General features: G+C 60.0%; 91 protein-coding genes, 1 tRNA gene, 1 rRNA gene and 1 riboswitch (1 of these 94 cut by a window edge). Of the genes, 37 read left to right on the top strand and 56 right to left on the bottom strand.

Annotation, left to right across the window (positions count from 1 at the left end):
• The 11 genes from NBH09_RS02825 to recJ all read right to left on the bottom strand — a co-directional run.
• Positions 1–320, bottom strand: a 16S ribosomal RNA gene (locus NBH09_RS02825); the annotation flags it as partial.
• 449 nt (positions 321–769) lie between these two features.
• On the bottom strand, positions 770–1,378 hold the full coding sequence (locus tag NBH09_RS02820) for a helix-turn-helix transcriptional regulator (RefSeq protein ID WP_118081240.1): 609 nt from the start codon (positions 1,376–1,378) through the stop codon (positions 770–772).
• Between the two features lie 272 nt (positions 1,379–1,650).
• Entirely contained in the window at positions 1,651–2,010 is a 360-nt protein-coding gene (gene rplT / locus NBH09_RS02815) for a 50S ribosomal protein L20 (RefSeq protein WP_022094123.1), read from the bottom strand.
• 46 nt (positions 2,011–2,056) lie between these two features.
• On the bottom strand, positions 2,057–2,248 hold the full coding sequence (rpmI, locus tag NBH09_RS02810) for a 50S ribosomal protein L35 (RefSeq protein WP_006234422.1): 192 nt from the start codon (positions 2,246–2,248) through the stop codon (positions 2,057–2,059).
• Between the two features lie 32 nt (positions 2,249–2,280).
• Positions 2,281–2,850 (bottom strand): translation initiation factor IF-3, encoded by a 570-nt coding sequence (gene infC / locus NBH09_RS02805; protein WP_006234423.1) that lies wholly within the window; start codon positions 2,848–2,850, stop codon positions 2,281–2,283.
• A 432-nt stretch (positions 2,851–3,282) separates the two neighbouring features.
• A tRNA-Leu gene (locus NBH09_RS02800) sits at positions 3,283–3,369 on the bottom strand.
• A gap of 39 nt (positions 3,370–3,408) precedes the next feature.
• Entirely contained in the window at positions 3,409–4,842 is a 1,434-nt protein-coding gene (locus tag NBH09_RS02795; RefSeq protein ID WP_250787005.1) for a transglutaminase-like domain-containing protein, read from the bottom strand.
• A 251-nt stretch (positions 4,843–5,093) separates the two neighbouring features.
• The gene (gene fba / locus NBH09_RS02790) at positions 5,094–5,960 is read right to left on the bottom strand and encodes a class II fructose-1,6-bisphosphate aldolase (protein WP_006234429.1); all 867 of its coding nucleotides are present in this window, start codon (positions 5,958–5,960) and stop codon (positions 5,094–5,096) included.
• A 195-nt stretch (positions 5,961–6,155) separates the two neighbouring features.
• Positions 6,156–6,839: an MBL fold metallo-hydrolase gene (locus NBH09_RS02785; RefSeq protein ID WP_195246505.1), complete on the bottom strand. Its 684-nt coding sequence runs from the start codon at positions 6,837–6,839 to the stop codon at positions 6,156–6,158.
• Positions 6,840–6,923: 84 nt separating this feature from the next.
• Complete coding sequence (locus NBH09_RS02780; RefSeq protein WP_238022544.1) at positions 6,924–9,284, bottom strand: RelA/SpoT family protein; 2,361 nt, start codon at positions 9,282–9,284, stop codon at positions 6,924–6,926.
• Between the two features lie 15 nt (positions 9,285–9,299).
• Positions 9,300–12,587: a single-stranded-DNA-specific exonuclease RecJ gene (recJ, locus tag NBH09_RS02775; protein ID WP_195246501.1), complete on the bottom strand. Its 3,288-nt coding sequence runs from the start codon at positions 12,585–12,587 to the stop codon at positions 9,300–9,302.
• A gap of 274 nt (positions 12,588–12,861) precedes the next feature.
• On the opposite strand from recJ, the gene NBH09_RS02770 reads away from it, so the two are divergent.
• Complete coding sequence (locus NBH09_RS02770; RefSeq protein WP_195234625.1) at positions 12,862–13,860, top strand: bile acid:sodium symporter family protein; 999 nt, start codon at positions 12,862–12,864, stop codon at positions 13,858–13,860.
• Between the two features lie 27 nt (positions 13,861–13,887).
• Here NBH09_RS02770 and NBH09_RS02765 read toward each other — a convergent pair whose 3' ends face one another.
• The 8 genes from NBH09_RS02765 to NBH09_RS02730 all read right to left on the bottom strand — a co-directional run bounded on the left by NBH09_RS02765 (position 13,888) and on the right by NBH09_RS02730 (position 20,871).
• The gene (locus tag NBH09_RS02765) at positions 13,888–14,688 is read right to left on the bottom strand and encodes a DUF4931 domain-containing protein (RefSeq protein ID WP_161145022.1); all 801 of its coding nucleotides are present in this window, start codon (positions 14,686–14,688) and stop codon (positions 13,888–13,890) included.
• A 3-nt stretch (positions 14,689–14,691) separates the two neighbouring features.
• On the bottom strand, positions 14,692–15,369 hold the full coding sequence (locus NBH09_RS02760; protein ID WP_161145021.1) for a copper homeostasis protein CutC: 678 nt from the start codon (positions 15,367–15,369) through the stop codon (positions 14,692–14,694).
• A gap of 175 nt (positions 15,370–15,544) precedes the next feature.
• On the bottom strand, positions 15,545–16,258 hold the full coding sequence (locus NBH09_RS02755) for an ABC transporter ATP-binding protein (protein WP_250787004.1): 714 nt from the start codon (positions 16,256–16,258) through the stop codon (positions 15,545–15,547).
• Positions 16,259–17,119, bottom strand: coding sequence for an ABC transporter ATP-binding protein (locus NBH09_RS02750; protein WP_055310550.1), 861 nt, complete (start codon positions 17,117–17,119; stop codon positions 16,259–16,261).
• The gene (locus NBH09_RS02745; protein ID WP_138375196.1) at positions 17,109–18,188 is read right to left on the bottom strand and encodes a branched-chain amino acid ABC transporter permease; all 1,080 of its coding nucleotides are present in this window, start codon (positions 18,186–18,188) and stop codon (positions 17,109–17,111) included. The genes NBH09_RS02750 and NBH09_RS02745 overlap by 11 nt, the downstream gene beginning before the upstream one ends.
• A 9-nt stretch (positions 18,189–18,197) precedes the next feature.
• Positions 18,198–19,079, bottom strand: coding sequence for a branched-chain amino acid ABC transporter permease (locus tag NBH09_RS02740; protein WP_099432746.1), 882 nt, complete (start codon positions 19,077–19,079; stop codon positions 18,198–18,200).
• A gap of 139 nt (positions 19,080–19,218) precedes the next feature.
• Positions 19,219–20,406: an ABC transporter substrate-binding protein gene (locus NBH09_RS02735; protein ID WP_006234442.1), complete on the bottom strand. Its 1,188-nt coding sequence runs from the start codon at positions 20,404–20,406 to the stop codon at positions 19,219–19,221.
• Positions 20,407–20,568: 162 nt separating this feature from the next.
• Positions 20,569–20,871, bottom strand: coding sequence for a hypothetical protein (locus tag NBH09_RS02730; RefSeq protein ID WP_229025963.1), 303 nt, complete (start codon positions 20,869–20,871; stop codon positions 20,569–20,571).
• Between the two features lie 250 nt (positions 20,872–21,121).
• Between NBH09_RS02730 and NBH09_RS02725 the strand changes: the two genes are divergently transcribed.
• On the top strand, positions 21,122–22,465 hold the full coding sequence (locus NBH09_RS02725) for a homoserine dehydrogenase (protein WP_138375194.1): 1,344 nt from the start codon (positions 21,122–21,124) through the stop codon (positions 22,463–22,465).
• 208 nt (positions 22,466–22,673) lie between these two features.
• Positions 22,674–23,423, top strand: a complete 750-nt coding sequence (locus NBH09_RS02720; protein WP_250787003.1) for an SDR family NAD(P)-dependent oxidoreductase — start codon at positions 22,674–22,676, stop codon at positions 23,421–23,423.
• Between the two features lie 346 nt (positions 23,424–23,769).
• Here the strand turns inward: NBH09_RS02720 and NBH09_RS02715 are convergent, their stop codons facing one another.
• On the bottom strand, positions 23,770–25,332 hold the full coding sequence (locus NBH09_RS02715; RefSeq protein ID WP_250787002.1) for a cation:proton antiporter domain-containing protein: 1,563 nt from the start codon (positions 25,330–25,332) through the stop codon (positions 23,770–23,772).
• A 184-nt stretch (positions 25,333–25,516) separates the two neighbouring features.
• Here NBH09_RS02715 and NBH09_RS02710 point away from each other — a divergent pair, with 184 nt between their 5' ends.
• Both NBH09_RS02710 and NBH09_RS02705 read left to right on the top strand, forming a co-directional pair.
• On the top strand, positions 25,517–29,263 hold the full coding sequence (locus NBH09_RS02710; RefSeq protein WP_250787001.1) for a phosphoribosylformylglycinamidine synthase: 3,747 nt from the start codon (positions 25,517–25,519) through the stop codon (positions 29,261–29,263).
• A gap of 101 nt (positions 29,264–29,364) precedes the next feature.
• Positions 29,365–30,300: a DMT family transporter gene (locus NBH09_RS02705; RefSeq protein WP_196032224.1), complete on the top strand. Its 936-nt coding sequence runs from the start codon at positions 29,365–29,367 to the stop codon at positions 30,298–30,300.
• A gap of 99 nt (positions 30,301–30,399) precedes the next feature.
• On the opposite strand, the gene NBH09_RS10085 is transcribed toward NBH09_RS02705, so the two are convergent.
• From NBH09_RS10085 to NBH09_RS02685, 4 genes are all read right to left on the bottom strand, one after another.
• Positions 30,400–31,542 carry a GGDEF domain-containing protein gene (locus NBH09_RS10085; RefSeq protein ID WP_250787000.1) on the bottom strand — a complete coding sequence of 381 codons (1,143 nt, stop codon included), beginning with the start codon at positions 31,540–31,542 and terminating at the stop codon, positions 30,400–30,402.
• Between the two features lie 188 nt (positions 31,543–31,730).
• The gene (locus tag NBH09_RS02695; RefSeq protein ID WP_250786999.1) at positions 31,731–32,753 is read right to left on the bottom strand and encodes a 2-keto-3-deoxygluconate permease; all 1,023 of its coding nucleotides are present in this window, start codon (positions 32,751–32,753) and stop codon (positions 31,731–31,733) included.
• Positions 32,754–32,894: 141 nt separating this feature from the next.
• Positions 32,895–33,218 carry an AzlD domain-containing protein gene (locus tag NBH09_RS02690; RefSeq protein ID WP_055310541.1) on the bottom strand — a complete coding sequence of 108 codons (324 nt, stop codon included), beginning with the start codon at positions 33,216–33,218 and terminating at the stop codon, positions 32,895–32,897.
• Entirely contained in the window at positions 33,208–33,864 is a 657-nt protein-coding gene (locus NBH09_RS02685; protein ID WP_161145017.1) for an AzlC family ABC transporter permease, read from the bottom strand. Before NBH09_RS02685 ends, NBH09_RS02690 begins: the two co-directional genes overlap by 11 nt.
• Before the next feature lie 162 nt (positions 33,865–34,026).
• Between NBH09_RS02685 and NBH09_RS02680 the strand changes: the two genes are divergently transcribed.
• Complete coding sequence (locus tag NBH09_RS02680; RefSeq protein WP_250786998.1) at positions 34,027–34,170, top strand: hypothetical protein; 144 nt, start codon at positions 34,027–34,029, stop codon at positions 34,168–34,170.
• 54 nt (positions 34,171–34,224) lie between these two features.
• Positions 34,225–34,839, top strand: coding sequence for a hypothetical protein (locus NBH09_RS02675; RefSeq protein WP_250786997.1), 615 nt, complete (start codon positions 34,225–34,227; stop codon positions 34,837–34,839).
• Here NBH09_RS02675 and NBH09_RS02670 read toward each other — a convergent pair.
• From NBH09_RS02670 to NBH09_RS10080, 3 genes are read right to left on the bottom strand one after another with little or no spacing between them, the layout of a single operon-like run.
• A complete protein-coding gene (locus NBH09_RS02670; RefSeq protein ID WP_250786996.1) occupies positions 34,836–36,041 on the bottom strand; it encodes an electron transfer flavoprotein subunit alpha in 1,206 nt (401 codons plus the stop codon). The genes NBH09_RS02675 and NBH09_RS02670 overlap by 4 nt on opposite strands.
• Positions 36,042–36,857 (bottom strand): electron transfer flavoprotein subunit beta/FixA family protein, encoded by an 816-nt coding sequence (locus tag NBH09_RS02665; protein ID WP_250787007.1) that lies wholly within the window; start codon positions 36,855–36,857, stop codon positions 36,042–36,044. It lies immediately after the preceding gene.
• Positions 36,858–36,859: 2 nt separating this feature from the next.
• On the bottom strand, positions 36,860–38,461 hold the full coding sequence (locus NBH09_RS10080; protein WP_250786995.1) for an FAD-binding oxidoreductase: 1,602 nt from the start codon (positions 38,459–38,461) through the stop codon (positions 36,860–36,862).
• Positions 38,462–38,807: 346 nt separating this feature from the next.
• Between NBH09_RS10080 and NBH09_RS02655 the strand changes: the two genes are divergently transcribed.
• The 9 genes from NBH09_RS02655 (at position 38,808) to NBH09_RS02615 (ending at position 48,555) form a co-directional block, all read left to right on the top strand.
• Positions 38,808–39,104 (top strand): hypothetical protein, encoded by a 297-nt coding sequence (locus NBH09_RS02655; protein ID WP_161115342.1) that lies wholly within the window; start codon positions 38,808–38,810, stop codon positions 39,102–39,104.
• Positions 39,101–39,610 carry a hypothetical protein gene (locus tag NBH09_RS02650; RefSeq protein ID WP_161115341.1) on the top strand — a complete coding sequence of 170 codons (510 nt, stop codon included), beginning with the start codon at positions 39,101–39,103 and terminating at the stop codon, positions 39,608–39,610. The genes NBH09_RS02655 and NBH09_RS02650 overlap by 4 nt, the downstream gene beginning before the upstream one ends.
• A 90-nt stretch (positions 39,611–39,700) precedes the next feature.
• Positions 39,701–40,300, top strand: a complete 600-nt coding sequence (locus NBH09_RS02645) for a hypothetical protein (protein WP_006234462.1) — start codon at positions 39,701–39,703, stop codon at positions 40,298–40,300.
• Entirely contained in the window at positions 40,284–40,565 is a 282-nt protein-coding gene (locus NBH09_RS02640; RefSeq protein ID WP_161194871.1) for a hypothetical protein, read from the top strand. The genes NBH09_RS02645 and NBH09_RS02640 overlap by 17 nt, the downstream gene beginning before the upstream one ends.
• An 18-nt stretch (positions 40,566–40,583) precedes the next feature.
• Positions 40,584–42,014 (top strand): hypothetical protein, encoded by a 1,431-nt coding sequence (locus tag NBH09_RS02635; protein WP_161115339.1) that lies wholly within the window; start codon positions 40,584–40,586, stop codon positions 42,012–42,014.
• A gap of 118 nt (positions 42,015–42,132) precedes the next feature.
• A complete protein-coding gene (locus NBH09_RS02630) occupies positions 42,133–42,849 on the top strand; it encodes a DUF554 domain-containing protein (protein WP_006234467.1) in 717 nt (238 codons plus the stop codon).
• 87 nt (positions 42,850–42,936) lie between these two features.
• Positions 42,937–44,697, top strand: coding sequence for a TerB N-terminal domain-containing protein (locus tag NBH09_RS02625; RefSeq protein WP_250786994.1), 1,761 nt, complete (start codon positions 42,937–42,939; stop codon positions 44,695–44,697).
• Positions 44,690–45,994 (top strand): ATP-binding protein, encoded by a 1,305-nt coding sequence (locus NBH09_RS02620; protein ID WP_161115338.1) that lies wholly within the window; start codon positions 44,690–44,692, stop codon positions 45,992–45,994. Before NBH09_RS02625 ends, NBH09_RS02620 begins: the two co-directional genes overlap by 8 nt.
• Before the next feature lie 116 nt (positions 45,995–46,110).
• Entirely contained in the window at positions 46,111–48,555 is a 2,445-nt protein-coding gene (locus NBH09_RS02615) for a DEAD/DEAH box helicase (protein WP_250786993.1), read from the top strand.
• Between the two features lie 26 nt (positions 48,556–48,581).
• Here NBH09_RS02615 and NBH09_RS02610 read toward each other — a convergent pair whose 3' ends face one another.
• The 4 genes from NBH09_RS02610 to NBH09_RS02595 form a co-directional block, all read right to left on the bottom strand.
• Positions 48,582–49,460, bottom strand: coding sequence for a spermidine synthase (locus tag NBH09_RS02610; protein WP_161115336.1), 879 nt, complete (start codon positions 49,458–49,460; stop codon positions 48,582–48,584).
• Positions 49,461–51,368: an elongator complex protein 3 gene (locus NBH09_RS02605; RefSeq protein WP_250786992.1), complete on the bottom strand. Its 1,908-nt coding sequence runs from the start codon at positions 51,366–51,368 to the stop codon at positions 49,461–49,463.
• A 95-nt stretch (positions 51,369–51,463) separates the two neighbouring features.
• Positions 51,464–52,360, bottom strand: a complete 897-nt coding sequence (locus NBH09_RS02600; RefSeq protein ID WP_250786991.1) for a DUF4097 family beta strand repeat-containing protein — start codon at positions 52,358–52,360, stop codon at positions 51,464–51,466.
• The gene (locus tag NBH09_RS02595) at positions 52,360–53,082 is read right to left on the bottom strand and encodes a helix-turn-helix domain-containing protein (protein ID WP_250786990.1); all 723 of its coding nucleotides are present in this window, start codon (positions 53,080–53,082) and stop codon (positions 52,360–52,362) included. The genes NBH09_RS02600 and NBH09_RS02595 overlap by 1 nt, the downstream gene beginning before the upstream one ends.
• 267 nt (positions 53,083–53,349) lie before the next feature.
• Between NBH09_RS02595 and NBH09_RS02590 the strand changes: the two genes are divergently transcribed.
• The 3 genes from NBH09_RS02590 to NBH09_RS02580 all read left to right on the top strand — a co-directional run bounded on the left by NBH09_RS02590 (position 53,350) and on the right by NBH09_RS02580 (position 58,171).
• Positions 53,350–54,222, top strand: a complete 873-nt coding sequence (locus NBH09_RS02590; RefSeq protein WP_250786989.1) for a class I SAM-dependent methyltransferase — start codon at positions 53,350–53,352, stop codon at positions 54,220–54,222.
• Positions 54,223–54,340: 118 nt separating this feature from the next.
• Complete coding sequence (trmB, locus tag NBH09_RS02585) at positions 54,341–55,180, top strand: tRNA (guanine(46)-N(7))-methyltransferase TrmB (RefSeq protein ID WP_250786988.1); 840 nt, start codon at positions 54,341–54,343, stop codon at positions 55,178–55,180.
• 309 nt (positions 55,181–55,489) lie between these two features.
• Positions 55,490–58,171, top strand: a complete 2,682-nt coding sequence (locus NBH09_RS02580) for a DEAD/DEAH box helicase (protein ID WP_250786987.1) — start codon at positions 55,490–55,492, stop codon at positions 58,169–58,171.
• Positions 58,172–58,245: 74 nt separating this feature from the next.
• Here the strand turns inward: NBH09_RS02580 and NBH09_RS02575 are convergent, their stop codons facing one another.
• From NBH09_RS02575 to NBH09_RS02550, 6 genes are all read right to left on the bottom strand, one after another.
• Positions 58,246–60,003, bottom strand: coding sequence for a DUF2130 domain-containing protein (locus tag NBH09_RS02575; protein WP_250786986.1), 1,758 nt, complete (start codon positions 60,001–60,003; stop codon positions 58,246–58,248).
• Positions 60,004–60,143: 140 nt separating this feature from the next.
• Positions 60,144–60,689, bottom strand: a complete 546-nt coding sequence (locus NBH09_RS02570) for a metallophosphoesterase (RefSeq protein WP_250786985.1) — start codon at positions 60,687–60,689, stop codon at positions 60,144–60,146.
• Between the two features lie 108 nt (positions 60,690–60,797).
• Positions 60,798–60,935 carry a hypothetical protein gene (locus NBH09_RS02565; protein ID WP_250786984.1) on the bottom strand — a complete coding sequence of 46 codons (138 nt, stop codon included), beginning with the start codon at positions 60,933–60,935 and terminating at the stop codon, positions 60,798–60,800.
• A gap of 18 nt (positions 60,936–60,953) precedes the next feature.
• Positions 60,954–61,280 (bottom strand): HIRAN domain-containing protein, encoded by a 327-nt coding sequence (locus tag NBH09_RS02560; protein ID WP_250786983.1) that lies wholly within the window; start codon positions 61,278–61,280, stop codon positions 60,954–60,956.
• A gap of 425 nt (positions 61,281–61,705) precedes the next feature.
• Positions 61,706–63,085: an aldehyde dehydrogenase gene (locus tag NBH09_RS02555; RefSeq protein WP_250786982.1), complete on the bottom strand. Its 1,380-nt coding sequence runs from the start codon at positions 63,083–63,085 to the stop codon at positions 61,706–61,708.
• A 9-nt stretch (positions 63,086–63,094) separates the two neighbouring features.
• Positions 63,095–64,315: an iron-containing alcohol dehydrogenase gene (locus NBH09_RS02550; protein ID WP_250786981.1), complete on the bottom strand. Its 1,221-nt coding sequence runs from the start codon at positions 64,313–64,315 to the stop codon at positions 63,095–63,097.
• A gap of 256 nt (positions 64,316–64,571) precedes the next feature.
• Here NBH09_RS02550 and NBH09_RS02545 point away from each other — a divergent pair, with 256 nt between their 5' ends.
• Complete coding sequence (locus NBH09_RS02545; protein ID WP_022094328.1) at positions 64,572–65,132, top strand: ferritin family protein; 561 nt, start codon at positions 64,572–64,574, stop codon at positions 65,130–65,132.
• A gap of 242 nt (positions 65,133–65,374) precedes the next feature.
• On the opposite strand, the gene NBH09_RS02540 is transcribed toward NBH09_RS02545, so the two are convergent.
• Entirely contained in the window at positions 65,375–66,256 is an 882-nt protein-coding gene (locus NBH09_RS02540) for a putative endonuclease domain-containing protein (protein WP_250786980.1), read from the bottom strand.
• 538 nt (positions 66,257–66,794) lie between these two features.
• The gene (pdxR, locus tag NBH09_RS02535) at positions 66,795–68,234 is read right to left on the bottom strand and encodes a MocR-like pyridoxine biosynthesis transcription factor PdxR (RefSeq protein ID WP_250786979.1); all 1,440 of its coding nucleotides are present in this window, start codon (positions 68,232–68,234) and stop codon (positions 66,795–66,797) included.
• 145 nt (positions 68,235–68,379) lie between these two features.
• Between pdxR and pdxS the strand changes: the two genes are divergently transcribed.
• Both pdxS and pdxT read left to right on the top strand, forming a co-directional pair.
• A complete protein-coding gene (pdxS, locus tag NBH09_RS02530; protein WP_250786978.1) occupies positions 68,380–69,270 on the top strand; it encodes a pyridoxal 5'-phosphate synthase lyase subunit PdxS in 891 nt (296 codons plus the stop codon).
• Positions 69,271–69,290: 20 nt separating this feature from the next.
• Positions 69,291–69,878 carry a pyridoxal 5'-phosphate synthase glutaminase subunit PdxT gene (pdxT, locus tag NBH09_RS02525; protein ID WP_195445975.1) on the top strand — a complete coding sequence of 196 codons (588 nt, stop codon included), beginning with the start codon at positions 69,291–69,293 and terminating at the stop codon, positions 69,876–69,878.
• A 358-nt stretch (positions 69,879–70,236) separates the two neighbouring features.
• On the opposite strand, the gene NBH09_RS02520 is transcribed toward pdxT, so the two are convergent.
• Positions 70,237–71,148: a hypothetical protein gene (locus NBH09_RS02520; protein ID WP_117734540.1), complete on the bottom strand. Its 912-nt coding sequence runs from the start codon at positions 71,146–71,148 to the stop codon at positions 70,237–70,239.
• 152 nt (positions 71,149–71,300) lie between these two features.
• Positions 71,301–72,713, bottom strand: coding sequence for an MFS transporter (locus tag NBH09_RS02515; protein WP_250786977.1), 1,413 nt, complete (start codon positions 72,711–72,713; stop codon positions 71,301–71,303).
• Positions 72,714–72,917: 204 nt separating this feature from the next.
• Here NBH09_RS02515 and NBH09_RS02510 point away from each other — a divergent pair, with 204 nt between their 5' ends.
• Positions 72,918–73,328: a peptide deformylase gene (locus NBH09_RS02510; protein ID WP_250786976.1), complete on the top strand. Its 411-nt coding sequence runs from the start codon at positions 72,918–72,920 to the stop codon at positions 73,326–73,328.
• Between the two features lie 199 nt (positions 73,329–73,527).
• On the opposite strand, the gene NBH09_RS02505 is transcribed toward NBH09_RS02510, so the two are convergent.
• A complete protein-coding gene (locus NBH09_RS02505; RefSeq protein WP_117716532.1) occupies positions 73,528–75,009 on the bottom strand; it encodes an aminotransferase class I/II-fold pyridoxal phosphate-dependent enzyme in 1,482 nt (493 codons plus the stop codon).
• A gap of 201 nt (positions 75,010–75,210) precedes the next feature.
• On the bottom strand, positions 75,211–76,068 hold the full coding sequence (locus NBH09_RS02500; RefSeq protein ID WP_233509009.1) for a LysR family transcriptional regulator: 858 nt from the start codon (positions 76,066–76,068) through the stop codon (positions 75,211–75,213).
• Positions 76,069–76,186: 118 nt separating this feature from the next.
• Here NBH09_RS02500 and NBH09_RS02495 point away from each other — a divergent pair, with 118 nt between their 5' ends.
• A complete protein-coding gene (locus NBH09_RS02495; protein WP_250786975.1) occupies positions 76,187–77,098 on the top strand; it encodes a DMT family transporter in 912 nt (303 codons plus the stop codon).
• A gap of 140 nt (positions 77,099–77,238) precedes the next feature.
• Positions 77,239–79,488, top strand: coding sequence for a KUP/HAK/KT family potassium transporter (locus tag NBH09_RS02490; protein ID WP_284703079.1), 2,250 nt, complete (start codon positions 77,239–77,241; stop codon positions 79,486–79,488).
• A 211-nt stretch (positions 79,489–79,699) separates the two neighbouring features.
• Here the strand turns inward: NBH09_RS02490 and NBH09_RS02485 are convergent, their stop codons facing one another.
• The 3 genes from NBH09_RS02485 to NBH09_RS02475 form a co-directional block, all read right to left on the bottom strand.
• A complete protein-coding gene (locus NBH09_RS02485) occupies positions 79,700–81,250 on the bottom strand; it encodes a hypothetical protein (protein WP_250786974.1) in 1,551 nt (516 codons plus the stop codon).
• Between the two features lie 351 nt (positions 81,251–81,601).
• Positions 81,602–82,567: a choloylglycine hydrolase gene (gene bsh, locus NBH09_RS02480; RefSeq protein WP_250786973.1), complete on the bottom strand. Its 966-nt coding sequence runs from the start codon at positions 82,565–82,567 to the stop codon at positions 81,602–81,604.
• 131 nt (positions 82,568–82,698) lie between these two features.
• Complete coding sequence (locus NBH09_RS02475) at positions 82,699–83,118, bottom strand: peptide deformylase (protein ID WP_117746174.1); 420 nt, start codon at positions 83,116–83,118, stop codon at positions 82,699–82,701.
• Between the two features lie 193 nt (positions 83,119–83,311).
• Here NBH09_RS02475 and NBH09_RS02470 point away from each other — a divergent pair, with 193 nt between their 5' ends.
• From NBH09_RS02470 to NBH09_RS02460, 3 genes are all read left to right on the top strand, one after another.
• A complete protein-coding gene (locus tag NBH09_RS02470; RefSeq protein ID WP_195246880.1) occupies positions 83,312–84,622 on the top strand; it encodes an NCS2 family permease in 1,311 nt (436 codons plus the stop codon).
• A 204-nt stretch (positions 84,623–84,826) separates the two neighbouring features.
• Positions 84,827–86,611 (top strand): carbohydrate-binding domain-containing protein, encoded by a 1,785-nt coding sequence (locus tag NBH09_RS02465; protein ID WP_250786972.1) that lies wholly within the window; start codon positions 84,827–84,829, stop codon positions 86,609–86,611.
• A 207-nt stretch (positions 86,612–86,818) separates the two neighbouring features.
• Positions 86,819–87,484 carry an alpha/beta hydrolase gene (locus NBH09_RS02460; protein ID WP_250786971.1) on the top strand — a complete coding sequence of 222 codons (666 nt, stop codon included), beginning with the start codon at positions 86,819–86,821 and terminating at the stop codon, positions 87,482–87,484.
• Between the two features lie 61 nt (positions 87,485–87,545).
• Here NBH09_RS02460 and NBH09_RS02455 read toward each other — a convergent pair whose 3' ends face one another.
• From NBH09_RS02455 to NBH09_RS02440, 4 genes are all read right to left on the bottom strand, one after another.
• Positions 87,546–88,880, bottom strand: coding sequence for a uracil-xanthine permease family protein (locus tag NBH09_RS02455; protein ID WP_250786970.1), 1,335 nt, complete (start codon positions 88,878–88,880; stop codon positions 87,546–87,548).
• A gap of 122 nt (positions 88,881–89,002) precedes the next feature.
• Positions 89,003–90,136 (bottom strand): 5-methyltetrahydropteroyltriglutamate--homocysteine S-methyltransferase, encoded by a 1,134-nt coding sequence (locus NBH09_RS02450; RefSeq protein ID WP_250786969.1) that lies wholly within the window; start codon positions 90,134–90,136, stop codon positions 89,003–89,005.
• A gap of 155 nt (positions 90,137–90,291) precedes the next feature.
• Positions 90,292–91,188: a LysR family transcriptional regulator gene (locus NBH09_RS02445; protein ID WP_055286633.1), complete on the bottom strand. Its 897-nt coding sequence runs from the start codon at positions 91,186–91,188 to the stop codon at positions 90,292–90,294.
• A gap of 10 nt (positions 91,189–91,198) precedes the next feature.
• The gene (locus NBH09_RS02440; RefSeq protein ID WP_250786968.1) at positions 91,199–92,107 is read right to left on the bottom strand and encodes an HAD-IIB family hydrolase; all 909 of its coding nucleotides are present in this window, start codon (positions 92,105–92,107) and stop codon (positions 91,199–91,201) included.
• A 163-nt stretch (positions 92,108–92,270) separates the two neighbouring features.
• Positions 92,271–92,381, top strand: a riboswitch (TPP riboswitch).
• Positions 92,382–92,432: 51 nt separating this feature from the next.
• On the opposite strand from NBH09_RS02440, the gene thiM reads away from it, so the two are divergent.
• Genes thiM through NBH09_RS02425 form a run of 3 tightly spaced genes read left to right on the top strand, consistent with a single transcriptional unit; the run spans position 92,433 to position 94,309 of the window.
• Complete coding sequence (gene thiM, locus NBH09_RS02435; protein ID WP_250786967.1) at positions 92,433–93,272, top strand: hydroxyethylthiazole kinase; 840 nt, start codon at positions 92,433–92,435, stop codon at positions 93,270–93,272.
• Between the two features lie 3 nt (positions 93,273–93,275).
• Positions 93,276–93,617 carry a thiamine-binding protein gene (locus NBH09_RS02430; RefSeq protein ID WP_022093950.1) on the top strand — a complete coding sequence of 114 codons (342 nt, stop codon included), beginning with the start codon at positions 93,276–93,278 and terminating at the stop codon, positions 93,615–93,617.
• Complete coding sequence (locus NBH09_RS02425) at positions 93,614–94,309, top strand: thiamine phosphate synthase (RefSeq protein ID WP_250786966.1); 696 nt, start codon at positions 93,614–93,616, stop codon at positions 94,307–94,309. The genes NBH09_RS02430 and NBH09_RS02425 overlap by 4 nt, the downstream gene beginning before the upstream one ends.
• Before the next feature lie 101 nt (positions 94,310–94,410).
• Here NBH09_RS02425 and NBH09_RS02420 read toward each other — a convergent pair whose 3' ends face one another.
• Entirely contained in the window at positions 94,411–95,280 is an 870-nt protein-coding gene (locus tag NBH09_RS02420) for a patatin-like phospholipase family protein (RefSeq protein WP_250786965.1), read from the bottom strand.
• 258 nt (positions 95,281–95,538) lie between these two features.
• On the opposite strand from NBH09_RS02420, the gene NBH09_RS02415 reads away from it, so the two are divergent.
• The 5 genes from NBH09_RS02415 (at position 95,539) to NBH09_RS02395 (ending at position 99,681) form a co-directional block, all read left to right on the top strand.
• The gene (locus NBH09_RS02415) at positions 95,539–96,162 is read left to right on the top strand and encodes a flavodoxin family protein (protein ID WP_138111835.1); all 624 of its coding nucleotides are present in this window, start codon (positions 95,539–95,541) and stop codon (positions 96,160–96,162) included.
• Positions 96,163–96,178: 16 nt separating this feature from the next.
• A complete protein-coding gene (locus NBH09_RS02410) occupies positions 96,179–96,520 on the top strand; it encodes an arsenate reductase family protein (RefSeq protein WP_055252194.1) in 342 nt (113 codons plus the stop codon).
• An 86-nt stretch (positions 96,521–96,606) separates the two neighbouring features.
• The gene (locus NBH09_RS02405) at positions 96,607–97,737 is read left to right on the top strand and encodes a GTP-binding protein (protein WP_035137003.1); all 1,131 of its coding nucleotides are present in this window, start codon (positions 96,607–96,609) and stop codon (positions 97,735–97,737) included.
• Between the two features lie 100 nt (positions 97,738–97,837).
• Positions 97,838–98,437, top strand: a complete 600-nt coding sequence (locus NBH09_RS02400; protein ID WP_138111829.1) for a tRNA (cytidine(34)-2'-O)-methyltransferase — start codon at positions 97,838–97,840, stop codon at positions 98,435–98,437.
• Positions 98,438–98,580: 143 nt separating this feature from the next.
• On the top strand, positions 98,581–99,681 hold the full coding sequence (locus NBH09_RS02395; RefSeq protein WP_250786964.1) for a DUF8462 domain-containing protein: 1,101 nt from the start codon (positions 98,581–98,583) through the stop codon (positions 99,679–99,681).
• 40 nt (positions 99,682–99,721) lie between these two features.
• Here NBH09_RS02395 and NBH09_RS02390 read toward each other — a convergent pair whose 3' ends face one another.
• The 4 genes from NBH09_RS02390 to NBH09_RS02375 all read right to left on the bottom strand — a co-directional run bounded on the left by NBH09_RS02390 (position 99,722) and on the right by NBH09_RS02375 (position 106,186).
• Positions 99,722–102,235 (bottom strand): excinuclease ABC subunit UvrA, encoded by a 2,514-nt coding sequence (locus tag NBH09_RS02390; RefSeq protein ID WP_502799834.1) that lies wholly within the window; start codon positions 102,233–102,235, stop codon positions 99,722–99,724.
• Positions 102,228–103,346, bottom strand: coding sequence for a DUF8462 domain-containing protein (locus NBH09_RS02385; protein ID WP_250786962.1), 1,119 nt, complete (start codon positions 103,344–103,346; stop codon positions 102,228–102,230). The genes NBH09_RS02390 and NBH09_RS02385 overlap by 8 nt, the downstream gene beginning before the upstream one ends.
• Positions 103,347–103,439: 93 nt before the next feature.
• Positions 103,440–105,443, bottom strand: a complete 2,004-nt coding sequence (locus tag NBH09_RS02380; RefSeq protein ID WP_250786961.1) for a GTP-binding protein — start codon at positions 105,441–105,443, stop codon at positions 103,440–103,442.
• 254 nt (positions 105,444–105,697) lie between these two features.
• Positions 105,698–106,186, bottom strand: coding sequence for a GNAT family N-acetyltransferase (locus tag NBH09_RS02375; protein ID WP_161115298.1), 489 nt, complete (start codon positions 106,184–106,186; stop codon positions 105,698–105,700).
• Between the two features lie 77 nt (positions 106,187–106,263).
• Between NBH09_RS02375 and NBH09_RS02370 the strand changes: the two genes are divergently transcribed.
• A complete protein-coding gene (locus tag NBH09_RS02370; protein ID WP_117746156.1) occupies positions 106,264–106,560 on the top strand; it encodes a hypothetical protein in 297 nt (98 codons plus the stop codon).
• Positions 106,561–106,608: 48 nt separating this feature from the next.
• Here NBH09_RS02370 and NBH09_RS02365 read toward each other — a convergent pair whose 3' ends face one another.
• Positions 106,609–106,785: the 3' end of a class I SAM-dependent methyltransferase gene (locus NBH09_RS02365; protein WP_161115297.1), read on the bottom strand. It continues 528 nt past the right edge of the window; only the last 177 of its 705 coding nucleotides appear in the window; its start codon lies off the right edge, out of view — the gene reads right to left on this strand; its stop codon occupies positions 106,609–106,611.

Here is a 106,785-nt window from a genome sequence, read left to right as displayed (position 1 = left end):
TCTCAGTCCCAATCTGGCCGGTCGGTCTCTCAACCCGGCTACCCGTTGTCGGCACGGTGGGCCGTCACCCCGCCGTCTACCTGATGGGCCGCGGAGCCATCCCCTCCCGTCGGGGCTTTAGCCCGGGCGCCATGCGGCGCCCGGGGGTATCCGGTATTACCCGTCCTTTCGGGCGGCTATCCCGGGGGAGGGGGCAGGTTCTCCACGTGTTACTCAGCCGTTCGCCACTCGCTTCCCTCCGGAGAGGGGTGCCGTTCGACTTGCATGTGTTAGGCGCGCCGCCAGCGTTCATCCTGAGCCAGGATCGAACTCTCCGTCCAAAATAAATGGGCTTCGAGCCCGTCCGGTCCTCACAACTATTAGCTGATCGGTTCCGTTCGATTCATATGGTTTTAGTATAGGAAAAGGAATTTCTCGGGGCCGCCTCTCGGCGGCCTTGCGAAAAACAAATCCAAGTTAGACCATTTCAAATGGTTCGATGTCTGCCCGGATGCGACACTGAAGTTAGTGTCCATCCTCGCAGTATCCGGTTCTCAAGGTGCACGCTTTGCGGTCCATCCGGTTCGACCGGGCCGCGCGGCAAGGAGATATATTGCCAGACCGGAGGGGCCCCGGTGGCGGGAATCTGGGCCTCCACGGTTCCTACACAAATGAGGATGGGACCTTCTCTGTGAGAGACTAGAAAGAACAGGGCCGCGGCCCCCCTATTAGAGCGGCCCTTCGGTTTTCCAACGGTTAAGCTTCGGCCGCATTAATGGCTGTATACCCATTAGAAATGGGACATAGCAGCGTTAACGAGTTCAAAAACGATTAGTCCAATAAGAGCCGCTGCGGCAAACTTGATGGCATTCGCAAGCTGTGGATGCTCGTAAGCCCAGCCCGTCCTCGTCTCTTCGCTGTCCGCCTTCTTTCCGTCCAAGAAGTCGGATATCTCTTGATACGTCACCAAATCATTCTTCTTCTTGATATGTTCCGCTGCAAGCGCGCAGCACATTGCGCCAGCACCAAAGACGCCTGCCAACACCATCGTCGGAACGCACTGGACCATCCCCCACCCGTGGTTTTGTTGCCACATGAGCCAGGCCATAGAGACGGTAAACGCAAGAAGCCCAGCCAACATCCCCGCACCCAAGCGATAGAGCGTGCCCCTATCGCGTTCAACCCTTTCTCTAATTATTGAAATGTCGCCTTTAACAAGCTCGTCAATCGTTACATCCAGTTGTTCAGACAGCAGTAGGAGACTCTGGATGTCGGGGTACGTTTTACCGCGCTCCCAATTACTGATGGTCTGACGTGTTACAAAAATGCGCCTTGCAAGATCCTCCTGGGACAAACCAGCATCGAGTCGATACTGTTTAAGGTGTTTTGGCAGCTGCATGGCGTTCCCTTCGAATGCATCTCAACTCTTATTGGGCGGCTACACAACAGAAGCCGGCAAGCAAAGCGTAATCCCAAAATCAAACCCATACGGATGGCTGCGCGCAGATTAGAGTGTCAAAAATCTTTGACACATACGCTACCTGCTCTTTCTTGCAACTCGGACGCTATCGAATTGATCGGTTTGGCTACGTCCCAAATCGATCACATCCCTAATCAATCAAAAAGGGGCGCTTCCGGATTGGAAGCGCCCCTTTAAGATGCAAGAAGCAATTAAGCCTCGAGAGCCTTCTTGGCAATGGCAGCCAGCTCGTTGAAGGACTCGATGTCCTCGTAAGCCATCTGAGCCAGAACCTTGCGGTCGAGCTCGATGCCGGCAACCTTCAGGCCGTGCATGAACTGAGAGTAAGAGATGTCGTTCAGGCGAGCGGCAGCGTTGATGCGGGTGATCCAGAGAGAGCGGATCTCGCGCTTCTTGTTGCGGCGATCACGATACTGATACTGCAGGGAGTGCTGGACCTGCTCTTTAGCATGCTTGTAAGTACGCGAAGCGGCACCGTAGTAACCCTTCGCACGGTGCATAACGGTACGGCGCTTCTTCTTGGCGGCAACAGCGCGCTTAATACGTGCCATGTTCTATCAACTCCTAGACGGTAAAACGAAAAACGGGAACGCGAACTTAGGCGAGACGCGACTTGATGACCTTGCGGTCGGCAGCGGCGATCTCGGTCTCCTGACGGAAGCCACGCTTACGCTTGGTGGACTTCTTGCTCAGGATGTGGCTCTTGAAAGCCTTGGCGCGCATAAGCTTGCCGGTGCCAGTCTTGCGGAAACGCTTCTTGGTGCCGCTGTGGGACTTCATCTTAGGCATGAAATACTCCTTAATCGGTTACAGAACACTAGTTACTTGGTATCGCTTGCCGCTTTATCCTCATCGAAGGCGCCCTTAATCGGGGCGAGCAGCATAAGCATGTTACGGCCTTCCATCTTAGGCTTGGACTCGACCGTAGCGTAAGGCTTGAGATCCTCGGCGAGACGCTCGAGAACGTTAAGACCCTGCTCCGGGTGAGCCATCTCACGGCCGCGGAACATGATGGTGATCTTAACGCGTGCGCCCTTCTTGAGGAAACGCAGAACGTGGCCCTTCTTGGTCTCGTAATCGCCAACGTCGATCTTGGGTCGGAACTTCATTTCCTTGACCTCGACCTTAGACTGGTTCTTACGAGCGGCCTTGGCCTTCATGGCCTGCTGGTACTTGAACTTACCGTAGTCCATGACCTTGCAGACCGGCGGCTCCGCGTTGGGAGCGATCTCGACCAGGTCGAGACCCTGATCGTCAGCGACGCGCTGGGCATCGCGGATGGCGAACAGGCCGAGCTGAGAGCCATCGACGCCAATCAAACGGCACGAAGATGCAGTGATCTCGTCGTTGATGCGGGTGTCATCAGACTTAGCTATTTTCCCTACCTCCATTCATAAAAAAATAACCCGGCGCTTCTTTGCAACCAGGTCGTACACATAGACATCCTCGATACGAGGAAGGGAATCTAAGTTGTATGACCAGTCAGCTGCTCATTGGCGCCAAAAGGTGGGAACCCTCGGGTTCCTCTTTAGGGCATTGCGGGAACAACGCCTTGCGAATAATAACACGTATAGTGCGCTATCACATTACGTACACGAAAAAGGGGGTCTTGACCCCCTTGAACGCTCAGTTGCATGTATGGTGCCCGAGGCGAGACTCGAAGGGCCTTCGCTTCGCGAAGCCCCGGGCTTCGGGCGCATGGCGCCCTCGCCACGCTCCGCTACAAACAGGCCACGGGCCTGTTTGCTTAACGCTCCGCGCGCTCACGCGAGTTCGGCACGAAAAAGGGGGTCTTGACCCCCTTGAACGCTCACTTGCATGTATGGTGCCCGAGGCGAGACTCGAACTCGCACGTTGTTGCCAACGGTGGATTTTGAGTCCACTGCGTCTGCCAATTCCGCCACTCGGGCACGTAATGCGTGAGTTAGTTTATCACAGCTTTCTGTTGATTAGTCCGAAAATGGAACTTCGAGCATTTCGATGAGTTCGACCGTGCGGAGCATCTCACGCTGACGGCACCCGCGACCGTCGACCGAAGCCTCACCCATCTGGTTATCGTAAGGGTCCTCGCGCATGCCGTCGAAAGAGGGCTCAAACTCTGCCTGGAATCGATTGTTGGCCACCATACGCCACGGGTCGAGATTGCCAAAGTAGTGATGGCGGCGCCACTCCTCCCCCATCCTGCGAGCAGAAGATCCAAATGACACGTCGGCGTTGAGCCACCCGGTTTGCGGCGTATAGAACTCTGCCCAGTCGTGCGGCCCCACCGAATCAGGCGCAACATACAGGCCACTCTGCCAGCGGGCGGGCACGCCCGCGATGCGGCACATGGTGATAAACGTGAGCGCCATAACGCCGCAATCGCCGCGGAGCGAGTGTGCACAGTCATCGGCGATGGAGCCCAAAAGCAGGTACGGTGGCTGATAGCGATAGTCAATATGCTGTGTCAGGTAATCATAGATAGCACGAGCGCGATCGAGCGGATTCTCGAGACCGTCAATAACACGCTCCGTCAACTGTCGCATGTACGGCGTGAACGCAATGTGCGGACGGTCCTCGGAGGTGTCCTCGGGCAGTGGCGCGTCCATACAGGGATGCGATGGGAGCGCGCCACCATAGATATCGCAATAGGCGGCATCGACGTGATAGCGATAGGTCACCGAGAATGAATGTTCAGTCGAAGATGTCCAAGAGGCAGCGCGAGCCGAAACGTTTTCAGGGGCAACGGTACCCCCCGACGTCATATCGAGAACCTCGATTTGAGACTGTTGACGACAGGCGGCAGCAACGGGTAGCCACGCGCGAACAGCCTCTCCCTCCAGAGCTCCAGGGACAGACACGGATGCCTTAAGCGTGATGACGCGAGCCAACCCGTTTTGCGACTCCATCTCCCTGAGCATCTGGTTACGCAGCGCGATGCCGTCCGCAGAATCGGGACGCAGGCCCGGAACCTCCTTGGGGTACACGCGAAGCGAATCGAGGAAATTGTCGAGAACGAACAGCTCGCCATCGATAAAGCGCCAGTCAATACGCTTACGATTGATCAGGTCGTCAAGCTGCTCTTCGGTAAACTCTGGCCACTCCTCGCGAATCATCGCAATAGCCTGATCGCGCGACACCGAAAAATGAAGCGGCGTCTCGAGCATGCGATACCGTTCGGCACGAACACAAGCAGCCAGCGAAGGCTCAGGGTTCTGCTCCAGAAGGCGATCGCAAGCAGCAACAGCCTGCGTCAAATACCCGGCATCCTTGAGACGAAGAATCTCAGGCGGCAGTCCAATATCGAGATGACGAAAGTCATCACAGCAAACATCAACAGAGCAACCAACAGGACCCTCGCCAATAACCTTCCCATCCGAAGGCAGCACATCAATAACAGCCATACCAAAACTCCAAGTCACTAGAACGCTTGAAGCCCATTGTAGCGAGATAAAAAGAAAGCCCCAACAAGGGAGCCATCAACGCCGCCGAACGGTAGTCAATAAATAAATTCAGCCCAGTAACCCTGCGGCGTTAAACAAAGGAAGCCCCATCCCCCGGAACTGTTTCCTTGGCGCGACTTCTGGCGAAGCCAGGTGAGCGCAAAGGAAACAGTGTAGGGGGACGGGGCTTCCGGCGGGAAGTTTAGCGACGCTTACGCCTTGTTGACGGAGCCAAACTCCTCCATGAGCTCCTTGGTGCGAGCAACGATGTTGTCGCGACCAGGCTTGAGGAGCTTGCGGGGGTCAAAGCCCTTGCCCTGCTGATCCTTGCCAGCCTCGATGTACTCGCGGACGCCCTTGGCGAAGACGAGCTGCAGGTCGGTGTTGACGTTGATCTTGGAGATGCCCAGGGAGATGGCCTTCTTGATCTGATCCTCGGGGATGCCGGTACCACCGTGCAGAACGAGGGGCAGGTCGCCGGTCTGAGCCTTGATCTCGCCCAGACGCTCGAAGGAAAGGCCAGCCCAGTCGGCGGGATACACGCCGTGGATGTTGCCGATGCCGCAGGCGAGGAAGTCGACGCCCAGGTCAGCAATCTGCTTGCACTCAGCGGGGTCAGCGAGCTCGCCGTTGGAGGTCACGCCGTCCTCGGTGCCGCCGATGCCGCCGACCTCGGCCTCGATGGACATGCCCTTGGAGTGGGCAAGCTCAACGAGCTCCTTGGTGCGGTCGAGGTTAAGCTGGAAGGTCTCCTCGTGAGAGCCGTCATACATGATGGACGTGAAGCCGGCCTCGATGCACTTGAAGCAGTCCTCGTAAGAACCGTGATCGAGGTGAAGGGCGACGGGAACGGTAACGCCCGTGGCCTCGACGGCAGCCTTGACCATGTCGGCGCAGACCTTGAAACCGCCCATCCACTTAGCGGCACCAGCGGTGCACTGAAGGATCAGCGGAGACTTGGCCTCCTCGGCGGCCTGGAGAATAGCCAGGGTCCACTCGAGGTTGTTGGTGTTGAAGGCACCGAGAGCGTACTTGCCGGCCTCGGCCTTCTTGAGCATGTCTGCTGCGTTGACGAGCATAAAAGAAACCTCCTGTAAGGTTGCTCCGATAACGCCTGAGATTTTACCACGGCGTACCCGAGCATAAACGTTCGTTTGTTCACGAATATCGTCCAAACAGACTTTTTTTGACCGTTTGCCCTACGGAATCGACCCGTTGGGGAAAAATAGCTTGACGTTTAGACGCTTCTCGTGCTTTAGAAGCTGACTATAAAGCTACACCTGCATGAAAGTGTTCTGCATGAGCTCGCGTGCCATGGTGGTCGAATCGCCATGGCCGGTTAAGCAAACGGTGTCGGGCGGAAGAAGCCGGGCGAGCTTGGAGAGCGAGCGCAGAATCGCCGCCTCGTCTCCGCCGGAAAGATCGGTGCGGCCGTGCCCACCCGGAAACAGGGTGTCGCCCACAAAGGCGATGTTCCCCTGCTCGGTGGCAGCAAACAAGACGATCCCGCCCGGCGTATGCCCTGGTGTCTCGATCACCTGCAGGCAGATATCGCCCACCTCGAGAGCATCGCCCTGGGCGAGCAGGCGCGTCGGCTCCCCAGGGTCGGGCGTCTCAATGCCCCACATAGCTCGCTGTTCCTCGATGTTCGCATGCGGCACCGCCACATCCTTAGCACACAGCTCATACTGACAGCCCTCGCCAACGGTGGTTCGCACGCCGGCAACACCACCAACATGATCGGCATGGCCATGAGTGCATACGGCGCCAAGCATGCGTACGCCGGGATGCTTGGCTCGAATATGCTCTACCAAGCGCTCGCCTTCCCATGCGGGGTCGATAATCACACACTCATTGTCCGAAATAACAGCATAGCTATTGGTCTGAATGGGACCGTTTACGAGCGTCTCGATCTCGACCGATCCCTTGGGAGTTACATCCAAGGACACACCACTCATGTCCCTCTCCTCTCTATAGAACTCGAGGCATCAAACGATGCCTCGAGTGTAGCGAATATCGATAATGTGGCACGTTCGTCGCGACTAAACGCGGCGCTTAAGCTGGGCTCCACCCTCGCCGGGCATCAGGCGGCGCGCGTCGTAGACCGAGTCAACGCTGCTGATGGAGGCTAGCAGCGGATCCAGCCCACTCGCGTCCGAGATCTCGACCATAAAGCGTAGGGTTGCAATACCCTCGCGGTTGGTCGACGTGGCGGCAGAAAGGATATTGCCGCCCGCATCGCCAATGGCAATGGTGACATCCTTGAGCAGGCCCATGCGGTCCAGGCACTCGACCACGATCTCGACCTGGAAGAGGGTGTCGGCAGCGCCGTCCCACTCCACTTCGATCATGCGCTCGGGATGCTCCATAAGACCCTTGACGTTGGGGCAGTTGGCGCGATGCACCGAAACGCCACGACCGCGCGTGATGAAGCCGACGATATCGTCGCCCGTCACCGGATTACAGCAATGCGCCAGACGGACCAGCAGTCCGCTGTTGCTCTCGCCCTTGACGATAATGCCGTTGCTGGCGCTCTTGCCACGCTTTTGCGGCTTGCGGTTGGAGCCGCGGGCCGGCTGTTTCACGACCTCGGCGATAGCCTCGGCCTTGGTGACCTGTTCCTCGGGCTTGGGGTCCAAGATTTGCTCGACCTTGTTACCCACAGCGCGCGGGGCAACCTTGCCGGCGCCGACGGCGGCAAACAGGTCCTCAAGCTGCTTGTAGTTAAACTGCTCCGCCACGGCGTTGAGCGCACGCGTGGATCGCGGCGTAGAGATGCCATACCCGCGCTTGCGCAGGTCCTTGGCCAGTATATCGCGGCCGGCAGCAGCGTCATCGTCTTTGGTCGCGGCGGCGAAATAACGGCGAATCTTTGACTTGGCCGAAGGAGTCTTAACGATCTTGAGCCAATCACGCGACGGCTTGGAACTCTTGTTGGTCAGGATTTCAACGCGGTCGCCCGTCTTGATTTCGTGCGTGAGCGGGGCCACCGCACCGTTGATCTTAGCGCCGACGCAGTGGTTGCCCACCTCGGTGTGAACGGCGTAGGCAAAGTCGAGCGGCGTGGAGCCGGCACGAAGCGCCATGACCTCGCCCTTGGGTGTAAAGACAAAGATCTCCTGATCGAACAGATCAACCTTCAGCGAGTGCAGGTATTCCTTGGCGTCCGTAATCTCATCAGACGCTGCCCAATCGAGCGAATGTTTGAGCCAGTTAATCTGGTCGTCCAGACGCTGGGCATCATTGGTCTTAGACGCAGACGATCCGCCCGACTTCTTATAGAGCCAGTGGGCGGCAATGCCGTACTCGGCCTGCTCATGCATCTCATAGGTTCGAATCTGAATCTCGAGCGGGCGGGCCGTGGGGCCGATAACCGTCGTGTGGAGCGACTGGTAGTTATTAACCTTGGGCATGGCGATATAGTCTTTAAAGCGACCGGGCATGGGGTGCCACAGTGTATGCACCGCGCCGAGCGTGGAGTAGCAATCGCGCACCGAATGCGTGATGACGCGCAGTGCCACCAGGTCGTAGATCTCGGAGAACTCCTTGCCCTTGCGCTTCATCTTTTGGTAGATGGACCAATAGTGCTTGGAGCGGCCATTGATCTGGAAGCCCTCCAGGCCGATGCGGTTGAGCTCGTCGGTGAGCGTCTTGATGGTCTCGGCCAGATAGCGCTCACGGACCTCACGAGACTCCGCCACCATGCGCGCGATGCGCTGGTAGGCGTCGGGCTCAAGGTAGAAGAAGGACAGGTCCTCGAGCTCCCACTTAATAGAGCTCATGCCCAGACGGTCGGCCAGGGGCGCATACACGTCCATGGTCTCGCGAGCCTTAAACAGGCGACGGTCCTCACGCAGGGCTGCAAGGGTGCGCATGTTGTGCAGACGGTCGGCAAGTTTGACGATAATGACGCGGATGTCCTTGGACATGGCGAGGAACATCTTGCGCAGCGTAAGCGCCTGCTTCTCGTCCATGCTATCGACTTCGATGTTGGTGAGCTTGGTCACGCCATCGACGAGCTCGGCAACCGTATCGCCAAACAGGCCGGACACATCGGCGAGCGAGGTCTCGGTATCCTCGACGGTATCGTGCAGCAGCGCGGCGCACACCACATCGCAGTCCATCTTGAGATCGGCCAAAATGATGGCCACCTCGACGGGATGGTTGATGTACATCTCACCCGAACGGCGCTTTTGGTTGCAGTGCTTCTCGGCAGCAAAGCAATAGGCCTGCTCCACCTTGGAGAAGTCGTCCTCATTCATATATTTGAGGCACAGGCGCTCCAGCTTGTCGTAGCTGTCCGCCATAATCTCGGGCGGCAGCTCATCGGCATGCTTATAGTGCTCCATCTCCGAGAACGGTTGGAGGGTGGAATCATGGGCGGTACGGGCTGCGGCATCCATCGAGGTCCCCTTCCCCTAGGCCCGCGGTACGATCGGGCGGTTAACTTTGGCTAGCATATCAGAAGCGCACGAATCAAGCGCCCAACTCCGGAAAGCCGAGAACTCCATGCGCGAGCGCAAGCCCTCCAAATAGCGGATTGACCTGCTCAATTGCACACGGCCGGGGTTTTCGGCCATCGCAATGCGACGGGTGTCATCAAACCCCGAAACGCGACAGAAGCCAAGCTCTTCGAAGATTCCCAGACCGCTTGCCACCGAGCGCTCGTCAACCGGCGTGCGGGCATCGATGGCAAGGCACATCTGCGCGATGTCGATATCGCTCGCACTAAATGAGTCGGCTCCGGTCTTGCCGCGGTTGGAGCGCCACATAGTCTGCAGCGCGCGATAGAGCGTGACGAGCTCGTCGCGCTCGGGCGCGTAGCAGTCGAGCAGGCGCTCGTTAATGCGAGCGTCACGCGACGAATAGAGCAGGTGAATCACGGCAGGTTGCCCGTCGCGACCGGCGCGTCCGCTCATCTGGTTGAACTCAATGCTGCCAAACGGCATGTGATAGAGCACGACATGGCGGATATCGGGCAGGTTCACGCCCTCACCAAAGGCAGAGGTCGAAACGATGCAACTGAGGCTTCCGTCACGAAACGCTTCCTCCACGCGGCGACGATCGGAGCGCGCAAGCCCCGCGTTATAGAATGCGATGCGGGTCGCGCAATCGGGTACCCGCTTGCGCAGCGTCTTAGCAAGCGCCACGGACTGGTCGCGCGAGTTGACGTAGATGACGGTCTTCTCCCCCGTAGCCACGATTGACACCAGGCGGTTCTCGCGGCTCGCAAGGTCCCGGTCATCCTCGAGCCGCAAGTTCTCGCGCACCGTCTCGTCGACCACTGTACGGGTAATCGGTAGCACGCGGGCGAGCTCGGCCACAACCGGAGCCGTTGCGGTGGCAGTCGCGGCCAGAACGACCGGGTCACCCAGGGCCTTGAGGATATCGGGCATGTCGAGATAGGCACTGCGGTCGCCGCCCTTGGCAAGACCGGCATGATGCGCCTCATCGATAACGACAAACCCGATACGCCCCGAGCGCGCAAAGCGATCACGGTGAATAGACAGGAACTCAGGCGTCGTGAGCACGATGCCGGTGCGGCCCGAAGCCAAGCCGGCAAACACGTCATCGCGCGCCGCCTCCACGGTCTCGCCGGTCAACACGCCCACGCCAATGCCGAGCGCAGCCATCGTCGACGAGAGGTGATAGGCCTGGTCAGCAACGAGCGCACGCAGCGGATAGACAAAGATGCTCGCACGCCCACGAAGGACCGCCTCGCGCGCGGCGTGCACATGGAAGATGAGCGACTTGCCACGCCCCGTCCCCATAACAGCCAAAACGCTCTGGTGGTCGGCGAGGGCGTCGAGTGCCTCGACCTGCGCGCGATGTGGCTGGTTCGAGCCGATAAAGCTATGGATAAGCGAGCGCGTGAGCTCGGTATAAGAAAGCTGGGCGAGCGTCTCGCGTTTACGCGACTCCAGACGCAGGCCAGAATCCGCCGGCTGCACGCCGCGGCGAAGCTCACATGCCGGATCGTCGATATTGGGCGCCGCGGTATCGCGCACCAAGACATCTTTGATCATGAGCTTGGGCTTCACACGTCCCTGCCAATGCTCGGCCACTGCCTCGAACACCAGGTCGACGGCGCTATCGCAATTGATGAGCTTATCGATCTGCGGCACGCGGAACATAATGGCCGGCACACTCGCAGCGCCATCGGTCGCCACGAAGCGCATGTGCTCGCCGGTTTTGCCCACCACGGCGCGATCGCACATTGTCACGCCCTCGGCCGCCAACAGCGGCACCTTGTTGCCCTGGCCAAACGGCTCAAGACGGGAGATTTGCTCGATGGTCTCGATATTTAGCTCGGAGAGGTCAACGGTGGCGGCAACCTCGTCGGTGTCCTCAAAGTCCTCGGCGGGAAGCTCGGACAGCACGGCGGAAAGGCGACGGCGGAACTCGTCGAGCTTGGACGCCTCGATGGTCACGCCCACCGCACCCGCATGCCCGCCGCGACGAATCAGCAGATCCGAGCAGCGCTCGACAGCGTCGAACAGGTTGACCTTGCCCACCGAGCGACCCGAACCGCGAGCGATACCGTCTTCGATCGAGAACAGCAGCGCCGGCACGTGATAACGGTTGGTCAGGCGGCTCGCTACGATACCCTTGACGCCCTCGTGCCAGCCCTCGCCACCCACGACGATTGCGCGACCGCCATCATAGGTCTCCTCGACCTTTGCCATGGCATCGCGCGTGAGCTCCGCCTCGATCTCGCGACGCTGACGGTTAATCTCCTCGAGCTCGGCCGCCAGCGCGCTTGCCTCGATGGGATCGCGGGCAAGCAGCAGGTCGAGCGCCAGCTTGGGATCGGCCATGCGGCCGGCGGCGTTCAAGCGGGGAATGAGCGAAAACGACAGGCCATCGGCCGTAATACTAGAGAGGTCGGCCTTGGCGAGCGCGGCCAGCGCGATATAGCCGGGGCGGGCGGTCACGCGCATCTGCTGGATGCCCTCGGCGACCAGCGCGCGGTTCTCGGGCGTCAGCGGCATCATGTCGGACACGGTACCCAGCGCCGCGACCTCGATCAGCGAACGCCAATACGACGGCTTGCCCAGACGCTCGCCCAGGACCTGCACCAGCTTGAGCGCCACACCGGCACCGGCAAGCTCGCGCGAGGGACCCTCGTCCTCGAGCTTTGGGTCGGTCAGGGGCACGCCCTGCGGCACCTGGTCGGACGGCTCGTGATGGTCCGTGACCACCAATTCGATCCCCAGGCTCTCCAGATAGGAAACCTCTTCCTTGGCGGCAATGCCGTTATCGACGGTCACGATCAGCTGGGGGCGAGCGAGCTCGTTAACGCGGTCGAGTGCCGCGCGCGAAAGACCGTAGCCCTCATCAAAGCGATGCGGAATAAACGGCGTGACATCGGCGCCAAACGTGCGCAGCGCCTCGGTCAACAGGCAGGTCGACGTAATGCCGTCAACGTCAAAATCGCCAAAGACTGCAATGTGCTCGTGGTTGCGAATAGCGCGCTCAACGCGGTCGGCAACGACCGACATGCCCGGGATAATGAGTGGGTCGGCCCAGTCGCGATCGAGCGAAGGCGTCAAAAACAATTGGCCCTCTTTGATGGAGCCAATGCCGTGCGCGACCATAATGCGCGCCACCAGCCCAGGAATGCCCAGACCAGCCGAAAGTTCCTTTTCGAGCTCGGGATTTTGCTGAGCGACCGCCCAGCGATGCGTCGTCTTAAGCGATGACATAGGCACCCACCCCCGATAGGGGCAGGTCGCCGCGATACCTCTCACGGTTCATAGCGATGAGTCCTCTGTGTATGCCCGCTTCGGCAGGCAGATCTGTTGAACGGATTTATTATACCGTGCAGCGCGGACGCAAAACGCCGCGGTGCGCCGCGGTTTCGGCAAACGATGGCGGTAATGCCCTCGAAACAATCGAGCGTTTCAGCCGCACGGACACATACGAGCGTCTAGCATATCCATACAAACAAGTTCGCGGATAAAGGGAGTCGCGGGGCATATGAAGCAATGGGCTGGACTGGGGAAGTTCCTCGCGGGGCACATGCAGATCATCGTTCCGATTTGTGTGGCGCTCGGCGTGCTCTTTCCTCAACAGATCGGCGTTCTCAAGCCCATTGTTCCCGCCCTCTTCGCCTTTATGACGTTTCAGGGTGCGCTCAGCAACACCTTTCACCAGGTAGCCGAGGTGTTCCACCGTCCGCTGCACCTGATTCTGGCGTTGTTGGTCTCGGCGGCGCTTATTCCCATCGCGGCCTATGCCATGGGATCGTTGTTCTTTGGTTCCAACCCCAACCTTGTCTGCGGCATCGTGCTCGAATACAGTGTGCCCGTGGCAGTCACCGCTTTTATGTGGATCAGCATGTTCGGCGGCAACGGCCCGCTCGCGCTCACCATCATCCTGACGTCCTCGGTCATCTCCCCTGTGACGATTCCGCTTACGCTCAAGCTCCTGCTGGGCGCCACCGTCTCGATCGACGTGCCGAGCATGATGCAGAACATGGCCTTTATGATCGCCATCCCCGCTGTGCTCGGCATCGTGATCAACGAGCTCACGCGCGGCTGGGGGCACGAGAAACTCTCCCCCGCGCTCTCGCCCGCCTGCAAGTTCATGATGATGGGCGTTATCGCCTCCAACTCCACCGCCATGAGCGAGTACGTGCTGCACATGAACGCGGTGCGCTTGGAAGTCGCCCTCTTTATTTTGGTCTTCGCCATCAGCGGCTTTGTCGTCGGCATTCTGGTCGCCCGCGCGCTGCATCTGCCATATAGCGAAACGACCACCATGTGCTTTACCTGCGGCATGCGCAATATCTCTTCGGGCGCCGTCATCGCCACGCAATACTTTCCGGGCGAAGTTGTGTTTCCCGTCATGTGTGGAACGTTGTTTCAGCAGGTGCTCGCCTCGCTTATCGGACACTTCTTTGAGCGTCTGACCGGCGAGGAGCGCGCCGCCCAGCGCAAGCGGGTCGAGGCCGGCCGCGATGCAATGGCGCGCTAAACCGTCCGCAGTGTGCGGGCGCTCACTTTACGATGTGAGCGCCTCCAGATGTGCGCGGAATCGCTCCGCATCGACATCGAGCGTGGTCTCAGCATTGACCTGAGCCAGCCGATACCCGACAAAGTAGGGTGAAACCACCCAGCGCGGAAGCGCCTTGGCAATGGTCCGGCCGTCCATGTGGTAGAAGAACAAGTTGTACGACTCTGCGCGACCACCATGGTGCTCGTTCAGGATATAGCGCAGAGCTACCTGAATCGCATCGGCGAAGAGGTCCGTCTCGGCTTGGTCTCGCGCGCCATCGCTGGCGGCGATTCCCTGCGGGGCTGAAACATTGACCTCAAAGAACCCCATAATCGGTTCGGTTGAGATGTTGACCGCAACCCTTCCCCTCTGCCAAACATCGATGCCTTCAAAGTTGGCTGAGGTCAGCGCCGCATAGCCGTCCTCCTGTTCCAAGCCCACAATCTGCATGTGTGGATGGACGAGGCTGCCGCCCGAAAGCGGACCCTTGTTCTTGTACATGAGCACGCTTCGATACTGCTGCGAATCGATCATCTGCTGCCAGCAATCCAGAGCAAACCTCATCACATGGTGGAGTTCATCCGGCTTATAGGTCACCAGGTCGGCATCGTGATCGGCCGACTCGATCAGCACGGTTTGACGGGTGGCGCGCAGGGTCTTGAACTTATTCTCGAGCCAGATGCAGTCACCGTCGCGCTGGATGATGTTGGTGAGCCCCTCCGTGTTGCAAAAGGGACACGCGGTACCGGGGCGACGGTTGTCGTCGGGCTTGCCGCTCGCCTGCTGAACATCGAATACCAGCGCCACGGGTTATACCTCCAGCGGCACGATCTTGGTGCCATGGAGCTCGGAGACGTCTAGCGCCGCCGCGACCGCGTCGCGATTTGCCGTAGTGATGCCGCCGCCGGGAAGGATGGTCAAACGATCACCCGCATACTCGATTAAACGAGCCAGGTGATCGAAATTATCCTCGATCGACGTACCGGCAGCGCCGCCATGCGTGAGGATGCGCGTAACGCCGCAGTCGGCAAGTGTATCAATCGCATCGAGCTGAGCCTCGGGCGAGAGCTGGTCAAATGCCATGTGGAAGGTGATGTCGATGGGCTCACGCTTACATTCCTCGGTCGCGCAGCCCGCAGCCATCACGAGGGCGCCAAGCGTAAGTTCGTCGAGCGCCCATCCGCCAGCGCAGGGCTTGCAGCAGCCAAAGACCAAGCCGTCAACGCCGGCGCTTACGGCAAGGCCCAGGTCCATCTCCATCATACGCAGCTCGTCCTGGTCGTAGTGAAAGTCGCCGCCACGCGGGCGAATCATGCACATCACCCGTGCATCGTGCTCGTGGACATAGTTGGTCGTAGCGCTGATAACGCCGGCCGAAGGCGTGGTGCCACCAACGGCAAGGTTGTCGCACAGCTCGATACGCCTTGCACCGGCATCGATAGCCGCCGGCACCCGCTCAAAGTTCTCGGCACAAAACTCGTACAGCATAGATAGACCCCCAAAGACAGCAGATGTTTTCCGACGGGCATTGTCACACATCCCCATGAAGTTGCGGTGGAATAGGGACTCTTTTGGCCTCTGGAGCCCGTATTCAGTCCCTATTTCACCGCAACTTAAAAAGGGGCGCTGACTGAGATAGTCAGCGCCCCTTTTGTTAGGTGGGTTAGCCTCCGAGGTAGGCTTTGCGGACGTTGTCGTCATGCAGGAGCTCTTGGCCGGTGCCGGTCATGGTGATCTTGCCGGTCTCGAGCACGTAACCGCGTGTGGCGATGGAAAGCGCCATCTGCGCGTTTTGCTCGACCAGAAGCACCGTGGTGCCGGCCTTGTGCAGGTCCTCGACAATCTGGAAGATCTGTTCGATCAGAATCGGTGCCAGACCCATGGAAGGTTCGTCGAGCATGAGCAGCTTGGGATTACTCATAAGGGCGCGGCCCATAACGAGCATCTGCTGCTCGCCGCCCGAAAGGGTGCCGGCGACCTGGCGACGGCGCTCCTTCAGGCGCGGGAACTGCTCGTAGACGCGCTCAAGGCCCGGAGCAACCGTGGACTTGGGCTGCGTGTAGGCGCCCATCTCCAGGTTCTCCTCGACCGTCATCTGCAAAAAGGCGCGACGGCCCTCGGGCACCTGGGCCAGGCCCTTACCAACCAGCTTATCGGCGGGCGTATGAGTAATGCCCTCGCCCATAAACTTGATGGAGCCGGTCTTGGAGCGCAGCAGGCCCGAGACGGTCTTGAGCGTTGTGGACTTGCCGGCACCGTTCGCACCGATCAGAGCCACGATCTCGCCCTCGTTGACGTTAAAGGAGATGTCCTTGATGGCGTGGATGGCGCCGTACCAGACGTTGATGTTGTAGACGGAAAGCATCGGCTCTGCCATTTAGTTCTCCCCCTTATCCTGCTTGCCCAGATATGCCTCGATAACGGCGTCGTTGTTCTGGATTTCCTCTGCCGTGCCCTTGGCGATGACCTTACCAAAGTTGAGCACGCAGATACCCTCGCAAATATTCATGACGAGCGACATGTCGTGCTCGATAAGCATGATGGCGATACCAAAGGTGTCGCGAATCTTAACGATGTTCTCCATGAGTTCCGCGGTCTCGGACGGGTTCATGCCGGCGGCAGGCTCGTCGAGCAGCAGCAGTTTGGGGTTGGTGGCAAGCGCGCGGACGATCTCCAGACGACGCTGAGCGCCGTAAGGCAGCGATCCGGCCTGCTCGTTTGCCAGATGCTCCATATCAAAGATGGACAGCAGCTCCATGGCGCGCTCGTGGGCGGCCTTCTCGTGCTTCCAATACGTCGGCAGGCGCAGCACGCCCTCAAAGCCGGAGTAACGCTCCTGGTTATGCAGACCGACCTTAACGTTATCCTCCACCGTCATGGTGTTGAACAGGCGAATGTTCTGGAAGGTACGGGCAATACCCATGCGGTTGACCTGATAGACCGACTTGCCCGAGGTATCCTCTCCGTCGAGCAGGATGGTGCCGTGCGTGGGCTGATACACCTTGGTGAGCAGGTTGAAGACCGTGGTCTTACCGGCACCGTTGGGGCCGATCAGACCGGCGATCTCGGTCTTGCCGATAGTCAGGCTAAAGTCGTCGACTGCCTTAAGGCCACCGAACTCAATGCCCAGGTGGATGCACTCGAGTGCAGGGCGCTCGCCCAGGTCACGATCGGGAACGATGGCGCCAGAAGGATACGGGACCATCTTGCCCTTCTTGAACTCAAATTTACTGGGCATCGGCTGCCACCTCCTTCTTGGAAGCAAAGCGATCCTTAATGCGTGCGAAGAACGCCTTGAGCTGCGGGTTGTTGGTAAAGATCATGACCAGGATCAGCACGATAGCGTAAATGAGCATACGGTAGTCCGAGAACTGACGGAGCAGCTCGGGAAGCACCGTGAGCAGCGCCGCCGCGATGACGGAGCCGCGCATATTGCCCAGACCGCCCAGGACCACGAACACCAGAATGAGGATGGACGTGTTGAAGTCGAACTTGGTGGCGGAGAGCTGCGAGAAGTTACCGCCGAAGAGGGCTCCGGCAGCACCGGCGAGGGCAGCGGAAACCACGAAGGCGATCATGCGGTACTCGGTGACGGAGATGCCTACGGACTCGGCTGCAATCTTGTTATCGCGCACGGCCATAATGGCACGGCCGGTACGGCTGCGAACCAGGTTGAGCACGATCACGAGTGCGACCATGACCAGGATGGCACCGGCGAGGAAGGTCGAGTACGTCGACACGCCCGAGGCGCCCTGGGCGCCCTTGATGATGGCGGTGCCGTCCTCGAGCAGGTGCAGGTCGTCGATCGTAGAGTTGCCCGTGATGTTAAAGATCACGTGCAGGCCGCGCGAGTCGACACCCACGATAAGGCAAGTGACGATCTCTTTGATGATCTCGCCAAAAGCCAGGGTCACGATGGCCAGATAGTCGCCGCTCAGGCGCAGGACCGGGATACCGATCAAGAAGCCCAAGACGGCAGCGGCGATAGCGCCGACCACGATGCTGATGACAAGGCGCACCGGATCGGAGGGAACGGCGCTCTCGAGGGCGACCGCGGTGACGATTCCCGTATAGGCGCCGACGCTCATAAAGCCCGCATGGCCCAGCGACAGGTCGCCCGCGATGCCGACGACAAGGTTGAGGGAAATGGCCATGACGATGTAGGCCGTAATGGGAACCAACTGACCGGCGATCATGCGCGGAATCATGTGGTTCGACTGCATAAAGAACACGATGGCGAAGGCCACGATGCACATGGCATACGTAACAAAGTCGTGACGCGTCTGCTTATCTTTAAGAAACTTCATAACGCTCACCTACACCTTCTCGGGGACGTACTTGCCCAAGAGGCCGGCAGGCTTGACGAGCAGGACGATGATCAAAACACCAAAGACGATGGAGTTGGCAAGGCTCGTGGAAATGTAGGCCTGCGCCATCGCCTCGATGATGCCGATGAGAATGCCACCGACAAAGGCGCCGGGGATGGAACCGATGCCACCGAAGACGGCGGCGTCGAAGGCCTTGATGCCAGGCATGGCGCCCGTCGTAGGCTGCAGCACCGGCGAGTAGGAGCACAGCAGCACGCCGGCGATGGCGGCAAGGGCAGAGCCGATGGCAAACGTCATCGAGATGGTGCGGTTGACGTTGATGCCCATGAGCTGAGCGGCGGCCTTGTCCTCGGACACGGCACGCATGGCCTTACCCATCTTGGTCTTACCTGTAAAGAACATCAGGCCGGCCATGATAACCAGGCAGGCGACGATGGTGACGAGCGAGACGGCGCTTACGTTGAACTTGGCCAAGAACTCCGGCACCTGGAAGGTGACGAGCGAAGTGAAGTTCTTGGGCGTGGCGCCCCACAGAAGCTGCGCGGCGTTCTGCAGGAAGTAAGACACGCCGATAGCCGTGATCAGAACGGCCAGCGGGCCCGCCTGACGCAGCGGCTTGTATGCCAGACCCTCGATGAGAACACCGAGAACGGTACAGACCACACAAGAGAGAACTACAGATGCCCAGCCCGGGAGGCCGAGATACGACGTGGCGCAGAACGAGACATAGGCACCGACCATGATAACGTCGCCGTGAGCGAAGTTCAGCATCTTGGCGATACCGTAGACCATGGTGTAGCCCAACGCGATGATGGCGTAGACGCTGCCCATGGACAGGCCGTTGACCAGGTATTGGATAAAGACCGTCATGTTCCACATCCCCCTTTCGAATAGGTTTCCAGTTGATGTATGAAACAGGGACGTTACATCGTCCCTAGATACCAAGCAAGCAGGGAAGGCCAAAACCTCCCCTGCTTGGGATCAAAACCGCTCTATGTAAGGCGGCCAATTAGGCCTGTACGTACTTGCCGTCGGTGATGACGTACGCCGTGGGCTCCTTCTGGACCTGGCCCTTATCGTTCCAGGTGAGCTTGCCGGTCAGACCGTCAACGGTAATCTTGAGCATAGCCTTGGACAGCTTCTCGGCGACCTCGGTCGGGTCGGCGTCGACACCAAGACCGGCCTCCTTGACGGCCTCGGCCACCGCGTGCACGCCGTCGTAGGCGTCGGCGGCAAACTGGTCGGGGGTATCGCCGTACTTATCCTTGTAAGCGTTAACGAAGTCGGCGTTCTTCTCGTCGTCGGCGGAGAACGGGGTCATGAGCAGCAGACCCTCGGCAAGAGAGGTATCGAAGCCCTCAACGCCCAGGATGCCGTCCATGCCGTCGCAGCCCATCATCTTGACGTCGTAGCCCATGTCCTTGGCGTTCTTGAGCAGGACGGACGCCGGCGTGTAGTAGATCGGCGCAAAGATCATGGTGGCGCCGGCCTGCTTGGCCTTGGTCAGCTGGTTCGTAAAGCTCGTGGCGGAGTCGTCCTTAAAGGTCTCCTCGTCAACAATCTCGAGCTTGGACTCAGCGGCCTGGGCCTTAAAGGAATCTGCGATGCCCGAAGAATAGGCGTCGCCGGAGTTATAGAACAGCACGAACTTCTCGTCCGCATACTTCTGCGCCAGGAACTTGGCAGCGTTGACACCCTGGTTGGGGTCGGTGAAGCAAACCTGGAAGACGCAATCCTTGCCGTCGGTGACGTCCTCGGAGGACGCGGACGGGGTGATCATGAACGTCTTGGGGTCGTTACCACACTCTGCGGCAACGGCAACCGACGCACCCGTGGTAGTCGGGCCGACGAGGGCCTGCATGCCCCAGTCGAGCAGGGTGTTGAAGGCGTTGACGGCCTTCTCGCCATCGGCCTGGTCATCCTCGGCCTTGCTGGCAAGCGGCAGCTCCTTGGTCGAAAAATCCTTGCAGCCAAGCTCGACACCCTGGGTAACGGACTTGCCGTAGGACGCGTTGGCGCCGGTCAGCGGACCGATGGTGCCGATCTTAAACGAAGCGTCGCTCGAAGCGGAACCGCTGTCGCCGCCGTTGGAGGAGCAGCCAGCTAGAATGGACATCGCCCCCAGACCTGCTGCGCTCGCGATAACGCTCCTGCGATTCATAACAGGGTTCAATGACTTACCGGTGAGGCTCGACATGCGGCTCTCCTCTCAAATCTCGTCGGGTTTCGGTTACCCGACAGGCCATCCTTCGCCGTGTTCGGCGTTCGCAAAATAGTAGACGCTTTAGTTGAGAAAAGTGGCGATTATTTCAACTTTTCTTTTGCTTTGTCCATTTATCCATTTTTATGCGTATTTCTATCAGTTTATGCAGTTTAGCCACTTTATTATGTGAAAGTAATGTTTCTGTTCTGTTACAAGCGCCCTTGCCCTGAATAAAACGGCCTCACCGGTCTCGTTATATGCACTTAGGCGGAGATGTACTTGCCGTCCTGGATTACATAGGCTGTCCATGCCGTCGGCACCCATTAGTGTCATGTCGTAGCTCATGTCCTTGGCGTTCTTGAGCAAAACGGACGCTGGGGTGAAATAGATCGGGGCAAAAATAAGCGTGGCTCCGACAAGGAAACTCCTGCGGTTAAGTACGTTGTTGATGCTAAGCATGGTGCCCCCCTCTTCGCTGGCCGCAGTGCGGCCGTCTTGCGGTACGGGGCAAACCTCATGGTGCAAACGTTGACAGTTTGTTACGGAGTTCCGTTTGTAGCGAGCATGTTTCCAATGTTTCCGCAGCGTTTCGGGGGTGCCGTTTTGTGCGACTCCTGTTGCCTGGCGAGCACGCGCCCTCGGTTCACGCTAGAATGCACTCAACCTTTAAGCGGTTAATCCATCCATAAGATGCACGAAGGAGCTATCTATGAGCGAACCCCTGCGCACCGTGAACGTCGGTCTGATCGGTCTGGGAACCGTCGGCGGCGGCGTGGCCCGTCTGATCAAGAGCCACCACGATGAGTACCTGGCAGCCTACGGCATCGACCTTAAGCTGACCCGCGCCTGCGCGCTTGCTTGGGAGCAGGCCGAGGCGGCAGGCATTGAGCGCGAGGCCTTTACGAGTGACTGGCACGACGTCGTCAGCGACCCCGCCGTCGACATCGTCGTCGAGCTGATCGGCGGTGAGCATCCCGCAACCGAGATCTTCACCACTGCCTTTGAGCACGGCAAGCACGTCGTCTCTGCCAACAAAGCCCTACTGGGCCGTCACGTCGAGACGCTTGCCGAGAAGGCACGCGCGTGCGGCGTGCAGATTAAGTGCGAGGCCAGCTGCGGCGGCGGCATCCCCATCGTGAGCACGCTTGAGCACGACCTGGTGGGCAACAAGATCCTGACCATCGCCGGTATTCTCAACGGTACCACCAACTACATCCTGTCGCGCATGGACGCCGAGGGTGCCGATTACGCCGACGTGCTCGCCGACGCGCAGGCCAAGGGCTATGCCGAGGCCGACCCGTCCGCCGACGTCGACGGCTTCGACGCCGCCAGCAAAACGGCGATCCTCGCCTCCATCGGCTTTGGCACCCGTGTGACCACCGACGACGTATACCAGCAGGGCATCCGTACCATCGGCGCCGAGGACATCGCCCAGGCACGCGAACTCGGCTACACCATTAAGCTGCTCGGCATCGCCCGCAACACCGACGCCGGCGTCGACGTCCGCGTGCATCCCACGCTGATCCCCGCCGACCACATGCTCGCCAAGGTCAACGGCGCCATGAACGCCGTCTACGTGGTGGGTGACGCCGTGGGCGAAACCATGTTCTACGGTGCCGGCGCAGGCTCCTTCCCCACCGCAAGCGCCGTCGTGGGCGATATCCTGTCGCTCTCCGAGCAGATCAGCCGCGGCGTGGCTCCGCTTCCCGAGATTGAGCCCTATGGTCACAACCTCGCCTTTAAGCCCATGGACGAACTCCAGACCAAGTACTATGTGCGTCTGAAGGTCGCCGACCGCGTGGGCGCCCTGTCCGAGACGGTCGACATCTTTGCCAAGCACAACATCTCGATCTCGCTCATCAACCAGGTCGAGGACGGCAAGTCGGGCGTCAGCGATGCCTGCTCGGTCATCTTCCTGACGCACCGCGCACTCGAGAAGGACGTCCAGGCTGCCGCCGCCGAGCTTGCCAGTGTCGACTGCGTGGCCGAGGTCGCCAACGTCCTGCGTATCGAGGACGTCGAGGCCTGGACCGAAGGCGTTATGGCGAACTAGTCCAGTCCTTGGCACACAACATAGCACCTGAGGGGCTCCCGTCCGTTTGGATGGGAGCCCCTTTGTTTGACGTTCATCAAGCAAAAGTTTGAACAACTTGGCCATTCGCTGACAACCGAGGGTGCCGTTTACCGATATGCGAACGAAGTTGATTTTGCGCGCCGTTATGCTGTGCTGCGTATGTCCACCCCCGAAGAATGGAGGCACCATGTTGCTCGAGGGTAAGAAAGCAATCATCACCGGAGGCACGCGCGGCATCGGCTATGCCATCGCCTGCCGTTTTATCGAGGAGGGCGCCGCCGTCACCGTCTTTGGCTCGCGTCAAGAGACCGCCGATGCGGCCGTTGAGAAGCTGACAGCCGCCTATCCCGACGCCAAGGTCTGGGGCCGCTCCTGCGACCTCACCTCACTCGAAGCCGTGACTGAGGCCTTTACCCAGGCTGCAGCCGACATGGGCGGCTTGGACACGGTCGTCAACAATGCCGGTATTTCCCAGCGTTCACCCCTCTTGGACTACACGGCCGAGGAGTTCGCCAAAGTTATGGACCTCAACGTCGTCGCCGTCTTTAACGGCCACCGGGCAGCCGCTAAGATTATGACCGAGGCTGGCCACGGCGGCACCATCACCACCACGAGCTCAATGGTCGCCAAGTACGGTCAGCCCTCTGGCGTCGGTTACCCCACGTCCAAGTTTGCCGTCAACGGCATGGTCCAGTCGCTCTCGCGCGAGCTCGCCCCCATGGGTATTCGCGTCAATGCTGTCGCACCTGGCGTAACCAAAACCGATATGGTCGCCAACCTGCCCGAAGAGGTTATTAAGCCCATCGTCGCCACCATTCCGCTGGGTCGCATGGGCGAGCCCGAGGATGTCGCCAACGCCTTTGTTTTCCTGGCGAGCGACATGTCCTCCTACGTCACGGGCGCCGTGCTCCCCGTCGACGGAGCCGCCCGCTCCTAGGGAGCCACAAGCTTTGGCTTCAAGCCTCAACATAGCTCAACCAAAAAGGCGCGCCGTCTGCATCAACCGCAGGCAGCGCGCTTTCTCTTGTTATGAAAGGGAAACTATGTCCCAGTATTTCGGATCAGAACGGGGCACGGTTTTCCCCAGGACCTCCTTGCGGAAACTGCGTCCCGTTTTGAACGCCGATTCTGGGATACCGTTTCCGCAACGGGTCTCTCGCGGAAACTGCATCCCACTCTGAGCGCCCATTCCGGGACACAGTTTCCCAACGGCCCCCGTTTCGGAAACCACATCCCGTTCCGAGCCTTCAAAGCGGGACGCGGCTTCCCCGAGAGAGTATCGACTACTTGCCGTCGTCGTCCTCGGCTTCTTCTCTTGCATAGAGCTCCAGCATGCGGCGGCGGTATTCGCGCACGGCGAGCTTGGCGCGCTCCAGACGGCGGCGCTCGCGCGGGGTCAGCTCGGACGGGTCGACCTCGTCTCCATAGGTCTTATCGGCAAGTAGGTGCGCCGCGTCCACGATGCGGGCATCGACGTGGCCGCTCGCCGCCTCGGCGGAAAGACGCTCGGCAATCGCATCGAGCGTAGGCAGGCCCTCGAATACGCGACCATGGCCATGCGAAGTCAGCAGCTCGTGCTCTCGTGCGAGCAGACTCGCCAAATCGTGGTGGGCGCGCAGGATGTCGAGCGCATCGGATGGATGCTCGGCAACTTCTGCCACGGCGGCGACCGGCGCGGCATCCACCACGCGGTAGAAGAGCTGCGCGAGCAATGGCATCAAGAACACCGTGATGGCGCCGGCGGCAACCATAACCGACGCGATGTCTTGCGACAGCGCGCCCGCGTTGACGGCAACGCTCGTCACGGCAACGATGATCGGCAGCGCCGTGGTGCAGTACAGGGCCACGGTAATGCGACCATACGCCGACACATCGCGCGTCGCAGGGCAAATGCTCATAGAAATAAGAATGGGCACGGCACGAATAATCAGCAACGCCACGATAAAGCCCACGAGCAGACCCGGGCGCGACGCCACGGCCGTCAGGTCGATCTTTGCGCCCGATACGGTAAAGAACACCGGAATCAAAAAGCCGTAGGCCAGGCCGTCGAGCTTGGTCTCGAGCGTATGGTTGCCCTCGGGGATGATGTAGCGCAAGACAAAGCCGGCGGCAAAAGAACCCAACACAATGTCGAGATCAAAGACGGCCGAGAAAGCCACGAGTGTGACCAGGATGAGCACCGTCAGGCGCACGAAGGTCTGCGACGTGGTATCGGCGCGTTCCTCGACAAACGCAAAGAAGCGGCTGCCGACGCGCTTGGAGCGGCTTGGGACCACGGCAAGCAACACGCAGACCACCGCAAACAGGCCAAGAATCACGAGCGTTTGGATGCCGGTACGGGCAGACAGCAGCACCGACATGGCAAGCACGGGGCCGAGCTCGCCCCAGGTGCCATACGCGAGAATCGAGTCGCCCACGCGCGTTCCGGCAAGTGAACGCTCGCGCATGATGGGCACGAGCGTTCCGAGCGCCGTAGAAGTGAGGGCAAGCGTCACGGCGATACCGTCGAAATGGCTGACCGAGAACCACGGGGTAAAGCGCACGGCAAGCCAGGCGATACCAAACGTGACGACCCACGTCGCCAAGCCGTAGCGCCCCTCGACGCCCGTGATGCTCTTGGGGTCGATCTCAAAGCCGGCAAGCAGGAACAAAAAGGCCAGACCGAGCTCGGACACAAGCGAAACCTCGGCATCTACATGGATGACGCCGAGCATATGGGGTCCCAGCACCGCGCCGAGCACGAGCAAAAAGACCGTCTCGGGAACGGGTTTTCCAGGAATCGCCGAGGCGATAAAAGGACTCGCAAAGGCCACGAGTGCGATGATGGCGAGCGAAACGAATGCCATGTGATGCCTTTCTCTTGTTTGAGCCCCACTGTAGCACCCTCGCCGTCCTCAACGCGCCGCGAGCTGTCGTATCATAGTGAGGTTTACAAACATGTGGCTCAAGGCGACCGCAGGGCAGGCCCCGCAAACCGACCGCTGCCGCATACCGTACCGTACGCCCAACCGATCAGGAAGGCAGGAACCAATGGTCTCTCGTATCTACGTGGAGAAGAAACCCGGGTTCGACGTCGAGGCTCAGCAGCTCAAGGGCGAGCTGACCGAGATTCTCGGCATCAAGGGCATCGAGGCCCTGAGGATCATCAACCGCTACGACGTCGAGGGCATCGACGAGGAGCTTTTCCGCTCCTGCGTGCCGACCGTCTTTAGCGAGCCCCAGGTCGATGTGACCTACGACGAGCTCCCCGCAAGCGATGGCGCCGTCTTTGCCGTCGAATTCCTGCCTGGCCAGTTTGACCAGCGCGCCGACTCCGCCAGCGAGTGCGTGCAGCTCATCAGCCAGGGCGAGCGCCCCGCCGTGCGCTCCGCCAAGGTCTATATGATCTCGGGCGCTCTGGACGAGGCCGCCATCGATGCCATCAAGCACTACGTGGTGAACCCCGTCGAGGCGCGCATCGCCTCGCTCGACCTGCCCGAGACGCTGTACATGGAGACCCCCGAGCCCCAGCCCGTCGAGGTACTCGACGGTTTCCGCGAGCTCGACGAAGCCGGCCTTGCCGCCTTTATTTCCGAGCGCGGCCTTGCCATGGACGAGGCGGACATCGCCTTCTGCCAGCAGTACTTCCGCGATGAGGACCGCGACCCCACCATCACCGAGATCCGTGTGATCGACACCTACTGGTCCGACCACTGCCGCCACACCACCTTCGGCACCGTCCTGGACGACGTGACGATCGACGACGCCGTGGTGCAGCAGGCCTTCGACCGCTACATGGAGATGCGCCACGAACTCGGTCGCGACGCCAAGCCCGTCTGCCTCATGGACATGGGCACCATCGGCGCCAAGTACCTCAAGAAGACCGGCGTCATGACCGATGTCGACGAGTCCGAGGAGATCAACGCCTGCACCGTCAAGGTGAAGGTCGATGTCGATGGCGAAGACCAGGACTGGCTATTCCTCTTTAAGAACGAGACCCATAACCACCCGACCGAGATCGAACCCTTCGGCGGTGCCGCCACCTGCGTGGGCGGCGCCATCCGCGACCCGCTCTCGGGCCGCAGCTACGTGTATCAGGCCATGCGCGTCACCGGCGCCGGCGACCCCACCGTCCCCGTGTCCGAGACGCTCGAGGGCAAGCTGCCGCAGCGCAAGCTCGTGACCACTGCCGCCGCCGGCTACTCCAGCTACGGCAACCAGATCGGCCTTGCCACCGGTCAGGTCAACGAACTCTATCACCCCGGTTACGTGGCCAAGCGCATGGAGGTTGGCGCCGTCGTGGGCGCTACCCCGGCAAACCACGTTCGTCGCGAGTGCCCCGCCCCCACCGACAAGATCATCCTGCTGGGCGGCCGCACCGGCCGCGATGGCATCGGTGGCGCCACCGGCTCCTCCAAGACCCAGAACACCGAGTCCATCGAGACCTCGGGTGCCGAGGTCCAGAAGGGCAACGCCCCTGTCGAGCGCAAGCTGCAGCGTCTGTTCCGCCGCGGCGACGCCTGCCGTCTGATCAAGCGCTGCAACGACTTTGGCGCCGGCGGCGTCTCGGTCGCCGTGGGCGAGCTTGCCGACGGCCTGTATGTCGACCTGGACACCGTGACCAAGAAGTACGACGGCCTGGACGGCACCGAGCTCGCTATCTCTGAGTCCCAGGAGCGCATGGCCTGCGCCGTCGCCGACGGTGACGTCGAGGAGTTCATGGGCTACGCCGCCGAGGAGAACCTGGAGGCGACCGTTATCGCCGAGGTTACCGCTGAGCCGCGCATGCGCATGGCCTGGAACGGCGTCGCTATCGTCGACCTGTCCCGCGAGTTCCTCAACTCCAACGGCGCACCCAAGCACCAGGTCGCCCACGTGTGCGCCCGTAGCGTGTGGCAGCCCAGCTGGGCCGGCACCACGCTCGCCGAGCGCATGACCTCGCTCGTCACCGACCTCAACGTCGCTTCCAACAAGGGCCTTTCCGAGCGCTTCGACTCCACCATCGGCGCCGCGACCGTGCTCATGCCCTTTGGCGGCAAGACGCAGCTCACCCCCAGCTCGGCCATGGTCGCCAAGTTCCCCGTGGGCGGCGAGACCACCACGGCGAGTGCCATGGCATGGGGCTTCAACCCCTATCTGATGGAGGCCGACCAGTTTGCGGGCGCCTACCTGTCCGTGGTCGAGTCCATCGCCAAGCTCGTGGCTGCCGGCTTTGAGCACAAGCGCGCCTATCTCTCCTTCCAGGAGTACTTCGAGCGTCTGCGCACCGAGGCCGAGCGCTGGGGCAAGCCCACGGCAGCCGTCCTGGGCGCCCTCATGGCCCAAGTCGACCTGGGTGCCGGCGCCATCGGCGGCAAGGACTCCATGAGCGGTTCGTTTGAGGACGAGACCGGCGAGCTCAACGTTCCGCCGACCCTGATCAGCTTCGCCGTCGCCGTGGGCAAGGCCGCCCGCGCCGTCTCGCCCGAGTTCAAGGGCCTCACGCACCGCGTCGTCCGCATCGCCCCCGCCACCTATGGCGAGGACTACCGTCCCGACGCCCAGCAGTTGCTCGCCGCGTTTGACGCCGTCGAGGCGCTCACTGCTACCGGCAACGCCCTGGCCATATCCACGCCCGGCTACGGCTGCGGCGCCGAGAGCCTCTTTAAGATGTGCGTCGGTAACCAGATCGGTATCGAGCTTGCCGAGGATGTAGACGTGGAGAGCCTCTTCACCCCGCTCTACGGCAGTTTTATCGTCGAGCTCGCCGAGGACGCCGAGCTGCCCGAGGTCGCCGACGGCGTTGTCGTCGAGCCCCTGGGCACCACCGTCGAGGGCTATGTCATCGACACCGGCTCCGAGGTCATCGAGCTCGCCGAGCTCCAGGAGGCCTGGGAGAGCGGCATCGAGGGCGTCTTCGCCTACCGCAGCGCCGGCGAGACCCCCGAGGTCGAGACCATCGACTTCCGCGCCAAGGATATCCACGTGTACGGCGGCGCCAAGATCGCCCGCCCGCGCGTGATCATCCCCGTGTTCCCCGGCAACAACTGCGAGTACGACAGCGCCCGCGCCTTCCGTGCCGCCGGTGCCGAGGCCGACACCTTCGTGATCAACAACCTCACGCCCGAGGCCGTCGCCGAGAGCACCCACGAGCTTGCCCGCCGCATCCGTGCAAGCCAGATCGTTATGATCCCCGGCGGCTTCTCGGGCGGCGACGAGCCCGACGGCTCTGCCAAGTTCATCACGGCGTTCTTCCGCGCTCCCGAGGTCACCGAGGCAGTCCGCGACCTGCTCAAGGCCCGCGATGGCCTGATGCTGGGCATCTGCAACGGCTTCCAGGCCCTGATCAAGCTCGGCCTGGTGCCCTACGGCGACATCGTCGACGCCACGCCCGATGCGCCCACGTTGACGTTCAACACCATCGGTCGCCACCAGAGCCGTCTGGTGCGCACCCGCATCTCGTCCAACTTGTCCCCGTGGCTGTCGCAGTGCAGCCTGGACGACCCCTATACCGTCGCCATCAGCCACGGCGAGGGCCGCTTTGTCGCCAATGACGAAGTGCTCGCCCAGCTGATCGCCAACGGCCAGGTCGCCACGCAGTACGTGGGCGAGAACGGCAAACCCAGCATGGACCTTTCCGTCAACCCCAACGGCTCCGCACTCGCCATCGAGGGCATCACGAGCCCCGACGGCCGTGTCCTGGGCAAGATGGGCCATGCCGAGCGTCGCGGCGACAACCTGTACTGCAACGTGCCCGAGCATGTCCCCGGCGACAAATTCATGCCGATCTTTGAGAGCGGCGTAGCCTACTTCGCTTAATACGTTTCCATCGGGTACAATCCCCTCGGGTAACAACACCCGCCACCGGCACCCCCGGTGGCGGGTTCTTTTTTGCTTTGCGCGTATAGGAGAAGGACATCATGGAAAGCCGCAAGCCGTATCTCGCCACCCTGCCCGGACTCATCCTGGGCTGTCTCGTTTGCTGCGCGCTCTGGGGCTCCGCCTTCCCCTGCATCAAGATCGGCTACGGCCTCTTTGGTATTCCCGCGCACGACAGCGCCTCGCAGCTGCTCTTCGCGGGCCTGCGCTTCACCCTTGCCGGCATGCTGGTCATTGTTGGCATGAGCGTGGCCCAGCGCCGACCGCTCGTTCCGCAAGCGCGCGATATCAAGCCCATCTGCATCTTGTCGCTCTTCCAGACTATCGGGCAGTACTTCTTTTTCTACCTGGGCCTCTCGCGCGCCAGCGCCATGTCGAGCTCCATCATCGAGGCCAGCGCCAACTTCCTCGCAATCCTCTTTGCCGCCCTGGCATTTCACACCGAGAAGCTCAATGCGGCCAAAGTGCTCGGCTGCGTACTGGGCTTTGCCGGCGTCGCGCTCGTCAACCTTTCGGGCGCGGACGGCACCTTTGGCTTTACGCTCGACGGCGAGGGTTTTATCCTAGCCTCCACCGTCGCGGGTGCCCTTTCGACCTGCCTGATCGGTATCTTCTCGCGTGAGCACGACGGCGTCTTGCTTGCCGGGTGGCAGTTCTTGGTCGGCGGCCTGGTCCTCACCGCCATCGGCTTTTTGATGGGTGGCGCGCTCTCCCCCACGGCGATTGCCCCCGCCATCGCGCTCATCATCTACATGGCGCTTATCTCCGCGGTCGCCTACTCGCTGTGGTCGCGCCTGCTTGCCGTCAACCCCGTCAGCCGCGTCTCGGTCTTTGGGTTTATGAACCCCGTCTTTGGTGTGCTGCTGAGCGCGCTGCTGCTCGGCGAGGGCGCTGGCACGAGCCCCATTACCGTCATCGTTGCCCTGCTGTTGGTCTGCGGCGGCATCATCATCGTCAACAAACCCAAAAAAGCCTAGCGAGCTCACCTTTTTAAAGAGGGCGTTCGCACACTTTAGCTTAATGGAATACATCGATGAGCTGAGGGCCGCCACGCACGCAAGCGTGCGACCCTTTTCCTAGCGTATCTGGATGCCGGCTTTCTTTTTCTCGGCCTTGACGCGGTAGAGCTCCGCATCGGCAGCGCGAAGTAAGTCTTGCCAGGTATCAACACTATCGCCGACCCGCGCGCAACCGATGGACATCCGCAATGCATACGGCACCTCGGCATGCGCGAGCTCGTCGTTGATTGTCGCGCACAGATGCATGATATCCTGTTCCGCCGCTGCCTTTTGGAGCACCACGAACTCATCGCCACCATAACGCGCGATAAAGCCACCAGACGCCGAGCAGACCTCTTTGAGCGCAGCGGATATTACCTGAAGAGCATGGTCGCCCTCCACATGTCCATAGCGATTGTTAATCTGCTTAAAGCCGTCGGCGTCCATCATAAGCAGATATACATCTTCGGCCTGATCCACATTTGAAAAGAGCGACAGCATATAGGTTTCAAAACGGTTGCGGTTGTTGAGTCCAGTCAACGGGTCAGTCGAGATCAGTTGCTCCTGGCAGATGATATAGAGCAGCAACATGCTAATCATTATGCCGACACAAAGGCCAGGCACCGAGTATACGATCTGAAAGGTACCGCCCACCAGAGCGGGAACCGCAAAAAAGGCGAGGGTGCGATAAATGGCCTTCTTTTGCAGGCTTTCGACTTTTCGAGCCTGAATAAAGGCATGTAAGGACGTATATATGACGTAGCAGTAGCTAACGATAGGCTGAATCATATAAAGCGCTCCGCGACGATATACGCCCCGCGCATCGATATAGAACATAGCGTGCGTCCAGTAGCTGGTAAATGCCAGAACGACCACCAATGCGGTTGGCAACGTTAAAAGTACCACCCTATAGGGCGTGGTCAGGAGCCGTGAGCCCTGCATCGTCTCGGAATAGAAAAACCAAATGAGGCACGCGATGGCGAACAGCGAAAACGAAACCGCGTTGGAAATCCAGTTGGCCGTGATGCCTACAGGAGTGCTCACGCCGTCCGAGAGCGTCCAGATCATATCGAAGAAAATGTAGGCAGCAGACGTGTAGCCCAGCATGCTAAACAAAAGCTGCTGGGTGCTCGAGAACAGGGAGCGACGGCTTCGTACGGCAAGTCCGATAAGAATAATCATGCACAGCAGGAATATCTCGATCTTGAGTGCCTTTACCACTAGACGCCCTCCCTTCAATATCCAAGTGGCCAGAATCGCCCAATTCGAATCTGGGCAACAAACACCCCCTACTCCGCAGGGGTAAGGGGAATAATAGCAGAGCGACCGAACGTCACTGCAAGACAGCTCTCGTTCGGGCGCTCAAACGGCGCGAGTTGCACGCCGGAATCATTGATGGGTATCGATTGCTACTCGCCATCGATGTCGGTCGCGACAGCCTCTTCGATGGCCTCGACACCGGCAGGCGGCAGGTCTTCCTTGCTCTGGCAGAACTTCTTATCGACCCAGCCGGTCAGAATCGGGGCCATGATTGCCGTGATGATGACGGCAGTGGCGATCTGCGCATACGCGGTGGGCGCAAGCTCGGCATAGCGCGGAGCGACCTCGGCGAGGGCGACCGGCGTGGTCATGGCCGTGCCGGCAATGGTGGAACATGCCACAGCCGCCTTACCATTGCCGCCACACAGGCGCTCGAAGGCAAAGGTAATGGGACCGACGATAAAGAGCGTGATGAGGCCCAGCAGGATGCCCGAAATGCCACCGGCGATGAAGCTCGAAAGGCTCATGGACGCACCGAGCTGAAAACCAATTACAGCGATCGCGGGATTGGCGCCGGGAACCAGCAGGTTCTTGATAAACGGGAACAAGTTGCCCAGGACCATGCCGATAACAAGCGGCAGGATGGATCCGATGATGGTGCCGACGGGGATGTTGGCGAGACCCGAAACACCAAGGATGATCATCGTGACGGCGGGGCCGGCCGTAAAGAACAGGATACCGACAGCGCCCTGCTCGGACTCATCGCCGAACTCGCCCATGATGCCCGTATAGAGCGCCATGTTGCAAAACGTAATGCCGCCGATGATGGAAACCGAGCTCAGGCCTAAAAAGTTATCGTTAAAGAAGTACGCGACGTCCAGACCCAGCGCGGCTGCCACTACAAGCTTAGGAATCAGCACGACGATGCCGGTCTTGATGGCGCCCGGCGTGGACTTAAAGCTGATGCCGGCGCCCACGAACAGCAAGATCGCGGCAACGATGGTGTTGGAGCCGCCGCGGCAGGCAGCCGTAAAGAAGCCGCCGACCTCAAAGACCTGCGGGCAGAAGGTATTGAGCAAAAGGCCGACGATCATCGGATAGATCATGATGTCGCCCGGGATGCGCGGGACCTTGAATTTCTTTTGCTCGCTGGCGGTCGCTTCCTGTGCCATGAAACCCCCATTTCCGCTGACGCAGAACAAAAGCCCACGTCACGCTTTGCTACAGTAAAGTTTGACCATGGTACCAGAAGAAGCAGACCGCCTCGGTGAGAAATTCGATTCGTTAGGCCGGGACGATAACGCGTCCTGCTCCTATACGAGGCTCAAAACGATATAGAACACGATGCCCGAAACGCAGCACCACAACATCGACTTTGTCTTGATTGCCACCGCCACGACGCCGGTGGCCGCAATCCAGGGAACCAAGGCAGGCCAGAGTCCCGCGTCGAACGCGCCGGGGTTCACCAAGTCGTTGGCGACCAGCGCGGCAAAGGCAGCGGGCGGGATATAGCCCAGGGCCTCGGTAATGCGGGGCGACAGGGTCCGCCCGCGCAAGGCGAACGCCGGCGCGATGCGAAAGAACGCGATAGCAGCCCACGACGACAGCCACAGAACCAAGAACTCGTTAGCGGGCATCGCGGGCACCTCTTCCGTCAAATACAGCATCGCACGCCAGCGCAATGGCAATGCCGACCACGACGCTTGCCGGCACGGCAATATTCGCGAGGCCCAAGAACTTGCATACGGCGACGGACACCGCGCCCGAAACCGCCGCGACAACGTTACCGCGCGACAGCCGCTGCGAAAAGAGCAGGCAGATAAAGAGCGAGGTGCAGACAAAGGCTGCAATGGCGGTGGGAACATCGACAACGGCGCCGACGATGGCGCCCATCGTACACGAAACGCCCCATGTTGCGATGAGGATTACGTTGAGCACAAAGGACTCGCGCGGGCCCCAATCCTCCCCTTCAACCAACTTGGCAAGCGAGATGCCATATGCCTCCTCGGTAAGTGTCGCGGCAACAGCCAGCGTCTGACGCTTCGAGGCACCCCTCAGATGCGGTGCGATCGATGCCGAGTAAAGCGCAAAGCGCGAGGAGATTGCGGCGACGCTCGCGACGATCGATGCTGCAGGCACACCCGCCAGCCACAGGTTGCAGATCATAAACTGGCCGCTGCCCGTCACAAACGTACTGCTTAGAGCAAAGACCATCCAGGGCTCCATTCCCGTCTGCCCCATGATCATTCCGCACGGCGCGCCTATTGCAACATAGGTAAGCATCACTGGCCAGACGGTTCTAACGATTTTGAGCACCATACGCTTCTCATCCTGACAAGGTCTCCGAGCCGCATGTAGCGACACGGCAGAATCATCATCCGGCAGCAACCGAGTTCACCTACAATTGCCACCGGATCGAAAGACACAACTTTTTAGGAAGTCATTATGACAGCTATCGATCGAGACCGGGCGCGCGCGGCCTTCAAAAGCTACACCGATGCCTACGACGCCACCAACCCACGCATCGCGCTCAAAATCGAGCATACGTACCACGTGGCCGAGGCATGCGATGCCGTAGCGCGCGAGTAGGGCTGGTCGTCAGAAGATATTGACCTGGCATGGCTTTGCGGCCTGCTACACGATATGGGCCGCTTTGAGCAGCTGCGACGCTGGGACACCTTTAAGGACGCCGAGAGCATGAGCCATGCGGCGCTGGGCATCGAGGTCCTCTTTGGCGAGAATCCCGCCGATGCACCCGCCGTAACGAGCATCCGCGACTTTATCGATGACCCGGCAGAAGATGAGCTCATCCGAGCGAGCATTGCCTATCACAGCGATTTCCGTCTACCCGCGCAGCTCGACGAGCGCACGCGGAGCTTCTGCGATATCGTGCGCGATGGCGACAAGATCGACATTATGCGCACCATCGCCGACAGCACTGTCGACACTATCCTCAAGGTGGACGAGAAGACGTTTCTCGGCAGCCGTTTCTCGTCGCCGACACTTGCCGCCTTTGACGAGCACCGCTGCGTCGCACGCGATGAGCGCGATGAGCCCGCCGACTTCTTGGTGGGGCTTATCTGCTTTATGTTTGAGCTCGTCTATCCAGCAAGCCGCGCGCTGGCGCGCGAACAGGGCGATATCCACCGCCTGCTCGACGCGCCCTTTGGCATTACGCGGCCCTTTACCGACCCCGCCACGCAGGCGACTTGGAGCCGCCTAAAGGACGAGATGCGCGACTGGCTGGCGCGCGCCTAGCGCTCAAGCTGGGCCAGCAGCTCCTCGACGACCTCGACGGCGTCCCCAACAACCTTGTACTGGGCAGCACCAAAGATGGGGGCATCCGGGTCCTCGTTGATGGCGATGATGCACTCCGCCCCACCGATGCCGGCAAGATGTTGGATGGCGCCCGAAACACCGATACTCACGAGAAGCCTGGGCGAAACCGATACGCCCGTCTGGCCAATCTGGTGGCGATACTCCAGCCAACCCGCCTCCACGACGGGACGCGTGCAACCAAGCTCGGCACCCAGAGCCTCGGCGAGCCTTCGCATCAACGGCAGGTTTTTCTTGGAACCAATGCCGCGACCCACCACGACCAGGCGCTCGGCATTGGCGATCGAGGGCTGCTGTCCCCACTCCTCGGCGGGAATCGAGATCTCGACACGAGCCTTAGCATCATCCGCAAGCGATATCTGGGTGATCGTGCCAGAGCGGCCGTAGTCGAAGTCGGGAGCCTTAAAGATACCGGGGCGCACCGTTGCCATCTGCGGACGGTGGTTGGGGCAAATGATGGTGGCCATCAGGTTGCCGCCAAACGCCGGACGCGTCTGTTGCAGCAGTCCCGTCTCTGTATCCATCGAAAGTACGGTGCAGTCAGCCGTAAGGCCCGTCTGCAAACGCACGGCAACGCCGGGTGCCAGTTCGCGACCAAAAGCGGTCGCACCGTATAGGATGGCCTCGGGTTTGCGTTCGGCTACCAAATCGCAGATCAAGCGGGCGTAGACCTCCGCATCGTTTTGGCGCAGGCGCTCGTCGCGACAGGCCAGGACTTCGTCGGCGCCCGCGCAAACCAGATGCTCCAGGTCCCCGAGCGAGCCCTCGGGGCTCATGCCGACCAGTGCCACCAGACGGCAGCCGCGAGCATCGGCAAGCTCGCGCCCCTTGCCCATAAGCTCATAGGCAACGGGAGTCACCGTATCGTGCTCGTCGGTCTGCACGAAGACCCAAATGTCTCGATATGCATCAAGGTCCACCGCACCAGCGGCCTCGTCACACTCGATCGAGATAGCGTTGACAGGGCAGGCGTCGACGCACCCACCGCATAGGATACAGCCGTCGGTTACGCGGGCGCATCGGTTGGGACGCTCGCCCTCCACCACAATGCCGCCCGAGGCGCAGGCGCGAACGCAGCGACCGCAGCCGATACAGGCTTCGCTATCGATAATCAGTCCGCTCATCTATGCCATCCCCTCGATGATCTTGGCAAGTTTTGCCGCCTGCTCGGACGCCGTTCCGTCAACGGCCTCGCACGTTTGGTCACGGTCGGGCACAAACGAGCGCACGACCTGTGTCGGCGACCCGGCAAGACCGCAACGCGCGGGGTCGGCGTTCACGTCGGCGGCACTGACCACGCGCACGTCCGCCTCCTCCGCCGCGCGGATACCGGCAATACTCGGCATACGCAACTGGCCAATCTCCTTGGCAGTCGTCATCGCGCACGGCATCTCAAGGTACACCGTCTCCTCGCCGGCATCGCATCCGTGAACGAGCGCCAGCGAGCCACAGGTCGTAAAGCCCGCGCTCTGCACGCAGCTCACATCGGTCACGCAGGGAATATCAAAGGCACCGGCAAGCTCGGGACCAATCTGGGCCGTATCGCCATCCACCGCCATCTTGCCGCAGATGAGCAGGTCGAAGTCCTCGTCGAGCGCCTCGATGCCGCACTTGAGGGCATAGGTGGTTGCCAGGGTATCGGCACCTGCAAAGGCGCGATCGGTCAGCAGCAGCGCGTCGTCGGCGCCTCGAGCGATGCAGTCGCGCAGCAGCGACTCGGTCGCGGGGATGCCCATCGACACCACCGTCACGCGCACATCCATGCCAAAGCCGATAAAGTCGTCCTTCAGCGCCAGCGCGCATTCCAAAGCGCTCGCGTCAAAGGGATTAATGACCGCCTGTTTGCCATCGCGCACGATGGTATTGGTCTTGGGGTCCATCTTGACCTCGGTGCTTCCCGGCACGGCCTTGACGCACACCACCATATGGAAATCGCTCATCTTCACGCGCCCCCTTTCTGGACGAGCTCATCCAAGAGCTTCTCCGAAAACAGGTTACCGCGGCCCAGCTGCCCGGCAGGATCGAGCTGGAGCTTAAGCCGTGCCGACTCGACCATGGCCTCGTGACCGTACATCGTCTCCAAGAAGCCCGCCTTGATCTTGCCGACACCGTGTTCGGCGGAGACGGCGCCGCCCATGACCGTGACCTCGGAAGCCCACCGGGCAAAGAGTTCTCCGCCGCGGCGGTATTCCTGCGCATCGCGCGGCAGAATGTTCACATGCAGATGGTTGTTACCGATGTGCCCCCAGGCGGCAGATTCAAGCCCACTTTCGGCCAACGTGCGGCGATAAAGGGCGATGACATCGGCCAAGCGTGCATTGGGCACCGACATGTCCGAGCCCAGTTTGGTGATGGCGGGATCCGTGCGGCGGCGCTCGTCGATGAGCATGTTGACGCTCTCGGGCACCGCATGGCGGAAGAACCGCTGGCATTCGCGATCGACCTCGGTGCGCGCAACCCAGGTCGCGTCGTCGCGGCCACCCGCAAGCTCCAGTACCCACCCCAAGTGATACAGCTCCTCAGTCGCCTGAACTTCGTCGTCGCAGTCGAGCTCCACGTAGACACAGACCTTGGCCTCTTTGTCGAGCGCCGGCAGCGAGGCAAACGCCGTCGACTGCTCGCGCTGGCGACGTAGAATATCCAGGGCGCCAGCGTCGAAGTACTCGATGGCAGCCGCATGGGACAGGACGGGACGCACGGAATCGGTGAAGGACACGGCCTTGTCTTCGCTGTCAAAGAAACAGCTCACGCCCCAAACGACCGCAGGCGCCGCCTGCAGGGCAATCTCGAGCTCGGTGATGACGCCGATTGTGCCACACGCACCGATAAACAATTCGATGGCATCCATATCGTCAGCAACGAAATAGCCCGAAGCATTTTTGGTCTTGGGCATGGTGTAGTCGGGAAGGTCAAGCTCGAGTGCACGGCCCACTGCCGTCACGAGCGACAGGTGGCGGCCCTGGGCAAAAGCCTCGCCGCGCTGAAGCTCAAGCAAATCACCATCAGCCAGCGCGACGTGGAGTCCCGTGATATGCGGGCGCATGGGGCCGTAGGCGTAGCTGCGGGCACCGGAGGCGTTACATGCCGCCATGCCGCCCAGACAGGCAGACGCCTCGGTGGGATCGGTGGGAAAGAACTGCTCGGGGGCCTCTTGAAACTCATCGTAGGCCTTAAGCGATGCCTGGTCCCAACCAGCGGTCGGCAGCACCTTCTTGCTCAGCTGCTTGCGCAGCTCCGAGAGCACAACGCCCGGTTCCACGCGCAGCAAAAATTGGCCTTGTTCATCGCGGCGAAGGCCCAAGTAGCGATTCATACGGGAAGTATTGAGGATATGCCCGCCGTGGGGCACGGCACCGGCGGCAAGGCCGGTTCGGGCGCCCTGAACCGTTACCGGGACACGCTCGGCATGGAGCTTTTCCAAAATGGCACGGACCTCGTCTTCCGTTGTCGGAAACGAGATGCTCGATGCTTCGCCCGATGCGCGAGATTCATCGCGGCCATACTCTTCGAACTCGTCGGTGAAGGGTTTGATGGTTGCAGACACGCGAACTCCCCCTTTAGCTAACTACAGTGTTTGCAGGGAGATGTTACCGCATCGTTTCGTCGACGTGTTCGAGACCGTCTCCATAATTGGCGATTTTTACGTTCGTGCAATTCGGCGAGCGGCTTGATTTCCTCGGTAGACGATGCTTTTGACACATATGGCCCCGCCGTCGCCGACCGCGCGATTGTCGCTTGAAAAAAGTTGGAGTATTTTTTGCCGCCTTTTACCTGCGGAGACACCAATCCGTCAAGCATTTGGTCAGCAATTGGTCAAGTAGTGGCTGATACCGTCGGCATCGACAGCCAAAACCGACAGAAGTTTTGGCCCCAGAAGCAGGGAGGTTCCCATGGCATATTACTGGCCCCAGTACGGCATCGCCATCGAAGTCGACGACGATCCCCATCTCCTGCCTTTCGACGAAGAGGCATTCCCCGATACGACGGTCTACCACGTTACCACCGATGTGATCTGCGACCCCGAGTCGTTCTCGGCGCTCGCCCACCGCATCGCGCATACCCACGACATCGAGCTCCCTCCCGACTTCGACGAGCTTGTCTACTCACGCCGCCTGATGCTTCACATGCTCTTTGGAGCGAACCCGTCCACCTTTGCGCGCATCTATACCGCCAAGGATGCCGCATGAGCGCGAAGAAGCCACCCCACTTTGCAGGCCTGGGTCGTCGCAAGAAGCTCATCCTTGCCTGTTTGGCCATCGTCTGTGCCCTTGTCGCCGTAGGACTATACGCTTGGCAGTCGCAGCCCGTACCCGAGGCGGGCGCTTCGGTTACGACGGCCGAGGGCAAAACGCGTCAGGAAATCCAAGATGAGCTCGACGCCATCGTCCGCGACAACATGATGACGATTTCGGTCGCACCGGTCGCTCAGCTGCAGGAGGACGGCAAGCTGCGCGTCAACGTGCAAAACGTCCAAGACAATAAATTTCCCCAGCGATTCCGCGTCATCCAAAACGACGAGACCATGTACGAATCCGGTGTGGTCGAGACCGGCAAGACAATCGAAACGTGCCCCGCCGGCGACATCAAAGAAGGCGAGGCGTACATCGAGATCCAGGCACTCGATGCCAAGACCCTCGACAGCCACGGCAATCCGACACGTGTCAAGGTGCGGGTTGAGCAAGCCGAGAACTAGCTTTTCCGGCCGACGCGGCACCGCACGCAATTCACCAGCATTCGTCCAATCATCGCGGGGACGGCCCGCGGCGAATAGAAAGGAACGACCATGGACATCACCAGGAACATGAACGGAGCCAGAGCGCTCGTCGTGGGCGCAGGGCTCGCGCTCGCGCTCGCAATGGGCGCCGCCCCGACGCCAGCTATGGCAGCCGGGCGCGTTGGAACCACGAAAGTAATGGTCAGGACCGAGATCGACAACGTTGAGTTCAAAGTTCCGACGGTTATTCCCTTCGTCGCCAAGGCCGACGGCACGCTTCAGGGCCCCTCAGAAGACGCGACCACCATCGACAATCATTCGGCCTACGGCATCCATGTCACCAACATGAAGATCGACGCCATGAACACCTGGACCATTGCTGCCGACGCCAAAGCCGGAACCGCACAGAACTCCATCGACTTTAAGGTCGGCCCCGACGGCGCACTCCAGAACGCCAGCGCCGCAACGCAGGGGACGGGCCTCGATCTTTCCAAGAATGCAGCCTTCGACATGGGCTACCAGGGCATTGCCGGCGGCAAGGACAAAATTAAGCTCAAGACAAGCGGAAACGTCGCCCGCGTCACGCGCGACATCTTCCGCGTAACCGGCGAAGGCGATCAGGTTGCAACGATCACCTGGACGGTCGAGCCCGGTGCGCACACGGCATAAGGCTGTCGCCCTGGCCGTCGCCGTCAGCATCCTAGCGTTTGGGCCAGCCATGGCCTTTGCCCAGCAAGAACAGGCGCAGGCCGCCACGCAAGTGACGGTCGACCTCTCGGAGCTCGACCGCGGCGACCGCGAGGAACCGTTGGCGCAGACAGGCGACAGACGATGGCTCTTGGCAGCAGGCGCCGCAGCAGCAGGCGCGGGGACCGCCGGCCTCGGTCTGCACATCAAACGCAGCCAGAAACAAAACACGGACAGGCCGCACTAAATTAGCTAAGGAGACCCCATGGCATCAAAGAACCTTTTGCCCGTCGTCGCACTCTGCGGCGCGCTCGCAACCGGAACGCCCGTCGCCGCTTGGGCGACTCCCGTCATGGCAGACTCCTTACCAGCAGCCCTAAGCTCCGCACCAAATCCGTCGAGTGCCATTGCGTGTAAGCGTTTTTCGATCGCACAAGCCGCAATCTCAACCTCGGGATGCCTTCGTCGTAATACGGACGGCTCGATAGTCGTGGATATCAATCGTTCGAACAAGGCAAACGGCTCCCAGGCGGGGTGCGCCGTCTGCATGTGGCGCTCGGTTGTGCTCGATGCGGATGGCGATCCATGCAATTTAGAGCTGCGCATCGACATCGCTTCGGTCGATGACTCGGCGAACGGAGCGAAGGTCGCCTTCGACGGTACGTTTTTCGAGAAAGGAGGCGGTATATGTCTGGGCTGCGCCGCCGCGAATGCAGACGATGCGCAGCCCACCCTCTCATTCACGGCATCGTTGCGACTGACCAAAGCCGGCACCGATGCCATCGCGGCGGGAGAAGCGTCCCTGCTGTTCTACGCCGTCAGCGCCAAAGACACAAACGCTCATTTCGAGAAGCCAGCCGGATCACTCAGTCTTACACGAGGGATAGAGGCAGGCCCTATTGAAATCGATGCCCACGCGCAAAGCAGGCAACGCATTCTTGCCGACCCGGCGCTTCTCGAAATGGAGTGGAACGGATCCGGAGCCATCGGAATTCTCCCCTCCGCGCTTGACGCCAAGACGCTCCCCTCAAACGACGAACCCATCAACGCAACCATACAAGAAGAGAGCGCGGATAAAGAAGCAGGTGCGGGCGACACGCCGTCGCCGACAAACAGCGCCCCAGCTTCTTTCGAAGCACCGAATGAGCCCGCTGCCGATCCAAACGATCCCGAGCTCGCGGACAGTCTGGGGCTTGCTGATCCTCAAGAGATCGATGAAGGTAACTGTTGCGTGCTTGCCGCACTCGACCACACAGAGGTCATCGACGCTGCGAACATCGAAGTTGCCGCCGCCAATCAGCCCGTCCGCAAGTCGGCTATCATCGCATTTCCCGAATCCATCGAAGTCGTCTTTTTGCCATCGGGCGAGGTCGTGGCCCCAACACTGCTCACCTTGTTGGGCGCCAAGAATACTCGAAACGAAATTAAAAAGGTCACGGTTGTCGACCCTGCAACCACCGCCAAGCTGCGTCTATACGCCGTTGCTCCAGACGGAGGCAAGACCTTGGAATTCGATGGTGACACACTCCTAGCCTGGCGACGTCTGGACATTATGCAAGACGTCTCGTATCAGATCGAACTCGAAGGGTTTGATCGTGCCCGCGATGCCAATATCATCGCCGCGGCTATTGAATCCCCGCAGCGGCTTATGACACTGCGCTTTGAATACTATCCCTATGTCCCGACAACCACCTGAGGCTTAAATGCTGCACATCATTCCTAACACCACTTATATAACGTATTAGATGAGTCGCGATGTGCCTCGCATTTCGTTCTGCTACGATTGCCACGTTGGCATCAATACAGGAGGGCTCATGCCGGGCTTGGGAACAATCATCAACGTTGTGCTTTTAGTTGCGGGCGGTCTTTTGGGATTAGCGGGCGGCCGCTTCATCACACCGCGCATCCAAGACACACTCATGAAAGCATCGGGGCTGTGCGTCCTGTTTATCGGCCTTGGCGGCACCATGCAAAAGATGCTCCTTATCGATGGGAAGGCGCTAGCGACCACCGGCACCACCATGCTCATCGTCTCATTTGCGCTCGGTTCGCTCATCGGCGAGGCCGTCAACTTGGAAGCCGCCATCGAGAACCTTGGCGAATGGCTCAAGCGCAAGACCGGCAGTGAGGGCGATAACGAGTTCACCAACGCTTTTGTCTCGACTTCACTCACCGTGTGTATCGGCGCCATGGCAATTGTGGGATCGATCCAGGACGGCCTGCTCGGCGACTGGTCAACGCTTGCCCTGAAAGGCGCACTGGACTGCATCATCGTCTGCACCATGACGGCGTCGCTCGGACGCGGCTGCATCTTCTCGGCCCTGCCCGTAGCCGTGTTCCAGGGGACGATCACGTTGTTTGCCGGCGCGCTCTCCCCCATCATGACCACAGCAGCCCTCAACAGCCTTTCGCTCGTAGGCTCCATGCTCATCTTCTGCGTCGGCGTCAACCTCATCCGTCCTCAGACCTTCCGCACGGCCAATATGCTCCCCTCCGTCGTCATCGCCGTCATCTACGCCCTCCTGTTCTAAATCTATCAACGCAGCGGTATCTCGAACACCTGTTTGATGCTGTGCTATGATATGAGGTCACCGTAGCTGCGTTCGAGAGGAGGAGCGGTGGCCGACCAGGACATCAAGATGCTCATCGAGCGCATTATGGCCGAGGCCCGGACCCATCAGTCTGCCCGCTTCTCACATGAAGTCTACGCAGACGAGCCGATTCTCAAAACCGGCCGACAGATGCAGAATTTCCTCCCCGACCAGTACCGTAAAATGCGCGAGATATCGCGCTGGCAGGATGACCCCAAGGGCGGTGCGGGCCGCTGGCTTTCGGAAGCCGAGCTTTTTTACCGCCAGGGCCTGCTGATGGCCGACTTTGAGGACGACTGTCCCTACAACGGCACCTTTAAGTCGTACTTTCCCACCTACAACGCCATGAGCGACCGGCAGCTGCGCGGCTACTTTACCTGGCGTGCCCAAGTGCGCCGCGGAACCGTCGAGGAAACGTCTACGTCCTTTGCCTTTCTGTATCTCTATGAGCTGATTTGCGGCATTGGCGTAGATGACCCGCTCGACGGTTTTAACAAGATCAAGGCCTTTTGGGATGTCTATCGCGCCTTCGAGCCCGGCATTGATCGGTTTGCACGCGTGTGGTTGCAGGATTACGCCGTATTCCATGGGCTCGACCCCAAGCTGCTCCGCGACTCTAAAACCGTCATGTTCGATAACGCCCTTATCGAGCTGCGGCGCGCGGCACGAGACCTTGTACCGGCACCGGCACCGTCCGACCAGACCCCCAAACGTCGCAAAACCTCCGAGCCCACGCTCCCCCTTCCGCCCGATGAGGTGCGCGAGGAGCGACTCATGGCCGCCATCAACGCCCTCTCCACGTACAACCTAAGTAACTCGCGGCTCGACCGCAGCCACCACCGCGATCTGCGCCACGTGGCATGCGCCGTGTATGTCCGCATGGCGCGCTACTATGACACGCACCGAAAGACCGGCATCGTAGCGAGCTTGTTTGGGGAGGAGACGGCCATGCCCTACACCATGTTTGCCTCGGCCGTATTCTTTGCGCCCGAGCGCCACGAGGACTGCGAATACCGCCTGGATCCCATCCACATCTACCGTTGCCAAAACGGCTTTTGGGAATGTATGCGTATCCATGGTAGTAGGCAAAAGAGCAGCAAGCTCGGTGAAATGATGCGCGCCTGCGACCAACGCCTGCGCCTGGCGCTGGACCCCGCCCATCCCCTTAAGGAAGAAAAGGTCCCCAAATATCTGGCCAAGATTATCGATGACGAGATCATGGCATGGCTTTCGTGGGACGCCGCACACCAGCCCGTCAAGATCGATATCGATCTGAGTCAGCTGGGGCACATTCGGAGCGCCGCTGCGCAAACGCGCGAAGCACTTTTAATCGACGAAGAGCGCGAGGACGGCGCACCTGTGGAAGCCGAGGCAGCGGACTCAGGGCAACCGGAAGCCGAGCCCGTAGCCGACGCGATTGTCGAGGCGGTCGCGGCACCCATTCGGCAGGACGAGACCGACGAGCCAACCATATCCACCGAACAGTTTGGTGTCGTGGCACCGCTTCTCGCGCCGACGCCCGCGTTCGCAGCTGTTGCGCCCGCTGACGCCACGAACGAACTCACGCCTGCCGCAGACGCCTATCTCCGCGCGCTGCTCGAGCACAACGCAGTACAGGCGGAATCGGCGGTAGTGCAATCGGGACAGAGCGAGGACATGCTCGTCGATACCATCAACGAGGCGCTCTTTGACCTGGTGGGCGACACCGTAATTGAATTTAGCGCGGCAGGGCCGCAGATTATTGAGGACTACGAAGCAGACGTGAGAGGATACCTAGACCATGAGTGATACCGCATCCGCAGCACCCCGCGTGCCCAAGCGCGTCGCTGCCGTCATTCTCAACTCGCTCAAGGGCGGCGTGGTCCCGCGCATCGGCCTTCCCTACATTACCGTAGGGCGCGAGGTCGAGATCCGCGCCCTGCTCACCGATCTGAGTCTCATCGCCGACGGTGGTGCGAGCTTCCGCTTTCTGGTCGGTCGTTACGGCGCCGGCAAGAGCTTTTTGCTCCAGACCATCCGCACGCACGCCATGGGTGAGGGATTCGTCGTCGCCGATGCAGACTTATCCCCCGAGCGCCGTCTGCAGGGCGGGCAGGGGCAGGGCCTTGCCACCTACCGCGAGCTCATACGCAATATATCGACCAAGACGCGCCCCGAGGGCGGTGCGCTCAACCTTATTCTTGATCGCTGGGTCGCCTCGTACGCCGACGTCGACGAGTCGGTCGTCAATGCCCAACTGGCCCCGCTCGAGGAAATGGTCCACGGCTTCGACTTCACCCGCATGCTCCGCCGCTATCGCACGGCCGTATCCGAGGGCGACGAAGAAGCCATGAGCCGCGTGACCAAATGGATTCGCGGCGAGTACCGCACCAAGAGCGAGGCACGCGCTGAGCTGGGCTCCTCGACCATCATCAGCGATGACGACTGGTACGACTACGTTAAGCTCATTGCACGCTTTTTGGTCTGCAGCGGATACAAGGGCATGCTGGTGCTCATCGACGAGCTCGTGAATCTGTATAAGATTCCCAACGCGATCACGCGCCAGTACAACTACGAGAAGATCCTGACCATGTACAACGACACACTCCAGGGCAAGGCGCAGTACCTGGGCATGATCATGGGCGGCACGCCAACCTCCATCGAAGACCGCCGCCGCGGCGTGTTCTCCTACGAGGCCCTGCGCAGCCGACTCGCTCAAGGCCGCTTTGCACGCGAGGACCTTAAGGACATGCTCGCGCCCATCATCCGTCTGCAGCCACTCACCTACGAGGAGCTGCTGGTGCTGATCGAAAAACTCATGCAAATTCACGCCGGCTACTTTGGCTGGACGCCCACGCTTACCGAGAACGACTTGGTGGACTTCCTCAAGATCGAGTTCGGTCGTGTGGGAGCCGACACACATCTGACGCCGCGTGAAGTCATTCGCGACTTTATCGAGCTGCTCGACATCCTATGCCAGAACCCCGACGCCAACGTAGCCGAGCTGCTGCAAAGCGTCGGCGGCGACGCGCTGGTGCCGGCAGCAGCAACAGGCGACACCGGCACCGCAGGCGGCGACCGTAACTTCGCCGAATTCACCATCTAACCTGCCAAAAAGGGACAGGTTTATTTTGGCAGGTTTTATCTGGGCGAACGTTGAGACTGTAATGCAGCAAGCCGTTGCCAGCCGCGTTGAGAGATTCGTTTTTGAGAGGAGGCCCCGTGAACGCCTTTGACCGCTACGCCCCGTTTATCCAAGACTTCATCTACTCCCACGATTGGGAGAGCTTGCGCTCTATCCAGGTTGCGGCGGCAGATGCCATCTTTAACACGCAAGACAATGTGCTCCTGACGGCATCCACGGCTTCCGGCAAAACCGAGGCAGCCTTTTTTCCCATCCTGACCGAGTTTTGGGAGAGACCGCCCGCAAGCGTGGGCGCCCTCTACATTGGCCCCCTCAAGGCGCTCATCAATGACCAATTCGTCCGCCTCAACGACCTGTGCGAAGAAGCCGATATCCCTGTCTGGCACTGGCATGGCGATGTCTCGCAGTCGCACAAGGCTAAGCTCATCAAAAAACCGAGCGGCATCTTGCAGATTACGCCCGAGTCACTCGAGGCGCTCCTGATCCATAAGCACATGGCAATCCCTCGTATGTTCTGCGACCTGCGCTATGTGGTTATCGACGAAGTCCATTCGCTCATGCGCGGCGACCGCGGCGGGCAGACGCTCTGCCTTATCGAGCGGCTCTCGCGCATGGCAGGCGTGCAGCCCCGCCGCATCGGTCTGTCAGCAACCATCGGCGACCCCGAGCGCACGGGCGCCTTCCTGTCGCAGGGGACGGGACGCAACTGCGTCATCCCACGTTTTGAGGAGCCGCGCCGCGTGTGGCGCATCTCCATGGAGCACTTCTACAACTCGGGTCCCCAGGCGCAGCAGCGAGGATTCGCGAGTACAGGTCCGCAGGAAGCCGAAGTGCTCGCATGCGAGCGCATCGAGGCGGTGGCGCCCACGGCACTGCCCGCCGGCGCCCAAGACATGCGTCACAGCGGGCAGCTCACACAAGAGGAGCGCCGTCAACGTCGTGAGCGGGCACGGGGCAAGGCCGCTCCCAAAGACCGTCGCACTTCCTCGGCCCCCGAGGGCGAAGTCGACATCCCACGAGCGACCGAGCAGGCGCTTCTCAACCCCACCGACACGGCGCCCGACAACGCCGACCCCGGTATGGGCTATATCTTTGAGCATACGCGCGGCCGCAAGTGCCTGGTCTTTGCCAACTCGCGCGAGGAGGCAGAGGCCGTGTGCTCCATGCTGCGCAGCTACTGCGAAAGTCGACACGAGCCCGACCGCTTTCTAATCCATCACGGCAACCTTTCGGCATCGCTGCGCGAGACGGCCGAGGAGCTCATGCGCGACGAGGAGCAGACGCAGACAACCGTCACCACCTCTACGCTGGAGCTCGGTATCGATATCGGCCGCCTGGAGCGCGCCTTCCAGATTGACGCGCCGTTTACCGTCAGCTCCTTTTTGCAGCGCATGGGGCGCACGGGACGCCGCGACCTTCCGCCCGAGATGTGGTTTGTCATGCGCGAGGAAGAACCCGAGCCGCGCACGATGATGCCCGAAACCATTCCCTGGAAGCTCCTGCAGGGTATCGCGCTCGTACAACTCTATCGCGAGGAAAAGTGGGTCGAGCCGCCCGAGCTCGATCGACTCCCCTACAGCCTGCTCTATCACCAGACTATGTCGACCCTCGCCAGCACCGGCGAGCTCACGCCGGCCGAACTTGCCCAACGCGTGCTCACGCTCAGTTATTTCCACCGCGTCTCAGCCGATGACTATCGCGTACTGCTGCGCCACCTCATCAAGATCGACCACATCCAGGTCACCGAGGGCGGCGGGCTGATCGTGGGTCTCGCGGGCGAGCGCATCATCAACAACTTTAAGTTCTACGCCGTGTTCCAGGAAAACGAGGAGTTCACCGTTCGCAGCGAGTCGGCCGAGCTGGGCACGATCGTCAATCCGCCCCCGCCCGGTGAGCGCATCGCCATCGCCGGACACTGCTGGATTGTCGAGGAAGTGGACTGGAAGCGCCACACTGTCTTTGCCACGCAGGTCAAGGGCCGGGTGCCGGCCTACTTTGGCGACTGCCCCGGAGACATCAATACGCATGTACTCGAGCGCATGCGCAAAGCGCTCAACGAGCATGCGGCATATCCGTATCTCATGGGCAACGCACGGGCACGTCTTGCACAGGCTCGCCATACGGCCGAGATTTCGGGCGCGGGGGCCAAGCCGCTCATTAACCTGGGCGGCGACACCTGGGTGCTCTTCCCCTGGCTGGGCAGCTACGCCTTTTTGGCGCTCGAGCGCTTGCTTAAGATTAAATGCGCCGCAAAGCTGGGCCTTCGCGGGCTCGATTCGTCGCGTCCATACTTTATGCAGTTCAAGATGAAGGCCGACAAGGAGACGTTCTTTGAGGTGCTCGCAGCCGAGGCCGAAAAGGACTTCGACCCCATCGAGCTCGTCTATCCCGGCGAGGTACCTTACTTTGATCGGTACGACGAGTTTGTTCCCGAAGAGCTCGTGCGCAAAGGCTTCGCCGAAGGTGTGCTCGACATCGAAGGCATGAAGCAGCGTGTCCGCAGCTGGCGCGACCACGCCTAAGACCAGTCTTTTTGGGACGGAGAGACTTACTTGTCGTGAAGGACGGTGCCGAGGAAGTCGGTGTCGAAGGGCACAGCTTCGGCAAAGGCGTAGTCGCCGTCGCTGGCGATGAGTAGATAATTCTCCTCGCCGCCGAACTCCGTATCGCCACAAGGCACCATCCAGGCGCGAGCGAACACCTCGAGTGCCGTGGCAACGCAATCGCGCAGGAACGCCACATCGCTCCCCTCGTTTGCACTCACGATATTGGCAACGTAGACGCCACCGACATTTAGGCTGCCCCGCACCAAACGCAACGCCTCAACCGTCGCCAGCTCGCGTACGGGCTCGGCACCGCCAAAGCAATCGCTCACGACCACGTCGTAGCGACGATGGCCCACACTCGTCACGCCCAGATATGAGCGAGCCTCAGCGGTAATCACCCGCAAGCGGTCGCCCACCACGCGCTCCAGCTCGTCCAGGTAGAACCAACGGCGCGCCAGGCGCGTAATCTCGGCATCGTACTCAATGACGTCCATGCGCAAGCTCTCGTGCGACATCAGCGCGAACTTGGGATAGGCAAACCCACCGCCGCCCAGCATAAGCGTACGGTCGATACCGTGACCATAAGCGTCACGCATTGCGTCCTCGGCCTCAAACACATCGTCAAATGCACGATAATACGCAAAGACGGGCTCTGCCCAACGATCGCCAACATAGCTTGCGCTTTGGTAGACGCCGCCCTGCACGAGCACGCGAATCTCATCGCCGCCCTCATCGTGCACGCGTTTCACGCGCGCCAACCCATTGCGGGTTCGCGCAACCTGCAGACAGGCAGCACGAACAGCGACAGCGGCCGCACCAAGCGCCGCGGCTCCCAGAGCAACGCCGGCAACGACGCCGGCAGAAACACTCGGCTTGTTCATCTAGAGCTCCTTTTGCAGATAAAGGCCATGGTCATAAAATCCAAGATGGCGATAGTACTCGCGTGTGCCAATCGCGCTAATCACGTTGATGCGCGCATAGCCCGCATCTCGGGCAATCTCGCACGCACGCTCCACGAGCAAACGCCCCAACCCGTGATGCTGCGCCGCCTGGCCCTGGTCACCCACGCGTGCCGCCATGCCATACACGTGCACCTCGCGAATCATCGCCTCGTCCGGCGTCGTCGGCAACTCGTCCGCATGCGCGGCAACAAATGAATGGTCGGGCAGCGACAGGCGCAAAAAGCCCGCGATCTTGCCCTGCGGCGTCACCCACTGCAAAAAGCGCTCGTAAGTCACCGGCGTCTCGTACGCCGCTTCCTCATCAAGAGATAGCTCACCCAAGTCGGCACCCGCCGTACTGATCTCGCGATAGCGAATCTCGCGCACCGTCGCACCGTCACCCCGAGCAGCCAGGCGGTTCTCAACGAGCTGACGCAGGTTGGGCTTCTTGTTGCCCACCATGATGTCGTCGGAACTAAAGTCGCGGATCATGCGACTGATACGGCAGAACGCCGGCGTCACCACGATGTCGTCGGCCAGCACGTCGAGCAGTTCTTCCTCGGTATAGGGGCGCCACTCGCCGCGCTCGTAGCAGCCCACCAGACGCGAGCCCTCGATGAGCGCACACGGGTAGACCTTGACCTCGTCGGGCATAAAGGCCCCCTCAGTCATAAAGTGCTCGTAGTCGCGCTTGTCCCCCTCGGGTGTGGCGCCCAGCAAGTTGAGCATAAAATGCGCGTGGATCTTAAAGCCAAACAGACGCGCAAGCGAAAACGCCCGCTCGATCTGCGCCACCGAAATGCGACGCTCGTTGATATCGAGCAGGTGCTGGTCAAGGCTTTGGATGCCCATCTGAATCTTGGTGCAGCCCAGGCGACGAATGAGCGTGAGCGCCTGTGGCGTCACGGCATCGGGGCGCGTCTCGATAACGAGCCCCACCACGCGATGCTTCGCCGTCTCGTTGATGCGCTGCTGACGTTCAAGCTCCTCCATCGTGGTCGTCTGCCACTCGGCGACCTCGCCCCACGGCGTACCGGGACCGTACAGACGACGCACCGCGCGGTTATAGCCACCCACGGCAGCATCCACACGCCCCTGCTCGTCGGCAACACCGCTCGCAAGCTCGGCCTCGTCGGTCGCAATACCGGCAGCCCGATAGCGCTCACGGCGTTCTGTTACCACCGGCGGCAAGGCATCGGCAGGAGCGTCATCGAGTAGACGCCCTGCCTCGGCACGGCTGATGCCCGGACGCGCCAACATGGGGTTGGCAGCCACGCCGGCGACGGCATCGTCATTGAGCGCACGGAAAAGCTCTGACATAAACCATGTCTGATAGCCTTCCGGATAGTCGCTCCAGGTGCCACCGAGCACAATGAGCTCTATCTTGTCGGTCGCATGCCCCATCTGCGAAAGCGCGGTCAGACGAGCGCTTACCTGCAGATACGGGTCAAAGCAATTTTGCTCCGCACGGGCGCATGCCGGCTCGGCGTGCAGATAGCTCTTGGGCATGCGCAGGTCGTTGGGGCAAAACAGGCAATCGCCCGAGCACGGCCAGGGCTTGGTGATGACGGTAATGGTCGCCACGCCCGAAGCCGTGCGGCGCGGCTTCATACGCAGCACCTGCAGCAGTTGACGTTCCAGATCGGAATTGACATTCCACGCAGCCCACCGAGCCGGCTCCTCACGTTTAACCCGCTGGTAGAACGGCAGCAGACGGCGCTTGGCCAAATCGCGCTTGTCGGCACCCTCGCGGCGCGCCTCGGCATGTATCAGTTTGACGAGTGCCTTGTCGTCCACGGTCTCGCCGCGACGCAGAGCCTCGAGTATGTTCAAGATAATCTGTTCCATGACCCCATTGTAAAGGCAAAGGCGCCGGAGCCAATCTCAGCTTCGGCGCCTTCATCAAACAGCGCGTCTATGTACCGATCTCCGAAAACCTCATGTCACTCCGGATCAAACGACATGTCGCCCGAACCGACCTCAAAACGATACGTGGCAGACTTATCGCCGTTATCGAATTCAAGATTCAAAACGGTCTCGCCGTCGTAGCCAAGCGGAAGGAAATCGCTCTCGAAGTCGCCGCTGCCCAAGGTGAGGCTCGCCTTAAAGCCCGTCGAGTTCGGAACCGTCATCTCCACATCGCCCGAGCCCACGCTCACGTCCATCGACTTCGCGGGGGCCTGGTAGAGCTCGAACGTCACATCGCCCGAACCGACCTCGGCATTCAGGGTATCGGTCACGGTACCCGTAAACTCGACGTCTCCCGAGTCCAAAGTCAGGTTGAGGTCATGACACGCAATGCCCGCGACCGTCAGATCACCCGATCCCACATTCGCTGTGATGCCCACCATGTTATCGGCAACATCGCGCGGCAGTTCGACGGTAACCGTGCGGTCAATGGCGCGCTCGTCATCGCAATCGAACTGGCGAATCTTGAGCGTAGAACCCTTGATTTCGGCCAGGTTCTGGGTTGCCGCATCGAAGGCAACGGTCCCCGTTGCCACGCGACCGCTTTCAATTACGCGCACTGGCCCGCCGGAGACGTGTTTGACCTCGACCGTGCCCGACGTCACGTCCAAATCAAGCGATGTGAACGCGTCGGCATCAAACGTTTCGCTCGAAAGCTGTTGAGGCCGAGCGGAATAGTTACCGCTATCCAAAAGATCGTCCTCGTCAAGCGCATCGTCCATACCAGACAAGCCGGATACAACATCGTCGAGATCCCACGGACCATCAAAATGAATCAATGTCCGCGAAATGCCAAAGACAAGTCCGATGATGAGCACGAACGCTCCGATGCCAACGCCCAAGCGTACCTTGGATTCATGCGAAAGCTTCATCATTCATCACCCTCTTTGGCACTCGGCTCAGCGGTGGCCGCGGCAGCCATGCCAGCGTCAACCGCAGTGGAAACGTCCTCCCCCTTAGTCCTAGCGACCGCCGGCACCGGACCAACCTGGATATCCCCACGTGCCCAATCGCCATCAAGCGCACGTGCCACCCAGTGATAGATAGGAATCGTAAAGAAGATCAGTGCGGGAAAGGGGCTGGCACCAACCAGGAACATCAGTAAAAAGAACAGTAGCCAACACACGGCCCAATACGGGAACGACTGGAACGGGCCCTTCACCGGAGTCGAGCCAACCGCAGTGCCACTCGTCGCCTGCGCCGTAGCGGCATTGGCGGCCTGCGCACTCCAGCTTGCCGCTTGCGCCGCCTTGGCCGCAGCATCACTCGCCTGCGTTGCCGCCTCGGTAGCGCGCGCCGCCGCCTCATGGGTGCGAGCACGCTCTGCCGCCTCGGCCTCACGCTGACGGGCGCGGTCCTCGTTCTCAAACTCGATATCGTCCTCGATCTCGTCGCTCGGATTGAGCAGCTCGTCTAGGCTCACGCCATAGAGTTTGGCGAGTGAGATCAGGTTCTCGGTATCGGGCGAGCTCTCCGCGCGCTCCCATTTACTGACTGCCTGGCGCGACAGCCCCAGCTTTCGCGCCAGCCCTTCTTGGCTAAAACCCTTGCTGCGACGAAGGTCGGCGAGCCGCTGCGCAGTTTCTACATTCATGGTTCCTCCTATGTGATGCCAGCCGTGCCGCCGGACCGTTTTTGTTCTTAAGGCGCCTTGCACAGTTAAAAATCTATCCGCCACCGCCAAAAGCATGCCACCTATTCTAGTGAGATTTTTGACAACCGGCGGTTGCGGGCACATATGAGCTGCGGAAATGTGTCCAAACAAAGCAATGACCCACGGCTCGGTTGTCCCCGTTGCGGCGTTAACGGTAGTATGGTCGTACTGTTTATTCCGCACCGCCAACGGAGGGAGTCCCGCGCCGTGAACCGCGATTTCGCCTCATCGCTCATCCAGCTCAACAACACGTTCTATCGCGAGCACTCCGCTTCCTTTTCCGATACGCGCCAGGCCCCGTGGCCCGGCTGGGTGCGCACCATGGACATCGCGCTCGGGCAGCTCGACGTCGCCACGATCGAGCATCCCGTCCGCGTCTTCGATCTTGCCTGCGGCAATATGCGATTCGAGAACTTTGCCGCCGGCGGCGCACTTGCCGCCAAGGGCGTCGACGGCGCAAACCCCTCGGCAGATGCCAGTTGCCCGTTTGAGTTCTATGGTGTCGACTCGTGTCAAGACCTGGCCATCGATGCACATGGCCACGCGCTGCGCATTCCCAACCTGCACTTCCAGGAACTCGACGCGCTCGACGCCCTTATGAAGCTCAACCCCGCCGAGACGCCCGACGTGCTTTTCGACGCCCCGCTCGCCGACATCTCGGTCTGCTTTGGCTTTATGCACCATGTGCCGTCGTGCGAGTACCGTGTACGCGTGCTCGACGCTCTGGTGCGCCAGACGCGCCCAGGCGGCATCATCGCCATCAGCTTTTGGGAGTTTATGAACGACGAGCGCATGGCGCGCAAGGCCGTTCGAGCCGAGGCCCGCGCCGAGCTCACCCCGCCGTTTGAGGGTTACGATTCCGCGCAGTTTGAAGCCGGTGACCACCTCATTGGCTGGCAAAACGACCGCCACGCCTACCGCTATTGCCATCACTTTGACGATCAGCAGATCACCGACCTGGTGCGCGGCGTCCGTACGTTCTACAAGAGCGGCGAGGTCCCCGTGCGCGAGCTCGAGCGCTTCCATGCCGACGGTCGCAGCGGCGATCTCAACCGCTATGTGATCCTCAAGCGCCTGTAGGCATCGGCGACTCGCCGCCAAGCCGCATCGCATCTTTCGGGCAAGCTATGCCCACCCTTTTTCAACCCATTGGCGGAACGCGCGGCCATGCGTTCCATACTTATGACCAAGGAGCCTCATGGGAGCCGTCCACGTTCGCACGCCTAAGAACTTTGTGCTCGAAGAGCGCCTGGAACGCTACGCCGATGCGATTGAGACGAACCCCGAGGTCTATGCCGGAGATTGGCGCGAGGCCTGTGCGCCCGCAGGCGGCAAGTCCTTCGAACACCTTCACCTGGATCTTGGCTGTGGCAAGGGAACGTACCTTATAGAGCGCGCGGCCCACGAGCCAAACACGCTCTTTATCGGTATGGACCAGGAGCCCATCTGCATCGCCTATGCCGCACAGAAAATCTGCGAGCAGGAGCTGTCCAACGCACTCGTCCTGCCCCGAGGCGCCAAATCGCTGCCGCAGCTGTTTGCCGCAGGCGAGCTCGATGCCATCACCATTAACTTTCCCACGCCACAGCCCAAGGCCAAGTACGCCAAAAAACGACTCGTCCATGTCGACCACCTAATGCTGTACCGCCCGCTCTTTGCAGCCGGCGCTACCGTCACGCTGCGCACCGACAGCAAGCCGTTGCGCGACTACGCCCTGGGGCAGTTTGCCGCGGCGGGCTACGACACACTTTGGGTAAGCGATGACGTGCGCCGCGACCATCCCGAGCATCCCGAGACCGAATATGAATGCCGCACGCGCGAGATGGGTGCCGCTGTATATGGTATTTGCGCCACACCCTGCGCGCAGCCCAGCGATGAACAGCTCGCGGCGGGCCGCGCGCAGGAGCAAAGCCTTGCCTGCTACCTGCCCGAAAACCTCGATGAGCTCACCTACGTGCCTCTCGGCATGGAAGAGGCCGTCGAGAACTTCAGAAACCGTGCCCGCAAGGGTAAGAAGCGCCTGCCGCAAGAGTCCTAGGGGCTTCTGATGGTCGCGGCGTCGGCAAACATACGCAAATAGGCGCTAGCGAACGGCCCTCAAGCCTAAGTGAGTAGACTTTTTTGCAATAGCCAAGCACAGCCCGCATAGCGAAACATAAAACCGCAGGTAGAGCCCTTGCGCAAAAGCCATGTGCTCGCGATATTGCAAAAAGCCTACTCACTTAGCTGGCAACCGCACCAAACGGCTGGGCAGAACGCCCATTTCCTGCATTTTCTCGCGCACTGGCACCCCGCGCCGCCGCTACGCCATAATAGTTGGCGGACAATCGCGAGAGAAAGCAACCACATGGCACAGACCACGACAGATACCGCTGCCAGCACCGTCTCCGGCGCCGGGGCCGCCAGCTCGTTCTCGGGCGGCACGGGAACCGAAGCCGAGTTCGGCTCACTCGGCGCGCTCTCCCCCACCTGGTGGGAGCCCGAGGACGGCAGCGAGCCCGAACCATGGCTCACGCCCGATCAGGCCTTCGAACGCTTCTTTGAATGGACGAGCGACCGTGGCATTGAGCTGTGGGACCACCAAGAAGAGGCCCTCATGGACCTGGCTGCCGGCGACCACGTCATTTTGGGAACACCGACCGGATCGGGTAAATCGCTCGTCGCGCTGGGCATGCTCTTTATGGGCATGGCGCAGGGCAAGCGCTGTTATTACACGGCCCCCATCAAGGCTCTGGTCAGCGAAAAGTTTTTCGACCTTGTGCAGGTGCTCGGCCGCGATAACGTCGGCATGATCACCGGCGACACGCATATCAACACCAAGGCGCCCGTCATCTGCTGCACGGCAGAAATCCTTGCCAACGATGCACTGCGCGAGGGCGAGGGCGCCGACGTGGGCTGCGTCGCCATGGACGAGTTCCACTATTTTGCCGACCCCGACCGCGGCTGGGCCTGGCAGGTGCCACTGCTCACCCTGCCTCACACGCAATTCATGCTCATGAGCGCCACGCTCGGCGATGTCACTGCCATCGCCGCCTCACTCGAGGAACACACCGGCGCTACCTGCGACTTGGTCGTCGATGCCCCACGCCCCGTGCCGCTGAGCTACGACTACGTGACGACCTCCCTCGAGGGCACCGTCGAGCTCGCCATGCGCCGCGGCGAGGCCCCGCTCTATATCGTGCACTTTAGCCAGGATGCCGCCCTTGCGACGGCACAGTCGCTCGCCAATTTTGGCATCGCCAGCAAGGAGCAACGCGAGGCCATCAAAGAAGCAGCAAAGGGAACGAGCTTCTCGACGGCCTTTGGTAAGATTCTCAAACGCCTGCTTGGATGCGGCGTCGGCGTGCACCATGCTGGCATGTTGCCGCGCTATCGCCTCCTGGTCGAACGCTTGGCGCAGCAGGGCCTGCTGCCCGTCATCTGCGGCACCGATACGCTCGGCGTCGGCATCAACGTACCCATCCACACCGTGGTGCTCACCGCGCTCACCAAGTTCGACGGCTACAAGATGCGTCGCCTGCGCGCCCGTGAGTTCCATCAGATTGCCGGTCGCGCCGGCCGCTCGGGCTTCGATACCGAGGGCATGGTAATCGCCGAGGCCCCGGAGCACGAGATCGAGAACGCCAAGCTCATGGCCAAGGCGGGCGACGACCCCAAAAAACTCCGTAAGATTAAAAAGAAAAAAGCCCCCGAGGGTTTTGTCACCTGGAACAAGCAGACCTTTGAGCGCCTGATTGAGACGCAGCCCGAGACGCTTAAGCCGCGCCTGCGCATCACGCACTCCATGGTGATTAGCGTGGTCGAACAGGGCGGCGATGCCCGCGCCCGCGTACACGACCTCATCGAGACGAGCCTGCAGACCCCCGAAGAAAAGGCCAAGCTCGAGGTTCGCGCCGACGAAATCTTCGCCACGCTCATCGATTCCGGCATCGTCGTTCGCACCGAGGTGCCGCCCGCACCCGACGCCCCGGCTGACGCCGCACCGGACATCGACTATGCGCTGACGGTCGATCTGCCCGAGGACTTCGCGCTCGATCAGCCACTCTCGCCGTTCTTGCTTGCCGCGTTGGAGCTGCTCGATCCCGAGAGCGAGACCTATACCATGGATCTAATCTCGATGGTCGAGGCAACGCTCGAGGACCCCAAGCAGGTGCTGCGCGCACAGGAGCGCGCCGCGCGCGACCGCGCGATGGCCGAAATGAAGGCTGACGGCGTCGAGTATGAGGAGCGCTTGGAGCGCATTCAAGACGTCACGTACGAAAAGCCGCTCGAGAATTTGCTCGACGGCGCCTTTGACAAGTACTGCCAGGAAGTGCCCTGGGCAAACGACTATCAGCTCTCTCCCAAGAGCGTCCTGCGCGATATGCTGGAAGGCGCGAGCGATTTTAAGGGCTACATTCAAAAGCTCGGCATCGCCCGCTCCGAGGGCATTCTGCTGCGCTACCTAGCCGAGGCCTACCGTTCACTCGACCGCACCGTGCCCATCGAGAAGCGCGACGAGCGCCTGCGCGACATTATCTCGTGGCTGGGCTTTGTGGTGCGCTCGGTGGACTCGAGCCTGGTGGACGAGTGGGAGAACGCCGGCAACCCGGCAGCCCTCGACGCCGCGCCGCCGCAGGGCATCGACGAGGTCGTGGCGGACCGCCGCGGCTGCACGCTGTTGGTGCGCAACGCGCTCTTCCGCCGCGTGACCCTTGCCGCTCGCGAGCACGTTCGCGACCTGGGCGAGCTCGACGACGACTGGGGCATGAGCGAAATCCGCTGGCAAAAGGCGCTCGATGCCTACCATGAGCAGCACGAGGAGATCCTCACCGACGGAGATGCCCGCAGCGCCGCGATGTTTTCCATTGACGAGTCCGACGAGAAGACCGCGCACGTATGGCACGTGCACCAGATCTTTGCCGACGAGGATGGCGACCACGACTTTGGCATCATGGGCGATGTCGACCTGGACGCCACGCAAGACGGCGGCGAGGTCATCTTCAAAAACTACCGTGTCGGCTTTATCGAGGACCTGCTCGAAGTCTAGCCGAACTTACCGGAACGAAACGGGGCCGCTGGCAATATCGCCAGCGGCCCCACTTTTGCACTATACGCTATGCCTTACTCGGCATCCTCGACCTCATACGAATCCGCCTCGGCTGGCTCATCGTTTGTCTCTGTCGCAGCCCCGCGTACCTCGTCAAACGCTGCTTTCATGGTCTTGTTGCCCCACGTGAGCTTGCGAATGGTAAGATCGTCGGCCTTCTTGTTGGCTAGGCGCAGATTGTTCTCGGAGGACAGCAACGCCTCCTTGGTTTTCTGCAGATGGCTAATCGTCTTGTCGATCTCATCAATCGCCGTTTGGAACTTTCGGCTCGCGATCTCGTAGTTGCGACCGAAATCATTCTTGAACTTTTCCATCTTGGCTTCGAAGTTCGTGACGTCGATATTCTGCTGTTTGTACTCCGCCAGCTCCTGCTTATAGCGCAGCGAACCCATGGCGGCGTTGCGAAGAAGCGTGATCATGGGAATAAAGAACTGTGGGCGAATCACGTACATCTTCTCGTAGCGATAGCTCACGTCCACGATGCCGGCGTTGTAAAGCTCGCTCTCGGGTTCGAGCAACGTGCAGAGCACCGCGTACTCACAGCCTTTCTGGCGACGATCGTGATCGAGTTTCTTAAAGAAGTCCTCGTTTTTATGTTTGGTCGCGGTCTCGTCGTTCTCGTTTTTCATCTCGAACATAATCGAAATGACCTCGTTACCGCTTGCGTCGCACTCGCGGAAGATAAAGTCGCCCTTGGTGCCCTCGGACGCATCGTTATCCTTCTCGAAGTACGCGTTAGGAAACGCCGTCATGCGCAGACGGTTAAACTCGGTCTCGCAGTGCTGCTCGAGCGACTCGCCCACCATCTTGGTGGACAGGCGGACCTTCATGTCCTTAAGGCGCTCGATCTCTTCATCCTTGTAGCGAATCAGGTCATCGCTCGCACGCTTGGCCTGCGCAAGCTCGAGCTCGTGTGCCGCCTTGGCCTGTTCCTCGCGAGAATCGCGCACCGCCAGCTCGCTCGTCAGTTTGGCACGTGCCTCATCGCGCTCTCGCTCCGCCGCGGCGACCGCCTCTGACAGGTTCATTTTTGCCATCAGTTCCTGCTCGCGCAGCTGGGCACGCAGGCCCTCGGCCTCTTGCTCGGACTGAGCCTTTGCGGCGGAAAACTTCTCCTGCGCCTTCGCGCGATAGTCAGTAAGCGCGCGCTCGGCCTCGCTGCGAGCGGCATCGAGCTCACGCTGCGACTCTGCCGCGGCAGCGGCAAGCGCCATCTCCTGGGCTTTGTCCGCCGCGGCGAGCCTGGCCTGCAGCTCAGCAATCTGAGCGTCGCGCGCAGCTAAATCGTTTTGAGCAGCGTTGCGCGCCGCCGACTCGGCAAGCTTTGCTTCGTCATCTTTGCGCCCAAGCTGCGCACGCAGGCTATCAATCTCACGCTGGAGTTCGGCATTTTCCTTTTGAGCATTGGCTCGTGCCTCTACCGCCGCGCGCTGGCTTGCACTCTCGCGCTCTGCGGCAGCGCCCTCGAGCTTAGCGCGCAGCTCGGCAAGCTCAGCATCGCGCTTGGCAACCTCTTGTGCCAGTTGCTGAGCCGCAGCGTTCTTCTGCTCAACGAGCTGAGCGTTGCGCTGAGACTCTGCCTCCTGCAAAGCAGCCGTCGAACGCGAGCGCTCAAGCTCCAGCGCCTGCTCGCCCTCGCGCTGGACTGCCTTCACACGCTCATCCAAGTCGCGCGAAAACTCGGCATCGCGCACCTGCTTGACGATATCCGCATAGCCGGATGCATCGACCTTAAAGACTTCGCCACAATGCGGGCACTTGATCTCATTCATAGCAGCTCCTCGATGGACGCAAATTTCAACCGCCTACACTCTACCGCGCCGCACGGACAAAAAAGGCGCCGCCGCCATAATGTCAACGGCGCCAGAGCCACCACAAAGGTGCCTGTCCCCTTTGTGGTGGTTCTGGCGCCCTATAGCCCAAAGAAGCTAAGAATCTGGTCGCGGCTTACGGGCTTGTACTCGTTGGCGTCGAGGCCCACATCGTAGCGGTAAATGGGGCGCTCGCGATCGCGGTTGCGTGCGTTGGTGCGGTCTCCTCTGCTGTGGATATGCCCGTGTAGCATGATGGCGCCACGCGCCTTACCATTCCAGCTGAGCATGGGGTAATGGCTCATCACCAGACGATGGCCCTTGGCATAGCCGGGAGCAACCTCCAGGTAATCGCGCACGTCTTCCCAAATTTGCGGGGCGTCGGGATCTTCCCAGTCGCCGTCATGGTTACCGCAGATGAGCGTCACATTCTTGCATTCGATACGCTCGCGCAGGCGCACCGCCTCCGCCATGGGCAAGCGATACGTAAAGTCTCCCAAGATATAGAGGCGGTCGTCCGCAGCCACGCACTCATTGATGGCATCGATGACCTTGCGGTTCATCTCCTCGACCGAATCAAACGGCCGATCCATGTCGTGCAAGATATTCGTATCGCCCAGGTGTAGGTCGGCGGTAAACCACATCATCGTCTATGCCCTCATTTCGCAACGCGTCAAACTCGTGCTAAGTATACAGACACAGCGATACGGCGGTTAGCCAAAGAGCCCGCCGAACAGGCCGCGGCGGCGTTTGTCTTACTTTTTCGAAGCGTCACCCTGAGTTTTCTTGCCCTGCCGTTTCCTACGATCCTGCTCCAACTCATCGTCATCGAGTAGCAGATCCCACTCAAACGAATCGTCTGTCAGATTGAATAGGTCGTCGTCATCAAACATGGCCGCCTCCCTTGCCGACTAGCGAGCATCCACCACATAGAGGCCAACGCGCACCTGGTGCCACGGGCTGCGCTCGGGAGCAACCTGTTGCACGCGAGCCTCAAATACGTCCTCGTGGCCGTAATACATCATCAAGGACAGTGGGCCGACCTCGTTTCCCGGAACATAGCCAAGCTTGGTGTTGCCGTAATAAATCTCAACCGCCTCAGGGTCATGGGGATTATCGCGCTCGGCACACAGCGTCAGCTTATCGCCCACTTTAAGATCGCCCAAGACCAAGGCGCCATCGGCATACTGAAATCCTGCAATGTGAAATGACAGAAGAACACGCGAAGGCTCGTACATAGCAGCTCCTCTAACGGCCGGATAAACCGGTGTGTAACCTTATTGAGAAGTCTACGGTCCCGTGCGGACACAAATACATCCTGTCTGCGTCCTTCAATCGTTTGCCTCAACGCTTGCGCGACAGAACGCTTGCAGATAAGATAGGAACACGGATGGCACCCGTTGCCGCGGGTCTTGCCAACTCCGATACACGTTTTCATCGTGAGAAGTGGCCGTCTTCGCTTACGCGGGGGCGGCCACTTCATTCGGCCGATAAACAGACCGAGTTCGATAGCCGCAATCAACAACGCCAATAACGAAATAACATCGCTTACGTTCATACCAAATCCCTTCTAAAGGGAGTTGGCCCATCCGTGCTCCATAACAGTAGTCTAACGCAAAATGCAGGTAATAGGAACACTTGTTCGTATTACCTGCACCCTTTTCTAATGCATAAACATGCGCACGAACTTGTGCTTCCAGCTTGCGTAAGGAGCATAGCGGAATGGCACGTCCAGCCACGTTGCCTTGTTCACGATGCTCTTCTTGTGGCTAAACGTATCGAAGCTCTCGCGTCCATGGTACTGCCCCATACCGCTCGCACCCATGCCACCAAAGCCCATATGGCTCGTAGCCAAGTGCATAATCGTGTCGTTGACGCAGCCGCCGCCAAAGGGCACGTAACGCACAAAGCGCTGCTGAACTGCGCGATCCTGGCTAAAGATATACAGAGCCAGCGGCGTCGGACGATCCGTAATAAACGTCTCGGCCTCGTCTAGGCTCTCAAACGTCAGCACCGGCAAGATGGGGCCGAAAATCTCCTCCTGCATCACGGCGTCATCGGGGGTCACGCCGTCTAGGATCGTCGGCTCAATCTTGAGCGATGACTCGCGCGCCGTGCCTCCAAGCACAACCTTATCGGGATCGATCAGCTCACGCACGCGCGCAAAATGCTTGGCGTTGACGATATGCCCGTAATCCTCGTTATCGAGCGGATGCTCGCCAAACATACGGCGGGCCTCTTCCCTGATGAGGTCCAGCAGCTCGTCATGCACGCGCGCATCGACCAGCAGGTAGTCGGGCGCCACGCAGGTCTGCCCCACGTTGAGCCATTTACCAAAGGCGATACGCCGCGCCGCAACCTTCAAGTTTGCCGTCGCATCCACGATACAGGGGCTCTTTCCGCCCAGCTCAAGCGTCACGGGCGTAAGGTTTTTACTTGCGCGCTCCATGACGAGTTTGCCGACCGGAACGCTACCGGTAAAGAAGATCTTGTCCCAGCACTCATCGAGCAGCGCTTCGTTCTCGGCGCGCCCGCCCTCGACAACCGTCACCAGGCGCGGATCAAATGCCTCTTCACAGATTTGCTTGAGCACCGCACTCGATGCCGGAGCATAGGCGCTCGGCTTGATGGCCACAGTATTGCCCGCGGCAAGGGCGCCGGCGAGCGGCTCGAGTGTTAGCAAAAATGGGTAGTTCCACGGGGCCATGATGAGCGTGACGCCATAGGGCACGGCTTGCGTTTTACACACACTCACGGCGTTGGCAAGGTCACACGGACGCAGGCGCGGACGACTCCATCGAGCCACGTGAGCGATCTGATGACGAATCTCGGAAAGCGACGTACCGATCTCGCACATATATGCCTCGTCATGCGACTTTCCCAAATCGGTCTTGAGTGCATGGGCAATATCGGCCTCGTGCGCCCGTACCGCATCGCGTAAACTCACGAGCGCGCGACGTCGGGCATCGACATCAAACGTAGCGTGCGTTTTAAAGTAAGTGCGCTGATCGCCGACGATGCGCGCAATTTCCTCGGTGTTCATGGCACCCTCCTAGTTCTCGTCCTCAAACATACCACCCGCGACGACCTCGTACATACGCTCGAGCTCCAAGCGGTCCATCAAAAGCGGAACGGGGTACAGCGGATTGGCCTCGGCATCGGCATGCGCCGCCATCTCGGGAATGTCGGAGCGGCGAATGCCCGAGACATATTTGGGGATTCCCAGGATCTCGTTCATGCAATCGATCCAATCGATAAAGGCCTCGGCCGCCAGGCTGTCCTGCGCGTTAACCGGCACGATGCCGGCCATGCGGGCGAGATCAGCGAGCTTAGGAGCAGCAGCTTCGCCATAGGCGCGAAGCATGTGCGGCAGGATGATGGCGTTGGCCAAGCCGTGCGGAATCCCGTAACGCCCGCCCAGACTGTGCGCGATGGCATGCACATATCCGACATAGGAGCGGGTAAACGCAACGCCCGCCTTATACGCCGCCGAAAGCATATTGCGACGAGCGCGCATGTCGTCACCATGCTCATAGGCCTCGAGCAAATTGTCGTGGATAAGCTGCACCGCCTGTCGCGCCATCTTACGCGTATAGGGCGTGGTGCTTCGCCCGATAAAGGCCTCAACGGCATGCGTCAGGGCGTCCATGCCCGTCTGCCCCGTAATGGAAGCGGGCAAGCCGCACGTAAACTCGGGGTCGTGGACTGCAAAACGCGGGATGAGCACAAAGTCGTTAATGGGGTATTTGTAGTGCGTCTCGTCATCGGTAATTACCGCCGCAAGCGTGACTTCGCTTCCCGTACCGGCGGTAGTGGGAACGGCGATGAGCAGCGGCAGGCGACGATGAATCCGCAGCAGGCCGCGCATCTTGTTGATGGGCTTGTTTGGCTGCGCAATGCGTGCGCCCACACCCTTGGCACAGTCCATGGCCGAGCCACCGCCAAAGCCGATAATGGCCTGGCAGGCGCTCTCTCGATACAGGGACGCCGCTTCTTCCACGTTTGAAACCGTGGGGTTTGCACGCGTTTCGGCATAGACCGTAACGCCAATCCCCCTGGATGCGAGCGCCGTCTCAAGCGGTGCCGTGAGCCCCAGACGGGCAATGCCGGGATCCGTCACGATAAGGACCTTCTGGATCGAGCGCTTTTGAAGCACCGCGGGCACATCCTCGGCATGCTCTAAAATGCGCGGCTCGGTATAGGGCAGGATCGGCAATGCAATGCGAAAAACCGTCTGATATGTTCGGCACCAGGCACGACGGGCTAGATGCATAAAGGAAACTCCTTCATTTGTTGATAGATCAACATTTGTTCGACCGATTGTACTCAGCGGCGTCCGTATATGACTTGCAAACCGTTAATCAATCAACATCTTCATATCTCAAAATTGTTTTATTAAAAATCATTCCTAATAGGCTTCACATTTGGTTGCATTTATGGATAATAGAACTCGTCAAGACGCACGTCCGGAGAGGGCCCTTACGGGACCGGACGAGCGCACAATCGCCATCGATCGAAAGGATCGAATCATGAAGTTTGTTTGCCCCGTTTGCGGTTATGTGGAAGAGTTCGACGGCGATCAGCTGCCCGAGGACTTCAAGTGCCCCCAGTGCGGCGTTCCCGGTTCTCGTTTCCTGAAGCAGGAGGAGGGCCAGCTCGAGTGGGCTGCCGAGCACGTCGTGGGCGTCGCCAAGATGGAGGGCGTCTCTGAGGACATCGTTGCCGACCTGCGCGCCAACTTTGAGGGCGAGTGCTCCGAGGTCGGTATGTACCTGGCCATGGCTCGCGTCGCTCATCGCGAGGGCTATCCCGAGATCGGCCTGTACTGGGAGAAGGCTGCCCACGAGGAGGCCGAGCACGCCGCCAAGTTCGCTGAGCTCCTGGGCGAGGTCGTGACCGACTCTACCAAGAAGAACCTCGAGATGCGCGTTGAGGCCGAGAACGGCGCCACCGCCGGCAAGACCGATCTTGCTAAGCGCGCCAAGGCCGCTGGCCTCGATGCCATCCACGACACCGTGCACGAGATGGCTCGTGACGAGGCCCGCCACGGCAAAGCTTTTGCCGGCCTGCTTAAGCGCTACTTTGGCTAAGCCAACCGCTTGAGACATAACCTCTAGCTCGATGAGGCCCGGACCGTATTGGTCCGGGCCTTTTTCGTGCCTCACGAACTTGTTAACGCCCTGAAATAGGACCGTCTTCGGCATCGGCTTCTCGTCAAAAACTAAGTGAGTAGACTTTTTGGAACTTGCCGAGCAGACCATCCATATCACTTTATAAAGCCGCAGGTAAATGCCTTGTTGCAAAACGACCTAGTCGCCAAAGTGACAAAAGTCTACTCACTTAGATTCGCAGCCGTCCACGATCGAGCCATTTTGTGTCTAACGGGCATCTTTCCGTCGATTACTCCCAATTTTGTCCAGTCAATGAATAGTTCAGACCGGAGTAATATCTCAGCCCTTTGCTCATCCGAGCTTTTATCACGATATTCAGCATCGAGCATCCTGCATATGGCCTTAACGATCGCGCGGAATCTATCCTCATCCGATATCTGTCTGTGTGTCAGGAGAAGCACATCGTAGCCCATGGCCTGAAGGGCCGTCATGCGGTCAGCGTCACGCAAGCCATCCCCTGCGCGTCCGTGCGAGGCCTTTCCCTGACATTCAATGGCCACCTGTCGCCTACCGTCCGGTGAAGAAAGAAGTAGGTCGATATATACACGGGACTTTCCCACAATCGCTCGAGCACTTGTGCCTAGCATCACTTCAACATTAAGCTCTATGTCGCAAAAACCTTCGCCTCCCAGGGATCGCGGCAGTGCAAGTAGCAAATACGCCTCGACCTCAAAAGGCGACGCGGCACCCAATGGAACGAGTTGCGATACCGCCATAAATCTATTGCCGTAACGCACCCCGCAAACATCTGAACAAAAACGGTCAAGGTCTCCGCCCAAAACCAAAGCGTCTCGACGCCATAAATTTGAGGCGGTGCCGTCCTCGGACGGGCAGCGCACCCAACCGAACGTTGTCGAAATCGCGCCCGAATCAATTGCACGCGAAAGCTCCGCCTCAAGTGCCGCCGGCAGAGCGCACACCGCAAACAAGCCATACATCTCCGCCAATACCAAAAGAAGCTGGAGATCCGTCAGGTGCCGCGACATGATGAATGCCGTCAGTAGAGGAGACGTAATCAAAAACCCATGCTCCGTTTCCAGCACGGATTCCCTGGGAAGCTCACCAAGAAACAGCCGCTGCCTAATGCTGGCTGGACAAGTCCGTTTGTTTCTCGTCCGAACCAATGTATACAACGGAAAACCGAGCGCGACCGCAGCCGTCGGGTTGCGGGCGAGATCATATCGCTGCCGGTCTTCTTCCGGTCGTGGAAGCGGCGGACACAAAGCGCGGACTTGAGGAGGCAAACGCCAGTACCTAAAAGCCGATATGTCACAAAGTAAATCCTTCATAGGCACAGGAAAACACGAATTTCAACCCAGTCAGTCACGCATTGGCGCGAACGCACCAAAAATGGTGCCGAACGGACTGCCAAGTTTTCAACAGCCCTCCCCAACTGGCCAAAAGCTTGCCGAGAGCTGGACGAAGTTCTGTTGAAAACCCCATTTTTTTCTCATGCAGAAGCTTTGCGCGACAAGTGAGTAGACTTTTTTGAACATCCCGAGCAGCCCGGTCATCCTGCTTTTCAAAACCGCAGGTAGATAGCTTGTTACAAAACTGCCTGGTCGCCAAAGTTCCAAAAGCCTACTCACTTAGGTTGCAGAGTGCTCCCATTAGCTGCGATTCCAAGGTATTTAGCGCTTTTGGACTCAAATCGTCATACTGAACAAGAATTTGACTTGAGTTTTCAGGGACAGATGCGCCATCGGCACACCAATAACAGTCACTGATATCGACAAAAGGGATACTCGAGCGCGTGAGGGCCCGCACAAAAGAGCTTCCGCCCGCTCCACGCTCCGCAACCACGATACAGTAAAGGCCCGCGTCTGCATGCTCGATCGAGACCTCTCCTGCCGGAAATACCTTCCGCACAAGCGCCATCAGGCCATCACGCGCCTCGCGAGCACGAACGCGCACGCGGTTCGCATGTCGCTCGTAATCACCCGATTCCAGCAAACGCGCCAAAGCGACCTGATCAACAGAGCTCACCGACGAGGCGTAGAAACCAAGGTTGCGCCTAAACCGCTCCATTAACTCATCGGGCAACACCATGTACGCCAAACGCAACGCCGATGAAAGGCTCTTCGAAAACGTGTTGGTGTAGATAACCGACTGGGCGGCATCGATCGACGCGAGCGCGGGAATCGGCTTCCCGGCAAGGCGAAACTCACAATCAAAGTCATCTTCGATGAGATACCGACCTGGTCGCTCGGCGGCCCAGCTCAGAAGCGCATAGCGCCGCGCAATGCTCGTCACAAGGCCGGTCGGATACTGATGGGACGGCATCAGATGAAGTACATCGGTCCCGGTTTTCTGCAGAGCGCTCAAGTCCACGCCCTCATCATCCAACGGGATATGTCGAACTTTGCAGCCCATAGCCTGATAGATGCGCGTCAGACGTAAATAGCCCGGGTCCTCAACGGCATACACCTTGTCAGCGCCAAGCAACTGAACCAACATGGTATCGAGCAGCTGAGCGCCCGCGCCGATAACAATGTTATTGGGGTCGACATTCATACCCCTCGTCCCGCGCAGATGATGAGCAATTGCGCATCGTAGCCGAACGGTGCCCTGTGCCGGTGCGGGCGAAAAGATCTCGCGCTCGTCTTCGGATGTCAGCGTCGCCCGCAGTGCGCTTTGCCAAAGCCGCGCCGCCTCCAAAGCGGAAGGAGAAAGTGCATCGAACAGCTCAACCTGTCCGTTGACATCATGCGCGCTGGGACCAGCAGAGGCGGCATCTCGGTCGATGCCCTCCGCAGCCGAAGCCAAAACCGGTGCATCCGGAAGCTCGCAAGCGTAGTAGCCACGACGCGGCATTGAGCAAATATAGCCCTCGGCAAGTAACTGGCTATATGCATTCTCGATGGTAATGACACTGATTCCCAGATGACTGGCAAAGGCGCGCTTAGACGGAAGATGCTCCCCCGCCGCAATACGTCCAGCAACAATATCATCTCGAATTTGCTGGTAAACATACTCATAAAGCGATGCCTCGCCACGTTTTTCCAAATTGTAGTCAAGCATGAGTTTGCCACCTGACCTTATCGAGCTGTTCAATCTGGTATTAAGCTGACCTTATTATTATCTCGAAAACTGAGTATTTTGCCATACCCAGCTCCCCGATAGGATGTTCCGTCAAGCAATGCACATGCCAACCAAGGGAGCAACCATGGCAGAACAGACCAGCAAGGCCGATCGCGTCAAACTCAATCGCGAGCTCGCGCAGATGCTCAAGGGCGGCGTCATCATGGACGTCACCACGCCCGAGCAGGCGCGCATCGCCGAAGAGGCAGGCGCCTGCGCCGTCATGGCACTCGAGCGCATCCCGGCCGACATCCGTGCCGCAGGCGGCGTCTCGCGCATGAGCGACCCCAAGATGATCAAGGGCATCCAGGAGGCCGTCTCCATCCCCGTTATGGCCAAGTGCCGCATCGGTCACATTGTCGAGGCGCAGGTCCTGCAGGCCATCGAGATCGATTACATCGATGAGTCCGAGGTTCTCTCCCCCGCCGACGATGTCTACCATATCGACAAGACCCAGTTTGACGTGCCGTTTGTCTGCGGTGCCCGCGATCTGGGCGAGGCGCTGCGCCGTGTTGCCGAGGGCGCCACGATGATTCGCACCAAGGGCGAGCCGGGCACGGGCGACGTCGTCCAGGCTGTGCGCCACATGCGCAAGATCCAAAAGCAGATCCGCGACGTTGTTGCTTTACGCGATGATGAGCTCTTTGAGGCAGCCAAGCAACTACGGGTTCCGGTCGAGCTGGTGCGCGAGGTCCATGCCACGGGCAAGCTTCCCGTCGTGAACTTTGCCGCCGGCGGCGTAGCGACCCCCGCCGACGCCGCGCTGATGATGCAGCTGGGCGCCGAGGGCGTCTTTGTCGGCTCGGGCATCTTTAAGAGCGGCGACCCCGCCAAGCGCGCCGCCGCCATCGTCAAGGCCGTGGCAAACTTCACCGATGCCAAGCTCATCGCCGAGCTTTCGGAAGACCTGGGCGAGGCCATGGTGGGCATCAACGCCGACGAGATCGAAATCATCATGGAGGAGCGCGGACGCTAGTCCGGCAGAAAGGATCGCACATGAGCGATTATGCAGACCAAACGGTCGCCGTGCTGGCGGTCCAAGGCGCTTTTGCCGAGCACGAGGCAAGACTATCCGGGCTTGGCGCACACTGTATTGAGCTGAGGCAGGCGGCTGATTTGAAGCAGGACTTTGACCGTCTGGTACTTCCCGGCGGCGAGTCCACCGTTCAAGGGAAGCTGCTTGCCGAGCTCGGCATGCTCGAGGAGCTTCGTGCCCGTATCGCTGAAGGCATGCCCGTCCTGGGCACCTGCGCCGGCTTGATTCTGCTGGCGCGCGACCTTGCCGCCCACGACGATAAGGGGACGCCGCGCCTGGCAACCATGGATGTGCTCGTCGAGCGCAATGCCTACGGCAGGCAGCTCGGCAGCTTTCGAACCAAGGGGCAGGTAGCCGGCATCGACGGTGAAGTGCCGCTGACGTTTATCCGCGCGCCCCGCATCGTTGAGGTGCACGGCGATGCCGAGGCCCTGGCCGAAGTCGATGGCCGCATCGTCGCCGCCCGCCAAGACAACCAGCTCGGCGTAACCTTCCACCCCGAACTCGACGAAGACACCCGCCTCCACGAACTGTTCCTACAAATGTAGGCATCGAAATCAACAAACGAAATGAGAGTGGATAATCTCCCACTTTAAGCTTGGATGCAGGCTCAAACCGGGAGATTATCCACTCTCATGCTATGTAGTCGTTGGGTGTTCTTAAACGACTAGTCAAACAAGAACGTCCCCAACGACCACCAAAATAAACCTGTCCCTTTTTGGCAGGCTTTGATCAGGACAACGCCGATGTTTTGGTACCGACAGCGAAAACCCGCCAGAGCGAGCAAGGTGCCTTGAAGCGAGGCGGCATTGACCTTCTGGTCATGCCATCGAAGCTGAAAGGCAGATTGCCGCTCTGGCGGGTTTGCAGCGTCAACTAGTTACGCGGTTTGGTAAAACGCCGTAACTAAAAACGGTTGCCGCGGAAGCCGCCACCGTTGCGGCCGCCACGGTCGCCGCCGCGACCGCCGCGGTCGTTACCGCGGTTGCCGCCAAAACCGCCACGGTTGCCACCGCGGTCGCCATAGCCGCCACGGTTGCCGCCAAAGCCGCCGCGACCGCCACGGTCGCCGCCACGGTCACCAAAGCCGCCACGGCCACCGCGATCGCCACCGCGACCGCCACGGTCGCCGCCACGGCCACCGCGATCGCCAAAGCCGCCGCGACCGCCACGGTCGCCGCCACGGCCACCGCGATCGTCACGGCCGCCGCGAGGACCGCGGTCCTCGTCCAGGCCCATGGCGACGAGCGGAGCGATAACCTTATCGAGAGCAGCCATCAGCTCGGTGGCCTCCTCGTAAGAAAGCTCGGGCAGGAGCTTCTCCTTCTTGTTGGCAAGCTCGACCAGGCCCTCAGCGGCATCCTCGGCAGCGAAGACGACGATCTTGCGCATATCGCCCTCGGCGTCGTCGATGCGGCCGACCAGATCGGCAGCCTCGGCCTCGGCCATCAGGCCATCGAGCTCACGGAGGCGCATGCCCAGCAGGTCGGACATTTCCTTCTGCTCCATCTTGGGCTTGAGGTCAAGAAGCTTGATGGCGCGCTCGATGTTCGCCATGCGCTCGGCCTTGGCCTCCTCCTCCTTGGAAATAGCAAAGCGACGGCTACGCAGCAGGCGGGCGGCCTTCTGCATCTTATCCATCAGCTCTTCGTCATCGTAATCAGCGGCGGCCTCGACAACCTCGGCCTCCTCCTCGGCGGAAACCTCGTCAGCAGCCTCAACCTCAGCAGCTTCGGTCTCCACGGTCTCGACTGCCTCGACCTCGGCAGCCATGGTCTCGTTCTCGGTCTCGTTCATGATCTCTTCGTTCTCAGACATGAGACTCCTTCTTGGCCCTCTCGGGCATCATCGCCCCATTCGCGGGGCCCGTCGCGCACTCTTTGCGCTTTAAACATTCATGCCTCTCGGCAAAACGTCCATTAGTTTATGGTGTCGCCCGCTAATCTAGCTGCAGAATCTATGTGCACACATTAATGCGACATGTGCGACTCGCGACGAGCGTACACCAGCGACGCCACGAACCCGACCACGGCAATTACAGCCGCCACACGCACGGCCGCCGCAAATCCAATCGCCTGGGCAACGTCGGTCGCAACGCCAGCGGCGCCGGCAGTCGCCGCAGAACTCGAGAGCAGGCCGATAAACAGCGACGGGCCAAACGATGCGGCAATCATGTTCCACGTGTTGAGCAATGCCGTTCCGTGAGGATGCTCAGCGCCAGGCAGCGTCTCCAAGCCGGCCGTTTGCGAGGGGCTCAGCACCAAACCGACTCCGGCATACACCACAACGGTCAGCGCCACGACGACGCCGATGTTCATGCTTACCGCCGTCACCGAGATGGCAGTCTGCCCCACGGCAATCAGGGCAAAGCCGACCGGCAGCAGCGGCCATGCGCCACGGGCGTCCATCACGCGTCCGCCCACAATCGAGGTCACGGCGTTGCAGGCAATTGCTGGCAAAATGAGCAAGCCCGCAACAAGTGCGGTCATGCCGTATGCGCCCTCAAAATAGAGCGGCAACAAAACGCTCATCGAGAACGTCGTCATCATCGATACCACCACAAGCAGACACGCAGGCCAAAAACGAACACTCGCCATGGGACGCACGTTAAGCAACGGATGCTCAAGCTTGAGCTGACGGGCCGCAAACAGGCCGAGCAGCACAATGGCGGCTAAGAGCGTCACGGTACCGCCAACCAGATTGGTCGAGAACTCGCCTACGGAATACACAAATGCTGTTATACCGGCAGCGAGCAAAACAACCGACAGAATATCAAGCGTGGTGTTCGAGCGCTCTCCGACATTCTGAACATGCTTTACGCCCGCCGCAGCGACCACAATGCCGCCCACCAGCGGCACTACGAACACCGCCCTCCAGCCAAACAACGTGCACATTAGACCGCTGATCACGGGTCCAAACGCCGGCCCCAGCGTAATGCAGGCACCGCCCAGGCTCAGGTACAGACCGAGCTTCTCGCGCGGGGCACAAGACAGCACCACATTCATCATGAGCGGAAACAAGATGCCCGATCCCGCAGCCTGCAAAATACGGCTTGGCAGCAAAACGCTAAACGACGGAGCGACCAGGCACAGGACTTCGCCGGCGACCATGCATCCGCATGCGAAAAACAGCAGCTTGCGCGTCGAGAAACGACCGGACAGGAAGGCCATGATAGCCGTAAAGATCGACGTCACGATCATGTAGCCCGAAACGAGCCACTGCGCCGTGGTGGCACTCACCGAAAAGGCCGCCATAATGTCGTGCAGCGCCACGTTAATGATGTTCTCGTTAAACGCGGCAACAAAGGCTGCAACATACATTACGACGAGAATCGCCGAGGCTGTCGACGGTGATTGAGTTTGCTTTTGGGATTTGGTCCCCATGAAATTCCTTCCTCTTAGAACGACAATCGCATCGCCCCAGAGGAACAGTCCAGGGCGAAAATGAGCCCTAGACTTACACCAGACGCCGTACACGACGAATCTGGCAACATGGTCCAACGTCGAAAGATTGTAACGCGGACGCGCAGCTTTCCTTCCGCGCTATTATTAAAAGTCCACGAAAGCATAAGACATGAGGAGCCCGCCATGATCAAACCCATCATGAAGTCCGAGTTCTTTTTACGCCTGCCCTCCGAGGATGCCGACCCCGAAGACGCCGCTACCGGACAGGACCTTTTGGACACGCTTCACGAACACGAGCACGAGTGTGTCGGTCTCGCCGCCAACATGATCGGCGTGCGCAAACGCATCATCTGCGTAAAAGACGGCAACAAGACGCTCCTGATGTACAACCCTCAAATTCTTGAGCAGGTCAATGCCTATCAGACAAGCGAAGGATGCCTCTCGCTAATCGGCGAGCGTCCCTGTACCCGCTATCGCCGCATTAAGGTTGAGTATTTGGACGAGAACTTTATCCACCGCATCAAAAACTTCTCGGGCTACACCGCCGAGATCATCCAACACGAAATCGACCACTGCAACGGAATTGTTATTTAGTTCCGCCGTTCTACCGAACGGCGGACCACTTGACGCTGCGCGAGCCGCATTCACGCCAATCTGACGTTCAATTTCGAGGGCGCGACCAGAAGGTCAGCGCCCTCTCATTTCACGTCACCTTGGCGCAAATGCGGCTCGCTCGCTGTCGTATGTCTATCCTGCGACGCCTCGATTCTTGCGGCGGCAGGCACCTAATCCCCTACGATTGGCGGTAATGGTCAAAGAAGTCGGCGAGGTCTTCGAGGGACTCTTTGAGTACTTCCATGCGCGGCAGGTACACGATGCGGAAGTGATCAGGCTCGGCCCAGTTAAAGCCGCCGCCGCGCGTGATCAGGATCTTCTTCTCGTGCAGCAGGTCGAGAGCGAACTGCTCGTCATCGGTGATGTTGAACTTCTTAACATCCATCTTGGGGAAGATGTAGAACGCCGCGCGCGGCTTGACCACCGAGATGCCGTCGATCTTGTTGAGCGCCTCATACACAAAGTTGCGCTGCTCGTAGACACGACCGCCGGGACGGATATAGTCGTTGACCGACTGATGGCCGCCGAGCGCCGTCTGGACGATTGACTGGGCCGGCACGTTGGAGCACAGGCGCATGTTGGAGAGCATGTTGATGCCCATGATGAAGTCGCTCATGCAGCGCTGGTTGCCCGAAAGCACCATCCAGCCAATGCGATAGCCCGCGATCATGTGCGACTTGGAAAGGCCGCTAAAGGTGACACAGGGCAGATCGGGAGCGAGCGAGGCAATCGAGACGTGCTCATAGCCGTCCATGCACAGGCGGTCGTAGATCTCGTCTGCAAAAATCATGAGCTGGTGCCTGCGCGCAACCTCAACGATGCCCTCGAGCACCTCACGCGGGTAAACGGAGCCCGTGGGGTTGTTGGGGTTGATGATGACGAGGGCCTTGGTCGCGCTCGTGATCTTGGACTCCATATCCTGCAGATCGGGATACCAATCGGCCTGCTCGTCGCACAGGTAGTGCACAGGATGGCCGCCGGCAAGGGTCGCGCACGCCGTCCAGAGCGGGTAGTCGGGGCTGGGGATCAGGATCTCATCGCCGTTGTCGAGCAGCGCGTTCATCGAAAGTTGAATGAGCTCGGACACGCCGTTGCCCGTGTAGATGTGCTCCATCTGAACGTTGGGCAGGCCTTTGATCTGCGAGTACTGCATGATTGCCTTGCGCGCGGAGAACAGGCCACGCGAGTTGGAATAGCCTTCGCAGTCGGGCAGCTGCTGGCGCATGTCCTTGATGACCTCGTCGGGCGTGCGGAAACCGAAGGGCGCCGGGTTGCCGATATTGAGCTTGAGGATGCGCTCGCCCTCGTCCTCCATGCGGGCAGCCTCGTCGACGACGGGACCGCGCACGTCATACAGGACATTATCGAGCTTGGTGGATTTAGAAAAAGTACGCATGGTGGTGCTCCTTGGAATTTGAGCTGAGGGATGGGGTTCGGGCTTGGAAACGTTACGGGGCGATGATGCCTCGCCTTGATCGGCGTCACCGGCAAGCAGCCAGGTAACATCGACCTCCAAAATGCGGGCGAGCAGCTCTGCCACATCGCGCCGCGGAATCGTCTTGCCGCTCACATATTGGCTCATCTGACTCTTGCCGAGTTTTTTGCCGAGCATCTCCGATGCGCGGATTACGTCCGACTGGCGAACGTCGCGATCGGACATAGTCTGTCGCAGGCGATCGCTAAACGTCTCTTGGGCCACTAGAACCTCCTTGCTGGCAAAGTTCAATTTATAGAACACGAATTGAACCAGAGTTCAATTTAGGCAGCAGTATAACGCGGCACCTCATTCCAAAGTTCAATTTCATAAGAAAATGTACCGAACCCCGAGGATTGTCCCAAAGTGGACAACAGGTACGCGCCTTTAGAGATATTCAAGGAGACGAGCCGCCGCAAGCGAAACGTCAGCCGTGCGATATATCGCATTGATCTGCCGATGAGGATGTCCCTCGAGTGGGCGCACGGCAACATCGAACTGGCAGCGGCGCAAGATGAGCGCCGGAAGAATGCTCACGCCCAGGCCGTCCTCGACCATAGCCATAATCGCATAGTCATCCCAGGTCGACAGCTTAGAACGCACCGTCAGGCCCGCGCGACGAAACAGCGGCGTAATCTCGTCATCGGTGCCGCGTTCCAGCAGAATAAACTGCTCGTTGGCCAAATCGGCAAGGGAAACGACCTCCGCGGTGGCAAGCGAGGAGTCCGCTGGCACCACGGCCATCAGCTCGTCTTGCACCAACGGCCGCGACGCTATGCCGGCGCCGCGTGGTTCGCGCGGAATAAAGCCCAGGTCGCAGCGGCCTTCCGCCACCCATTGCTCAATCTCGGAGTAATCACCCATCAGCAACTCGTAATCGACGTCCGGGTGATCGGCGCGAAAGTGCGCAATCACCGGCGGCAGCACGTGGGTCGCCACACTCGAAAACGTACCGATGCAGATTTTGCCGCGCATGAGCCCACGCATCTCATCCACCCGTCGCTGCAAGCGAGTGAATTCCTCACAGAGCGCCTCGACCGCCGGCATAACTTGCCGCCCGTCGGCAGAAAGTACTACGCCCTCGCGGCTTCTATCGAGAACTTTAAAGCCCCAGTCGGCCTCAAGATCGGCCACCATACGGCTCACGCCCGACTGCGAATAGCTCAGCCGCTCGGCGGCGCGCGTAAAGCTTCCGGCGCGCACGGTCTCCAGCAGCACCTGCATCTTTTGAACATTCGTTTCCACGGCACCCCTCCACCCATGCATGAGCTTTTGTCATGTTATCTATGCATTATATTCGCTTTTCTTCTATAGCCAGTTCACCCATAGTGAACATGCACGGATATAGAGAGGATGTCAGCGCATGAACAACGGACTGCTTACGTACTTAGCAGCATTGCTATTGTTTGGCTCCAACGGCATCATCGCCGCTGCCATCGCGCTGCCGAGCTCCGATATCGTGCTACTACGCACGTTTTTGGGCGCACTCTCGCTTGTCACCATCCTCGTCATCACCCAACGCCATAAGCTGCAGGCGCCATCTCGCCCCCGCGAAGCCGTAGCCCTCCTCCTCTCGGGAGCCGCGCTGGGCGCCAGCTGGATTTTTCTGTTCCGCGCCTACCAGACGATCGGCGTCGGCGTATCCTCGCTGCTGTACTACTGCGGCCCCATCATTGTCATGGCGCTCTCCCCGCTCATCTTTGGCGAAAAGCTGACCGGCGGCAAAATCGCCGGCTTTATCGCCGTCGCTTGCGGTGCTTTTCTCATTGCAGCGCAAGGTCTAGGCGGCAATATGCCCATTGCTGGTATCGCCTGCGGAATCGCCTCGGCATTTTGCTATGCGCTGATGGTCATCGCCAGCAAGGGTGCGCCACACATCGAAGGCCTTGAGAACTCCGCGCTCCAGGTGAGCGCAGCCTTTGTGACCGCGCTGGTCCTCACGCTCATCACGCAGGGCGCCCCCTCATTCCTGTCCGCCGGCGTCGCCGCCAATATTGATTGGCGCGCCGTCGTCATGCTCGGCGTCGTCAACACCGGCATCGGTTGCCTGCTCTACTTTAGCGCTGTCGCCAAGCTGCCCGTCCAGACCGTCGCGGTCGTCGGCTACCTCGAGCCGCTTTCGGCGGTCGTGTTCTCGGCCGTCCTTTTGGGCGAAGCCATAACACCGGTCCGTCTGACGGGCGCCGCGCTTATCATCGGCGGCGCGTTCTTTTGCGAACTCGCCGGCAAACGCGCAAACGCCAAAGCCGGTATCGCTCAAGCAGCACGTGCTTAATAGCCCCCGCTTTGAAATGCTGCCTGCGTATATGAATAATCCCCATCTGGGGATTATTGTCTAAAGCTAACCAATGTGCCAAACTGCTCTTGTATGTATAAAGACGGCATAAAGGTTATCTGTCCTAGATAGATAACCGGATGTCCAAGGGAGTCCACGTGGCACAAAACGAACTGGAGGCAAGCCCCCAAGACCAGCGTGGTCAAGGCGGGCACGGAGCCATTCCCCTCTCCGCTGGCATGTTGCTCGTAACGCTCGGCGTCGTCTATGGCGACATCGGCACGAGCCCCATGTACACCATGAAATCAATCGTCGCCAACAACGGCGGCATCGGTACCGTCAGCGAGGACATGATCCTGGGCGCGCTTTCGCTCGTCATCTGGACCATGACGCTCGTGACCACGGTCAAGTACGTGGTAATCGCCATGAAGGCCGACAACCACAACGAAGGCGGCATCTTCGCCCTGTTCAGTCTCGTGCGCAAGGTGGCGCCATGGCTGATTCTCCCCGCCATGATCGGCGGCGCGGCGCTGCTCGCCGACGGCATCCTCACCCCCGCCGTCACGGTTACCACGGCCATCGAGGGCTTGCGCACTATCGAGTGGGGCCACGCGCTTTTGGGCGACGGCCAGACCAACGTCATCATCATCACCATCATCATTATCTGCGGCCTATTTGCCATGCAGCGCGCCGGTACCTCGTCGATCGGTAAGCTGTTCGGCCCGCTCATGACGCTGTGGTTCCTGTTCCTGGCAGGCGCCGGCCTGTTCAACATGCTCGGCAACCTATCCATCCTGCGCGCGCTCAACCCCATCCGCGGCATCATGTTCCTGTTCTCGCCCATCAACCACTCGGGCATCATGGTGCTCGGCTTTGTCTTCCTGTCGACGACCGGCGCCGAGGCCCTCTACTCGGACATGGGCCACGTTGGCAAGGCCAACATCTATGCATCCTGGCCGTTTGTTAAGGCGGCCCTTATCCTCAACTATCTGGGTCAGGGAGCTTGGCTGCTCGCCAATAACTCCAACCCCCAGATGCTCGCGATGGATATCGTCAACCCGTTTTATATGATGCTTCCCGAGCCCCTGCGCCCCTTTGCCATCGTGCTTTCGGCCGTAGCGGCCATCATCGCCTCGCAGGCGCTCATCACCGGCTCGTTCTCGCTGGTATCCGAGGCCACGCGCCTCAACCTTATGCCGCATCTGCGCATCCACTACCCCAGCGACACCAAGGGCCAGCTCTATATTCCGCTCGTCAACAACATCATGTGGGTCGGCTGCATCTTCATCGTGCTGCTGTTCCAAAACTCCGAGCGCATGGAGAGCGCCTACGGCCTCGCCATTACCGTGACCATGCTCATGACCACGACGCTTTTGACGAGCTATATCGCCGGCATTCTCAAGCACAAGCTGGGCGCCTGCGTCTTCGCCCTGCTCTTCGGTGCCATTGAGCTGTGCTTCTTTGCCTCGTGCCTCACCATGTTCTTTGACGGCGGCTATGTGATGATCTTCCTGGCCGCACTGCTGTTTGGCCTTATGTACGTGTGGCGCCGTGGCACCGCCATCGAGCGCACGCAGACGATTCTGTTGCCCGTCTCCAAGTACATCGATCAGCTCAACCGCCTGCGCAACGACGAGACCTATCCCGTGCTCGCCGACAACCTGGTGTTCCTCACCAACAGCCCCGATCCGCTCACGCTCGACCGCGACGTGCTCTATTCCATCCTGGATAAGCATCCCAAGCGCGCCAAGGCATATTGGTTCATTAACGTGCACGTTACCGACGAACCCTATACGCACGAGTATTCCGTCGAGACCTTTGGCACGGACTTCCTCTTCCGCGTGCGCCTGGACCTGGGCTTTAAGGTCAACCAGCGCGTTAATGCCTACCTGCGCCAGATCGTTGGCGACCTGATGGCATCGGGTGAGCTGCCACCGCAACATCACACCTACTCCATCTACGAGACGCGCGGCAACGTGGGTGACTTCCGCTTTTGTATGCTGCGCAAGATGCTTGCCCCCGAAACGGACATCAACCGCAATGACCACCGCGTGATGGCCATCAAGTACGCCGTCCGCCGCGCCTGCGGAAGCCCGGCACGCTGGTACGGTCTTGAGGACTCGGCCATCATCATCGAGTACGTGCCGCTGTTTGCCCGCATGCGCCCGGCCGTTAAGCTCGTACGCACCCAGGTGCCGCTCGAGGTTCAGATCGAAGAGGCCGAGGAAATGGAAGTCGATATCTTCTCGGACGACCTGGTCAATGGCAACGAAGCCGGTAGGAACATGAACGTCGACCCCACCGAGTTGCTCGAGAGCGTCGCCGATACGCCCGAACAGCAACTGCTCGACGGCCTCGAGAGCGAACAACTCAACGACGCCAACTTCTAGCGACGTCACAAATCAACGACAGCGGCCCTGCGCCTCACGATCTGCCAGGGCCGCTTTTGTCTACGTTTTTGGCCAGGTAAAACACCTTTGAGGCTTTACCCGGGCGTAATCGTAGACTGCTATTCGGCATTTCCGGGGCTAGACAACCGCCTGGCCCCAATCGGTCATATAACCCTAGCCCACATTGAAATGCCATCGAAAAAGAAGCAGGCTATAGAGACTGGTCTCTCACCCACTCGATGAGTTCGGGGATCGCATAAGCGTATTGCCAGGTAAAGTTATGAGTGTTTCCACCCTGGACCGTCTTGTCGGTGCTATCGAGAGTTCCCTTCTCTACATGAAGGAAAACGACATGCGCCCCATCGGTCACCGCTTGTTTACAGGCCGAGGAGCAGACATCCGAGAGCTCGACCATAAGCTCATCGAGCGTCTTCTGGCTGCTAGCCGCCTTGGCTCCTTCCTGGTTACCCGAAGGGTTTTTCTCTCCCGTTGCGTCGTAATCAATCCACAGGCCACTCGTATGTCCTTCGCCGTCATAGTTATAGGCGCAATTCAGCTGCTTCTCAACATAAGGAATTCCGATACTCGCGACACCCTTCTCGGGATCCGTCATGCCGCCATAGGAATTGGAATCGTCTTCAGAAACGAATATCACCATGGGCGTCTTGGCAATCGGAGTCATGTTGCCTTGCCCGGCAACGAGCATAAGCGCTGCAAAGGAATTGTCATCGGGATGCTTGGAGGCATATTCGATGAGGGCCATGCACCCGGCAGATTCGCCCGTCCCGTAAATGCGATCCGGATCGATTGAGTAACCCTGGTCGATCAGGTCCTCGATTACATGCAGGCAAGTCTCGATATCGCAACAAGTTCCAGCGATCGTCAGCACAAATTGTGACCCATCAGCCCAGGCAAGGGCTCCCAGACCTTGACGAAGATTCACCCTCACATCGCAGGTGGTTACCCCCGCATCCGGCAGGAAGAGCGTGATGGGGTATTTCTTTGCCTTGTCGTAGTCGTCAGGCTGTGCCAAGGCAAACGAAGCATGGAATCCAGTTTTGGGGTCATCGTAGGTCCCTGCAACAAACTTGTCTGCCTCGGAGTTGAGAACAGTCGAAGCCACGAGATATCGGGAGGATGTCTCGTCGCCTGTAAGCTTTTTACCTGCAGAATCCTTGAGATCCTTTATTTGGGCGATTTTGACGCAACCGCTATCAAGGGATACGGGACCGTTTGAGCCTACGCACCCACGCGTCATCTGAAACATCAACGTCTGTGCGCCCGCATCTGCTGGATCGAGCTCGACGATGACGTACGTTCCCTTGCTTTTGCCCCCTTCATCACTCAGCTCGGCTTTGTCGTTTACATAGGCAGTGACAATCGAGCGTCCCAAAACCGAGAAAGATCCCAGCCCCTTTTCCTGAGCCTGTTGACCGATGCCGCCATGTCCGGGATCAACCGAAGACGCATCGACATCCACGTCGTATTCAATCGCCACGCCGACAATCTTCTCTCCGATTGCATATGTTTTCGCAAGTGCAGAAACAGAGATAATGTGCTCGTAGAATTCGCTAACGTCGCTATCCGTGCCACCCGATTTGCCGTCGCTATCAACCTTCAGTGCATCATCCTTGCCGGCAGCCACGCTTCCCGCGCCGCTTTCGCTTCCAGACGCGCAGCCAACAAGCATAGAGGCGGTGCCCGCCAGCATTGTGGCCCCACCGGCCGTTAAAAAGCTTCGCCGACTCATTTCGAAAGCCATTTTTATTGCCCCGTTCCCCAGCCCGCTTCTGACTGGATTTTCAGCATTTCTAATCAGAAATTAACGAAACGGAGTCCGTGCCTTCGAAGCGCCAAAACAGGGAATCCGTTGATGCCAGATGCCCGGCGCGCCGCTCGGAAGTAAAACTAAAGAAATTTTATATAATCTAAATGAGTCAATCGATTCGCTTTTGAACGGCTATTATTCCAAAGATGAATTGAAGCTACCGTTTGTTTAATATATCTTGACAAAGTCATCGGCATCATGTTTGCCTTCAACTTCTGATCTACCAAGCGGCCCTGCGCCTCACGAGAGACGCAGGGCCGCTTTGCATTGCAGTAAAGCTAACGGCTACGAACGGCGCGGCTCGGGAACCACGAGCCTATCGGGGCTCGCGCCCTCGGCATCCATCAGGCTCACGTAGCGAATCGACGGATCCCCATACATCGCGTAGTAATAATTGCCCGTGCGCGCGCTAAAGCATCCGGTGTAGATAGTCTTCTCGAACTTGCCATCGCCCATCCTGGACGCTCCCTCGATCATCACCACGCCCTCGAGCGAGCGGAACATGCGAACGACGTTTTCGGTCTCGCTCTCCTTTTGTGGGTAATTGGCATTGAGGTACGCCGCCTTTACAAAACGGCTCGGCGAATAGCAATCGCCCGGAATGCCGCGCATGCCGGCACCGGCTCCATAGGGCTTAAGCTCGGCGCCACGCCATGTCGCCGTCTGCGGAAAATCGCTTGTGGCCGTGATATAGGTGCGCAGGTTTTCCATGTGCCACGGGAAAGTCGGCTGATTGGCAAGGGTGTCGACCGGATTGTCGTATACATGCAGGCCGTCAGCCATCATCTCGACCACGATGCTGCGCTGGCTGTCGCCGATAATCCAATGGAGCAGCGACACGCCCAGCCCCTCTCCGGCAGATTTGGCGACAATCACCGTGTCGCGCAGCGCGGCCTCGACCTCATCGACCGTCGAGAACGTCGCTGCCACCCACAGGGGAAACTCATAGGCCGCGATATTGTTCTTGCCGTCGACAGGGCCCTCGGCATACTCGGCATAACCCGGGAAATTGAGACCCGCCACGGCGAGGCCCGCATCGTTGCCGCAGTCGAAGAACATAGGGTAGTTCTCGTAATCGATGCACATGCCGATTACCGCGTGCGCCGCCGACGCATCGTCGATAAACGAATACGGGACGTGGAACCCGCGCGGCATCACGCGAACCTGTTGGCCGTAGTCAAAGCTCCAGTCTAGGTTGCGGCCTAGATACATGTGACCAGAATTATCGGTAAATCGAATGCTCGTACACATAGCGCCTCCTAGCTTTACGTTCCTGCTAAGGTTATTGTCACCAAACTAAAAGGCGCTAAACACAAAAGCCCGGACATGACAACAATGTCACGTCCGGACCAAAAGAGACGAAGTGCGGTGCTTTGGTCCCCTTAGACCAACTTTCCTAGACAGTGGTCAATCATGTGTTGAATCATCTGCGCCTCGAAGCCCACAAAGTCCTGCTTGCGCTCGCGCATCTTGCCGTCGACGATCACGTCATAAGCGACCTTGCACTTGATATAGCGCGTGGACTTGGTGACCTCCTCGTGCGTCAGGCAGCTCTCCTCCATCTTGCTGGCGCCCAGGCCAAACACCAGACGGGGGTTGTAGAGCACGTGGGGCTCGCCGGCGTCGTCCAGATAGACGCAGACCTTCTTGGTAACGCCAATCTGGTTGGCGGCCAAGCAGCCGGCATCGTCGAGCGACTTGATGGTATCGATCAGGTCCTGAGCAACCGACTCGTCCTCGACGGTCGCAACCTCGCAACGCTGGGACAGGATAGCCTCGTCGTGGCAAAGCTCTTTAATCATACGTTCCTCCATAGGGGTCGTTGTAACCGCTTAAGTATACGGTACCTACACAATTTCATGCGAAAGATACCGCCCGTCCGTTGCAAACCGCCGAACATCAACATGCGAGGAACACCAACTTCACAAAGGCGATATAGTGGGTGAGTTCGTGTCAATCGGCCTAAACTCGGGGCCGAACAAGGAAAGGGTATGCATGGACGAACTATTTCACGTCAGTGAGCGCAAGTCCACAATCGGGACCGAACTCCGCGCTGGACTGACAACATTCCTGGCGATGGCCTACATCATCGCCGTCAACCCCGCGGTGCTCTCGGGCGCTGGCATCGATGCGGGAGCGCTCGCCTGCGCCACCTGCCTGGGCGCCGGCATCATGACCATCTGCATGGGCATCTTCGCTAACCGCCCGCTCGCCTGCGCGTCGGGCTTAGGCGTCAACGCGATGATCGCTGGAATCACCACCACCGTCTGCGGCGGTGACTGGCACGTGGCCATGAGCGTCATCTTCCTCGAGGGTATCGTCATCTTGCTGCTCGTGCTTTGTGGCCTGCGCGAGGCCATCATGGACGCCATCCCGGTTGTCCTGCGTCACGCCATCTCGGTGGGTCTGGGCCTGTTCATCGCCATGATTGGCCTGTGCGATGCCGGCATTATCACCGCTGGCGCCGGTACACTCGTCGGTCTGGGCGACATCACCTCCCCCACCTTCATCGTCGGCATCATCTCCATCCTAGTGACAGTCGCCCTCGCCTGCCGCAACGTCCCCGGCTCGCTGCTCATCGGCATCGTCGTCGCCGTCATCGCCGGTATCCCCCTAGGTGTGACCCAGGCTCCGACCGGTATCATCGCCCCGCTCGACTTCTCGAGCATCGGTGGCCCCATCGCCGACGCCGGCGGCGTGCCCGCCATCGTCAAGGTCCTTACCGACCCCACGCTCCTCGTCATCTCGTTCTCGCTGCTCATGAGTGACTTCTTCGACACCATGGGCACCGCGATGGCCGTGGCCAAGCAGGGCGAGTTCCTCACCGACGACGGCAACGTCGAGGATATCAAGGAGATCCTGATCGTCGACTCCGCCGCCGCTGCTGTGGGCGGTTTCATGGGCGTCTCCTCCATCACCACCTTCGTCGAGTCCACCTCTGGCGCTGCCGACGGTGGCCGCACGGGCCTCACCTCCGTCACCACCGGCGTGTTGTTCATTCTCGCCGCGTTCTTCTCCCCCATCGTCACCATCGTTTCCAGCGCCGCCACCTGCGGTGCTCTGGTCTACGTCGGCTACCTCATGATGAGCGAGGCCTCCGAGATCGACTGGTCCGACGTGTCGCAGGGTTTCCCGGCGTTCATGATTGTCGCCGGCGTGCCCTTCACCTACTCCATCTCTGCCGGCATTGGCCTGGGCTTTATCGCCTACGTGATCGTCGCGCTCTTTAAGGGCGAGGCCTCCAAGATCAAGCCGCTCATGTGGATCGCAGCCCTCGCCTTCCTCGTCTACTTCTTTGTAGCGTAGCGGCAAGGCTGCAAAAGCTGAACAATAAAGCGCGGAGTCGCCATGCGGCCCCGCGCTTTTCTTTTAGCGCCGGTCCCTGCGCCGGCGTGCGGCCTATTTCTCCCCCATTTTGGCCATTTTGCCCTCCAAACGGCACTACCGCCGGCAACATCCAGCAGATACGCTGAATCTAGTCGTATAGGCCCTATGAGAACGGGAGCAACCATGGCAGCCTTGTTCACGACCCCCAAACGCAATGACACTACCGCCGGAACCCATGTTGCCGAACCCGACGTTCGCCGTCGCATAGGACTCGCGCACGGCAGCTGGCGCCGCGTGACGCGCCGCATCGTCGCGGGCGCCGTGTGCGCGCTCACGGTGAGCTCGCTGCTCATGCCGAGCGTCTCGCTCGCAGCGGAATGGGTCAAGGTCGGCGGCAACAAGTACAACACCGCGGCGAGCGACGAGGCCGGTACCTGGTCGTGGGACGGCGCCGACGACTTGAAGCTCAACAACTATAACGGCGGCGAGATCCAGGCCGCAGGCAAGCTCAACGTGAATTACTCGGGAACCAACATCGTCACTGCCGAATGGATCGAAAGCATCAACGTTTCTCATGGCACTAACGAGAATGCCGAGCTCAATATCCAAGGCGACGAGGGCGGCACGCTCAGCGTGACATCTACTGAGGACGCTATCCTCTCCACGGGTAATATCAACATCGACGGAGCCGGATCCGTCAACGCCACGAGCACTGGGTTTGATGCCATCAATGCCGGAGGTAATCTCGCTATCAAAGGTTCGGGCAACGTCAACGCCACGGGTGCATCGGATGGCATCAGGGCAAACGGCAATATCACGATTGACGACAGCGGAGCCGTCACCGCCAGGGCTACCAAGGACAAGGGTATTGGAGCCGACAAGAACCTCACCATCAAGGGTGGCGGGACGGTCGAGGCAAGCTCAGCCGATGGTGAGGCCCTTTGGAGCGGCGGCAATATCAACATCTCGGACGGCGGCCAGGTCAAGGCAAGCTCCGAGAAAGACGCTGCCGTCGAGGCCAAGGGCAGCCTCGCAGCCACAAACGCCTCCCTCAACGTAAACGGTGTTGAATATGGCGTCTATGCCCACAAGGGCATCACCCTCGATCATGCAAACGTGACGGTCCGTGCAAGTAAAGGCAGATACGGTGGCGCCAACGCCCTCTTCACCTACCAGGACGACATCGTCGTCAAGAACGGCTCCACCGTGGACGCGTTTGCGGAAGGCGAGGTTTCGGCTGCATTCTCCACCAGAAACGATCGACCCAACGAGAAGGGCGGCCACATCTACATCAGCGACTCCGTTGTCAAGGCCATAGCCCGCTATGTCGAGAACGGCGACGGCCCCATCCCCTACAGCGAAAACCAAGATGGCGAGACGAGGCGCGAACCCCAAGGCGAGAACATCGGCATCATCGCCCAGACCAGCGAGGGCGTCACACCCGCAGTCATCTCGATCATCCGCAGCAAGGTAACGGCCGAAGGAGATACAGCGGCAATCTTTGCCCGTGCCATGAGCGCTGACGGCAAGACAATCGGCACCATCAAGATTGAGAACGCCGCCATCCAGACGCCCGAAGGCAGCAAGGTCATTGACTATCGCAAGCTCCGTGACGGCATCTACGAGGCAGGCCAAGCCATCGGCACGGGCGACGCCACGGTCGACTCCCTCTATATCAAAGCAGTCGCCAAAAGTACGACCATCGCACCTCCCGAGGTAGCCAAGCCGGAAGACCCCAAGCCCGACGAGACCAAGCCCGCAGAAAGCAAGCCCGCGGAGTCCAAGCAGAACCCCAAGCCTGAGGGCTCAAAGCCGACCAAGGCCGTTGCGGCTTCAACCACGAAAGCCAAGACTACCGGCGTGCTCGCGGCAACCGGCGACACCTCGGGTGCGGCCATCGTGGCAACCGTCCTTGCGGGAACAGCCGCTATCGCCGCAGGCACCATGGCGAGCCGTAAGCGTTCTTAGACGCCTCTGCGCACATGGCAGCTCCCGCGAAGGCCCCGAGCCCCAGCACCGTTTAACAACGCCACCGCCGAGCTCCCCTCCAGCGGTGGCGTTTTCCATATGCGTCCGCAGGGGATGCACGAGATTGTCTTTGGTCTAGCCCAACCGGCATACGCTGGCGTGCGACAATTGGGGCTGCCGATATCACAACACTGAGAGAAGCCCGTCATGGAAGCGCATCAAAAGCAGATAACCGTTTATTCGAATCATACGGAAAGCGCGCCTGTCATCTACCTTCCTGTGGTCGTGGGCGACGGCAGCGAGGTTTATAAGTGTTGCCGAGAGCTCGACTGTCCGCCATTCGCCCTCGTCACCATTGGCGGGCTCGATTGGAATCGCGAGCTGAGCCCCTGGGCATGCGACGGGACCGTACGCGATGCCGAGCCTTTCGGCGGCCAAGCTGCCGATTTTCTTGATGAGCTGCTGAATCAGATAATCCCCCAGGTCGAGTCGTCGCTTCCTCAGCCGCCCACCCGGCGCGGCATTGCCGGTTACTCGCTCGCGGGCCTCTTCGCACTCTGGTCCCTCTGGCAAACCGACGCCTTTGACCGCGCCGCGAGCGCATCGGGGTCGCTATGGTTTCCCGACTTTGTCGACCGTGCCAGCACGGCCCCTTTTGCCGGCAGCCCGCAAGCCGTCTACCTGTCACTCGGCAAAAAGGAAACCAAGACGCCCAACCGCATGATGCGGCATGTACTCGACGACACACGCGCGATGGAAGCGTTGCTCGTCGAGCGAGGCATTCCAACAACGCTGGAGCTCAACCCCGGCAATCACTTTGCCCAAACCGACTTACGCATGGCCCGCGGCATCCACTGGATACTGACACATTAAAAATGGTGCCCACACGCATATACGCATGGGCACCATATCTTGTTTTAGCTGAACGCAGCTGCTACTCAGCAGCCTCCTCAAGCTCGGAGACATCAAACTCAAAGTCGTTACCCGGCAGGATGGCGTTGAGCACAATGCCCACCAGTGAGCCCACGGCAATGCCGGACAGCGAAATGGTCACGCCGCCCAGCTCCAACACGATGGCGCCGGCGGTGCTGTACGCGATGCCGAGCGAAAGCACGAGCACCAGCGCGGCAACCAGCACGTTGCGGTTGTTCTGGAAATCGACCTGGTTCTCGATGAGGTTGCGGACGCCCACAGCGCTGATCATGCCGTAGAGCACGAGCGACACACCGCCGATCACACACGCCGGCATGGCGGCAATCACGGCAGCGAACTTGGGGCAGAACGAAAGCACGATAGCGCAGCACGCGGCAATGCGAATCACGCGCGGGTCAAACACGCGCGTCAGGGCGAGCACGCCGGTGTTCTCACCATACGTAGTGTTGGCCGGAGCGCCAAAGAGCGAAGCCAGAATCGTGGCAAGGCCGTCGCCGAGCAGCGTGCGATGCAGACCGGGATCGGCAATGTAGTTGCGCTCGCAAGTCGAACCGATAGCAGAGATATCGCCGATATGCTCGATCATGGTCGCGAAGGCCAGCGGCATGATGGTGATGATGGCCGTCGTGGCAAGACCGCTATCGAACTGCGGCCCAAAGAGTGCAAACACGGTGTTGTCCCACACGATGGGCAGACCGACCCACGGAGCGGCGGCAACGCCCGAGAAATCAACCTCGCCGAGCGCAGCCGCAACGGCATAGCTCACCACAACGCCCAGCAAAATCGGCACGATCTTGACCATGCCACGGCCCCAGATGTTGCAGATCACGATCACAGCCACGGCGACAACGGCAACAAACCAGTTTGTCTGGCAGTTGGCAATAGCGGAGCTTGCCAGGATCAAGCCGATGGAAATGACGATGGGGCCAGTCACCACCGGCGGAAAGAAACGCATGACACGCTTGGCGCCAAACGCGCGGAAGAGCGCCGCCAGCACCGGATAGAGCAGACCGGCACAAGCTACGCCTAGGCAGGCGTAGGGCAAAAGCTCGGTCTCGCCGTTGGGCGCGATGGCGGCATAACCGGCAATAAAGGCAAACGATGAGCCCAAAAATGCCGGCACCTTACCGCGCGACAGGAAGTGGAACAGCAGCGTGCCCAAGCCGGCAAACAAAAGCGTTGCCGATACTGAGAGGCCGGTGAGCACGGGCACCAGCAAGGTGGCGCCAAACATGGCAAACAGGTGCTGCAGACCGAGCAGGAACATGCGCGGGCGGCCAAGCGACGATGCATCGTAGATGGCATCGGTGACGGCGGGCGTCGAGGATTGGGACATGGATGTCCTTTCGAATGGAAGGGCGATCGGGCATATCGGATAACCTGCCCGAACGATACGATCTGAACCATTGTACGCGATACGCCATGTCTCGCACGCGCCGTCACCTGCGAACGTTACCGCTATTTCCAAACGCGCTTGGCAACGCGCTTGACCAGCGCGATCTTCGCCCATTGCTCGTCCTCGGTCAGCTTGTTGCCAATCTCGCAGCTGGCAAAGCCGCACTGGGGCGACAGGTACAGATTCTCGAGCGGCACGTACTTAGCGGCTTCGCGGATGCGCTCGACGATAACATCCTCGTTCTCGAGCTCTGCCGCCTTGGTGGTTACCAAGCCCAGCACGACCTTCTTGCCGGGAGCGACGTACTTGAGCGGCTCAAAGCCGCCGGCGCGCGGCGTGTCGAACTCCAGATAGAACGCATCGACATTCTCATGTGCGAACAGATACGGAGCGATAGGGTCGTAGCCGCCTTCAAAAGCGTAGGTGGAGTGGTAGTTGCCGCGGCACACGTGCGTGTTGATGACCAAATCGTCGGGCTTGCCCTCGATGGCGGCGTTGTTGAGCGCCACGCCCAGCTCGCTTACCTTTTGCAGGTCGACCGGGCTCATGCCGGTTTTGGCGACAAAATCGGTATCGCAGTAGATGCCCCAGGTGCAGTCATCAAACTGGATGTTGCGGCAGCCTGCTGCGTACAGGTCGGCGATCACCGTGCGATAAGCGGCTGCAATGGCGTCGGCAAGTTCCTCATCGGTCTTATAGACAGCGCGCAGGCTCTCCTGCTGGCCATCGCAGCGATCGAGCGTGACCTCAGAGAACGTCTGGATCGGCGCCGGAATGGTCTGGCGTGCGACCTGGCCCTCCTCCTCAAGCGCCTTGACGAACTTAAAATGCTCGACGAACGGGTGGTTCTCGCCGCTAATGGGACCGGTAACCACGGCGGTGTCGGCTGTCGTCTCCTCGTCATGGAACATATAACCCGTGCGTGAGGTGCGGCGCTCAATGCCGTTAAGGCCCCACATAAAATCGAGGTGCCAGTAGCTGCGGCGGAACTCGCCATCGGTGATCACCTGCAGGCCGGCGGCCTTCTGCTTGGCCACCAAATCGCGAATGGCATCGTCCTCGACGGCCTTAAGGCCGGAAGCGTCGAGTTTACCCGCGACATAGGCGGCACGGGCGTCCTTTACAGCCTGCGGACGAAGAAAGCTGCCGACGATATCGGCGCGAAACGGCGCGTTCGGTTGAATCGAAGTGCTCATAGATATCTCCCTTTGCATTGGTTGCTTTACTGGGACAGAGTATGAGCGCTCATATGACCATCGTAAAATATACGTTTATAACAGTTTGATATAGATGTTTCCCATATCAGTCTGGACTGTCATAAAGAGACTTGAACCGTGCGGAGCACAGCAGCCTAGATATGCTGACGAATCGCGTCGATATAGGCCCGACCGTAGCGTGTAAGCGTCGTGTTCTTGCGCGTGATGATGCCAATCTCCATGTACTCGTCCACGTCGAGCGGAATCGAGATAATGCCGGGGCCGTTGAGCTCGTGGCTGATCACGCCCGAGCATACCGTGTAGCCGTTGAGGCCCATGGCCAAATTGAACAACGTCGCACGGTCGCGCACGCGGATATTTTTGCGACGCTCGAACGTCGAGGTCAGCTCCTCGGAATAGTAAAACGAGTTGTAGCTGCCCTGCTCGTAGGACAGGAACGGGTAGTCTTCCAGATCCTCGAGCGTCACGCTGGAGCGGTCCGCCAGCGGATGGTCGGCGCAGACGAAGACATGCGGCGTGGCGCAGAAGAGTCCTTCGAACACGAGCTCGTTGGCCACCAGCATGCGCTCGATGACCTCGCGGTTATGCTCGGATAAGTACAGGATGCCCAGTTCGCTTTTCATATGCGCGACATCCTCGATAATCTCGTGAGTCTGCTCCTCGCGCAGGGTGAAGTCGTAACGCGCGGCATCGAACTCGCGGATCACGTCGACAAACGCGTTGACGGCAAAGGAATAATGCTGGCAGCTCACACTAAAGTGCGGCACCTGCTCGGATGCGCCCTTGTACTTGCCCTCGAGCAGGTCGGCCTGGTCGAGTACCTGGCGCGCATAGCCCAAGAAGGTCTCGCCTTCCTCGGACACAATGACGCCCTTGTTGGTGCGCTCAAAGATGTGCACACCCATCTCGTTTTCGAGATCGCGAATCGACGCGGTAATCGAAGGCTGCGACACAAAGAGACGGCGCGAGGCCTCGGTAATGCTGCCGCATTCGGCAACTTTGACGACATATCTGAGCTGCTGGAGCTTCATGGCTGTCTCCCTAGACGTTTGTGACGTCGAAACCCGCCGTGTCCATTTGGCTCATAAACGACGGCATCTCCCCCGTCGCGGCGCAGGCGGCAATCTGATGCAGAGCCCCGGCAACCGCATCATCTGCCGCAGCGCCGATATGCCAGCGTGCGGCAGCCGTGACGGCCTCGTTGGCATTGGCGACTGCAACGGAGTTGGGAACGGCATCGATCATGGGCAAATCGTTATCGGAATCGCCGAATACGGCCACCTCGTCGGGCATCAGGCCCAAAGCACGCGCCAGCTCCAGCGCAGCGCAGCCCTTGTCCCAGCCGGTCGGAAGAACGTCGAACAGGCGCACGCGGTTGTTGGGAAACACGAGCGAGAGCTCCGGCACCTCAGCGGCAACACGCTCGCGCAGCTCGGCGAGCTCCTCGCGCGAACGGGCACTCCAGATATTCGCCTTGTATACCGGGGCATCGTCAACGACAGGACGACAGGGAGCCTCTTCGCCCTTGAGCCACGCGTTGCCGCCTGACTTCATGGCGCGACGCACACGCTCGGGATCGCTTGTCACGCAATAGGCATCGTTATTCCAAAAGTCATCACCCAGACGGTAGACCTTCAAATACGTATCGTCGGTCTCCTGTTCAAAATAATCGGCTAAGCGCATAAGGACATCGTTATCGATTGCGCGCGAAGCGACTACTTCGCCATCGACAAACATCACCTGGCCGTTGCAAAACGCACCGGTCGAGAAGCACTCGGAGCGATTGCGGAACATCCAGCCCATCGCGGACGGCTGACGACCCGAAACCGGCCCAAAGTGCAAACCCGCCGCCTGCATGGCATGAATACCCTCAATGGCGTAGTCGCTGGCGCCGTCATGCCCGGCTGGAATCAGCGTATCGTCCATATCGGTCAGCACAAGTTTGATCATAAGGTCCCCTCGGTCATTCTTAATCCCATCTATTGTACCGACCTGCCAAAAAGGGACAGGTTTATTTCGGCAGGTTTCATCTGGGAAAACGCAAAGTCCCAGTTGTTACCTGCCAAAATAAACCTGTCCCTTTTTGGCAGGTGCGCTAGTATAGGGAACAACAGATTCGATGCGGGAGTGCCGGCGGTGCAAACCACAAGGCTGAGAGGGCAATGGGCCCAATCCTTTGAACCTGTCAGTTAATGCTGGCGTAGGGAGCATGCCGCCTTTACAGGGGCGCTGTCTATGCACAGCGCCCCTTTTCTATGCCAAGGAGGCATGTGCAGTGATTGATTCGGAACAGCTTAAGCAAAATGTGGTCAAAGCCGTGGAGGAGATTCGTGCCACCAATCCGATGGCCGGCTCCATCACCAACACGGTGACGATCGACTTTGTCGCCAACGCGCAGCTCGCCGTGGGCGGATCGGCCGCCATGGTCTATCTGCCCGACGAGGGCGAGGCACTCGTTGCCGGCGGCGGCGCCATCTACCTCAATATGGGCACGCTCTTCCCCATCTACGAACAGACGATTCCCCGCGCGGCCAAGGCGGCGCACGACGCCGGCAAGCCCTGGGTGCTCGATCCGGTGGGCCTGGGTATCGGTAGCCTGCGCACCCAGCTGGTAAACGAGCTCAAGCAGTACAAGCCCGCCATCGTGCGCGGCAACGCCTCCGAGATTATCGCGCTCGCCGGCCTGTGGGGTCTTGAGGGCGAGGCGGCTGATCTGAGCCGCGTGCGCGGTGTCGATACCACCGATACGGTCGACGCCGCCCGCGATGCCGCCGTGGCGCTCGCCCGCTACACCGGCGGCGCCGTTGTGGTCTCGGGCGAAGTCGACCTGATTACCGACGGCACGACCGTGGCCAAGTCCCACGGCGGCAGCCCGCTCATGTCCAAGATCACCGGTTGCGGCTGCTCGCAGGGCGGCGTGCTAGCCGTGTACGCCTGTGCCGCCGACCCGTTTACGGCCGCCGTCTGCGGCACCGCTGTCTACAACGTGGCCGGCACGCGTGCCGCCACTGTCGCCGACGCCCCGGCAAGCTTTAAGGTCGCCTTTATCGACGAACTCTACCGCGCAACCGCCCAGGATATTGCCGATAACAAACTCGAGCTCGAGGAGGCATAGGCCATGTCCGAACCCGCAACCAATACCGGCATGAACACACTCGTCGCCGTAGCCATCGCCCCGTGCGGCACCGGCGACGAGCTGTCCGCCGAGGTCGCCGAGGTCGTGCGCGTCATTCGCGAGAGCGGCCTTCCCAACCGCACCACCTCGATGTTCACCGAGATCGAGGGCGACTGGGACGAGGTCATGCAGGTCGTGCGCGACGCGACATTTGTGTTGGCGAGCAAGGGCATCCGCACCGAAGTCGTGCTCAAAGCCGATATTCGGCCCGGATTTACCGACACCATGACCGGCAAGCTCGAGCGCATGGAAGCACAGATCAAAAAGCAGGAGGAAGCACGATGAGCATCCGCGACAACCTTGATATCTCGGCCTATCTGGTACTCGGCCCCGAAAACACGCTCGGGCGTCCCGTGGGCGATGTGGTGGCCCAGGCACTCGACGCCGGCTTTACCTGCATCCAGGTGCGCTCCAAGGTGGCAAGTGCCCGCGAGATCATCGCGCTGACGGGCGATGCCGCGCAGGCTATCGCTCGCGCCGGCAAGACCGGCAAGGTCGCCCTGCTTATCGACGACCGTCTGGACTGCGTACTCGCCGCACGCGAACAGGGTATCGCTGTCGACGGCGTGCACGTGGGTCAGAGCGATATTCCCGTCGAAGTCTGCCGCAAACTTCTGGGGCCAGATGCCATCGTGGGCCTTTCGGCCCGTTGCGAGGAAATGCTCGAGTACGTCAAGACCGCCGACATGAGCCTAGTCGACTACCTAGGCATCGGCCCGCTCCATGAGACCGAGACCAAGCGCGACTGTGGACGCGCGGCAGACGGCTCCATCATCACCAAGAGTTTTGAGGACCTGGCTGCGCTCCATGTAGCCAGCCCTGTGCCCATCGTGGTGGGCGGCGGCGTCAAAAAGGCCGACCTGCCGCAGCTCAAGGCCACCGGCGTCGACGGCTTCTTTGTGGTAAGCGCCGTCTGCAGCGCCGACGACCCCTACGCCGCGGCAAAGGAGCTCGTCGACACCTGGCAGCAGGCGTAAACGCATGCCGGGCAGCTGCTCCGCAGCCTCATATCTTCAGCAACGGAAAGCGCATCCCAGTTTGGACCTCCATTCCGGGATGCGCTTTCCATATGCGGCCCTTATCCCGCCAGATACGCTTCCAGCGCGGGCAAGGTTGCCCCCGCATCGCGACGGCCGACTTGGTAGATGCGCTCGAGCTCATCCGGTTCGCGGCACAGCGACGGCACCTTCACCGATTCGCTTGGCCGCACCACAAAGATTTCGCCGGCAGCCTCGCGACGTGCCAGGTCATCGAGCGTGGCATTGTAGACCTCATGCCGATGCTCAAGCGCTGCGACAAACTCCGGGTAGTGACGGAACACGCGCCGCAGCATGGGCATCACGCTGTTGGGCTGCTTCACAAAGCCCGCCGGCTGCGTCAGCACCACGATGTTACGGTCATACCCCTGCGCAAACAGCCATGCGCTGGGAATAGAGTCAGCCACGCCACCATCCAGATACTTATGCCCGTCAATAGCAACGGGACGCGTCGCCACAGGAATAGCAGACGACGCTCGGATCCACTCGATATCGCGCTCATCGCCATACGGCAGGTCGTGATAGACGGCCTTGCCCGTCTCGATATCGGTACACACGCACGTAAATCGCATGGGGCAGGCGCGGTACGCCTCCAAGTCGATGGGATCGCGCTCGATAGGCACCTCGTGATAGGCAAAATCGGCATTGAACATATCGCCGGTCCGCAGCCAGCTTGCTACGCCCGCATAGCGCTTGTCGGCACAATAGGCCTTGTTATAGCGAATGGCGCGGCCGATCTGGCGCGATTTAAAGTTGTAGCCAAACGCCGCGCCCGCCGAGACACCCACCATATGGTCGCAAGTTAAGCCGTGCTCCATCCATACGTCGAGCACGCCCGCCGTATACATACCGCGGTAGCCGCCTCCCTCGAGCGCGAGCCCCACCGTGTGTGATGTCTCCGGCTGTGTCATGCAACCATCTCCGTTCCCATGCTTTTGAACTCAACAAGTATATCTGTCAACGTATGCCGTCAAAAACGTGTTTATAAGCATTTATCAAACGTTTCCCAATGCATTCCCCATGCCGTACCGCAATGCCCCTAGATGGCCTTAGGCATGAACGCCCTTAAGAACGTTACGGGATAAACATCGCCCGCACCATGCCGACGTCATCGCACGCAACGTGAGATAATTCTCAGCAGAAGTCACCAAAAGCAGAGGGAGTTTATGATGAAGGTTCTTTTGGTCAATGGCAGCCCCAAGGCAAACGGCAACACCGCCCGCGCACTCGCCGAGATCGCCGAGCAACTCAATGCGGAAGGCATTGATACCGAGGTGTTTCAGCTGGGCGCCAAGCCCATTCGCGACTGCATCGGCTGCGGTCAGTGCGGCAAGCTTGGCGGTCGCTGCACCTTTGACGATGACGTGGTGAACGAGCTCATCGCTGCCGCCGAGCAGGCAGACGGCTTTGTCTTTGGCTCGCCCGTCTACTATGCGCATCCCAGCGGACGCATCCTCTCGGCTCTCGACCGCGCATTCTATGCCGGCGGGCATGCCTTTGAGCACAAACCCGGCGCCGCGGTCGCCGTCGCCCGTCGCGGCGGCACGTCGACCACCTTCGATGTGCTCAACAAGTACTTCACCATTAAGCAGATGCCCGTAGTTGCTTCCACCTACTGGAACAACGTGTTTGGCCGCGTGCCCGGCGACGCCGATGGGGATGCCGAGGGCCTTGCCACCATGCGAAACATCGGTAAGAACATGGCTTGGCTTCTACGTTGCATCGAGGCCGGACAGGCCGCCGGTATCAACGCACCCGAGGCAGATCGAGCAACGACCAACTTCATCAGGTAGAACGGCGGAACATACTATGAACGTGCAAATCTTCGGCACCAAGAAGTCCTTCGATACCAAGAAGGCACAGCGTTATTTTAAAGAGCGCCGCATTAAGGTGCAGTTTATCGACCTTAAGGAAAAGGAGATGAGCAAGGGCGAGCTCACGAGCGTGATGCAGGCGGTCGGCGGTATCGACAAGCTGCTCAACCCCAAAGCCAAGGACGAGGAGACGCTCGCGCTCATTCAGCATCTCACCCCCAGTCAGCGCTTCGACAAGCTGCTCGAGAACCAGCAGGTTCTAGCCGAGCCCATCGTGCGCAACGGCAAAAAGGCCACCGTCGGTTATTGCCCCGATGTATGGGGAGCCTGGGAGTAGCTTGTGTTATTTGCCGGCGCGTGGGTATAAGAGCAGGCGTTTGGCATAAGATTCAACTGTAAGCCATGTCTAACAAAGGAGGGCACATGCCCAACAAACCCGTGAAGATCATCATGCTTACCGGATACCTCGGTGCCGGCAAGACCACGCTGCTCAACCACATCCTCGCTAACGACGGCGGCATCCGCGCCGCCGTGATCGTCAACGATATCGGCGAGATCAACGTCGACGCCAGCCTTATCGCCGACGGCGGCCTTTCCGAGACCGATGACCTCATCCCGCTCACCAACGGCTGCATCTGCTGCACGCTTTCGGACGACCTGGCCAACCAGCTGCAGGGCATCGCCGATTCGGGCAACTTCGATTACATCATCATCGAGGCCTCGGGCATTTGCGAGCCCATCCCCATCGCCTACACCATCTCGAGCTTCTGCGACGAGGCCAAGGTGGGAGGCGAGCCCAAGCTCGCGCTCGACAACATCGTGGCCGTGGTCGACTGCGCCCGCATGTACGACGAGTTCAACGGCGGTCGCGACCTGCTGGCAGAGGATATCGACGAGGACGACATCGAGAGTCTGCTCATCCAGCAGATCGAGTTCTGCTCCACGCTGATCCTCAACAAGACCGATACCGTGAGCCCTGAGCAGATCGCCGAGCTTAAGGCCATCGTGCGCAGCCTGCAGAAAGACGCCGTGATCGTCGAGGCCCAAAACGGCGAGGTCCCCATGGAGGAGCTGCTCGACACCGACCGCTTCGACTTTATGCGCGCCTACAACTCCGCCGCCTGGATCGAGGCCATGGAGCATCCCGAGGAGCACGACGACCCCGAGGTGCTCGAGTACGACATCGAGACCTTTGTGTACTCGCGCCGCAAGCCGTTTGACCTGCAAAAGTTCACCGATTTTGTTGAGCAGGAGTGGCCCGACGAGGTCATTCGCGTCAAGGGCCCGCTGTGGCAGACCGGCGATCCGGACATGTGCTACATGTTCGAGCAGGCCGGCCACCAGATGCGCCTGATGGAGAACGGCCTGTTTGTCGACTCGGCGCCCGAGGGCGAGAAGCAGAAGATCATCGACGAGAACCCCGAGATCATGCAGATTTGGGACGACGAGACGGGCGACCGCATGACGAGCCTGTGCATCATCGGCCGTCACATGGACAAGGATGCGCTCATCGCCTCCCTCGATGCCTGCCTGACCGACTGGCACCGCGCCTAGGTTTATCCAAGCGGACATTTTTCCGCTACGTAACCGCCAAACCACCACGAAGGTGCCTGTCCCCTTCGTGGTGGTTTTTCGTTCTGAGCCAAGGAGATTCATGTTCAACATTGTGCTGTATGCGCCCGAGATTCCGGCCAATACGGGCAATATCGGCCGCACCTGCGTGGTTACCGGCGCCCGCCTGCATCTGGTGGAGCCGCTGGGCTTCTCGCTCGACGACAAAACGGCACGTCGCGCCGGCCTGGGCTACTGGCAAAACTTGGACGTGACCACCTATGCCAGCTGGGAGGATTTCCTTGCGCGCAATGGCCTCTCCCCTGCCGACGAACGCCTGCATCTGCTGACCAAAAAGGCACGCCGCACCTATGCGCAGAGCACCTACCGCGACGGCGACTACTTGGTCTTTGGCAGCGAGAGCTCGGGCATTCCCGAGCCGCTGCTCGCCGCGGCGCCCGAGCGCTGCGAGCGCATCCCTATGCTGCGCGATTGCGACTCGCTCGATAACGCCGAGGCCTGGGAAGCCCACGAGGAATCGCTCGGGCATACCGAGGACGGCCACGAAGCCATCCTTCGGCAGGACATCTGCGGCAACTTCGTCAATCCGGACGACTACCGCATCAGCGCACTCAACCTCTCCAACAGCGCCGCCATCGTCCTCTACGAAGCCCTGCGCCAAACAGGCTTTCCGGGAATGTGACAAAGGAACTGTCCCTTTGTCACATTCAAGCGCCGCGCCGATGGCGCACACGCCTAATTGATGCTCTAGATAAAGAGCCTCACTTTTAATCAGAATTAACTAAAGTAAAATGAAGTTAAACGGCGGTGTGAAAGGAGAGCCTTGTGGAATATCTCGAGAACCCGTTTACCCCCAGTTTTGGTGAGGTTCCCGCCCATCTCGCTGGCAGACAACAGATTATTCGGGATTTGGACCGTGCCTTCTTGAGCCAGCGCAGGCGCCCAGAATTGACCTCGATCTTCTCAGGCGCGCGTGGAACCGGTAAAACCGCTCTCATGTCGTCGCTCGCGACAAGGGCGGAATCCCACGGCTGGATAGCCGTAAAGACGACCGCGCTCCCGGGAATGCTTGAGGAACTCGAGTTCGGGGCGAAACGCGCCGCAGCCCATCTCATCGACCCGTCCAACCACTTCGAAGTCACCGGCCTCGGAATTGCACCGCTCGGCAGCATCGAGGTCAATCGTGTCCACGATGCCTCAACCTGGCGTTATCGCATGAGCGACATCATCGACCAGCTCAACGAGGCGGGCACCGGTCTGCTCGTCACGGTTGACGAGGTGGACCCGACACTCGACGAGATGATTCAGCTCGCAGCGACGTATCAGCACTTTGTGACCGATGGGAAACGCGTCGCCCTGCTCATGGCGGGACTTCCCAACAACGTCTCGACGTTGCTGAACCACAAGACGGTCTCGTTCCTTCGCCGCGCCCAACAATATCATCTGGGTCGCATTGCCGACTATGACGTACGCGAGGCCTTGATTCGCACAATCCAGGAAAACGATCGCCTAGCAGATGCCGAGGGAATCGATAGAGCCGTTCGCTCGATCTCTGGTTTTCCCTTCCTATTGCAACTCGTAGGCTACCGTGCCTGGGATCTCACAAGCGATTCGAAGGAAATCTCGTCACGCGACTTTGACCTGGGAATCAAAATCGCGCGCGACGAGATGGACGACCGAATCCTCGCGGCAACCTATCGGGAACTCACTGCAGAGGACAAGCGATTCCTCATCGCCATGCTCGATGACGAGGAAGAGTCCACCACCGCCGACCTTGTCGGGCGCCTTAAGCGTTCGCCGCAGCAGGTCTCCCGCTACCGACGCCGCATGATAGATGCCGGCATCATTGGAGAACGAGGACGAGGGCTCGTCGCATTTGAATTGCCATTCTTCCGCGACTATCTCGCGGCTCAATGCGTGAAATAGGCATCAATGAGGCAAAGAGGCTGTCCCTTTGCCTCATTGTCTATAGATAGCGGCCGGTGATGCTTGCGGCGCAGGCCGCGATGTCGCCCGGCGTGCCGGCGCAGACGATTTGCCCGCCCGCATCGCCGCCGCCCGGACCCATGTCGATCACATAATCGGCGTTACGGATAAGGTCGAGGTCGTGCTCGATCACGACGACTGTGGCGCCCTTGGCAACGAGGCCGTCGAACACACTCAGCAACACCTGAACATCGAGCGGATGCAGGCCGATCGTGGGTTCGTCGAACACGAATACAGCATCATCCTGCACGCGGCCCATCTCGCTCGCAAGCTTTAGACGCTGTGCCTCACCGCCCGAAAGCGCCGGTGTGGGCTCGCCAAGCGTGAGATAACCCAGGCCCAGGTCGTGCAAGGTCTGCAAGCGCGCCTGAACTTTCTTGAGCCCCACCGTAGCGTCGATAGCCTCGTCCACACTCATGTCCATGAGCTGCGGCAACGTCAGCAAGCTCCCGTCCTTACCCTCGCGATGGATATGCGAGGCGGCCTCGGCGTAGCGCGAACCACGGCATGCTGGGCAGATGATCTCGACGTCGGGCAAAAACTGCACGTCGAGCGATATCGAGCCCGTGCCGTCACACGTAGGGCAGCGCAAGGCGCCGGTGTTGTAGCTAAAGGCGCCCGCCTTGTAGCCGGCTGCCTTGGCCTCGGGCGTACGGGCAAAGGCGCGGCGCAGCTCATCATGGATGTCGGCATAAGTCGCTACCGTCGAGCGCACGTTGGCGCCGATGGGCGTAGCGTCAATCAGGTTTGCGCGGGCAATACCCTCGGCATCGACCCAACGCACGTGCCCCGGCAGGCGCTCGCCAGCTGCCTGCGCCTTGAGTGCCGGGATGAGCGTCTCGAGCACCAACGTCGTCTTGCCCGAACCCGAAACACCCGTAACCGCAACCAAGCGACCGCGCGGGATATCGACTTCGAGCGGCTTGACGGTATGGATGGCATCGGTCGCCATGCGGATATGGCCCTGGTCGAACATTTCCTCATCAGTCACCTGCGGACGCAAGCGCTTGGACTCTGAGCGCAAAAACGGCGCGATGCGACTGCCCTGCGATTGCTCGACCTCGTCTACCGTACCAGCGGCGATCACATTGCCGCCGCCTGCTCCGGCAACGGGACCCATCTCGACCAGATAGTCGGCATCCGCCAGTACGCGCGTATCGTGGTCGACAACAACCACGGTGTTACCGTCATCCACCAGATCTCGCATCACGCCTACCAGGCCGTCGACATTGGCAGGATGCAAGCCGATCGAAGGCTCGTCCAGCACATAAAGCACGCCTGTCGATCGGTTACGCACCACGCGAGCAAGCTGCACGCGTTGGCGCTCACCCGTGGAAAGCGTGGCGCCGGCGCGGTCGAGTGAAAGGTAATCGAGACCCAAGTCGACCAGACGACGGGCCGCGCTCAAAAACGAATCGCAGATATCCGTCGCCATGGGCCGCATCTCGGGCGGCAAGAATGCGGGCACCCCGCGCACCCACTCAATCGCCTCGCCCAGCGTCATAGCCGCTGCCTGCGCCAGATTGATACCGCGCACCTGGGGCTGGCGCGCAGCCTCGGAGAGACGCGTGCCGCCGCAATCGCGGCATGGGCCCTCGCGCAAAAAGCGCGCAACGCGTTTTAAGCCCTTATCGTCCTTGACCTTGGCGAGCGCATTCTCGACGGTATAGACGGCGTTGTAATAGGTAAAGTCGAGTGGCGTAGCGCCCTCGCCGTTTTTGGGCACGTAGAGGATGTGCTTCTTAACCGCCGGACCATGAAACACGATGTCGCGCTCTTGAGGCGTGAGCTGGTTAAACGGCACGTCGGTGCGCACGCCCATCTCGCCGGCCACCTGCTTCATCAGATCCCACATGAGCGTGCCCCAAGGAAGCACCGCGCCCTCGTTGATAGTCTTTGACTCGTCGGGTACCAAGCTCGCCTCGTCCACCTCGCGCATGACACCGGTGCCGCCGCAGGTGGGACACGCACCGCCACTGTTAAAGGCAAGGTCCTCGGCACTCGGCGCGTAGAACTCGCGGCCGCATGTCGGACACGTGAGCGACAGGCCTGCGGCAACGTTAAGGCTCGGCTCCACACGCGCCCCGCAGCGCGGGCACACATGATGGGCGCAACGGCTAAAGAGCAGACGCAGACTATTGTTGAGCTCGGTCATGGTACCAAAGGTCGAGCGCACGCCCGGCACGCTGGGGCGCTGATGCAATGCGAGCGCCGCCGGCACGTGCAGCACCTCGTCCACTTGGGCGTGCTCGGCCTGCGTCAGGCGACGGCGGGTATAGGTGCTGAGCGCCTCCAAGTAGCGGCGCGAGCCCTCGGCATAAAGAACCCCCAGCGCCAGCGAGCTCTTGCCCGAACCCGACACGCCGGCAATGCCCACGAGCTTTCCCAGCGGAATGTCGATATCGATGTCCTTGAGGTTATGGACGCGCGCGCCACGCACCTCGATAGCCTGCGGGCTCATCTTCTGTTCCGTCACCTTTATCACCCTACTCATGCCATAAAACTCGATCGCGAACGTACGCGCCCAGCATGGGCACGGTAAACCGGACGAGGCCGTATCCGGCAGCCTCGATGACGCGCTCGCGAATCAGGCTTGCGCGATATTTACTCGCCCAGCTCTGGGTACGATCACAACGCTCAATGATATCCGCCATGCGCGTCGGTTTGTTCTCGTCAACCGCCATAGCCTCGATAAAAAGGCGCTGTGGACTGCGCAGCCCGTAATACAGGGGCGCGTCAACCGCTTCGTAGAACTCGGAGACGGCATCCGCATGGCCATCCTCGACATCGCGCCTTTCGATGACCTGCGAGCCACGCCGGACAGCAGACCGCCACATGTAATATCCCACCAGCTGAACCATGTAGGGATGCCCCATGCTCTTGCGCGCCGCAAGGTCCGCCGTCTCCGCGTCAACGTAAAGACCAGCGTCTTTGACCGTCTGGATATACGAATCGCGCACCTTGGGCAAAGATATCGCCCCCAACGTACGCTGCTGGGCACGCCGCAAAAACGTCACGCTCGGCTCTTCGAGCAAGTCATCAACCATACTGGGCAAGCCGGCGAACGCCAGCGCAAGACCGCGCTGGTCGCTATCGGGCAAGCCCGTGGCATCTTGATCTCCGAGCACCTGCTGATAGAGAACGGCAAGAGCCGCCAGTTCCTCGATAGACGCAGATTGCGCCTCGTCAATCGCAAACAGTATGCCCTTGCCTGGACCGAGCTTCTTGAGGCGCTCGTTGACCAGCCCTCGCAACGTTTCGCCCTTTGCTCGCGCCGCCTCGGCCGACATCCGGCCAAACGACGAACCGAATTCCATTGACGTCACAACGGGCCTATTCGAGCGAAGCGCGTCGGCCAAGCGGTCGCATAAGCCAAGCGAAGCGGAATCGGAGACAACCGCCCATCCGCGCTCGCTGGCCAGACGTTGCAGCTCCCGCAGGAGAACTGTCTTGCCGCAGCCGCGGTTTCCCGTAATGAGCATGAGCCTGCCCGGCGCTCCGGCGCCGTTATCGAGCCCTTCCTCGAAATCTTCGATGACCGACTCGCGACCAATGAGCATCGGAGGCCGCTTGCCTGCCGTTGGCTTAAAGGGATTTGGATTCATGTCGGCCTCCTCGGATTGGCAAACGCTGCCTATAGTTATACCAACTTATACCGAGTTATACCAACAGCAGGTGACAAAGAGGCCGCCCTTCTATCACCTATGGCAGAAGAACTCTGCGTCTGCTGCTCGCCAGGGGCGGAAGGTGGAGGGATCGACCTTTACGTGGGCTGCCTCGGGGACGTCGTACCATTTGACCGTGTAACCGGCGCCGTGGGAGCAAAAGACCGAATCGGGCGTGTTGGGCAGATCGGCCTCGGGCTCATAGGCGGCCGTCTCGATGACGCGCTCGGCATCATGGCAAGCCGCATAGCCGGCGAACTCTAGGTACAGATGCCCACGACCACTCGTATAGGCGGCCACCTCCAGCGCGTAATCCTGCACCTCAGATGCCGGCACGCGACCCACAAGCTTCGCCCGGTCTCCCGCCATCGTCGGCGGCTCGTACTCGGCACCCATGCGCGTGGCATCCGAGAGTGCCCGGCCCACGCACTCCCCCGGCACCTCGAGCTCAAAGCGATACCACGGCTCCAACAGCACCGCCGCGCCGGCGTCACGCGCCTGCATCAAACCCTGGCGAATCGCGCGGTACGTGGCCTGGCGAAAGTCGCCGCCCTCGGTGTGTTTGGCATGCGCACGGCCGCCCGTGAGTGTAATGCGCACATCGGCGATGGGCGAGCCGGTCAGCACGCCCAGGTGATCGCGCTCCATGGCGTTGGTGAGCGCCAGACGTTGCCAGTTAAGATCGAGCTCGTCGGTCGAGGTCACGGTGCCAAACTGCACGCCCGAACCCGCTGGCAACGGCTCCAGGCGCAGATGTACCTCGGCATAGTGGCGCAGCGGCTCAAAGTGGCCCACGCCCTCGACCGGCTGCGAAATAGTCTCCTTATAGAGAATGCCGCCGGGCTCAAACTCGACCGCAAGGCCAAAACGATCGGCAAGAACGCGCTGCACGACCTCGAGCTGCACCGCTCCCATGAGCTGCAGATGTATTTGTTCAAGATGCGTATTCCAGCTTACGCCGAGCATGGGATCCTCGTCGGCAAGCTCGGCCAGCGCTTGGAACACCGTATGGACATCGTGCTCGTTCGGCAGCACCGTATAGGTGAGAACCGGCGCAATGACAGGTGCATCGCCCGCGGGCTCCGCGCCCAGGGCGTCCCCCGGGCGAACGTGCGCAAGGCCCGTCACGGCACAAATACCGCCAGCAGCAACTTCTTGGGCAAGCTCATACTTCTCGCCGTTATAGATGCGTACCTGATCGACCTTCTGCTCCCATGCCTCGGCACCGGAACGTCCGCCAATCATCTGCTTGGCATGCAGCGTGCCGCCGGTCACTTTAACCCATGCCAAGCGCTCACCGCGATCCCCGCGGCTGACACGATAGACGCGCGCGGCAAACTCCGGGTGCCATGCCTGTTCGCGCATCAGCGCGCATATGCCATCCAGCAGTTCGTCCACGCCTTGGTCCTTGAGCGCCGATCCGGCAAAGCAAGGAAAGAGCTTGCGCTCGGCAACCATGCGCGACAGCGTCGCGGCGGAAAGCTCATCCGCCTCAAGAAACTCCTCGAGCGCCGCCTCGTCCAACGCAGCAGCGTCCTCCTGAACGGAGCCGCCCGCCAGCAGTTCGTTGGCATCCAGGCAGCCTTCGGAAAGACGCTGCCCAAGCTGTGCCAGCAAAACATCGCGGCCGGGATTCTCCAAATCGATTTTGTTGATGAAGATGAATGTCGGGATGTCATAACGTGCAAGCAGGCGCCACAGGGTTTCGGTGTGTCCCTGCACGCCGTCGTTGGCACCCACAACCAAAATCGCATAGTCAAGCGCGCGCAGCGTGCGCTCCGCCTCGGCCGAAAAATCGACGTGGCCGGGCGCATCCACGAGCATGACGTGGGTATCACCGTGGTCGAGCACGGCCTGCGACGAAAAAATCGTGATGCCACGCTCGCGCTCGATCGCGTTCGTGTCCAGATGCGAATCGCCATCGTCCACGCGGCCGCGCTTGCGAATGCGACCCGCGTTGAACAGCATGACCTCGGCCAACGTGGTCTTGCCGGCATCGACGTGCGCCAAGATTCCAACGACCGCTTGCTTCGACATGGCTCTCCTCTTATTGCAAGCCCATCGCACGCGGCAACGGGCGTTCACGCTCCACACTGGATGATACAATTTACGGGCCGGCGGGCGAAGCGGGCCCTATCCCCCGACCGAGCTCATCGCCCTGCGTTGCCGCGCGGCGATTTTCGTAGGTTCGCGCCTTGCGAAAGCCGGCTTTCAAAACAGCTCAGTAATCGAAAATAGCCCCGTCTGGGGCCATTTTCGTTCGAGTGAATTGTTGACACGCGTTCCCACTCTTATGCCTCGCGCAGCCAATCAAACGCGACGCGCGGCGTACCGTCCGACACATATACGATACCGGCGCGCTTAAACCCGGCCTTGGCAATGGCTCCCTGCATGGGCAGGTTGTCCTGATGCGTGTCGATACGCAGGTGATCGGCACGCTCTTTGGCAAAGGCAAACATCGCAGCCGCGATACCGTGTACGGCGCCATCGGACGCCACACGGTGCAGCACGGCGTACGGAGTGTCACTGCGCCATTGACCATCCTCAATTACGTCATAGCACCCGTCCGGGCCCGGTAAAAAGGCAAACGTCGCTACCACGCGACCGTCGACTTCGCACACATAGCTGCCACCGGCGGCGATATCGGCAGCCAGCTGCTCGGCAGAAGGCGTGCCCTCGGGCCATTGCGTGGCGTTGCCATGCGCGCGCATAAAGGCGCGGGCAGCGTCGTAGATAGCCATGACGGCGGGAATGTCGGTATCGAGGGTTTTTCTGATCATCACGCGGCGGCCTCACGTTTATTGGTATCACTTTGATTGAGCAATGATACCAGCGTTTGAAGAGGGGCGCGAAGCAGATGGGAAGCAAAAAGCGAGCCGCCTGGTCAAAGGCCAAAAGCGAGTTTTTGGGCGCTGCCACCGGCGGCGATATGAGCGACCTGTTTGCGCGCGAGGACGAGCGTCGCGACGCCTTGGACGCCGAGCGCGATGAGGCTTGGCGCTACAAATCGTGTGAGCGCAAAAACCGTTACGACACGCGCGCCGAGGCCGAGGCAGTTATGGCTGACTGCGAAAACCGCGGACGCCGCGGGCTGGCCTGCTACAGATGCGAATACTGCGGTGGCTGGCACCTGACATCGCACCCTTGGAAATAGGCCCCGCATCGGCACGGCACTGACGGAGCGCCAACCATCGCACGCAAGCTACGGGCGCGGCGGCACCAAAACATCGTAGCGAACGGCCTTGCCCGCAAGCTGATAGCTCGGCTTAACGCCGGCAAGCAGTGGCCCCTTCACCGGCCGCTTGATAACGACCTTGCGCGGGTGCACCGCAAGCGCAGCTTCGACCAGCGTCTCCTCATCGGCACACGGCTGTTCCAG

The sequence above is a fragment of the Collinsella sp. BG-O-102 genome (assembly GCF_023656745.1).
Classification (GTDB): Bacteria; Actinomycetota; Coriobacteriia; order Coriobacteriales; family Coriobacteriaceae; genus Collinsella.
The sequence above is the reverse complement of the archived record's forward strand: the minus strand, read 5'-3'. Positions and strand labels throughout refer to the sequence as shown.

Bases quoted from the DNA above. Each gene is read 5' to 3' on its own strand.
- NBH09_RS02410 (WP_055252194.1), top strand. From the start codon at position 96,179: ATGAACGTGCAAATCTTCGGCACCAAGAAGTCCTTCGATACCAAGAAG.
- NBH09_RS02635 (WP_161115339.1), top strand. From the start codon at position 40,584: ATGGCATCAAAGAACCTTTTGCCCGTCGTCGCACTCTGCGGCGCGCTC.
- fba (WP_006234429.1), bottom strand. From the start codon at position 5,960: ATGCTCGTCAACGCAGCAGACATGCTCAAGAAGGCCGAGGCCGGCAAG.
- NBH09_RS02505 (WP_117716532.1), bottom strand. From the start codon at position 75,009: ATGTCCGATCGCGACGTTCGCCAGTCGGACGTAATCCGCGCATCGGAG.
- rpmI (WP_006234422.1), bottom strand. From the start codon at position 2,248: ATGCCTAAGATGAAGTCCCACAGCGGCACCAAGAAGCGTTTCCGCAAG.
- NBH09_RS02735 (WP_006234442.1), bottom strand. From the start codon at position 20,406: ATGTCGAGCCTCACCGGTAAGTCATTGAACCCTGTTATGAATCGCAGG.
- NBH09_RS02795 (WP_250787005.1), bottom strand. From the start codon at position 4,842: ATGGCTGTTATTGATGTGCTGCCTTCGGATGGGAAGGTTATTGGCGAG.
- NBH09_RS02770 (WP_195234625.1), top strand. From the start codon at position 12,862: ATGAAGCAATGGGCTGGACTGGGGAAGTTCCTCGCGGGGCACATGCAG.
- NBH09_RS02465 (WP_250786972.1), top strand. From the start codon at position 84,827: ATGGCAGCCTTGTTCACGACCCCCAAACGCAATGACACTACCGCCGGA.
- NBH09_RS02630 (WP_006234467.1), top strand. From the start codon at position 42,133: ATGCCGGGCTTGGGAACAATCATCAACGTTGTGCTTTTAGTTGCGGGC.
- NBH09_RS02425 (WP_250786966.1), top strand. From the start codon at position 93,614: ATGAGCATCCGCGACAACCTTGATATCTCGGCCTATCTGGTACTCGGC.
- NBH09_RS02445 (WP_055286633.1), bottom strand. From the start codon at position 91,188: ATGAAGCTCCAGCAGCTCAGATATGTCGTCAAAGTTGCCGAATGCGGC.
- NBH09_RS02400 (WP_138111829.1), top strand. From the start codon at position 97,838: ATGTTCAACATTGTGCTGTATGCGCCCGAGATTCCGGCCAATACGGGC.
- NBH09_RS02515 (WP_250786977.1), bottom strand. From the start codon at position 72,713: ATGGGGACCAAATCCCAAAAGCAAACTCAATCACCGTCGACAGCCTCG.
- NBH09_RS02755 (WP_250787004.1), bottom strand. From the start codon at position 16,258: ATGGCAGAGCCGATGCTTTCCGTCTACAACATCAACGTCTGGTACGGC.
- NBH09_RS02385 (WP_250786962.1), bottom strand. From the start codon at position 103,346: ATGAATCCAAATCCCTTTAAGCCAACGGCAGGCAAGCGGCCTCCGATG.
- NBH09_RS02495 (WP_250786975.1), top strand. From the start codon at position 76,187: ATGAACAACGGACTGCTTACGTACTTAGCAGCATTGCTATTGTTTGGC.
- NBH09_RS02610 (WP_161115336.1), bottom strand. From the start codon at position 49,460: ATGAACAAGCCGAGTGTTTCTGCCGGCGTCGTTGCCGGCGTTGCTCTG.
- NBH09_RS02565 (WP_250786984.1), bottom strand. From the start codon at position 60,935: ATGTTTGATGACGACGACCTATTCAATCTGACAGACGATTCGTTTGAG.
- NBH09_RS02695 (WP_250786999.1), bottom strand. From the start codon at position 32,753: ATGGCACAGGAAGCGACCGCCAGCGAGCAAAAGAAATTCAAGGTCCCG.
- NBH09_RS02665 (WP_250787007.1), bottom strand. From the start codon at position 36,857: ATGAGCGATTTCCATATGGTGGTGTGCGTCAAGGCCGTGCCGGGAAGC.
- NBH09_RS02710 (WP_250787001.1), top strand. From the start codon at position 25,517: ATGGTCTCTCGTATCTACGTGGAGAAGAAACCCGGGTTCGACGTCGAG.
- NBH09_RS02460 (WP_250786971.1), top strand. From the start codon at position 86,819: ATGGAAGCGCATCAAAAGCAGATAACCGTTTATTCGAATCATACGGAA.
- NBH09_RS02760 (WP_161145021.1), bottom strand. From the start codon at position 15,369: ATGCTGTACGAGTTTTGTGCCGAGAACTTTGAGCGGGTGCCGGCGGCT.
- NBH09_RS02390 (WP_502799834.1), bottom strand. From the start codon at position 102,235: ATGAGTAGGGTGATAAAGGTGACGGAACAGAAGATGAGCCCGCAGGCT.
- NBH09_RS02575 (WP_250786986.1), bottom strand. From the start codon at position 60,003: ATGAATGAGATCAAGTGCCCGCATTGTGGCGAAGTCTTTAAGGTCGAT.
- NBH09_RS02440 (WP_250786968.1), bottom strand. From the start codon at position 92,107: ATGATCAAACTTGTGCTGACCGATATGGACGATACGCTGATTCCAGCC.
- NBH09_RS02580 (WP_250786987.1), top strand. From the start codon at position 55,490: ATGGCACAGACCACGACAGATACCGCTGCCAGCACCGTCTCCGGCGCC.
- NBH09_RS02470 (WP_195246880.1), top strand. From the start codon at position 83,312: ATGGACGAACTATTTCACGTCAGTGAGCGCAAGTCCACAATCGGGACC.
- NBH09_RS02745 (WP_138375196.1), bottom strand. From the start codon at position 18,188: ATGAAGTTTCTTAAAGATAAGCAGACGCGTCACGACTTTGTTACGTAT.
- NBH09_RS02485 (WP_250786974.1), bottom strand. From the start codon at position 81,250: ATGGCTTTCGAAATGAGTCGGCGAAGCTTTTTAACGGCCGGTGGGGCC.
- NBH09_RS02550 (WP_250786981.1), bottom strand. From the start codon at position 64,315: ATGCATCTAGCCCGTCGTGCCTGGTGCCGAACATATCAGACGGTTTTT.
- NBH09_RS02690 (WP_055310541.1), bottom strand. From the start codon at position 33,218: ATGCCCGCTAACGAGTTCTTGGTTCTGTGGCTGTCGTCGTGGGCTGCT.
- NBH09_RS02450 (WP_250786969.1), bottom strand. From the start codon at position 90,136: ATGAGCACTTCGATTCAACCGAACGCGCCGTTTCGCGCCGATATCGTC.
- NBH09_RS02555 (WP_250786982.1), bottom strand. From the start codon at position 63,085: ATGAACACCGAGGAAATTGCGCGCATCGTCGGCGATCAGCGCACTTAC.
- NBH09_RS02685 (WP_161145017.1), bottom strand. From the start codon at position 33,864: ATGCTTACCTATGTTGCAATAGGCGCGCCGTGCGGAATGATCATGGGG.
- NBH09_RS02545 (WP_022094328.1), top strand. From the start codon at position 64,572: ATGAAGTTTGTTTGCCCCGTTTGCGGTTATGTGGAAGAGTTCGACGGC.
- NBH09_RS02655 (WP_161115342.1), top strand. From the start codon at position 38,808: ATGGCATATTACTGGCCCCAGTACGGCATCGCCATCGAAGTCGACGAC.
- NBH09_RS02375 (WP_161115298.1), bottom strand. From the start codon at position 106,186: ATGATCAGAAAAACCCTCGATACCGACATTCCCGCCGTCATGGCTATC.
- NBH09_RS02725 (WP_138375194.1), top strand. From the start codon at position 21,122: ATGAGCGAACCCCTGCGCACCGTGAACGTCGGTCTGATCGGTCTGGGA.
- pdxT (WP_195445975.1), top strand. From the start codon at position 69,291: ATGAGCGATTATGCAGACCAAACGGTCGCCGTGCTGGCGGTCCAAGGC.
- NBH09_RS02650 (WP_161115341.1), top strand. From the start codon at position 39,101: ATGAGCGCGAAGAAGCCACCCCACTTTGCAGGCCTGGGTCGTCGCAAG.
- NBH09_RS02715 (WP_250787002.1), bottom strand. From the start codon at position 25,332: ATGGCATTCGTTTCGCTCGCCATCATCGCACTCGTGGCCTTTGCGAGT.
- NBH09_RS02520 (WP_117734540.1), bottom strand. From the start codon at position 71,148: ATGTCTGAGAACGAAGAGATCATGAACGAGACCGAGAACGAGACCATG.
- NBH09_RS02405 (WP_035137003.1), top strand. From the start codon at position 96,607: ATGCCCAACAAACCCGTGAAGATCATCATGCTTACCGGATACCTCGGT.
- NBH09_RS02670 (WP_250786996.1), bottom strand. From the start codon at position 36,041: ATGAGCGGACTGATTATCGATAGCGAAGCCTGTATCGGCTGCGGTCGC.
- NBH09_RS02420 (WP_250786965.1), bottom strand. From the start codon at position 95,280: ATGACACAGCCGGAGACATCACACACGGTGGGGCTCGCGCTCGAGGGA.
- NBH09_RS02740 (WP_099432746.1), bottom strand. From the start codon at position 19,079: ATGACGGTCTTTATCCAATACCTGGTCAACGGCCTGTCCATGGGCAGC.
- NBH09_RS02785 (WP_195246505.1), bottom strand. From the start codon at position 6,839: ATGAGTGGTGTGTCCTTGGATGTAACTCCCAAGGGATCGGTCGAGATC.
- NBH09_RS02820 (WP_118081240.1), bottom strand. From the start codon at position 1,378: ATGCAGCTGCCAAAACACCTTAAACAGTATCGACTCGATGCTGGTTTG.
- NBH09_RS02490 (WP_284703079.1), top strand. From the start codon at position 77,239: ATGTCCAAGGGAGTCCACGTGGCACAAAACGAACTGGAGGCAAGCCCC.
- NBH09_RS02600 (WP_250786991.1), bottom strand. From the start codon at position 52,360: ATGAAGCTTTCGCATGAATCCAAGGTACGCTTGGGCGTTGGCATCGGA.
- NBH09_RS02595 (WP_250786990.1), bottom strand. From the start codon at position 53,082: ATGAATGTAGAAACTGCGCAGCGGCTCGCCGACCTTCGTCGCAGCAAG.
- NBH09_RS02415 (WP_138111835.1), top strand. From the start codon at position 95,539: ATGAAGGTTCTTTTGGTCAATGGCAGCCCCAAGGCAAACGGCAACACC.
- NBH09_RS02675 (WP_250786997.1), top strand. From the start codon at position 34,225: ATGGGCCGCTTTGAGCAGCTGCGACGCTGGGACACCTTTAAGGACGCC.
- NBH09_RS02430 (WP_022093950.1), top strand. From the start codon at position 93,276: ATGTCCGAACCCGCAACCAATACCGGCATGAACACACTCGTCGCCGTA.
- NBH09_RS02475 (WP_117746174.1), bottom strand. From the start codon at position 83,118: ATGATTAAAGAGCTTTGCCACGACGAGGCTATCCTGTCCCAGCGTTGC.
- NBH09_RS02570 (WP_250786985.1), bottom strand. From the start codon at position 60,689: ATGATGTGGTTTACCGCCGACCTACACCTGGGCGATACGAATATCTTG.
- NBH09_RS02780 (WP_238022544.1), bottom strand. From the start codon at position 9,284: ATGGATGCCGCAGCCCGTACCGCCCATGATTCCACCCTCCAACCGTTC.
- NBH09_RS02720 (WP_250787003.1), top strand. From the start codon at position 22,674: ATGTTGCTCGAGGGTAAGAAAGCAATCATCACCGGAGGCACGCGCGGC.
- NBH09_RS02645 (WP_006234462.1), top strand. From the start codon at position 39,701: ATGGACATCACCAGGAACATGAACGGAGCCAGAGCGCTCGTCGTGGGC.
- rplT (WP_022094123.1), bottom strand. From the start codon at position 2,010: ATGGCACGTATTAAGCGCGCTGTTGCCGCCAAGAAGAAGCGCCGTACC.
- NBH09_RS02750 (WP_055310550.1), bottom strand. From the start codon at position 17,119: ATGCCCAGTAAATTTGAGTTCAAGAAGGGCAAGATGGTCCCGTATCCT.
- NBH09_RS02605 (WP_250786992.1), bottom strand. From the start codon at position 51,368: ATGGAACAGATTATCTTGAACATACTCGAGGCTCTGCGTCGCGGCGAG.
- recJ (WP_195246501.1), bottom strand. From the start codon at position 12,587: ATGTCATCGCTTAAGACGACGCATCGCTGGGCGGTCGCTCAGCAAAAT.
- NBH09_RS02620 (WP_161115338.1), top strand. From the start codon at position 44,690: ATGAGTGATACCGCATCCGCAGCACCCCGCGTGCCCAAGCGCGTCGCT.
- pdxS (WP_250786978.1), top strand. From the start codon at position 68,380: ATGGCAGAACAGACCAGCAAGGCCGATCGCGTCAAACTCAATCGCGAG.
- NBH09_RS02510 (WP_250786976.1), top strand. From the start codon at position 72,918: ATGATCAAACCCATCATGAAGTCCGAGTTCTTTTTACGCCTGCCCTCC.
- pdxR (WP_250786979.1), bottom strand. From the start codon at position 68,234: ATGCTTGACTACAATTTGGAAAAACGTGGCGAGGCATCGCTTTATGAG.
- NBH09_RS02370 (WP_117746156.1), top strand. From the start codon at position 106,264: ATGGGAAGCAAAAAGCGAGCCGCCTGGTCAAAGGCCAAAAGCGAGTTT.
- NBH09_RS02560 (WP_250786983.1), bottom strand. From the start codon at position 61,280: ATGTACGAGCCTTCGCGTGTTCTTCTGTCATTTCACATTGCAGGATTT.
- bsh (WP_250786973.1), bottom strand. From the start codon at position 82,567: ATGTGTACGAGCATTCGATTTACCGATAATTCTGGTCACATGTATCTA.
- NBH09_RS02730 (WP_229025963.1), bottom strand. From the start codon at position 20,871: ATGCTTAGCATCAACAACGTACTTAACCGCAGGAGTTTCCTTGTCGGA.
- NBH09_RS02705 (WP_196032224.1), top strand. From the start codon at position 29,365: ATGGAAAGCCGCAAGCCGTATCTCGCCACCCTGCCCGGACTCATCCTG.
- trmB (WP_250786988.1), top strand. From the start codon at position 54,341: ATGGGAGCCGTCCACGTTCGCACGCCTAAGAACTTTGTGCTCGAAGAG.
- infC (WP_006234423.1), bottom strand. From the start codon at position 2,850: ATGGAGGTAGGGAAAATAGCTAAGTCTGATGACACCCGCATCAACGAC.
- NBH09_RS02455 (WP_250786970.1), bottom strand. From the start codon at position 88,880: ATGTCCCAATCCTCGACGCCCGCCGTCACCGATGCCATCTACGATGCA.
- NBH09_RS02680 (WP_250786998.1), top strand. From the start codon at position 34,027: ATGACAGCTATCGATCGAGACCGGGCGCGCGCGGCCTTCAAAAGCTAC.
- NBH09_RS02380 (WP_250786961.1), bottom strand. From the start codon at position 105,443: ATGTCGAAGCAAGCGGTCGTTGGAATCTTGGCGCACGTCGATGCCGGC.